The organism is Clostridium prolinivorans, from assembly GCF_004011155.1.
Classification (GTDB): domain Bacteria; phylum Bacillota; class Clostridia; order Clostridiales; family Clostridiaceae; genus Clostridium_AT; species Clostridium_AT prolinivorans.
In genome coordinates this window covers 1-115,343 of the sequence record NZ_RJWG01000007.1, presented here as the reverse complement: position 1 = coordinate 115,343, position 115,343 = coordinate 1, and the positions used below count along the sequence as shown (strand labels likewise).

103 protein-coding genes, 4 tRNA genes, 1 rRNA gene, 1 pseudogene and 1 riboswitch (1 of these 110 running past the window's edge) are annotated in these 115,343 nt (G+C 27.2%); of the genes and pseudogenes, 21 read left to right on the top strand and 88 right to left on the bottom strand.

Features of this window, described 5'->3' with window-relative positions; all coding sequences use genetic code 11:
- On the top strand, positions 1-261 hold the 3' portion of the coding sequence (locus EGD97_RS07890; RefSeq protein WP_078682611.1) for a hypothetical protein. The gene continues 24 nt to the left of window position 1, outside the view; only the last 261 of its 285 coding nucleotides appear in the window; the start codon falls outside the window, past its left edge; it ends in the stop codon at positions 259-261.
- 203 nt (positions 262-464) lie between these two features.
- Here EGD97_RS07890 and EGD97_RS07885 read toward each other — a convergent pair whose 3' ends face one another.
- The 4 genes from EGD97_RS07885 to EGD97_RS07870 all read right to left on the bottom strand — a co-directional run bounded on the left by EGD97_RS07885 (position 465) and on the right by EGD97_RS07870 (position 4,086).
- Entirely contained in the window at positions 465-1,424 is a 960-nt protein-coding gene (locus EGD97_RS07885) for an aminoimidazole riboside kinase (RefSeq protein WP_078682612.1), read from the bottom strand.
- A 201-nt stretch (positions 1,425-1,625) separates the two neighbouring features.
- On the bottom strand, positions 1,626-3,017 hold the full coding sequence (locus tag EGD97_RS07880; RefSeq protein ID WP_078682613.1) for a glycine--tRNA ligase: 1,392 nt from the start codon (positions 3,015-3,017) through the stop codon (positions 1,626-1,628).
- 290 nt (positions 3,018-3,307) lie between these two features.
- Positions 3,308-3,730: a PPC domain-containing DNA-binding protein gene (locus EGD97_RS07875; RefSeq protein WP_078682614.1), complete on the bottom strand. Its 423-nt coding sequence runs from the start codon at positions 3,728-3,730 to the stop codon at positions 3,308-3,310.
- Positions 3,731-4,011: 281 nt separating this feature from the next.
- Positions 4,012-4,086: transfer RNA gene (locus tag EGD97_RS07870), tRNA-Asn, on the bottom strand.
- A 372-nt stretch (positions 4,087-4,458) separates the two neighbouring features.
- On the opposite strand from EGD97_RS07870, the gene EGD97_RS07865 reads away from it, so the two are divergent.
- Positions 4,459-5,142, top strand: a complete 684-nt coding sequence (locus EGD97_RS07865) for a YkgJ family cysteine cluster protein (protein WP_078682615.1) — start codon at positions 4,459-4,461, stop codon at positions 5,140-5,142.
- A gap of 92 nt (positions 5,143-5,234) precedes the next feature.
- On the opposite strand, the gene EGD97_RS07860 is transcribed toward EGD97_RS07865, so the two are convergent.
- From EGD97_RS07860 to EGD97_RS07775, 18 genes are all read right to left on the bottom strand, one after another.
- Entirely contained in the window at positions 5,235-5,693 is a 459-nt protein-coding gene (locus tag EGD97_RS07860; protein WP_127836993.1) for an S-ribosylhomocysteine lyase, read from the bottom strand.
- Positions 5,694-5,771: 78 nt separating this feature from the next.
- Complete coding sequence (locus EGD97_RS07855; RefSeq protein ID WP_078682617.1) at positions 5,772-7,001, bottom strand: NAD(P)-dependent malic enzyme; 1,230 nt, start codon at positions 6,999-7,001, stop codon at positions 5,772-5,774.
- 85 nt (positions 7,002-7,086) lie between these two features.
- Positions 7,087-8,595, bottom strand: coding sequence for a lysine--tRNA ligase (lysS, locus tag EGD97_RS07850; RefSeq protein ID WP_078682618.1), 1,509 nt, complete (start codon positions 8,593-8,595; stop codon positions 7,087-7,089).
- A 71-nt stretch (positions 8,596-8,666) separates the two neighbouring features.
- A complete protein-coding gene (gene greA / locus EGD97_RS07845; RefSeq protein ID WP_078682619.1) occupies positions 8,667-9,149 on the bottom strand; it encodes a transcription elongation factor GreA in 483 nt (160 codons plus the stop codon).
- 159 nt (positions 9,150-9,308) lie between these two features.
- Complete coding sequence (locus EGD97_RS07840; RefSeq protein WP_078682620.1) at positions 9,309-10,127, bottom strand: hypothetical protein; 819 nt, start codon at positions 10,125-10,127, stop codon at positions 9,309-9,311.
- Positions 10,128-10,202: 75 nt separating this feature from the next.
- Positions 10,203-11,168 (bottom strand): tRNA dihydrouridine synthase DusB, encoded by a 966-nt coding sequence (gene dusB, locus EGD97_RS07835; protein ID WP_127836992.1) that lies wholly within the window; start codon positions 11,166-11,168, stop codon positions 10,203-10,205.
- A complete protein-coding gene (locus tag EGD97_RS07830) occupies positions 11,168-11,956 on the bottom strand; it encodes a type III pantothenate kinase (RefSeq protein ID WP_078682622.1) in 789 nt (262 codons plus the stop codon). The genes dusB and EGD97_RS07830 overlap by 1 nt, the downstream gene beginning before the upstream one ends.
- Positions 11,957-12,033: 77 nt before the next feature.
- A complete protein-coding gene (locus EGD97_RS12755; protein ID WP_078682623.1) occupies positions 12,034-12,441 on the bottom strand; it encodes a biotin/lipoyl-containing protein in 408 nt (135 codons plus the stop codon).
- Positions 12,442-12,463: 22 nt separating this feature from the next.
- Complete coding sequence (locus EGD97_RS07820; protein WP_078682624.1) at positions 12,464-12,796, bottom strand: hypothetical protein; 333 nt, start codon at positions 12,794-12,796, stop codon at positions 12,464-12,466.
- Positions 12,797-12,906: 110 nt separating this feature from the next.
- The gene (locus EGD97_RS07815; protein ID WP_078682625.1) at positions 12,907-14,397 is read right to left on the bottom strand and encodes an acyl-CoA carboxylase subunit beta; all 1,491 of its coding nucleotides are present in this window, start codon (positions 14,395-14,397) and stop codon (positions 12,907-12,909) included.
- Positions 14,398-14,683: 286 nt separating this feature from the next.
- Positions 14,684-15,940 carry a zinc-binding dehydrogenase gene (locus EGD97_RS07810; RefSeq protein ID WP_078682626.1) on the bottom strand — a complete coding sequence of 419 codons (1,257 nt, stop codon included), beginning with the start codon at positions 15,938-15,940 and terminating at the stop codon, positions 14,684-14,686.
- Positions 15,930-16,910: a 1-phosphofructokinase gene (gene pfkB / locus EGD97_RS07805; RefSeq protein WP_127836991.1), complete on the bottom strand. Its 981-nt coding sequence runs from the start codon at positions 16,908-16,910 to the stop codon at positions 15,930-15,932. Before pfkB ends, EGD97_RS07810 begins: the two co-directional genes overlap by 11 nt.
- Positions 16,888-17,409: a PTS sugar transporter subunit IIA gene (locus EGD97_RS07800; RefSeq protein ID WP_127836990.1), complete on the bottom strand. Its 522-nt coding sequence runs from the start codon at positions 17,407-17,409 to the stop codon at positions 16,888-16,890. Before EGD97_RS07800 ends, pfkB begins: the two co-directional genes overlap by 23 nt.
- Positions 17,410-17,443: 34 nt before the next feature.
- Positions 17,444-19,516, bottom strand: a complete 2,073-nt coding sequence (locus tag EGD97_RS07795) for a BglG family transcription antiterminator (protein WP_127836989.1) — start codon at positions 19,514-19,516, stop codon at positions 17,444-17,446.
- A gap of 72 nt (positions 19,517-19,588) precedes the next feature.
- A complete protein-coding gene (locus EGD97_RS07790; RefSeq protein WP_127836988.1) occupies positions 19,589-20,989 on the bottom strand; it encodes a PTS mannitol transporter subunit IICB in 1,401 nt (466 codons plus the stop codon).
- A 281-nt stretch (positions 20,990-21,270) separates the two neighbouring features.
- Positions 21,271-21,993 (bottom strand): amino acid ABC transporter ATP-binding protein, encoded by a 723-nt coding sequence (locus tag EGD97_RS07785; RefSeq protein ID WP_078682631.1) that lies wholly within the window; start codon positions 21,991-21,993, stop codon positions 21,271-21,273.
- Positions 21,986-22,639, bottom strand: coding sequence for an amino acid ABC transporter permease (locus EGD97_RS07780; protein ID WP_078682632.1), 654 nt, complete (start codon positions 22,637-22,639; stop codon positions 21,986-21,988). Before EGD97_RS07780 ends, EGD97_RS07785 begins: the two co-directional genes overlap by 8 nt.
- Positions 22,640-22,828: 189 nt before the next feature.
- Positions 22,829-23,677: a transporter substrate-binding domain-containing protein gene (locus EGD97_RS07775; protein ID WP_127836987.1), complete on the bottom strand. Its 849-nt coding sequence runs from the start codon at positions 23,675-23,677 to the stop codon at positions 22,829-22,831.
- 468 nt (positions 23,678-24,145) lie between these two features.
- On the opposite strand from EGD97_RS07775, the gene EGD97_RS07770 reads away from it, so the two are divergent.
- From EGD97_RS07770 to EGD97_RS07760, 3 genes are all read left to right on the top strand, one after another.
- Positions 24,146-24,469: a hypothetical protein gene (locus EGD97_RS07770; protein WP_127836986.1), complete on the top strand. Its 324-nt coding sequence runs from the start codon at positions 24,146-24,148 to the stop codon at positions 24,467-24,469.
- A gap of 123 nt (positions 24,470-24,592) precedes the next feature.
- Positions 24,593-24,668, top strand: a tRNA-Pro gene (locus EGD97_RS07765).
- Between the two features lie 251 nt (positions 24,669-24,919).
- Positions 24,920-24,995 (top strand) — tRNA-Pro (locus EGD97_RS07760).
- On the opposite strand, the gene EGD97_RS07755 is transcribed toward EGD97_RS07760, so the two are convergent.
- Both EGD97_RS07755 and EGD97_RS07750 read right to left on the bottom strand, forming a co-directional pair.
- Positions 24,996-25,460 (bottom strand): hypothetical protein, encoded by a 465-nt coding sequence (locus tag EGD97_RS07755; protein WP_078682635.1) that lies wholly within the window; start codon positions 25,458-25,460, stop codon positions 24,996-24,998.
- A 559-nt stretch (positions 25,461-26,019) separates the two neighbouring features.
- A complete protein-coding gene (locus tag EGD97_RS07750; protein ID WP_127836985.1) occupies positions 26,020-26,142 on the bottom strand; it encodes a DUF3789 domain-containing protein in 123 nt (40 codons plus the stop codon).
- A 333-nt stretch (positions 26,143-26,475) separates the two neighbouring features.
- Between EGD97_RS07750 and EGD97_RS07745 the strand changes: the two genes are divergently transcribed.
- The 3 genes from EGD97_RS07745 to EGD97_RS07740 all read left to right on the top strand — a co-directional run bounded on the left by EGD97_RS07745 (position 26,476) and on the right by EGD97_RS07740 (position 28,106).
- Positions 26,476-27,129 (top strand): HAD family hydrolase, encoded by a 654-nt coding sequence (locus tag EGD97_RS07745; protein ID WP_078682636.1) that lies wholly within the window; start codon positions 26,476-26,478, stop codon positions 27,127-27,129.
- A gap of 75 nt (positions 27,130-27,204) precedes the next feature.
- The gene (locus EGD97_RS12395) at positions 27,205-27,420 is read left to right on the top strand and encodes a hypothetical protein (RefSeq protein WP_078682637.1); all 216 of its coding nucleotides are present in this window, start codon (positions 27,205-27,207) and stop codon (positions 27,418-27,420) included.
- A 5-nt stretch (positions 27,421-27,425) separates the two neighbouring features.
- On the top strand, positions 27,426-28,106 hold the full coding sequence (locus tag EGD97_RS07740) for a Crp/Fnr family transcriptional regulator (protein WP_078682638.1): 681 nt from the start codon (positions 27,426-27,428) through the stop codon (positions 28,104-28,106).
- Positions 28,107-28,172: 66 nt separating this feature from the next.
- Here the strand turns inward: EGD97_RS07740 and rpsA are convergent, their stop codons facing one another.
- The 10 genes from rpsA to menA all read right to left on the bottom strand — a co-directional run bounded on the left by rpsA (position 28,173) and on the right by menA (position 41,205).
- The gene (gene rpsA / locus EGD97_RS07735; RefSeq protein WP_180376991.1) at positions 28,173-29,345 is read right to left on the bottom strand and encodes a 30S ribosomal protein S1; all 1,173 of its coding nucleotides are present in this window, start codon (positions 29,343-29,345) and stop codon (positions 28,173-28,175) included.
- 83 nt (positions 29,346-29,428) lie between these two features.
- A complete protein-coding gene (locus EGD97_RS12390; protein WP_164850179.1) occupies positions 29,429-29,812 on the bottom strand; it encodes a HEPN domain-containing protein in 384 nt (127 codons plus the stop codon).
- A complete protein-coding gene (locus EGD97_RS12385; protein WP_164850178.1) occupies positions 29,802-30,113 on the bottom strand; it encodes a nucleotidyltransferase domain-containing protein in 312 nt (103 codons plus the stop codon). Before EGD97_RS12385 ends, EGD97_RS12390 begins: the two co-directional genes overlap by 11 nt.
- A 110-nt stretch (positions 30,114-30,223) precedes the next feature.
- The gene (locus EGD97_RS07725; protein WP_127836984.1) at positions 30,224-32,497 is read right to left on the bottom strand and encodes an ATP-dependent Clp protease ATP-binding subunit; all 2,274 of its coding nucleotides are present in this window, start codon (positions 32,495-32,497) and stop codon (positions 30,224-30,226) included.
- Positions 32,498-33,504: 1,007 nt separating this feature from the next.
- The gene (asnA, locus tag EGD97_RS07720; RefSeq protein ID WP_127836983.1) at positions 33,505-34,518 is read right to left on the bottom strand and encodes an aspartate--ammonia ligase; all 1,014 of its coding nucleotides are present in this window, start codon (positions 34,516-34,518) and stop codon (positions 33,505-33,507) included.
- A 341-nt stretch (positions 34,519-34,859) separates the two neighbouring features.
- The gene (locus tag EGD97_RS07715) at positions 34,860-36,008 is read right to left on the bottom strand and encodes a glycerate kinase (protein ID WP_078682641.1); all 1,149 of its coding nucleotides are present in this window, start codon (positions 36,006-36,008) and stop codon (positions 34,860-34,862) included.
- 46 nt (positions 36,009-36,054) lie between these two features.
- Positions 36,055-37,311 (bottom strand): GntP family permease, encoded by a 1,257-nt coding sequence (locus EGD97_RS07710; protein ID WP_078682642.1) that lies wholly within the window; start codon positions 37,309-37,311, stop codon positions 36,055-36,057.
- Between the two features lie 141 nt (positions 37,312-37,452).
- Positions 37,453-38,511 carry a CdaR family transcriptional regulator gene (locus EGD97_RS07705; protein WP_127836982.1) on the bottom strand — a complete coding sequence of 353 codons (1,059 nt, stop codon included), beginning with the start codon at positions 38,509-38,511 and terminating at the stop codon, positions 37,453-37,455.
- 91 nt (positions 38,512-38,602) lie between these two features.
- Entirely contained in the window at positions 38,603-40,183 is a 1,581-nt protein-coding gene (locus EGD97_RS07700) for a DEAD/DEAH box helicase (protein ID WP_078682644.1), read from the bottom strand.
- A gap of 74 nt (positions 40,184-40,257) precedes the next feature.
- Entirely contained in the window at positions 40,258-41,205 is a 948-nt protein-coding gene (gene menA, locus EGD97_RS07695) for a 1,4-dihydroxy-2-naphthoate polyprenyltransferase (protein WP_078682645.1), read from the bottom strand.
- 282 nt (positions 41,206-41,487) lie between these two features.
- On the opposite strand from menA, the gene EGD97_RS12750 reads away from it, so the two are divergent.
- On the top strand, positions 41,488-42,417 hold the full coding sequence (locus EGD97_RS12750) for a ubiquitin-like domain-containing protein (protein ID WP_078682646.1): 930 nt from the start codon (positions 41,488-41,490) through the stop codon (positions 42,415-42,417).
- A 118-nt stretch (positions 42,418-42,535) separates the two neighbouring features.
- Here EGD97_RS12750 and EGD97_RS07685 read toward each other — a convergent pair whose 3' ends face one another.
- The 3 genes from EGD97_RS07685 to EGD97_RS07675 are packed head-to-tail and all read right to left on the bottom strand — an operon-like array spanning position 42,536 to position 45,013.
- Positions 42,536-43,552 (bottom strand): bifunctional glycosyltransferase family 2/GtrA family protein, encoded by a 1,017-nt coding sequence (locus EGD97_RS07685; RefSeq protein WP_127836981.1) that lies wholly within the window; start codon positions 43,550-43,552, stop codon positions 42,536-42,538.
- Positions 43,553-43,580: 28 nt separating this feature from the next.
- Positions 43,581-44,276 (bottom strand): DUF4956 domain-containing protein, encoded by a 696-nt coding sequence (locus tag EGD97_RS07680; RefSeq protein WP_127836980.1) that lies wholly within the window; start codon positions 44,274-44,276, stop codon positions 43,581-43,583.
- The gene (locus tag EGD97_RS07675) at positions 44,216-45,013 is read right to left on the bottom strand and encodes a polyphosphate polymerase domain-containing protein (protein ID WP_127836979.1); all 798 of its coding nucleotides are present in this window, start codon (positions 45,011-45,013) and stop codon (positions 44,216-44,218) included. Before EGD97_RS07675 ends, EGD97_RS07680 begins: the two co-directional genes overlap by 61 nt.
- A 260-nt stretch (positions 45,014-45,273) precedes the next feature.
- Between EGD97_RS07675 and EGD97_RS07670 the strand changes: the two genes are divergently transcribed.
- Both EGD97_RS07670 and EGD97_RS07665 read left to right on the top strand, forming a co-directional pair.
- Positions 45,274-45,948, top strand: a complete 675-nt coding sequence (locus EGD97_RS07670; RefSeq protein ID WP_078682650.1) for a response regulator transcription factor — start codon at positions 45,274-45,276, stop codon at positions 45,946-45,948.
- A 27-nt stretch (positions 45,949-45,975) separates the two neighbouring features.
- Positions 45,976-47,244, top strand: coding sequence for a sensor histidine kinase (locus EGD97_RS07665; protein WP_127836978.1), 1,269 nt, complete (start codon positions 45,976-45,978; stop codon positions 47,242-47,244).
- Between the two features lie 146 nt (positions 47,245-47,390).
- Here the strand turns inward: EGD97_RS07665 and EGD97_RS07660 are convergent, their stop codons facing one another.
- The 3 genes from EGD97_RS07660 to EGD97_RS07650 form a co-directional block, all read right to left on the bottom strand.
- The gene (locus tag EGD97_RS07660; RefSeq protein ID WP_127836977.1) at positions 47,391-49,406 is read right to left on the bottom strand and encodes a carbohydrate-binding domain-containing protein; all 2,016 of its coding nucleotides are present in this window, start codon (positions 49,404-49,406) and stop codon (positions 47,391-47,393) included.
- A 219-nt stretch (positions 49,407-49,625) separates the two neighbouring features.
- Positions 49,626-50,060 (bottom strand): hypothetical protein, encoded by a 435-nt coding sequence (locus EGD97_RS07655; protein WP_205693968.1) that lies wholly within the window; start codon positions 50,058-50,060, stop codon positions 49,626-49,628.
- The gene (locus EGD97_RS07650; protein ID WP_127836975.1) at positions 50,041-50,955 is read right to left on the bottom strand and encodes a phosphodiester glycosidase family protein; all 915 of its coding nucleotides are present in this window, start codon (positions 50,953-50,955) and stop codon (positions 50,041-50,043) included. The genes EGD97_RS07655 and EGD97_RS07650 overlap by 20 nt, the downstream gene beginning before the upstream one ends.
- 448 nt (positions 50,956-51,403) lie before the next feature.
- Here EGD97_RS07650 and EGD97_RS07645 point away from each other — a divergent pair, with 448 nt between their 5' ends.
- Positions 51,404-51,790 (top strand): hypothetical protein, encoded by a 387-nt coding sequence (locus tag EGD97_RS07645; protein ID WP_127836974.1) that lies wholly within the window; start codon positions 51,404-51,406, stop codon positions 51,788-51,790.
- Between the two features lie 162 nt (positions 51,791-51,952).
- Here the strand turns inward: EGD97_RS07645 and EGD97_RS07640 are convergent, their stop codons facing one another.
- The 8 genes from EGD97_RS07640 to EGD97_RS12380 form a co-directional block, all read right to left on the bottom strand.
- Entirely contained in the window at positions 51,953-52,594 is a 642-nt protein-coding gene (locus EGD97_RS07640) for a hypothetical protein (protein WP_078682656.1), read from the bottom strand.
- A 138-nt stretch (positions 52,595-52,732) separates the two neighbouring features.
- Positions 52,733-53,842, bottom strand: coding sequence for a prephenate dehydratase (pheA, locus tag EGD97_RS07635; protein WP_127836973.1), 1,110 nt, complete (start codon positions 53,840-53,842; stop codon positions 52,733-52,735).
- 21 nt (positions 53,843-53,863) lie between these two features.
- On the bottom strand, positions 53,864-54,943 hold the full coding sequence (aroC, locus tag EGD97_RS07630; RefSeq protein ID WP_127836972.1) for a chorismate synthase: 1,080 nt from the start codon (positions 54,941-54,943) through the stop codon (positions 53,864-53,866).
- Between the two features lie 87 nt (positions 54,944-55,030).
- Positions 55,031-56,290 carry a 3-phosphoshikimate 1-carboxyvinyltransferase gene (gene aroA, locus EGD97_RS07625; protein ID WP_127836971.1) on the bottom strand — a complete coding sequence of 420 codons (1,260 nt, stop codon included), beginning with the start codon at positions 56,288-56,290 and terminating at the stop codon, positions 55,031-55,033.
- A 14-nt stretch (positions 56,291-56,304) separates the two neighbouring features.
- On the bottom strand, positions 56,305-57,372 hold the full coding sequence (aroB, locus tag EGD97_RS07620) for a 3-dehydroquinate synthase (RefSeq protein ID WP_127836970.1): 1,068 nt from the start codon (positions 57,370-57,372) through the stop codon (positions 56,305-56,307).
- Positions 57,373-57,376: 4 nt separating this feature from the next.
- Positions 57,377-58,240: a prephenate dehydrogenase gene (locus EGD97_RS07615; protein WP_323052681.1), complete on the bottom strand. Its 864-nt coding sequence runs from the start codon at positions 58,238-58,240 to the stop codon at positions 57,377-57,379.
- Between the two features lie 8 nt (positions 58,241-58,248).
- Complete coding sequence (aroF, locus tag EGD97_RS07610; protein WP_127836969.1) at positions 58,249-59,262, bottom strand: 3-deoxy-7-phosphoheptulonate synthase; 1,014 nt, start codon at positions 59,260-59,262, stop codon at positions 58,249-58,251.
- A 446-nt stretch (positions 59,263-59,708) separates the two neighbouring features.
- Positions 59,709-59,849: a hypothetical protein gene (locus EGD97_RS12380; RefSeq protein WP_164850177.1), complete on the bottom strand. Its 141-nt coding sequence runs from the start codon at positions 59,847-59,849 to the stop codon at positions 59,709-59,711.
- Between the two features lie 181 nt (positions 59,850-60,030).
- Between EGD97_RS12380 and EGD97_RS07605 the strand changes: the two genes are divergently transcribed.
- Positions 60,031-60,639: an NUDIX hydrolase gene (locus tag EGD97_RS07605; protein ID WP_127836968.1), complete on the top strand. Its 609-nt coding sequence runs from the start codon at positions 60,031-60,033 to the stop codon at positions 60,637-60,639.
- Between the two features lie 227 nt (positions 60,640-60,866).
- On the opposite strand, the gene EGD97_RS07600 is transcribed toward EGD97_RS07605, so the two are convergent.
- Both EGD97_RS07600 and EGD97_RS07595 read right to left on the bottom strand, forming a co-directional pair.
- A complete protein-coding gene (locus EGD97_RS07600) occupies positions 60,867-61,766 on the bottom strand; it encodes a metallophosphoesterase (protein ID WP_127836967.1) in 900 nt (299 codons plus the stop codon).
- 117 nt (positions 61,767-61,883) lie between these two features.
- Entirely contained in the window at positions 61,884-62,798 is a 915-nt protein-coding gene (locus tag EGD97_RS07595; RefSeq protein WP_078682665.1) for an AEC family transporter, read from the bottom strand.
- 202 nt (positions 62,799-63,000) lie between these two features.
- Between EGD97_RS07595 and EGD97_RS07590 the strand changes: the two genes are divergently transcribed.
- Complete coding sequence (locus EGD97_RS07590; protein ID WP_127836966.1) at positions 63,001-63,951, top strand: Na/Pi cotransporter family protein; 951 nt, start codon at positions 63,001-63,003, stop codon at positions 63,949-63,951.
- A 57-nt stretch (positions 63,952-64,008) separates the two neighbouring features.
- On the opposite strand, the gene EGD97_RS07585 is transcribed toward EGD97_RS07590, so the two are convergent.
- From EGD97_RS07585 to EGD97_RS07565, 5 genes are all read right to left on the bottom strand, one after another.
- A complete protein-coding gene (locus EGD97_RS07585; protein WP_078682667.1) occupies positions 64,009-64,821 on the bottom strand; it encodes a TPM domain-containing protein in 813 nt (270 codons plus the stop codon).
- A gap of 3 nt (positions 64,822-64,824) precedes the next feature.
- Positions 64,825-65,400, bottom strand: coding sequence for a LemA family protein (locus tag EGD97_RS07580; protein WP_078682668.1), 576 nt, complete (start codon positions 65,398-65,400; stop codon positions 64,825-64,827).
- Positions 65,401-65,479: 79 nt separating this feature from the next.
- Entirely contained in the window at positions 65,480-66,511 is a 1,032-nt protein-coding gene (locus EGD97_RS07575) for a threonine aldolase family protein (RefSeq protein WP_127836965.1), read from the bottom strand.
- A 20-nt stretch (positions 66,512-66,531) separates the two neighbouring features.
- Complete coding sequence (locus EGD97_RS07570; RefSeq protein WP_127836964.1) at positions 66,532-67,512, bottom strand: dipeptidase; 981 nt, start codon at positions 67,510-67,512, stop codon at positions 66,532-66,534.
- A 135-nt stretch (positions 67,513-67,647) separates the two neighbouring features.
- Positions 67,648-68,088, bottom strand: a complete 441-nt coding sequence (locus EGD97_RS07565; protein ID WP_228201992.1) for a putative ABC transporter permease — start codon at positions 68,086-68,088, stop codon at positions 67,648-67,650.
- Positions 68,089-68,332: 244 nt separating this feature from the next.
- Here EGD97_RS07565 and EGD97_RS07560 point away from each other — a divergent pair, with 244 nt between their 5' ends.
- Positions 68,333-70,246 (top strand): cell wall-binding repeat-containing protein, encoded by a 1,914-nt coding sequence (locus tag EGD97_RS07560; RefSeq protein ID WP_078682672.1) that lies wholly within the window; start codon positions 68,333-68,335, stop codon positions 70,244-70,246.
- A gap of 168 nt (positions 70,247-70,414) precedes the next feature.
- Here the strand turns inward: EGD97_RS07560 and msrA are convergent, their stop codons facing one another.
- From msrA to EGD97_RS07540, 4 genes are all read right to left on the bottom strand, one after another.
- A complete protein-coding gene (gene msrA / locus EGD97_RS07555; protein ID WP_127836963.1) occupies positions 70,415-70,978 on the bottom strand; it encodes a peptide-methionine (S)-S-oxide reductase MsrA in 564 nt (187 codons plus the stop codon).
- Positions 70,979-71,139: 161 nt separating this feature from the next.
- Positions 71,140-72,063: a DNA adenine methylase gene (locus tag EGD97_RS07550; RefSeq protein ID WP_078682674.1), complete on the bottom strand. Its 924-nt coding sequence runs from the start codon at positions 72,061-72,063 to the stop codon at positions 71,140-71,142.
- Positions 72,064-72,075: 12 nt separating this feature from the next.
- Positions 72,076-72,828, bottom strand: coding sequence for a DNA-methyltransferase (locus tag EGD97_RS07545; protein ID WP_078682675.1), 753 nt, complete (start codon positions 72,826-72,828; stop codon positions 72,076-72,078).
- A 67-nt stretch (positions 72,829-72,895) separates the two neighbouring features.
- Positions 72,896-73,612, bottom strand: coding sequence for a TRM11 family SAM-dependent methyltransferase (locus EGD97_RS07540; RefSeq protein ID WP_078682676.1), 717 nt, complete (start codon positions 73,610-73,612; stop codon positions 72,896-72,898).
- A gap of 138 nt (positions 73,613-73,750) precedes the next feature.
- Between EGD97_RS07540 and EGD97_RS07535 the strand changes: the two genes are divergently transcribed.
- On the top strand, positions 73,751-74,665 hold the full coding sequence (locus EGD97_RS07535) for a type II restriction endonuclease (protein WP_078682677.1): 915 nt from the start codon (positions 73,751-73,753) through the stop codon (positions 74,663-74,665).
- A gap of 218 nt (positions 74,666-74,883) precedes the next feature.
- Positions 74,884-76,089 (top strand): 3D domain-containing protein, encoded by a 1,206-nt coding sequence (locus EGD97_RS12745; protein ID WP_323052680.1) that lies wholly within the window; start codon positions 74,884-74,886, stop codon positions 76,087-76,089.
- Positions 76,090-76,547: 458 nt separating this feature from the next.
- On the opposite strand, the gene EGD97_RS07525 is transcribed toward EGD97_RS12745, so the two are convergent.
- Both EGD97_RS07525 and EGD97_RS07520 read right to left on the bottom strand, forming a co-directional pair.
- On the bottom strand, positions 76,548-77,489 hold the full coding sequence (locus tag EGD97_RS07525) for a CPBP family intramembrane glutamic endopeptidase (protein WP_164850176.1): 942 nt from the start codon (positions 77,487-77,489) through the stop codon (positions 76,548-76,550).
- A 108-nt stretch (positions 77,490-77,597) separates the two neighbouring features.
- Complete coding sequence (locus EGD97_RS07520) at positions 77,598-77,888, bottom strand: DUF503 domain-containing protein (protein ID WP_127836961.1); 291 nt, start codon at positions 77,886-77,888, stop codon at positions 77,598-77,600.
- Between the two features lie 291 nt (positions 77,889-78,179).
- Between EGD97_RS07520 and EGD97_RS07515 the strand changes: the two genes are divergently transcribed.
- On the top strand, positions 78,180-78,656 hold the full coding sequence (locus EGD97_RS07515) for a nitroreductase family protein (protein WP_078682680.1): 477 nt from the start codon (positions 78,180-78,182) through the stop codon (positions 78,654-78,656).
- Positions 78,657-78,753: 97 nt separating this feature from the next.
- On the opposite strand, the gene EGD97_RS12580 is transcribed toward EGD97_RS07515, so the two are convergent.
- Entirely contained in the window at positions 78,754-79,221 is a 468-nt protein-coding gene (locus EGD97_RS12580; RefSeq protein WP_228201991.1) for a hypothetical protein, read from the bottom strand.
- 19 nt (positions 79,222-79,240) lie between these two features.
- Positions 79,241-79,684 carry a cell wall hydrolase gene (locus EGD97_RS07505; RefSeq protein WP_078682681.1) on the bottom strand — a complete coding sequence of 148 codons (444 nt, stop codon included), beginning with the start codon at positions 79,682-79,684 and terminating at the stop codon, positions 79,241-79,243.
- A 648-nt stretch (positions 79,685-80,332) separates the two neighbouring features.
- On the opposite strand from EGD97_RS07505, the gene EGD97_RS07500 reads away from it, so the two are divergent.
- A complete protein-coding gene (locus tag EGD97_RS07500; RefSeq protein WP_127836960.1) occupies positions 80,333-81,613 on the top strand; it encodes a glycosyl hydrolase family 18 protein in 1,281 nt (426 codons plus the stop codon).
- A 177-nt stretch (positions 81,614-81,790) separates the two neighbouring features.
- On the opposite strand, the gene EGD97_RS07495 is transcribed toward EGD97_RS07500, so the two are convergent.
- The 13 genes and pseudogenes from EGD97_RS07495 to argB form a co-directional block, all read right to left on the bottom strand.
- Entirely contained in the window at positions 81,791-83,287 is a 1,497-nt protein-coding gene (locus tag EGD97_RS07495; protein ID WP_127836959.1) for a L,D-transpeptidase family protein, read from the bottom strand.
- A 358-nt stretch (positions 83,288-83,645) separates the two neighbouring features.
- The gene (locus EGD97_RS07490) at positions 83,646-84,299 is read right to left on the bottom strand and encodes a hypothetical protein (RefSeq protein ID WP_127836958.1); all 654 of its coding nucleotides are present in this window, start codon (positions 84,297-84,299) and stop codon (positions 83,646-83,648) included.
- Entirely contained in the window at positions 84,296-85,165 is an 870-nt protein-coding gene (locus EGD97_RS07485; protein ID WP_127836957.1) for an ABC transporter ATP-binding protein, read from the bottom strand. The genes EGD97_RS07490 and EGD97_RS07485 overlap by 4 nt, the downstream gene beginning before the upstream one ends.
- Before the next feature lie 22 nt (positions 85,166-85,187).
- Positions 85,188-87,281 (bottom strand): hypothetical protein, encoded by a 2,094-nt coding sequence (locus tag EGD97_RS07480; protein WP_127836956.1) that lies wholly within the window; start codon positions 87,279-87,281, stop codon positions 85,188-85,190.
- A 99-nt stretch (positions 87,282-87,380) separates the two neighbouring features.
- Complete coding sequence (locus EGD97_RS07475) at positions 87,381-87,737, bottom strand: hypothetical protein (protein ID WP_127836955.1); 357 nt, start codon at positions 87,735-87,737, stop codon at positions 87,381-87,383.
- Between the two features lie 238 nt (positions 87,738-87,975).
- Positions 87,976-88,425, bottom strand: a complete 450-nt coding sequence (locus EGD97_RS12575; protein ID WP_228201993.1) for a GNAT family N-acetyltransferase — start codon at positions 88,423-88,425, stop codon at positions 87,976-87,978.
- Positions 88,426-88,506: 81 nt separating this feature from the next.
- A pseudogene (gene carB / locus EGD97_RS07470) lies at positions 88,507-91,704 on the bottom strand (carbamoyl-phosphate synthase large subunit); the annotation flags it as partial.
- Positions 91,704-92,771, bottom strand: coding sequence for a glutamine-hydrolyzing carbamoyl-phosphate synthase small subunit (gene carA / locus EGD97_RS07465; RefSeq protein WP_127836954.1), 1,068 nt, complete (start codon positions 92,769-92,771; stop codon positions 91,704-91,706). The gene carA and the pseudogene carB, both read right to left, overlap by 1 nt.
- A gap of 41 nt (positions 92,772-92,812) precedes the next feature.
- Positions 92,813-93,811: an ornithine carbamoyltransferase gene (gene argF, locus EGD97_RS07460; protein ID WP_127836953.1), complete on the bottom strand. Its 999-nt coding sequence runs from the start codon at positions 93,809-93,811 to the stop codon at positions 92,813-92,815.
- A 48-nt stretch (positions 93,812-93,859) separates the two neighbouring features.
- Complete coding sequence (locus EGD97_RS07455; protein ID WP_127836952.1) at positions 93,860-95,074, bottom strand: argininosuccinate synthase; 1,215 nt, start codon at positions 95,072-95,074, stop codon at positions 93,860-93,862.
- Between the two features lie 278 nt (positions 95,075-95,352).
- Positions 95,353-96,468 carry a M20 metallopeptidase family protein gene (locus EGD97_RS07450; RefSeq protein WP_127836951.1) on the bottom strand — a complete coding sequence of 372 codons (1,116 nt, stop codon included), beginning with the start codon at positions 96,466-96,468 and terminating at the stop codon, positions 95,353-95,355.
- Between the two features lie 76 nt (positions 96,469-96,544).
- Entirely contained in the window at positions 96,545-97,714 is a 1,170-nt protein-coding gene (locus EGD97_RS07445; RefSeq protein WP_127836950.1) for an aspartate aminotransferase family protein, read from the bottom strand.
- Positions 97,696-98,589, bottom strand: a complete 894-nt coding sequence (gene argB / locus EGD97_RS07440) for an acetylglutamate kinase (RefSeq protein ID WP_127836949.1) — start codon at positions 98,587-98,589, stop codon at positions 97,696-97,698. Before argB ends, EGD97_RS07445 begins: the two co-directional genes overlap by 19 nt.
- 139 nt (positions 98,590-98,728) lie before the next feature.
- Here argB and argC point away from each other — a divergent pair, with 139 nt between their 5' ends.
- Positions 98,729-99,766 (top strand): N-acetyl-gamma-glutamyl-phosphate reductase, encoded by a 1,038-nt coding sequence (argC, locus tag EGD97_RS07435; RefSeq protein ID WP_127836948.1) that lies wholly within the window; start codon positions 98,729-98,731, stop codon positions 99,764-99,766.
- 121 nt (positions 99,767-99,887) lie between these two features.
- Here the strand turns inward: argC and EGD97_RS07430 are convergent, their stop codons facing one another.
- The 7 genes from EGD97_RS07430 to EGD97_RS07400 form a co-directional block, all read right to left on the bottom strand.
- Complete coding sequence (locus EGD97_RS07430) at positions 99,888-101,207, bottom strand: MFS transporter (protein WP_127836947.1); 1,320 nt, start codon at positions 101,205-101,207, stop codon at positions 99,888-99,890.
- Positions 101,208-101,379: 172 nt separating this feature from the next.
- Complete coding sequence (locus tag EGD97_RS07425; RefSeq protein WP_127836946.1) at positions 101,380-102,372, bottom strand: NADH:flavin oxidoreductase; 993 nt, start codon at positions 102,370-102,372, stop codon at positions 101,380-101,382.
- A gap of 103 nt (positions 102,373-102,475) precedes the next feature.
- A complete protein-coding gene (gene metH / locus EGD97_RS07420) occupies positions 102,476-106,123 on the bottom strand; it encodes a methionine synthase (protein WP_127836945.1) in 3,648 nt (1,215 codons plus the stop codon).
- Positions 106,124-106,142: 19 nt separating this feature from the next.
- A complete protein-coding gene (metF, locus tag EGD97_RS07415; RefSeq protein ID WP_127836944.1) occupies positions 106,143-107,042 on the bottom strand; it encodes a methylenetetrahydrofolate reductase [NAD(P)H] in 900 nt (299 codons plus the stop codon).
- 78 nt (positions 107,043-107,120) lie between these two features.
- A riboswitch (SAM riboswitch) is annotated at positions 107,121-107,232 on the bottom strand.
- A 130-nt stretch (positions 107,233-107,362) separates the two neighbouring features.
- A complete protein-coding gene (locus tag EGD97_RS07410; RefSeq protein ID WP_127836943.1) occupies positions 107,363-108,514 on the bottom strand; it encodes an amidohydrolase in 1,152 nt (383 codons plus the stop codon).
- Positions 108,515-108,769: 255 nt separating this feature from the next.
- Entirely contained in the window at positions 108,770-109,717 is a 948-nt protein-coding gene (locus EGD97_RS07405; protein ID WP_127836942.1) for an ROK family protein, read from the bottom strand.
- Positions 109,718-109,839: 122 nt separating this feature from the next.
- Positions 109,840-110,094 (bottom strand): hypothetical protein, encoded by a 255-nt coding sequence (locus tag EGD97_RS07400; protein ID WP_078682701.1) that lies wholly within the window; start codon positions 110,092-110,094, stop codon positions 109,840-109,842.
- Between the two features lie 190 nt (positions 110,095-110,284).
- Between EGD97_RS07400 and rbr the strand changes: the two genes are divergently transcribed.
- Positions 110,285-110,872: a rubrerythrin gene (rbr, locus tag EGD97_RS07395; RefSeq protein WP_078682702.1), complete on the top strand. Its 588-nt coding sequence runs from the start codon at positions 110,285-110,287 to the stop codon at positions 110,870-110,872.
- 144 nt (positions 110,873-111,016) lie between these two features.
- Here rbr and fusA read toward each other — a convergent pair whose 3' ends face one another.
- From fusA to rrf, 5 genes are all read right to left on the bottom strand, one after another.
- Complete coding sequence (gene fusA, locus EGD97_RS07390) at positions 111,017-113,101, bottom strand: elongation factor G (protein ID WP_127836941.1); 2,085 nt, start codon at positions 113,099-113,101, stop codon at positions 111,017-111,019.
- A 577-nt stretch (positions 113,102-113,678) separates the two neighbouring features.
- Positions 113,679-114,065, bottom strand: coding sequence for a DUF1284 domain-containing protein (locus EGD97_RS07385; RefSeq protein WP_127836940.1), 387 nt, complete (start codon positions 114,063-114,065; stop codon positions 113,679-113,681).
- The gene (locus EGD97_RS07380) at positions 114,059-114,610 is read right to left on the bottom strand and encodes a biotin transporter BioY (RefSeq protein WP_127836939.1); all 552 of its coding nucleotides are present in this window, start codon (positions 114,608-114,610) and stop codon (positions 114,059-114,061) included. Before EGD97_RS07380 ends, EGD97_RS07385 begins: the two co-directional genes overlap by 7 nt.
- Positions 114,611-115,043: 433 nt before the next feature.
- A tRNA-Phe gene (locus EGD97_RS12375) sits at positions 115,044-115,113 on the bottom strand.
- 37 nt (positions 115,114-115,150) lie between these two features.
- A 5S ribosomal RNA gene (rrf, locus tag EGD97_RS07375) occupies positions 115,151-115,267 on the bottom strand.
- Positions 115,268-115,343 lie beyond the last annotated feature (76 nt).

The following is a 115,343-nucleotide window of genomic DNA, read 5'->3' as shown; positions in this document are numbered from 1 at the left end:
ACTTGTCCTTTAGTTTTTATTTCTAAATTTAAAAAGCAAGAAAATGAAGAATATTATAACTATAAACTTTTAGGTATTTGGTTTTTATGCCAATTATACATAACTTTTAATAACAGTTTTAGATTTCCATTTGGCATAATACTAGCATTATTAGTTGTTTATAAAACAAAATTTAATAAAACATCTAAGTTTATTGCTTTAATTTTAGGAATAATGAGTTTATTTATTAGTTCTATAGTTTATTTAATATTCTCAAATTAAGTTGAAATTTGTCGAAATTATGAGAAAATACTAAAAATAAAAACTTTTATGTTAGGTATTGTAAATTTAGCAATATATATGCTATACTATTAACGTGCCGTAAGGAAAACATTAATATAATTCCCCATAATTTAATAACATATAATATATCCCCATGATAAACCCCATTTAGTGCCGAGCGACCCCATGCTCGGTATTTTTTTTTATTTTATAAAGTCTTCCACAGCTTTTATAGAAGGTAATGAACTTATAGCTCCTTTATTAGTAGTAGTTAAGGCAGCTACTGCATTTGCAAATTTAAGCATTTCTTCCATTTCAGATTTGCTTATATTATTTATGTCTATATTATATTTTGAAAGTTTATATAAAAATGCTCCTATAAATGAATCTCCAGCTCCAGTAGTATCTATAACTTTAACATTATATCCTTCTACATTTACTTTACTATTATTAAAATAAGCTGAAGCTCCATTTTTGCCTTTTGTAATTATAAGGATTTTAATATTTTTATAAGATAAAAGGTAGTTAATAGCCTTTTCTTTTTCTTTAATACTCGTAATAAATTCAAGTTCATCTTCACTTATTTTTACAATGTCAGCATATTTTAAAAATTCATTAATAACTTTTTTATATTCTTCATGATTTTCCCATAAAGGAAGTCTTATATTAGGATCAAAAGATATTAGTCCGCCTATTTCTTTCACTGCTTTAATTGCTGCTATATGTGCTTTTTTAACAGGTGCATCTATAAGACTTACAGAGCAAAAATGTAAAATATCTTCTTTATTAAACCAATTTTTATCTATTTCGTTTTCCTCTAAAAGCATGTCTGCACTAGGATTTCTATAAAAAGAAAAATCTCTGTCTCCATCTTCTTTTAATGAAACAAAAGCAAGAGCAGTATTAGCTTTATTAGTCCTATATATGTATTTTGTTTCTACTCCTGTATCTTTTAAAGTTTCAATAAGAAAATCTCCAAAAGCATCAAGTCCTAGTTTTCCTATAAAAACGCTTTCACCTCCAAGTTTAGAAACTGCAGCAGAAACATTAGCTGGTGCACCTCCTGGAGCTCTTTCAAATGAAGATACAGATTTTAATGCTACTCCCTTTTGTTCTGGAATAAAATCAATAAGTGCCTCACCAATAGTAAAAACTCTTCCCATTTTAAAACCTTCCTAACTTTTTATTTTATATTTATTATATATATCATGCATTTAAACTAAATATATAATAGGTAAATATAGAACAGTAAAATAATAACCCAATCATTAAATATATATTTTATTCTTAGAACAGATAGGATTATTATTTTACTAAATTACTAAATTTTAAATTTCTTTATATCTATTATTATGAGATTTCAATTAAAATTCTAATTTTTCTTCAATAAATTTTTCAATTTCATCTATATTTATTCTGATTTGATCCATTGTATCTCTATCTCTTACTGTTACTGTGTTGTCATTAAGTGTATCAAAATCTATAGTTATACAATATGGAGTTCCTATTTCATCTTGTCTTCTGTATCTTTTACCTATACTTCCTGCTTCATCGTAATCTACATTAAATTTCTTTCTAAGTTTGTCATAAACCTCTAAAGATTTTTCTGAAAGTTTCTTTGAAAGAGGTAGTATTGCTGCTTTAAATGGTGCTAATGCTGGATGAAGATGAAGTACAGTTCTTACATCTCCGTCTTCAAGAGTTTCTTCATCATAAGCATCACATAAAAATGCTAATGTAACTCTATCTGCACCAAGTGATGGTTCTACGCAATATGGAATATATTTTTCATTAGTTGTTGGATCTAAATAACTCATATCCACTCCTGAATGTTCAGCATGTTTTTTAAGGTCATAGTCTGTTCTATCAGCTATTCCCCAAAGCTCGCCCCATCCAAATGGAAATAGAAATTCTATATCTGATGTTGCTTTACTGTAAAAAGATAATTCTTCTTTAGCATGATCTCTCATTCTTAAATTTTCTTTTTTCATTCCTAAGTTTAAAAGGAAATTCCAGCAATAATCTTTCCAATATTTAAACCATTCTAAATCTGTATCAGGTTTACAGAAAAATTCAAGCTCCATCTGCTCAAATTCCCTTGTTCTAAATATAAAATTTCCAGGAGTTATTTCATTCCTAAATGATTTACCTATTTGAGCTATACCAAAAGGTACTTTTTTTCTTGAAGTTCTTTGAACATTTTTAAAATTTACAAATATACCTTGTGCAGTCTCTGGTCTTAGGTATACTTCTGATTTTGCATCTTCTGTTATTCCCATAAAAGTTTTAAACATAAGATTAAACTTTCTTATATCAGTAAAATTTTTCTTGCCACATTTAGGACAAACTATATTATGTTCATCAATATAATTTTTTAATTGTTCATTAGTCCATCCATCAGCACTTGCTACTTCTATTCCATTTTCAGTCATATAGTCTTCAATTAATTTATCAGCTCTAAATCTAGATTTACATTCTTTACAATCCATAAGTGGATCAGAAAATCCTCCAACATGTCCTGATGCTACCCATACTTCTCTATTCATAAGTATTGCAGAATCTATTCCAACATTATAAGGACTTTCTTGTACAAATTTTTTCCACCATGCTTTTTTAACATTATTTTTAAATTCAACTCCAAGAGGGCCATAATCCCATGAATTTGCAAGTCCTCCATAAATTTCTGATCCTGCAAATACAAAACCTCTATTTTTAGCAAGTGCTACTATTTTATCCATGGTTTTCTCTACTGCCATTTATTAGTACCTCCTATTTGCTTATATGTTTATAATAATATATAATTGAATATTTTTAATTTAACCAAAGTAATCTATTACTTTACATTATATATACATTGAATTTTAAATAATTAATTAAATATATAAATTATGCCGCAAAAGTATTTTTCTTAAAATTGACCACTATATTTTAAAGTAAATCAATAATGAATATACTACTTCATTGTTTAATGGAAATTTATTTAAAACTTATTGTAGTTTAATCAATATATAATTTTGATATATTTTTAACTCATTTAATTATTTAACTAATTAAATTTATATAAATTTAAGCCAATTTCATCACTAAATTCTCTATCTACTTTTCCATCAATAGTATCTATTATAATTTCTCCAGTAGCACTTATTACAGCTGAGTTTAAATGTCCTCCATAAATTTTATTTTCTTCATCAGCAACATCAATATGTAGATGTAAATACACCTCTCCATTCATAGTAGAAACATTTCCTAAAAGGCATGTCATTTCATAATCACCTTTTAGTTCTATTGAATGATATTCTTTAAGAGATGGCTTAAATAATCCAACCTTTACATTACTTACAGCTCCAATTCCTTGTATTGAACCTAGTGTTATGTTTTCATCTTGGCAAAGTTTCTTTAAAGTTTCAATAATTTCTTCACCTTTGTTAAGTCTTACTATGTATTTATTCCCAAATTTCCTAAATTCCATAATATTTTCACCTTCCTAAACAAAATGCGTAATAATAAAAATATAATTTTATTTTTATAACTATATAAGTTACTTATTTTTATTTATTATTATATCCTAAGTATAATAATAATTCCAATACTTTTAATTTATGTATTCGCAAAAATGATTCTAAAAATTTTAAACGTTTTAAAACAAAAAACTGAAATATAGTTAAATAAACTGAAATATAGTTAACTAATTAAACAAAAACTCTAGGTTTTTAGCCTAGAGTTTTTAATTTATTCATCAAAAAATAAAAATGGCTCCGTGGAGAGGACTCGAACCTCCAACCCTTCGGTTAACAGCCGAATGCTCCGCCATTGAGCTACCACGGAATATCTATTACATGTGTAATTATATCATAAAATAAAAAAAACACAATATATTTTTAAATATTTTTATTGCATTTTATGATTAATTTATGATAATGTCCTAATATGCAACTATTTTTATTAATAACTGTACAAAAATAATTAGAAAGGCATCATCAACTTAGTGCTAATATTATAAAAATTTTGGAATATTTTTTTAATGTTTTTATTGTATTGTTAATAATAATATTTATTATTATAATTATTATTATAACTTATACAAGGTAGGTTATAAATTAAGAATATTTTAAAGAAATGAGTTGTTATTGTTCGATTGAAAATCTATATGTTTTCTATGAAATGTTACAACTACATTATACAAGGGAGGATATATAATTGGGAAATAATGATGTATATAAAACATTATATATAGATAAAAATGGTAATGAAATTGTTTATAACCATTCTAAGTTCGTAAAGGCAGTTGATAATTTAAATAATTTTGTTGACAGTAGAATAAAATCAGTTAATACGAAAATAACTAAAGAAGAGGCTTTTAGAAAGCTTAAAAAACTATATGAAAAACTTGATATTGCTTCATCACCTGCTGCTGAGGTAGCATCATGTAGACAAGGTTGTGGTCATTGTTGTAAACTTTTGGTTTTAACAAGTAAGCTTGAAAAAGAATATATAGATGAATATTTATCTTCTCATTACTCTGAGGAAGAAATAAATAAATTTAAAGAAAAAATTAAAAAACATAAAGAGCTTTTATCTAAAATAATTGTATATAGAGATGGAAGCTTTAATAAAGATATAAAAAATGAATATCTATCTTGTAAAATTCCATGTGCTTTTTTAGATGAAAATGAAAATTGCAGTATTTATGAAGTTAGACCATTTATATGCAGAAAATATTTAGTTTTTGATTCTCCTGAAGTTTGTTCTGCTTTAACTAAAGATACTACTCAATATTATTCTACTTTTCAAACAACTGTTAAAGACGCTATAATAAAACTTAATCAATTAACATATGGTACTGATTATGAATATAAGCATTTACAATCATGGTTTATTTAGTAAATCAATTTTAAAATAATTATTTTAAAAAGACAGAAATATCAAAAACATTTTGCTATTTCTGTCTTTTATGTATTTTTTATATAATATTTTTATTTATCTCCATAAATGTTTAAACTAATTCCTTTATTTAAAACCTGCTTTGCATATTCTTTTGCTCCAAATAAAGATAAATCTTTGTAGTTTCCACATTCTACTTCACTTCTTGCTGGCACTTCTTTAGCATCTAAAACTTTTTTTAATGCATTTTCTAATCCTGTCTTTATTTCTGAAGTTTCTTTATCTCCCCACATTATTAAATAAAAACCTGTTCTACAACCCATTGGAGATAAATCTATAACTCCATCTAATTCTTCTCTTATAAATCCTGCTAATAAGTGCTCTAAAGCATGAATTGCTGCTGTACCCATAGCCTCTTTATTAGGTTGTGTAAATCTTAAATCATATTTTGTTACTTTATCTCCATTTTCCCCTATCATTGTAGAACATTTTCTTACATATGGCGCAACTAATTTTGTATGGTCTAATTGAAAGCTTTCTACCTTTACCAAAACAATTACCTACCCTTCTTCAAATGCTTCTATAATTACACGTTATTATTTTTAAATATAAAAGTACTACGTTTTATATTATCTATTATTAATTAATTCTTTTGTATGATTAAAAACCCATTCAGGTGTAATTTCTTTTTTCCTTGCTACTCCTGTTTTTATAGCAGCTTTAGCTACAGCCTCAGCAACTTTAGGTGCAACTCTTAAATCAAATGCATCTGGTAATATATAGTCTTCTTTAATTTCATCATCACTTATAACGCTAGCTATAGCTTTAGCTGCTGCTATTTTCATTTCTTCATTTATCTCTCTTGCCAAAACATCTAAAGCACCTCTAAATATTCCTGGAAATGCAAGAACATTATTAATTTGATTTGGAAAATCTGAACGTCCAGTTCCTATAATTTTAGCTCCAGCTTCTTTTGCTTCTTTAGGATAAATTTCTGGTATTGGATTTGCCATAGCAAAAATCATAGGATCTTTATTCATTGTTTTAATCATTTCTTTAGTTAATGCTCCTGCAGCAGATACTCCAATAAACACATCTCTTCCTTTTATAACATCAGATAAAGAACCCTTTATATTATATGGATTAGTTATATCAGCAAGCTTTTTCTTTGCACTATCTAAATTTTCGTTATCCTTTGATATAGCACCTTTTCTATCACATACAACTATATCTTTAACTCCCATAGATAAAAGAAGTTTTGCTATTGCAGTACCAGCTGCACCAGCTCCATTTATAACAACCTTTAAATCGCAAAGTTTTCTATCAGTAAGTTTAAGTGCATTTATTATAGCTGCAGCAGTAACTACTGCAGTTCCATGTTGATCATCATGAAATACTGGAATATCACATATTTTTTTTAATTTGTCTTCAATTTCAAAACACTCTGGAGCTTTAATATCTTCAAGGTTTATTCCTCCAAAGGTTGGTTCCATAAGTTTTACTGCTTCAACTATTTTATCTACGTCTTTTGTATTTAAACATATAGGGAAAGCATCTATACCTGCAAAAGATTTAAATAGTATAGCTTTCCCTTCCATTACTGGCATTCCTGCCCCTGCTCCAATATCACCTAATCCCAATACTGCTGTCCCATTAGTTACAACCGCTACTAAATTTCCCTTTGATGTATAATCATATATTTTATTATAATCTTTCTCTATTTCTAGGCATGGTTCTGCAACTCCTGGTGTGTATGCAAGAGTCATATCATCTCTAGTTTTTACTGGGACTTTGCAATGAAGAGCTATCTTTCCTTGATTATCCTTATGCATTTTTAAAGCTCTTTCTTTTAAATCCATTTAAATATCATTCCCTTCGCGTAAAGTTTTTATTTTAAATTTTATAAAAAGCAACTAGTTTAAACCAGTTGCTCTATAGTAAATATTATTGTTGATTTGGTTTCATAGTTGGAAATAATATAACATCTCTAATTGAATAAGAATCAGTTAAAAGCATAACTAATCTATCTATACCTATTCCAAGTCCGCCTGTTGGAGGCATTCCTGTTTCTAAAGCACTCATAAATTCTTCATCTATTACGTAAGCTTCATCATCTCCAAGCTCTCTTTCTTTAGCTTGCTGCTCAAATCTTTCTCTTTGAACTATAGGATCATTAAGTTCTGAATAAGCATTACATATTTCTCTTCCAAAAATAAAGCCTTCAAATCTTTCTGTAAAATTTTCATTTCCTCTTTTTTTCTTAGTTAAAGGTGAAATTTCAACAGGATAATCCATAAGGAAAGTAGGTTGAATTAAATGTTCTTCCGCATACTCTTCAAATAATGCATTTAAAACATCTGCCTTTGTACAATCCTTTAATTCCTTCTTAAATTCAAGATTTTTTTCACGAGCTATAGCTTGAGCCTCTTCATCTGTTTTAATTTGATTAAAATCTACTCCTGCATATTCCTTAACTGCATCTACCATAGTAAGCCTTCTCCATGGAGGAGTTAAGTCTATTTCAGTTCCTTGATATGTTATCTTTGTAGTTCCATTAACTTTTTTACAAACATACGCTGTTAAATTTTCCATAAGTTCCATCATGTCATTATAATCAGCATAAGCTTCGTATAATTCTATCATAGTAAACTCTGGATTATGTCTTATGTCTATACCTTCATTTCTAAAATTTTTACCCATATCATATACTTTCTCAAATCCACCAACAATAAGTCTTTTTAAATATAGTTCTGTAGCTATTCTTAAATACATATCTATATCTAAAGCATTATGGTGAGTTATAAATGGTCTTGCGGCAGCTCCTCCTGCTATTGGTGAAAGTATAGGTGTTTCAACTTCTAAGTATCCTCTATTATCTAAAAATTCTCTTACACTTTTTATAATTTGAGTTCTTTTTATAAAAGTATCTCTTACATTTTCATTCATTATAAGATCAAGTTCTCTTTGTCTATATCTTAAATCCGGATCTTTAAGTCCATGCCACTTATCTGGTAGTGGTTTTAAAGACTTAGAAATAAGCTGGAAGTCCTTAACATGTACAGAAATTTCTCCTGTCTTTGTTTTGAATACAAAACCAGTAACACTTATCCAGTCTCCTAAGTCAAGACTTTTAAATTCCTTTAATCTTACTTCTCCAACATCATCTATTTTTATGTAAATTTGAAGCCTTCCATATCTATCTTGAATATGTGAAAATCCAGCTTTGCCTTGAACTCTTTTAGACATAAGTCTTCCTGCAACTGTAACAGTTTGATTTTCTAAAGTATCAAAATCATCTTTTACTTCTTTTGATGTATGCGTTCTATTCACTTTATAAACATCAAATGGATCTTTCCCTTGAGACTTAAGATCTGCAAGTTTTTGTCTTCTAAGCAATACCTGTTCATTAAATTTAGCCTCCTGCTGCTGAAAGCTTAATTCATCATTTGCCATCTATTTTTCCTCCTTTTATAGTGCCTTAGGGCAGAGCAACTTAAATATAGGTTATTCTGCCCTTAATATTATTATACCACTCTTATTTCAAGAATTTCATATTTAGTTACTCCATCTGGAACTGGAATTTCTACTATATCTCCAACTTTTTTACCAATCAAAGCTTTTCCTACTGGAGATTCGTTAGATATTTTATATTCCATAGGATTAGCTTCTGCTGAACCAACAATTGATAGTTCAATTTCTTCATCAAATTCGTAATCTTTAACTTTAACTATGGAACCAACGCTTACCTTGTCTGTAGATAAATCACCTTCATCAACAACTTGGGCGTTTTTTAACATATTTTCTAGTTGAGCAATTCTGCCCTCAACAAAGGCTTGTTCATTTTTAGCTTCATCATATTCTGCATTTTCACTTAAATCCCCATACCCACGGGCAACTTTAATTTTTTCTTTTATTTCAACTCTTTTTATTGTTTTAAGATATTCTAATTCTTCTTCTAATTTTTTAACTCCTTCATAAGTCATTATAAATTTTTTTGAATCTGCCATTTTTTTCTCCCCTTCATGATTTTACTAATAATTCCCTTTAAATGTGCCTAATTTAAATAAAGTATATTGACACATAGAAACATTATTACTATGTTTTAATATAAACAAGCCAATCATTTAAGTTAATATTATAAATCAGCCTTTATATAATGTCAACAGCTAGAAATTTTTTATTTCTTCATTAAATTTTATTTTGTCTAAATATATCCCATTATATTTTAATGAAGCTTCTATATCATTTTCATTCATTTGACTTAAAATAGCTCCCACAAGTTCAAATCCCAAATTTATATCTTTTATATCCCAAGGTACTGAAAAACTTATATCATTTATTGCTAAGTCTTTATTTGTGCTTGGCAGAAATAAATTATCTATGTACCATACTAAATTATCTATTTCTAAATTTTTTGAACTTATTACAAAGTCTGATTTTTTTAAAGCATATTCTACATCATTAGTTACTATAGGAGATATACCATAATTTGCGATAATATACTCTCTTAGATTGCTTGTAAAGGTTATATTGTTAGATAGCAGTATACAGTATTTACATTCTTTTGATAATTCATAAATTATATGTTGGTTTATATCTTCTGCAGCATCATATACTACTATACAAGATGATTTTATGCTTTTATTTTTCAATCTAAGTATAAGTTTTATGCTGTTTACAACTCCATATGCAAAAAGCTTTTTCTGAAAATCATTTAAAAATTGAAAGTCAAGATACCTATAAGTTTTTAATGCTAAATATGGTTGTCTTTTTTTTATATATTTTTTAGCTATTTGTATGTTGCGTCTATAAGCTTTAGGATTAAAATTAGGAGGAAGTTTTACACAAGCTATTTTTAAATCAAGCTCTTTTATAAAACTCTCCCCCTCAAAACTTGTGTGAAGCCTATCTTTTACCTTTCCTAAAAAGCTTTCATCGTAATAAGCTTTTTTTATATCTGTATTTACATACACAATGGGATTCATTTTTAACCTCGATGGACTTATTTATAATGATATTATATTTAACTATATTTAAAAAAATTACTTTATTTTTAATTTTTATGTAAAAGATTTGCTATATTCTTTCAATATTTTAACCACATTCTCTGCACTTTTTTCTGTATTTATTATATTTTTAATCTCTGTACAATTTAAAAGACCTTTTATATACCAAGAAATATGTTTTCTCATTTCTCTTATTGCTTTATTTTCACCAAAATAATAAAGAGCAAGTTCAAAATGCCTTATAGCTAAATTTATTTTTTCACTTGGAGTTGGATAAATTATATTTTCTCCATTAAACGCCTGGTTTATCTGTGTAAATATCCATGGATTTCCCATAGCTCCTCTTGCTATCATAATTCCATCACAGTTTGTAAATTCAATTATTTTTAAAGCATCTTCGGCTGAAAAAATATCCCCATTTCCTATAACAGGGATTTTAACACTTTCTTTAACCTTCCTTATTATATCCCAATCAGCCTTACCTTCATACATCTGTTCACGAGTTCTGCCATGAACAGTTATAGCATCTGCCCCTGAATCTTCCATAACTTTAGCAAATTCTACAGCATTTATTTCTCTATCGTTAAATCCTTTCCTAAATTTAACTGTAACAGGTTTAATACTTGCCTTTTTTACTTCTTTTACAATATCTGAAGCTAAACTTGGATTTCTCATAAGTGCAGATCCTTCTCCATTTTTTACTACTTTTGGAGCAGGACATCCCATATTTATATCAATAAGAGATATATCTTCATTATCATTAAAATAATCACAAGCTTTTGCCATTATATAAGGATCATTACCAAAAATCTGAACTCCTATAGGTTTTTCTTTTTCTGAAACTTTAAACATATCTATTGTATTTTCACTTTTATAATATAATCCTTTTGCACTTATCATTTCTGTATATACAAATCCGCATCCCATTTCTATACAAAGGCCTCTAAATGCTATATCTGTAACTCCAGCCATAGGTGCTAAAAAAACATTATTTTCAAACTCTAGATTAGCTATTTTCATTACATCACCATTTCTTTATTTTTTTCATATATAATCCTAAGTCCTTCTAAAGTTAAATATGGTTCAACCTTTTCTATATATTTGGAATCTTCACTTATTAAATTAGCCAATCCTCCTGTTGCAATAACTAAAGGATTAATTTCTCCTAAAGCTTCCATTTCATTTTTCATTTTTTCAACTATATAATCAACCAATCCAGTATATCCATATATTATTCCAGACTGCATACTTGTAACTGTATTTTTACATATTACGCTAGATGGTTTAGAAAGTTCAACTCTAGGAAGTTTTGCCGCCTTTTCAAAAAGAGCATCTGCAGAAATTTTTAAACCCGGACTTATAGTTCCTCCTAAATAATCTCCATTTTTAGTTACAGCACAAAATGTAGTTGCAGTGCCAAAGTCAATTATTATAATAGGTCTTTTATAAATCTCATGTGCAGCTACTGCATTTACAATTCTATCTGCTCCAACCTCTTTAGGATTATCATATTTTATATTTATACCTGTTTTTATACCAGGTCCTACAATAAGTGGAGTTAAATTGAAGTATTTTCTTATCATATGTTCTACAGTATACATAATATTTGGTACAACAGAAGATATAATAACTCCATTAACTTTAGTATAATCTAAACTTTTTTTCATAAATAATTCAGTAACTTGTATCCCGTATTCATCTGCAGTTCTTTTAAAATCTGTTGCAAGTCTCCAATCTGCAATTAAAGTTTTCCCTTTATATACTCCTAGAACTATATTAGTATTTCCAACATCTAAAACTAAAATCAAAATAAGCACCCCCTTAATGATACATATTATATTGTATACTCGTAAAATTATTTGTAAATATAAAAATAAATAATTTTTTATTTAATAATAGCTAGTATATCTCCAGTATTTACTGACTGACCTTTTGAAACTGATATAGAAATTACCGTACCCGAAATTGGAGAAACAATTTCATTTTCCATTTTCATAGCTTCAAGTATAAAAAGCAAATCTCCTTTTTTAATATTATCTCCTTCTTTAACATTTATATTTAATATAGTACCTGGCATTGGACAATTTATTTTTTCTCCTTCTTTTATATCATTATTTAAAATTTTTTCTTTGGAAATTACTGGTTTTGGAACTTGCATTGGTGATGGTTTATAATTTCCCTCTCTATTACTTGATGAATTCAATACTTTAGATGGCCCATTAAAATCTTCCTTAGCCTCTTCAACCTCAACCTCATATCTATTTCCATTTACAGTTACATAATATTTCTTCATAATATAAAAACCTCCTTTTAAATTATCTCACTTCTTCTAAAAGTTCTACAATTCCTTCTTTTCTCCAAGTCGATTTAGTTCCATCAACTCTTTTTATACTTTTTATTTTAAGATTTGAATCCTGAATATCCATATAAGCTGATAAAGCTCCCATTATAGCGGCAACCAATTCTAACTGTTTTTCATCTTCATTAATCTTATTATCAGATAAAATTATATCAGAAGATAATTCTTCTTTTTCATTTAATGTATCGTATTTTTTATCAGATTTTATTTTAGGATATAAAAAATAAATAATAACCATTAAAATAATTATTAAAGCACTTATCACCAAAGAACCATTTAAATCAGGCATAAATTTTCTCTCCTTATATTTATCTCGTTTTTAAATTTTAAAGTTCCCCATTCTTTTGTGTTTATATTTCACAGTTAACTACAAACATAATTATAAATATTTTGTAGTTGTTAAATTAGTACACTTCCATACTTTTTAGGATAACTAATTTCTCTCTTACTTTGAAGCATATCTAAAATTGCAAACAATCTTATCCTAGATTCAGAAGGTAAAATAATATCATCTATATATCCTTTTTCTGCTGCTTTATAAGGATTTGTAATTTCTTCTTTATACTTTTTTATAATTTCTTTTTCTTTTTCTTTTGGATTATCAGAAGCTATTATTTCTTCTTTATATAAAATTTTTATTATATTTTCAGGTTCTCCTATACAAATTTTAGCATTAGGCCAAGCATATGTAATATCAAAAGATACCTCTTTACTTGCAAAGGCTAAAAAATTACTTCCATAAGCTTCTCCTATTATTAGAGCAATTTTAGGAATTTTGGCATCAGAAAGAGTGTATATAAATCTTGATAAAGTAAGAGCTAATCCATTTTTTTCTTCATCTAAATCTGTTTTTAATTCTTTTATATCAACAAAACTTAAAATTGGTATATTAAAGCAACTGCATAATTTTACAAATCTTATAAGTTTTTCAAAGCTTTCCCTTCCTAAACCGTTATTCTTTTCTATTTTATCTATAGCCATAATACCTACTGTAACTCCATTTAATCTTGCAAATCCTGTTAAGACTTCTTTTTGAAAATTTGAATTTACCTCAAGAAAACTATCCTTATCAAAAATTAAATTTATAACTTCATATATATCATAGTTTTCCTCTTTTGATATTTCATTAAGTCTATTTTCTACACTGCTTAATTCTTCACTAATGCCTAAAGGTGGAGTTTCTAAATTATTAGATGGTAGATAAGTTAAAATCTTTCTAACTGTACTTAAAGCTTCCTGTTCATTTTCTGCAGTAAATTGAGCCGTTCCATTTTTACTTATATTAAAATCAGTAGCATATTCATTTATATCTATGTATCTTAATTCCTTTGAAATTATTTTTTCTGGAGAGTTTATATATAATTCTCCATTTTTTTTAACTATTATTGTGAAATCACTCATAGCTGCACTAACTGATGCTGCTCCCGTACAAGGCCCTGCTATTACTGCTATTTGAGGTACAACACCAGAAGCTTCAGTATTTTTTCTTATTATATTTCCATAAGCTCCTAATACCTCAATTCCATTTTCTATTTTAGCCCCTATAGAATCAAAAATTTGTATTATAGGCGCCCCCATTTTAATAGCCATATCTATTATTCTGCAAATTTTATTACTGCCTGCAATACTTATACTTCCACCATCTACAGTATAATCTTGACTAAATACGTATACAAGTCTTCCATCTATTGTTCCATATCCTGTTACTACTCCCCCTCCATTATTTTCAACAAAAGATCCTATCTCTATAAATGTACCTTCATCTAAAAGATTTTCTATTCTTTCTCTTGCCGTAAGTTTATTTAAATTATGCTGTATTTCTATATTTTCATCTCCTCCTCCTTTTTCATTTTGCTTTTTAAAATTTATTAAATTTTCTATATTATCCAACCATAATTCCTCCTTTAATTATTATAAAATATTATAATTAAATATTTCTAAAAAATAGTATCAACAAATAAATAATATCATAAATGTTATCATTTATAAAATTCTAACTAGTATAAACATTACCATTTTATTTAATTTATACAATTTATACAATTTCATACTCTGTATATTAATAATATTCTTTAAATATAATTTATTAAATATAAAATATATTCTACAAAAATAACAGCAATAGGTTATAATACATCCTATTGCTGTTATTTTTAATTTAAAATATAAAATATATTTATTTAAAGTTTTCTAAAAGGTATTTCTCTGCTTCAGGGCACCATAATCCTTTGTTTTTGCTTACTATTTCAAATAATTTTGCAAAACGTTTATCTGTTTTCCCCTTTTCCTCAAAATCTTCAATAGCAGTAAGCTCCATATCTATATGAGTGTAGATAAGTTTTTTCCCTCCAGGAATTTTGGGTAAATTAAGTGTAGTCTCAGCAACACAATTAAGTCCTCCTATATGAGTTACCATAACTGCTGGATTAATCCTTCTTTGTTCTGTAAGCTTTAATGATTCTATTAAATCATCAGTATTTCCACCTGTTGTTCCCATTATGTGAGTTGAAGCATAATGAACATTATAATAATTTATTTCACCAGAAAATTTAGTATCTGTTGGTCCTGCAAAGAAGTTTAAACATCCATCTCTTCCTAAAATTTTATCTGCTTGTTCAACAACAGATTTTACTGGTGCAAAAGCAAATACATCATCAAATCCTGTCCCTCCACTAACCTCGATTAAATATTTTTCAGGATTTTCTAAATTTTTAGTATTAACAAATATTAAATCTACTCCACATTCTTTAGCCTCTTCTTTTGTAAATATTTCTTCTGCTCTTTTTAACCTGTTATCATCTACATCAGTTACAACCAAAAGTCCAGGTCTTCTATCACAGTGAAGTGCATAATCTATTGCACCAAGTCCCATTGGACCTGCTCCTGCAAGTATTGCTAATTTTCCACCTTCTTTTATGCCCATATGATGAACATATTTTCCCATTTCAGTATGATAATTTGCATGGAAGGCTCCAATTATACAAGACATTGGTTCAGCAAGTGAAGCCTCATAATATGCATCTCCTTTATAATTTAGAAGGCATCCAAGTTCCATTACTTCTTGAGGAATTATAGCATAAGTTGCATCTCCTCCAAAGTACATATAAGAATATCCAGGTGATGCCATACTCCCTTTATAATTTAGGGCTGGTTGCTGTGCAAATTTTGTACCAGGTTTAAACTGATTCTGCCATTTCTTTCCAACCTTTACTATATTACCTGCAAATTCATGTCCAATTATTATTGGATTTTCATGAACATCTTTTGGAACTCTTTTATGATTTTCTCCAAGTATTGCACATTTGTAAGTTGACATACAAATACTATCGGATATAATTTCTACTAATATTTCATCATCTTTTATTTCAGGAAGTTCAAATTCCTCTAATCTTAAATCATTTGCTCCATATAATCTTACAGCCTTAGTCTTCATAATCTCTACCACCTTTTCTTATTATATATTTAAATTTTACTTTTTTTTCTAATTCTAAAATATCTTTAAGTTCTGCAGGTTCTGTTCCAGATGTCATAACATTTGCAGCACTAACAGCTGTTGATAATACTACAGCTTTTTCTAAAGAATAGTTTCTTTCAATGCTTAGTGCTAAAGCTGCTACCATAGAATCTCCTGCACCTACAGTACTTTTAACAGGTACTTTAATACCTTCAGCATGAATGACATTATCTTTATCTATAAATAGTCCTCCATCTTTGCCTAAAGATACAACAACTCTTTCAACTCCATATTTAAAGAATTCTTCAGCAGATTCAACTACATCTTTCATACTCTCAAGTTTTTTATTACAGAATTTTTCAAGTTCATGAATATTAGGTTTAACTAAATATGGACCTGCTTTTACTCCTTCTTTTAATAATTCTCCATCTGCATCCAATATAGTTTTTGCTCCTTGCTCTTTAGCCTTTTTTATCCAAACTGCATAAATATCTTTAGGAACGCCTTCTGGTACACTGCCTGATAAAATTAATATGCTATCTTTATTTACTACTTTAAAAATGCTTTCTTCAAGCCTATTTAAATCTTCTATAGATACAATATTCCCAGGTTCATTTATATCTGTATTTTTTTTATTGATACTATCTATAATTTTAAGATTTGTTCTTGTTTCTCCTTTAGTAAACACAAAATTATTTTCAATATTTAAAGAATTTAAATAATCTCTTATAAATTCTCCATTTTTCCCTGAAAGAATTCCAAGTGCTATGCTTTCTCCATTAAGGCTTTTAATAACTTTTGAAACATTTATTCCTTTTCCACCTGCATCTAATCTTATAGATGATATTCTATTAACATCTCCAGCTTTAAAATCATTAATTTCTACAGTTTTATCTACTGCTGGATTTAATGTTACTGTTACTAATTTAATTTGCTGTAAAGGTTTCATAAATATAATTCACATCCTTTGTCATTTTTAGTTCCTGAATTTTGTTCTCGTCTTCGCCTATTATAGTGGCAATATTAGAAAGTATATTAATATGCTCATCTCCAACACCTGCTATTCCAATAACAAGGTAAGCTTTTTCTTCACCAAAATCTATGCCTTCTGGAAATTGAAGTACTACAATGCCGGATTTTTTAATAAATTGTTTAGCTTTTCCTACCCCATGAGGTATAGCTACACCATTACCCATATAAGTACTCAAATCATTTTCTCTTTCAATCATTGCTTGAATGTAATTTTCATCAACATATCCACTTTCTACTAAAAGTTTACCTGCCATTTTTATAGCCTCATATTTATCTACTGAAGGTAAATTAAGCTTAATATTGCTTTTTAATAATATTTCATTCTCTTTATTTTCATAATTAGTTTCTAACTGTACTTTTTTTTCGCATGAACTTTCCTTTTTGTTATTTAAACTTGAAAAAAATTTAAATCCCACATTGAATTCCTCCTATATAGTCTGATTTTTATGGTTAATTAAATTTTGTTTTATAAAACTCATCAAGAAAATTATTTAATTTTAAATATATATCCTCTTTATCAGCTTTTTTTAAACAATCAATAAAGTCAGGTTCTTCAATTAGCTTTGTACTTAAAAATCCCATAATATCTAGATGCATTTTATTACAATCTTTTGGTACTAACATAATAATGGCAAGATTTATATTTTCATATTCACCTTCTGTATTTATTACAGATAAATGTTCTTTTAGCCTAACTGCACCAAAAATTAATTGTTTTACTCCTGATGTTTTACAATGAAGCAGCATAGTTTCAAATCCTGTTAGAATTGTACTTCCTATTTTTTCTCTTGCCATTAAATCTTTTTCAATATAATCTTTATTATTTGGGGAATCCCCAAGTTTAAAGCTAACTTCTTTTATAATTTCATCTATATTATTAAAATTATTATAATCATATACAAAAATATTATCTAAAATTTGCAAAATGCCTTCTGTGTAAATGTTAATCTTTGATAACTTATCCTTTAAATTCGTTGAATCTTCTTGTATTTTATTTTTATTAATTGGAGTATTTTTAATCTGTTTCATCAAATTATCTACTAATTCTTTATCTTTTTGAAAAAACAATGGATTTACTATTGCTACTGGAAGTTTTGTTGTTTCAATAGGTACAGTAGAAATAATAAAATCTATACCTTTATTTATAAGAAAATCTTCATCTATATTAATTGAAGATATAATATCAATAACTTTAATATTGTCATATTCCTTTTCAATTCTTGCTGCAAGAAGTCTTGATGTCCCTATGCCTGTGGTACAAGAAATCACAATTTTATAAGTTCTTTTTACGGATTTCCCTTTTTCTAACACTGCTCCTAAATGCATAGCAATATAAGCTATTTCTGATTCAGGCATATTGATATTATATTTTTTTTCAACTGGTTCAACACATTTTTTAGCTAATTTAAAAATCTCTGGATAATGTTCTTTAATTTCCTTAAGCAGAGGATTTCTAATATTCATTTTCATCTTTAATCTATTTATTGCTGGTCCTAAATGATTAGTAAGCCATAATATAGACTGCTCATTGTATTCTAAAAAGCTTCCAGTTTCAATTTCTGCTATTTTAATCATTTCTTTAGCTAAACTTTCAAGTTCATTATCTGAATTTTTACCTTCAAAACTTTTTGAACCTCTTAAATGCATAGTTATATAGCCTACTTCATCTTCTGGTATTTCTATATTAAATTCCTTTGATATTTTTATAGATAAATATTTAGCTATTTTAAACTCATCATATTTTTTAAGTCCTTGTAAAAAAACTTTATCCATTCTTATTTTTTCATCTTTTTTTATTCTTTCTATAGCAAGAGCTAAATGAACAATAAGAGCAACACATGCATTATCTGCTAATTTATAATTAAATGTATTTTCTACTTCAAATATCAAGGTTTCTAATTTCCTAATTATATCTTTATCTATAAAATTTAATAATTTTTCTCTTGTATTTACATATACAGATAAATTTTCTCTAATCAAATCTAAAAGTTCCATTTCATTCATATTTTCATAAATTAAATTAACTATAGCTTTTCTAAATTCTTCTTCTTTACCTTCAATATATACTCCAACCCCTGGTTTTCTTATTAATTTTAATTTATAATCTTTAAGCCACTTTTCAATTTTATCCAAATCATGACTTACTGTTCCTTCGCTAACATTTAAAGATTTAGTAAAATTAAAAAGCTTTATAGGTTCCTTTTCATTGAGAAGTTCTGATAAAATAATAATTTGCCTTTCTTTTGAAGAATAATTTTTTATCTCTTTGTTTTGTTCTAAACTATTTAAAACATTTTTTCTATCTTCATCTTTTCCCTTTAGCTTTATACCCATGCCTGATTTTTTATCCAAACTGCAATTATAAGCTTTAAGAAAACCTTCTATATCTTCAAGTTCCCTTAATACTGTTCTAGAGCTTATTCCTAATTTTTCAGCTATACTAGATACAGTTATATATCTATATTCACTGCATATTATTTTTAATATTTCCTTTTGTCTTAGTGTAACTTTTATTTTATTCATGCTTAACCACCTTATTATTAAAAGGGGTAGCAGCGGATATTACTCCGCCGCCTGCCTATTTATTTTTGAGTATTATAACAATCTTTTTACTAATTCATCATATTCTGGACTGTTCATAAAATTCTTTATAGATATATGCTCTGCATTTGGAGCTTTTCTTCTTGCTCTGTCAGTTAAACTTTCGTGGGTTATAACTATTTCTGCATCAGATGGGACTTCATCTACTGCACAGTGAACTACTTCTATATTAAGTCCAGCTTTTTTAAGTTTATTTCTTAATGTAGTAGCTCCCATAGCACTAGAACCCATTCCAGCGTCACAAGCAAATATTATTCTGCTGACATTTTTCTTTACTGATACATTTGACACATTCTTTAATTCTTTAACTTTATCTTTAGCATCAGTTAGTTCTGAATCATCCATCTTATCTGCATTTTTCTTAACAAAGTAAGATGCTACTAAGAAAGATACTACTGTTGATACAATAACTCCAGCTATTACTCCAAAATAGCTTCCTTTAGGTGTCATTGTTAATAGAGCAATAATACTTCCTGGTGATGGTGTCGCAACAAGCCCAGCTCCTAAAATGCTAAAGGTTAATACTCCGCTTGCTCCACCTGCTATTACTGCCAATAGTAATGCTGGATTCATAAGAACATATGGAAAATATATTTCATGTATTCCACCTAAAAAGTGAATTATAATAGCACCTGGTGCTGACTGTTTTATCATACCCTTTGCAAACATCCAATATGCTAAAAGTATTCCAAGTCCTGGACCTGGGTTAGTTTCAATTAAGAAAAATATAGATTTACCAAAATCCTTAGCTTCTTGAATTCCTATAGGTCCTAATACTCCGTGATTAATAGCATTATTTAAGAAAAGAATTTTACCTGGTTCAACAAATATAGAAGCTAGTGGGAGTAACCCTGCATTTACTATTGCCTCAACTCCAGATTTTAAAATATTATTTAATCCTTGAACTACTGGTCCTATTCCTAAATAAGCAATCAATGTAAGTAAAGCTCCAATAATTCCTGCTGAAAAATTATTTACTAACATTTCAAAGCCTGCAGGTATTTTCCCATCTATTGCCTCATCAAACTTCTTTATAATAAAACCTGCTAAAGGTCCCACAATCATTGCACCTAAAAACATTGGTACACTAGCTCCAACTATAACTCCCATTGTAGCTATAGCTCCAAGTACTCCACCTCTAACTCCGCTGACAATCTTACCACCAGTATAACCTATTAAAAGTGGAAGAAGATAAGTTATCATAGGTCCAACTAATTTTGCTAAATTTTCATTTGGTATCCATCCAGTAGGAATAAATAATGCCGTTATAAGTCCCCAAGCTATAAATGCACCAATATTTGGCATAACCATACCGCTTAAAAAACGTCCAAATCTTTGAATTTGTTCTTGAGTCTTTCCCTTTTTAACTGCTGCATTAGTTTGTAGATTTGCCATCTTACTTCCCTCCTATTTTAAAATTATAAATTATTTAGTATAATTATTATTACGTCTTAACAAATGTTTGCTAATTAGATTTTTCGTAAATAAAATATTATGATTGTTATTAATATAAATGAATAAGGCTTTCTGCAGAACTCCTTTTCTTTATCTTGATTTTATTATATATTGCAAATCGTTTTCATTCAATTTAAACATACACGACATTAGTCCACATCTATTAGTGACAAAATTAAATATTACAAAAATAAAAAACTGAGATATCTCAGTTTTTTATTTTACAAAACTTTTCTTAAAAAATCTTTTGTTCTATCTTCCTTAGGACTTTTAAATATTTCATCAGGGGTTCCCTGTTCAAGTATTTTCCCTTCATCCATAAAAATAACTCTATCTCCTACTTCTTTTGCAAAACCCATTTCGTGAGTTACAACAACCATTGTCATTCCCTCTGAAGCTAATTCTTTCATAACATCTAAAACTTCCCCTACCATCTCTGGATCAAGAGCTGAAGTTGGTTCATCAAAAAGCATAACATCTGGAGACATAGCCAAAGCTCTTGCTATAGCAATTCTCTGTTTTTGTCCTCCTGAAAGTTGTGTTGGATAACTTTGAGCCTTATCAGAAAGTCCAATTCTTTTCAATAAACCATAAGCTATTTTATCAGCTTCTTCTTTAGAAACTTTTTTTAACTTTCTTGGAGAAATAGTTATATTATCTAAAACTGTCATATTAGGGAAAAGATTAAATTGTTGAAAAACCATACCCATTTTTTGCCTTAATATATTTATATTAGTATTTTTATCTGTAATAGATGTACCTTCAAATATAATTTCTCCTTCAGTTGGTTCTTCAAGACGATTTAAACATCTTAAAAAAGTACTTTTGCCAGAACCACTTGGACCTATAATAACAACTACTTCACCTTTATTTATTTCAATATTTATATCTTTAAGTACATGAAGTTTACCAAAATATTTATTTAAATTAGTTACTTTAATCACTAGTTTTCATCCTCCTTTCAATCCAGCCCATAAGCTTTGAAAGAGAAAAAGTCATAACAAAATATACAAATGCACCTATTATTAAAGGCTCAAAAGCTCTAAAAGTATTACCCCTTACTGTGTCAGTATTATACATAAGTTCTTTAATTCCTATAACTGAAACAACTGAGGATTCTTTTATAACAGTAACAAATTCGTTACCAAGTGCAGGAAGTATATTCTTAATTGCCTGTGGTACTATTACATATCTCATAGCCATACCATAAGGCATTCCAAGTGAACGTGCTGCTTCCATCTGACCTTTGTCAACTGCTTGGATACCAGCTCTTATTATTTCAGAAACATAAGCTGCACTATTTACTGCTAATGCAATAATTGCTGAAGGTATCTCTGGTAAATTTACTCCTATAATATCTGGTAATGCATAATATATAATAAAAATTTGGACCATAAGAGGAGTCCCTCTTATAAACTCAACATAAGCTGCTGCTATAAAATTAAATATTTTAATTTTCGATATTCTAAGAAGTGCAAGGAAAAGACCTAATATGCTCCCAATTAAAACAGTAAAAAAGGCAAGCATTATTGTAAATTTTGCACCATCTATAAAAAACATATAATATTTAGGCAAAAACGAAAAATCCAAATAAGTTCCTCCTATCTTTTTTTATTTAAAATAATTATCAATAAAAGTTAATCTATAGATTATTATAATTTAATTATATAATAATTATTTAAAAACTACTCTGCTTAACTAATATTTATTTTTATGCTAAATATATATAAACATAAAAGTAGGTTAGGCATTACTGCCTAACTTTACTAATTTAATATTTTATTTTGATTCAAATAAATTTGTTGCTTCAGTAACTAATTTATCTATAGTTTTATCTTGTATAAGTTTGTCTATTGTTTTGTTAACTGCATCTACAAGTTCTTTATTTCCCTTTTTAAATGCAACTGCTGAACCTGCTTCTTCAGTTTTTAAATTTATATCTGATATTGCTAAATCACTATTTGCAGAAACATTAGATTTAGCAACTGGTTCTTCTATAATTGCTGCATCTATTTTTTTAGTTTTAAGTGCTAAAGTTATATCTGAAATTTTTGAAAGAGCTTTAGCTTCAGAGTTTGGCATCTGTTTAGCTGCAATTTCTTCTTGTATAGCACCCTTTTGAACGCCAACTTTCTTTCCTTTTAGATCATCTATAGATTTAATTTTATCTTTATCTTCAGCTCTTACTACAACCTTTTGAACTGCAGTATAATATACATTAGAAAAATCAACACTCTTTTTTCTATCTTCATTTGGAGTCATACCAGCTAATACCATGTCTATACTTCCAGCTTGAAGAGCACTTAAAAGCCCTTTAAAATCCATTTCTTTTATTTCAAGCTCAACTCCTAAATCTTTTGCAATAAGCTTTGCAATTTCTATGTCAAAACCTACAACTGTTTGTTTGCCATTTTCTTCTTTAATAAATTCATAAGGAGGATAATCTGGACTAGTACCTAAAACTATCTTTCCTTTTTTCTTTATTTCATCTAATTTACTTTCTGATTTTACTTGTTTATCTGAGTTTGTATTATCACCAGCAGATTTATTACTTCCACATCCTGATAATCCTACTGTTAAAATTGCTGTAAGAGCAAATGCTGCCAATTTAAAATATCTCTTTTTCATTTAAATTTGACCCCCTGTATTTAGTATTAGGTTTATATATTTATTTTGTATTTTACATATTTCACGAAACATTATACACGTTTTTTTATAATTATGCAATTAAATTTTTATTTTTTTATTAATGTCTATAATTGATTTATGATAATGCCCTAATATACAACTATTCCCATTAATAGTTGAACAAAAATATAAAAAAGCACCAGTAAAGCTACTGGCAATAGTATAAAAATTTTAGAACATTTTATTGAATTTAAAATTACTGATATTAAATTTTTATTTTTTTATTTATGTCTAAAAAAATAAAAATTGGTTAAAACTATACCTAAGAGTATTTTGTATAACTTTATTATTAAATTACTTTGATTATATTACTTATACTTTTAAAACTAACGTGATATATTTTTATATTTACCTATTTTATAATAAATTTTATTTAATATTACCTTAATTAAAAGTGAGGTCTTAGTTATGAAAAATTTTTTAATAGCAGCCGCTGTAGATATAATAATTATTATGGCTTCATACTTTTTGTTTAAAAATATAATAAGTGGTTCAACAAGACATAAAATTTATGAAAAATTTCTTAGTTCCTTTGCAAAATTTGTTATTATTATTTTTTTAGCCTCATTGGCTATAACTGGCATTGCAGCATTTATAATGTATCGTACTAGATACATTCAATATATAAACATTATAGCACCTTCTCTTGTATCAATTTTAGTGGGATTTGTAGTTTCTACAGTCCCTACAAAAGGTACAGGAGATAAAGATAAAGTAGAAAAACAAAAATAAATTAGATTCCCCCTTTAATTTTTAATAAGGTCTATGGTATTTTTTTCATAGACCTTATATTGTATTTTTTATAAAAATCTCTTGATTTTTTCTCATTTTCATAATATAATACTTATTGTACTTCGGGGTGTGGCGCAGATGGGAGCGCGCGTGGTTTGGGACCATGAGGTCGCAGGTTCAATCCCTGTCACCCCGACCAAAATAAATGAGTTATCATATGATAACTCATTTATTTTTTTATATCTTCTATATTTCTAAATAATTTATATTTCTAAATAATTTACAGAAACTATCTCATAAATTCATAAATCAATTGGATAATTGCCTATATATTTTATTAATGAGTTATAATCATAAATAAACATATAGTTTATTCTTATGTTTTTACCTTTTTTAAATCTTTGTTGAACTTTTTTTTATTTTTAAATATAATTATTATATAAATCTTATCGGGGTGTAGCGCAGTTGGTAGCGCGCGTGCTTCGGGAGCATGAGGCCGCAGGTTCAAATCCTGTCACTCCGACCATTATAAAATTTTTCCATCCCATCTATCAGTATGTTCTTTAATTTTTTCTTTTACGTGTTCACCTATTTCTTTGCTTATTTTTCTATTTAAAACTAATTCATCAATAGATAAAAATCTATCTTGATTTATAAACATTTTAAGCTGTTCTTCACTAAATCCCTTTTCTTTTGCTAAATCAAAAGCTGTTTTATTGTTCTTTTGTGCTTCTTCTATTTCAGAATAAGTAGCTCCTATTTTATTTAATAAAACCTTTTTTGCACTTTTTGTTATTTTAAGTTCTTCATTTTCATAATTACATGGATTTTCTTCTTGAAAACACTCATTTTTATCTTCTTGATAATACTGATTTTTTTCTTCTTTACATTTCATAAATTTATAAATGGCACAAGCAGCAGCGCTTATTCCTATAACAGCAAATGTTCCTGCAACTATATCATCACACAAATTTTTATATTTTCTTTTCATGTTAGTAATCCTCCTATTTTATATAATCTTAGTATATAAAATTTTTAATATATAAATTTTATTACTTCTTATTAATTTAATGTATCCAAATTAAATCAAATTAATGTACTCAAATCATATTTATAATTTTAATAAATATTTTTCATATAATTTAAATAATTATTTTAAAAAATATAAAAATATTTCATATAAAAATAAAAGCCATACATAAATTAAATAAAATCTTTTATGCATAGCTTTTATTTTTATATCACATAAATAATAATTATTAATTAATTTTTTTATAAAAACAAATATTATTTTAATATTATTTGTTTTTATTATTTTGATAATTTTTTGCTTCTATATAAAAACTCATAGCTTTATAGCAGCCTGCCATAACAGTAACAACTACAATAAAAATTACTAGAGCTATTATAAATACCATATTTCCCCCTAGAAATTACAATTGTTATTTTATTTAATAAAATATGTCTTAATATAATCTATGAAATAATAGGGAGAATGGCTATCATTTATTTTAAATATAATTACAAATATTAAATTATTTATTGTATTATTATTTTTCTATTTTTCTTTCTATTTTTTCTATTTCTTCATCTGCCTTTCCTGCAGCTTTACAAAGAGCAGCTGCAAAAAAACCAATTATTCCGCCAACCATAATTAACAATACAGTTCTCATAAAACTCACTCCAATTTTAAATTTATAATAATTATTATTTATTATTTTTTATTTTTTTATACATTTATTTAGATTATCAACTTTTTTATATGAATATATAACATACTAATAAACTTATATATATATTTATATATATATTAACTATAAAAGTTAAATATAGTCTAATAAAATAAATAATATAAGTAGGTGAGTTATTTTTCTATTACATCAATATATAGTAGTCAACATTTAATAAAAAGACTTTTTGTGATATAATCATGCTATTGCTATACTAAAAATAAAATTATATAATAACTTTATTTTTAGATCTTTATATAAATATAGGAGGTATATATGTTTGATAATATAAAAGCTGCTATTTTTGATTTAGATGGAACTTTGATTGATTCCATGTGGCTTTGGGAAAAAATAGACTATGATTTTTTAAAGCTTAGGGGATTGCAAGTACCCTCCGATTTATTTGATAATATAGCACATTTAAATTTTTTAGATACAGCAAAATATTTTAAAAACAGATTTAATTTAAAAGATGATGTTGAAAAAATAATGAATGAATGGAATGAAATGGCCTATAATGAATATGCACATAATATTAAACTTAAACCTTATGCAAAAGAATATCTAAATTTATTAAAAAGTAAAGGTATAAAATTGGCAATTGCAACCAGCAATCATCCAAAACTTCTTGAGGTAGTTTTAAATAATAATAAAATATATGATTATTTTGATGCTATTAGTACTACACTAGAAGTTAAAAGGGGTAAAAATTTTCCAGACATTTATCTTCTTTCTGCAAATAAATTAAATGTTAGTCCAAATGAATGTGTAGTATTTGAAGATATAGCATCAGCTATTAAAGGAGCTAAAGCTGCTGGTATGAAGGTTATAGGAGTTCATGACATTCATTCAGAGCATCAAATTGATGAAATTATTAATCTTGCAGATCATTTTATTTATAAATATGAAGAATTAACTAAAGTAGTATAATTTTAATAATTTGAGCAACCAATAAAAATCTATTGAATATACTATAATAAAAGCTAAATAAGGAGATAGATTTTATTGTTTACATTTATTTTAATATTAATTTTATGTGCCTTTTGCTTTATAATTTATCAGTATTTTTCTAATAAAATAATAATGTATAAAAAACAAATTATACTTCTTACTTATGAGAATGATAAATTAAAAACCAAACTTAGAAAAATTTCAGAATCCAAAACTTTTTCAAATGATGAAGATAAAGATATCTATGACATAGATTCTAATCAGGAGTAGTAATTATGGAAATTATAAATTATATTGATAATATAAAAATTTCATCTTTATTTAAAAGTTTCACTAAAGATGATTTAATTAACCTTTTTAGTAAAATACCTTATGAAATAAAAAAATATCACAAAGGAGATATTATACTTAGCGAAGATGATTCTTGTGATACTTTAAATTTAATCCTTGATGGAATTATAGAAATACAAAAGATAGATTCAAGTGGTAAAGTATTATCTATAGCAGAATTTAAAAAGGGAGATATATTTGGAGAAATGCTAATTTTTTCAGACAAAAATACTTCTCCCATAAATGTTATAGCCAAAAATAATACAATAGTTTTACATATAAATAAAATTTCAGTTATAAAACTTTGTCAAAGCAATTCTGAATTTCTTTTAGAATTTTTAAGAATTTTATCTAATAAAGCTATGATACTAAATTTAAAATTAAAAGAAGTAACACTTAAAACTATAAGACAAAAAATTTGTGAATATATTTTAGCTCAATATGAAAAACAAAATTCTTTTGAAATAAAAATTAATATGACAAAAAAAGATTGGGCCGATAAGATAGGTGTTCAAAGACCTTCTCTTTCTAGGGAGCTTATAAAAATGAAATATGATGGAATTATAGATTATGATAAAGATATTATAAAAATAAAAGACTTAGAATTGCTAAAAAGCTTTGTATAATTTTATAGCAAACTTACAAATAAAAAGCTGAAACTTTATATTATTTTAAAAGTTTCAGCTTTTTATTTATTCTTCAAATTTAAAATTTTTTAATTTGTCCTTAAATAAGTCTCCCAAAGTTACTTCTTCTGATTTATCTTCGAGAAATTCTTTAATTTCTTCTCTTTCCTCATTGTTTGCTGCTTCTTTGATACTTAAGCTTATTTTTTGAGCTTTTTTATCTATAGATAATATTTTAACTTTTACCTTTTGTCCTACTGAAAGTACAGATGATGGTTTAGTAATTCTTTCTTCTGATATTTCTGATATATGTACAAGGCCTTCAATTCCTTCAGAAATTTCAATAAAAGCTCCAAAATCAGTAAGTCTTACTACAGTTCCTTCAACTATATCATTTACTTTAAATTTATCTGACACATTGTTCCAAGGATTTTCTGAAACTTCCTTAAGTCCTAATGAAATTCTGCCTTTTTCTTTATCAAAATCAATTACATAAACTTCTACTTTATCTCCTACTTTTACCACTTCAGAAGGATTTATAACTCTTTTCCAAGAAAGATCTTGATTATGAATTAGTCCATCTACTCCCCCTAAATCAACAAAAGCACCAAATTTTGCAAGCCTTGTAACAGTTCCTGTTCTTTTTTGTCCCTTTTCAAGAGAAGCCCAAAGCTTTTCTTTTTGTGCCTCTATTTTAAGCTTTTCTACTTCTTTTCTTGAAAGTACAACCTTTTTCTTATCTTTATCTATCTCTATAACCTTTACCTCTAATGTTTTTCCTAAAAATTTTTTTAAGTCTTCAACATACTTTAAAGAAAGCTGTGAAGCAGGTATGAAAGCTCTTACTCCTTTTATATTTGCAATAACTCCACCTTTAACAACTTCATTAACTTTAACATTTAAAGTTTTACCTTTTTCTAAAGCTTCTTTAAGCTCATCCCAAACCTTAATTTCTTCAGCCTTAACTTTAGATAAAGTTACATTTCCTTCTCCATCATTAACTTCTAGTATATAAACATAAATCTCATCACCAGGTTTTACAGATTCTTTTAAATTTATATCCTCTTCATAACTAAACTCTTCTTTTGATATAATTCCATCGGCCATATAGCCTATATTTACAAAAACTTCATCATTAGAAACTGAAATTACAGTTCCTTTTACTACATCACCTTTTTTTATTTTTTTCATGGAATTATTTAAATCTTCCATAAAATCTTTCATTGATTCCTCACTCACAGCTTTTTCACTCCTTAAATTCGTTTAAAAATTTATTTATTATAAATATTTAAACTTAATTTAAATTTTTTAAAATTATTATCTTATAATATACTTTCTATGAAAGATATTATATTTTTAGTAAATTTTAGTCCTTCCCTCACATCATCATCTTCAGCTATTAATGGATCTTCTGATGGATATCTTGTTTCTATATAGTATCCATTTAAAATTGCACAGTCCTTAATAAATTTTCTAAATTCCTTATTATAAAAAGCTGCTTTTTTACATAATTTAATCAAACTATGCCCTTCTTGAAAAATTCCTGTTTTATAAATTAAATATCCTTTTAAATATTTTTCTACAGCCTGCTGAAGGTGAAATAATACTAATCCATTGTCTGCATTGTTTTCATAAAGTATTTTAGCCGCTTTTAAATCCTTTTGTGCCGTATTAAACCATTCTTTATATTTTAAACTATCGACCATATATAATAATTCCCTTCCTGTATATCAAATTGGCAAATGTAGTCGTATCTTCTTTATAAACTTCCCACTCTTCTGGTCTATATAATATAAAATCTACATCTCTTTCATAATCTACATTAATTAATAGTTCTGTTAATAGCTTTTGTTTATCTTCATAATCACAAATTATGCATAAATCAATATCACTATCATCTCTAGCACTACCAGTAGCACAAGATCCAAAAAGAATTATTTTAAATGGATTGCAAATATTAATTATTTGATTTTTAACATTATCTATTTCTTCTTTAAATGGTACCATATTTATCAGATCCTTTTAATATTTATGTTTATAATTATTATATCAAATTTATTAATTGATAAACATAAATTAACAACTACATTATTAGTAAAATAAAATCCAATTTTCTTTTATTCCAATACAACTTTACCTTCTTTTAAAACTATATTTATATGAGAACCTTCTTTAAACTTGCCACGAAGATAACATTCAGAAATTTCATCTTCAATATATTTTTGTATAGTTCTTCTTAAAGGTCTTGCCCCATATTTTTCGTCATATCCTTCTTTTATTAAAAAGTCTTTTACTTCTTCAGAAATATTTATAGTTATATTTCTTTCTCTTAACTCTTCTACAACTTCATTAATCATTAAATCCATAATTTTATAAAGTTCTTCCTTTGTAAGAGATTTAAATACAATTGTTTCATCAACTCTATTTAAAAATTCTGGTCTAAAATATTCTTTTAATGCTTCTTTAACTTTATTCTCAAGTGCATTATAGTTATCTTGTGCAAAACCAATACCATTATTTTTAAAATTAGTCCCTGCATTAGAAGTCATTATTATAATTGTATTTTCAAAATAAACAGTTCTTCCTTGACTGTCTGTAAGTCTTCCATCTTCAAGTATTTGAAGAAGCATATTAAATACGTCTGGATGTGCTTTTTCAATTTCATCTAAAAGTATAACTGAATATGGTCTTCTTCTTACTTTTTCAGTAAGCTGACCTCCTTCATCGTATCCTACATATCCAGGAGGTGCTCCTATAAGTTTTGATACAGTATGCTTTTCCATATACTCTGTCATATCCATCCTTATAAGAGCTTCTTCATTTCCAAAAAGCTCTACTGCAACTGCTTTTGCAAGCTCAGTTTTACCCACTCCAGTAGGCCCTACAAATATAAATGAAGATGGTTTTTTCTTTTTCTTAAATCCTAATCTATTTCTTCTTATAGCTCTTGATAAACTTACTATAGCTTCATGTTGACCTATTACACGCTTATGAAGCCTATCTTCTAAATTTAGAAGTTTTTCTGCTTCTTCTTCAGTTATACTCTTTACAGGAATTTTTGTCCAAGCCTCTATAACATAAGCTATATCTTCAACAGTCAAATAAACATTATCACATTCTTTTTCAAGACTTGCTATCTTATCTTGAAGTCTATACTTTTCTACTCTATATTCTGCTGCTTTTTCATAATCAGTTTTCTTAGAAGCTTCTTCTATTTTATCTTCAATATCTTTTAATTCTTCTTTAAGTGCTTTTAATTCAACTAATCCTTTATTTTTTAGATTTGCTCTAGAACTTGCTTCATCTATAACATCTATAGCCTTATCTGGAAGAAATCTATCTGTAATATATCTTTCAGAAAGATTTGCTGCAGCTTTGATAACTTCATCTGTTATATGAACCTTATGGTAATCTTCATAATAATGCTTTATACCTTTTAAAATCTCTATTGTTTCTTCTACCGTAGGTTCTTCTACAATTACAGGCTGAAATCTTCTCTCTAAAGCAGAATCTTTTTCAATATATTTTCTATATTCCTCTAAAGTTGTAGCTCCTATTACTTGAATTTCTCCACGGGCTAAAGCTGGTTTTAAAATGTTTGCTGCATTCATAGCTCCACCTTGAGCTTCTCCAGCACCTAATATATTATGGACTTCATCTATCACTAATATTATATTACCATTTTCTTTAGCTTCTTCAATTATAGATTTCATTCTACCTTCAAACTGGCCTCTAAACTGTGTTCCAGCAACTACAGCAGTTAAATCTAACAAATAAACTTCTGAATTAAAAAGTTTTTCTGGAACTTCTTTAAAAGCAATTCTTACAGCCAGCCCTTCTGCTATAGCTGTTTTACCTACACCAGGCTCACCTATTAATATAGGATTGTTTTTAGTTCTTCTATTTAAAATCTGTATTACTCTATCTATTTCACGATTTCTTCCTATAACTTTATCTACCTTATTTTCTAATGCCTTTGTTGTAAGATTTATACCATAAGTATCTAAAAACTTTCTCTTTCCTTTTGTTTTTTTAACTTTTTCATCATCTTTATCTCTTTTTAAAGAACCAAAGAAAGGATCTTTTTTATTTTCTTCCTTTTTTTCAATTCCCATAGGTTCTGGAAAAGCTCCATTTATAAGTCCATTAAATATATCGTTATCTGCCAGTTCATCTATATTCATATCTTTTAACATTTCATTCATTTGTTCAGATAAATTTTCAACTTCCTCTGGGCTCATCCCTGTTTGCGCCATAAGCTGATCTATTATTGGAAGTCCCATTTTTTTAGCACATGGAAGACATACCCCAATGGTTTCAGTTTTTCCATTTAGTGTTCTTGTTGTAAATATTGTAGCTATATTTTTATTGCAAATTGAACATAATTTCATAGTTTACCTCTCTATATTTTCATTTAATACTTTATTATGATATCCAAATTTTTCAATGTATTTTTATAATAAAATAATAATAATAATCTCATATTTTTCACAATAATAAAATATATTCATTTTATTATTATTATTTTATTAAATTTAATTTTTCATTTTAAATATCTATAATAAATAGTATACTATCTTATATTATAATAATTTTCAATAAATTATCCAACAAAAAATTTTTATTTATTATATTTAGTTTTTTATTTTTTTGTTAATTTTAGCTTGTGAACTTACCCCACCCACAAGGGTATGGGGCTTCCTGCTTCTTAGGTCTCGCAGCCTACTATCTCCATAGGCTTAATTCCGATAGTCCCTACCGTATTTATCTACAGGCTTACGCCACTTCTATTTTAGTTCCTTTAGACCTTGTTTAAGAATGCTCTTACTTGCATTTATGTCCCTATCGTTTTAATTCCACATTTAGGACATAGCACAAAATGACTTTCTTTATACCTACATCAATACCTATTGCATTAGAATTTTGAAGTAGTTTTTACTCTCAACATTGGTGCAACAAATAGAAACAAAGTACTTATAAGTGAATAATTAAAAATATAGCTTAATTACTAATTTTTAGTAAATTTTCTATCATAATAAACAATTTAAAATCATAAATTGGTATAATATTAAGTTAAGGGAGTATCAAACTCCCTTAACTTAAAGTTTTTCGTCCTCAACTACAAATATATGAAGTTTTACAGACTTAATTATAAAAATAAAAACTAACAATAATATTATATTTTTTCTCTATTTTTAATAATTATCCATCAATTATATTTTTAACATAAATGTTATTAAATTTTATAATATAATTAACCCACAATAAACTGTAAATTAATTCCCACTAATATTTATAGTATTTCTAAATTTCTATTATATCTAATATAATAGTAAACATTTATAATAGTAATCATTTAATAAAAAAACTTTTTATTAAATAATCATAATATATTTATTTATAACAAAAATATATTGTTTTTTTCGCATTCAGCAATTATATCATCTGTCCATACAGACGCTTGTACTTCTCCAATGTGTGCCTTTCTTAAAAAGAACATGCATATTCTTGACTGACCTATTCCCCCTCCTATAGTAAAAGGAAGTTTTTCATTTATAATAAGTTTATGATATTCTAAATTTAATCTATCTTCACAATTTGAAATTTTTAATTGCCTTAAAAGTGAATCTTTATCAACTCTAATTCCCATAGAAGAAACTTCAAAAGCTCTTTCTAAAATAGGATACCAAAATATTATATCTCCATTAAGGGACCAATCATCATAATCTGGTGAACGTCCATCATGTTTTTCCCCTGATTTTAATATATCCCCTATTTTCATTATAAATACAGCACCTTTTTCTTTAGCTATAGCATCTTCTCTTTCTTTTGGAGTTAATTCTGGATATCTATCTTCTAATTCCTGTGTTGTTATAAAATAAATATCTTCTGGTAATATTTTGCCAAAAATAGGATAAATAGAATAAACATAATTTTCAGTTTCTTTAAAAACCTTATAAATCTGTCTAACAACATGTTTAAGCATATTTTCTGTTCTATCGGATTTTGATATAACTTTTTCCCAATCCCATTGATCTACATATATTGAATGAAGGTTATCAAGGTCTTCATCTCTTCTTATAGCATTCATATCTGTATATAAACCTTCTCCAACATTAAATTTATACCTGTAAAGAGCCATACGTTTCCATTTTGCAAGAGATTGTACTATTTCTAAATTATTATCTTCTATAGATTTAGCATCAAAAGACACAGCTCTTTCTACGCCATTTAAATTATCATTTATACCCTTCCCGCTTTTAACAAAAATTGGTGCTGATACTCTTGTTAAATTTAATTTTTCAGAAAGTCTTTTTTCAAAAAAATCTTTTATAGCTTTTATAGCTATCTCTGTTTCAAGTAGATCTAAATGCCTATTATATTCTTTCGGTATAATTGTTTTCCCTGCCATTATTTCTGCACTCCCTTAAACTTTATATCTTTTAATTATAATATACTTTTTATAATAAATACATATATTTTTATAAATGTATTTATATTTTAAATTGCAGTATTAAATAAATAATTATTTCAATAATATTTAATAAATATTTAAAAATCATATATTGTAAAAAATATATTATACTTGCATTATACAATAGATTTTATAAAAAATTATTGTATATTTATTTAAAATAAAAAGAACGGCAATATTTTTAAATTTAAACCGTCCTTTATAATTTATATATGAACATTTATTTATTTATTTTTAATATATTTTAAGCTTTTTAATACTTTTAATTTTTAAAATCTTTAATTTATACAATTTTTATTATTTATAATTAGTATTCTAGCTATATTTTCAGCAGCTCTTTCTAAGTTTTCACTGCCTTGCTTTAAAGCATCTTCTATAGAGGAAGCTCCGGGCATTATACCTATTATTGAATTTATGCCTTTATCATAAAGCACTTCTATTCCATCTCCAATTCTGCCTGCAAAAGCTATTACTGGAATTCCTAATTTTTGCGCTGTCATTGATACACCGTAAGGAGTCTTACCAAATATAGTTTGGTGGTCTATACTTCCTTCTCCTGTAAATACATAATTTGCTTCTTTTATTTTTTCTTCAAGATTTGTATATTTTATAACAAGTTCTACACCTCTTTTAAGCTCTGCATTTAAAAATGCCATAAGTCCTGCTCCTAAACCTCCTGCAGCACCAGCTCCAGGAATGTTTTCTATATCTTTACCTAAATCTTTTCTTATTATTTCTGCATAGTGAGCAAGATTTTTATCAAGCTTTTCTATCATTTCAGGAGTTGCTCCTTTTTGAGGACCAAAAACATATGAAGCTCCTTCTTTACCAGTTAGAGGATTAGTTACATCACAAGCTGCTTCTATAATAACATTTTCAAGTCTTTTATCTAATCCAGATAAATCTATTTTGTAAAGTTTTTCTAATGCTCCTCCTCCAAATTCAATTTCATTTCCTTCTTTATCTAAAAGCTTTGCTCCAAGAGCTTGTATCATTCCTGCTCCGCCATCATTTGTAGAACTCCCACCTATTCCTATAAGAATTCTTTTTACATTTTTATCAAGTGCTGCTTTTATAAGTTCTCCTGTGCCATATGTTGTAGTTAAAAGAGGATTTCTTTCTTCTTTTTTTAACAGATGAATTCCACTTGCGCTTGCCATTTCTATTACAGCAGTTTCTCTATCCCCTAAAATTCCAAACATAGCTTTAACTTTATTACCTAAAGGTCCTGTAACTATTGTTTCTATTATTTCGCCATTTGTAGCATCAACTAAAGATTGAACAGTTCCTTCTCCGCCATCAGCCATTGGAACTAATACGCATTCAGCATCAGGTATTACTTTTTTTATTCCTTTTTTCATAGCTTCTGCTGCTTCTTTAGCACTCATACTTTCTTTAAACGAATCTGGGGCCAAAACAAATTTCATAATTCTGTCTCCTTTCAATATGCCTGTAAAAAATAAGCTTATATATTTATTTTAATAATCCATATATTATTGTTGAAATTATTGTCATGGATAATCCTATTAAAGATTCATAAGGTATAAGCTTTAATCTTTCTTTCATATCCATAAATACGCTCCCACCAGTTGCATGAAAAAAACTTCCATGTGGTAAATGGTCAAGTACTGTAGCTCCTGAATGAATCATCGCTGCAGCTGATAATGGCTTAACTCCTAAATCAAGTAATGTTGGTCCAAATACTTGACTTCCAACCGCTGTACCTGAGGTTGTTGATGCTGTAGCTCCTGACATTAATATACCTGCTATTGGTGCTAATGCAAAAGCTGGAAGTCCTAAAGTATTTAATCCATTTATAATAACATCCTTTAATCCTGAATTTGATATTATTCCTGCAATTGCTCCAGTACCAAGAAGTAATATAGCTACCCCACTCATTCTAGCTAAACCTGCAGTTGCATATTTGTTTATGTTTTTTATTTTACCCATAGCTAAAGCTCCAATTATTCCACCTACCGGAAGTGCTATAAGAGGATCTATACTTATATTAAATAATGGTCTTAATGCTAATAATAAAATTGCTACTAATGGCCCCACTATGGCTCCTAAAAATCCTGGTTTTTCTTCAATATTTATTTCAACTTCACTAATTTCTACTTTTGAACCTTTTCTAGCTAGTTTTTTAGCTATTATACAAGTCACTATAATTCCTGCAATTCCAGGTATAATTCCTGCTGCCATAACTGAAGTTAATGGAATTTTAAAACTATCTGATGCTGCTATAGCATTGGGATTTGGAGACATTATGTTTCCTGCCTTACCTCCTCCTATCATAGCAATAAGTATTCCAGTTTTAGTTAAATTAGCTTTTTTAGCAATAGCCATTGCTATTGGTGCAACTGTTATAACTGCTACATCTATAAATACTCCTACTGTTGTTAAAACCATAGTTGCTATAGCTAATGCTATAAGTGAATTAGATTCTCCAAGTTTGTTTACTATCGTTTCAGCAATTTTTCCTGCAGCACCTGATTCAATAAGAACTCCAGCAAGCACACCAGCAGTTAATATTCTAAGTACTGCTGTAATAATTCCTTTGGCACCATCTAACATCAAAGTAACAGTTCCTGAAACTCCAGCTCCTCCAACTATTCCTCCAATAATTGCTCCAAGTATTAATCCATATACTGGATGAACCTTTTTAATAATTAACACAATTGCTACTATTAATCCTATTATTGCTCCTAAAGCTGTAACTGTAACCTGCATATAAAACTTACCTCCTCTTTATTTCATCTGTAATAAAACAGTATGATTACGATTACGATTTAAATTATAGATATTTTTGTAACCTATTTCATCATCCAAAGGTTTAATATTTTTGGTATGTTTTTTGTTCCTTTGCACAATTTATTTTAATTTATGGAGTATGCAGGCTGTAAAGAGTTCTAAAAGTTCAGTTAAATTTCTAGGATTTTTACCTGTTATATCTTCTATTTTCTTTAATCTATAGTTTAAACTATTCCTATGTATATGAAGTGCTTCTGAAACATGATTTACTTCTCCATTAAGAATAACATATGTAGTAAGTGTTTCTATTAAATCTAATCCTTTAGATTCTTTTTCTAATTTTTCTACTATGTATTCTAATTTATTTTTTTCTATACTTTTAGATAATATATCTATAAAAGAAATTTCTTTGTAATAGCATATATCTTTATTTATTCTAAGTTTTTCCATAATTTCCATAGCAGTTATAGCTTCTTGCATAGATTTTGCCATTATTTTTCTATCATATCCTACTCCAATTTTTACAGGCTTTTTTAGTTCATCAAATATAGTATTAATTCTTTTATTTATTTTGTAATCAACTTTCATAAAAATTAATATATTTTCACGATTTAACTTTATTGTATATTCTCCTTCTTGAAGGTATCTAGATATTTTATCTAAAATATTTTTTTCACTGCTGTCTTTTATAACCACAGCTATACGTTCTATTTTTAAATCAATATTTAATGTAAGAGCTTTATGTAAAAAATCATCATCATAGTCTTCTCTTAAATATGCCCACTGATATAAAAATCCTTCCTTAACCTGCTCTCTTGCTTTTTGCTCGTTTAATACATAAGCTTGGTTTATTAAAAGTTCAGCAGTAACTTTAACTATAGATGCAAAAGCTTCAACCAAGGCAGGATCTCCACTTATACCTATAACCCCCATTACTTTATTATTAAAATGTATAGGCATATTTACTCCTGGTTTAGCTCCTCCTTTAGCTTCATATACAGCTATAAGTTTATCTTTATCAATAGCTTCTATTGCTCCTTCATGAATTTCTCCTATTCTGCTTTTATCTCCACTTCCTATTATTCTTCCCTCACTGTTCATTATATTTACATTATATGGTATAACATCCATCATTTTATCCACTATATCTTGAGCTATTTGTTCTGTAAGTTTTATCATATCTGCCTCCAAAATATATGATATTTTTTAATATAATGCAAAAGAGGGATATCTATTTTTTAGAATTCCCTCTTTATATATTATATTTATTTTACTTTTTAGGTCTTGAAATTTCAACATTAACTTTTCTTCCTGAAATTTTTTTACCATTACATTTTTTAATTATAATATCTACAGCCCTCTCGTTAACATCAACAAAAGTAAATTTTTCAAAAATATCTATATTTCCTATATCTTCTTTGTTAATTCCAGCATTTTCATTAAAAAACTGTAAAATTGATTTAGGATTAATTTTATCAATTCTTCCTACTGTTAAAAACAGCCTTATAAAACCTGTTTCAACACTTATGTTATTTTCTGTATATTCATAAGAAATTTCTTTATTATAAAGTATATTCATAAGTGCTGCTGCTACATCTACAAGATTATAGTCATCATCAAGTTCTGTTGCTAAAGGTACAAATCTTTTATATTCATCTTCTTCTAAAGTTTCTTTAATTCTATCTAAAATATTTCTAAATTTAGCTTGAAATATATCATCAATTGTTGGTATTTCTTTCCTCTTTATCTTACTCTTTGTAACTTTTTCTATTTGCTTTAAAGTCATATATTCTCTTGGGGTAACTAATGAATATGCTATTCCTTCCTTTTTGGCTCTCCCTGTTCTTCCTATTCTATGAACGTAAGATTCAATATCTTGAGGTAAATCATAATTTATTACATGAGTTACATTTTCAACATCTATACCTCTTGCCGCAACATCTGTGGCAACTAAAAATTCAAGGTTTCCTTCTTTAAATTTTTTCAACGTATTAAGCCTTTGATTTTGACTCATATCTCCATGCATTCCTTCTACACTATAACCTCTAGTTTGCATAGCTTCAACTAATTCATCTACGCCTTTTTTAGTTTTACAAAATATTATAGCTGAAGATGGTTCTTCTACATCAAGTATTCTACAAAAAGATTCAAATCTATTATTTTGCTTAACTTCATAGTAATATTGACTTACAGTAGACACTGTCATAGTATTTTTAACTATAGATATATGTTTTCTATCGTCTTTCATATATCTTTTTGAAAGTTTTTTTATTTCATCAGGCATAGTGGCTGAAAAAAGCATAGTCTGTCTATCTTTATTTGCATTTTTTATTATTTCTTCTATATCATCTATAAAGCCCATATCAAGCATTTCATCAGCTTCATCAAGTACCAAAAATTTTATTGAACTTAAATCTATTATATTCCTTCTTATTAAGTCTAAAACTCTTCCTGGAGTACCTACTATGATATCTATGCCATTTTTTAAAGCTCTTATCTGTCTTTCTATTGGTTGACCTCCATATACAGGAAGTGTCTTTACTTTTATATATTTAGCTAAACGCACAAGTTCATCATTAACTTGTATTGCTAATTCTCTTGTTGGAGCAAGTATAATAGCATAAATATTATTTTCTTTTTTTTCGAACTTACTTAATATAGGAGCTCCAAAAGCAAGAGTTTTCCCTGTACCAGTTTGCGCTTGACCTATAGCATCAAAGCCCTGAAGCAAAACTGGTATAATTTCAGCTTGTATTCTTGAAGGTTCTTCAAACCCCATATCATCTATTGCTTTTATAACTTTTTCATTTAAACCTAAATCACTAAATTTAACATTTTGTTTATTTTCCATGAATTATAATCCCTCTTTCAATATCAATTATTTTATTATAATATAGTATTTCAATATATACAAGAGAATATTATTTATTTAAAGATTAAACCCAATACTATTGTTAAAATATGTAATGTGTTCATAATAACAAAATTTTTAACTGCCAAGGCAAAAGTATCTTTTTTAGAAGGATTTGCTTTAAATATTTTTATATTTTTAAAAACTGGAATAAAAGCAAATAAAGTAATTAAAGACCAAATAGGATCAATTTCTAATAAAACTAAAATTATTATATCTATAAAACCTATATAGTAAAATATTTCAAACAATTTAAGTGCACTCTTTTTGCCTATGTAGTAAGGTAGTGTAAATCTTTTATTTAATACATCATCTTCTATATCACAAATATTATTAGCAAGCATTATGTTAGCAATTCCACCCATTTCAGGTATTGCAAGTAAAAATAAAAAAAATACTTCTTTTATATTTATATTAAGACTTAATATATTATTTATATAAGTTAATGACACTAAATTTTTATCTGCTATGTGAATAAATATTGATAAAAACATTATTATAAATCCCATAAAAAAGCCTGAAAATGCTTCTCCTAGCGGCATTCTTGATATTGGAAGCGGTCCAAATGTATAAAAAATTCCTACTGCAAAAGATATAATTCCTATTAAAAGTACAATAACATTTGTTTTTATTGTAAGTAAAATCCCAAAAATAACAGCAATGGATAAAAGTATATATATTATTGCTGATGCTGTTTTTTCTTTTATTCCATCTCTAACAATAGCATTATGGAATTCATATCCATATCCTTCTTTTTTATATGCTTTTTTAAAATCTATATAATTATTTATAGCTGTTGTAGTCATATCAAAAGTTATAAGAGATATAAACATTATAATACAATTTAAAATGTTAAAACTTTCATATCTATAAAAAGCAAATACACTTCCTAATATAAAAGGTATAACACTAGCTACTTTTGTTTGAATTTCTACGTATTTTAAAAAACTTTTTATTGACATTTTTATCCCCCTTTGTTTTAATTAATACTTATTATATATTATATAATATTTTTTGTAAAAGCAGCATATTTAAGCCTCAAATTTGACAAACTTAAAAAAAAACTATATTATTTACATATATTTACTACTGAAGGCATAACTATAATTATCTCATAATATAAGTTTGAATTTAATTTTGAACCTATAAAATGGAAGGAGGAGAACATTATTAGTTTTAATTTTAATTTTACTAAAGCTAATATAAAAAAGTTTACTGCTTCACTCTTAGTAATAGCTATACTTTTGGCAGTAATATATAGCAATTTTAAAACAGTTACAATTGTTATAGATGGTAAATCGACTCAATATAAAACTTTTAAAAATACTGTTAATAAAGTTTTACAAGAAGAAAACATAGTATTAGGCCCTAAAGATAAAGTTAAGCCAAGTTTAAATTCAAAAATATCTAAAAATAGTACAATCAATATAAAACGCGCCTTTAATGTTAATCTTTTGGCAGATGGTAAAAATTTAAATATTTTAACTGCTGAAGAAAATGTAGCTTCTATGCTTAAAGCTGAAGGAATTGCTTTAAGAGAAAAAGATAAAATAACTCCGCCAATAGATACAAAAATTGAAAAAAATATGAAAATTGAAATAATAAGAGTAGATGTAAAAACTTTATCTGAATCTAAAAATATAGATTTCAATACTGTAATCAAAACCGATAATAATTTAGTTAATACTGTAAGAAAAACTGTTCAAGAAGGTAAACCTGGAGAAAAAAAGGTGAATATTGAAGTTACATATGAAAATGGCAAAGAAGTTTCAAGAAAAATTTTAGAAGAAATTATAGTAAAAAAACCACAAGATAAAATTATAGTTGCAGGAGCTCTTCCAGCACTTACTATATCAAGAGGTGGAAATGCCATCCCTTATACAAATGTTTTCACCGCAAAAGCTACTGCTTATTCTCCTACAGGCGGTGCTATTTCTGCCTACACAGCATCTGGCAGAAAGGCTGTAAGAAATCCTAATGGATATAGTACTATTGCAGTGGATCCAAATATTATACCATATGGAACAAAACTTTATGTTGAAAATTATGGCTTTGCTATTGCTGCAGATTGTGGTTCTGCCATTAAAGGAAATAAAATAGATGTATTTTTTAATACTAAATCTGAAGCTTTAAAATGGGCTGTAAAATATGTTAAAGTTTATGTTCTTAAATAAAATTTTATAATTGTCTAAAGATAAAAATATTAAATATTATTAATCAAAAACTTGTTTTATATTATGAGAAAAAGTGCTGCTAAATCTAGTTAAATAGCTAGCTTCAGCAGCACTTTCATTATTTAACAAAAACAAATTTTCTCTGAGACCAGTAGCTAAATAGAAATATTGTTATTTCAGTAAAAATCTTAGCTAAAAATAAAGATAAGCCTATTATACTGTAATATATATTAATCACCTCGTAATTTGCAAACATTATAAATGCTGCAAGTATAAAATATCTTGGTAAAGAAGTTTTTACTGAAACTCCCTTAAACTTTGAAAATACAAAAAATTTGTTTACTGTATAATTAAATATTGCACTACATATTCTTGCTCCTGCTACTGCCAAAAATAAATTTGAAGTAAAAAGTTGTATTATACCTAAAAGAAAGAAATCAATAACTCCAGCCATAAGAGAAGATGCACTGAATTTAATAATAGGAAGGTATACTCTAAGAGAATCTTTTAAAGTATGAAAATGTGAAGATTTATTTTGTTCCAAATATACTGTATCTATATCAATTTCATGAAAGCTGTAGCCCTCTGGTACAGCCTCCAAAAGCATATTCATTTCATATTCAAATCTGTCTCCTGAAATCTCACAAAGCCAATTTAGCATACTTACAGAAAATCCTCTAAGACCAGTCTGAGTATCATAAACCTTAGCACCGCTTGCAAAGGAAAATATAATTCTAGTCAAGCTATTTCCAAAGCGGCTTTTAATTGGAACTTTACCTGCAAATTTTCTGCTCCCAAGTATTATAGAGTTATTATGATCTTTTATAGCTTCTGCAATTTTTACAATATCTTTTGGTAAATGCTGTCCATCGCAGTCAGCAGTAACAATTCCAGTACATTCATTTGTTTCTTTTATATATTTAAAACCAGTTTTTAATGCTGCTCCTTTACCTTTATTTTGCTCATGAGTTAGTACAGTACAACCAAGATTTGAAAGAGTATCAAAAATATATTTATATTTTTCTCCACTTCCATCATCTACAACTACAATATCATAATCACAAATATCTCTTAAATTATATATCAAATCAATAAATCTTTTGCTAGGTTCATAAGCTGGAATTAAAATTGTCATAAATTACACCTCCTTAGATTTCTATCTTTTAGTACTGTGCTGTATCTTCATTCATAGATAAAGTAATATTTAAATTCCCATTTCTGCATCTTAATGCATCTAAAAATTCTTTTTGGCTCTTACTACTGTCCATTGTTACAGTAAATACAAGCTGAAATAAACTTCCCAAATCTGTTGTTTTTACTTTTATAAGTTCATGCCCTGTTGTATATTCTGCAAATATATCATCAAAAGCTCCTTCATAATCCAAATCTTCTGGTATAGTAATCTTTAAAAGCTTATGTGAAAACTTTCTTGATCCAAAGTTTGTTAAGTTAAGTATATACATTAATGTACAAAGAAAAACTGTAAATAATACTGCATACCCATAAGCCCCTGCTCCACAGGCAAAGCCTGCTGCCATAGTAAATAAAACAAATGCTATATCTTTAGGATCTCCAGGAGCACTTCTAAATCTAATTATAGAAAAGGCTCCTGCTAAACTAAATGCTCTTGCAATATTACTTCCTATTAAAAGGACTATAATAGCTATAACTGTTGGTATTATCACAAGTGTTAAAGAAAAATTTTGTGAATATGCTCCTTTATTTGAAGTTTTCATGTAGGTTATGCTTATTGCAATACCTAATATAAATGATATAAGTATAGTTAAAACTGAATCCATTAAAGGAATTGATGCGCTAATTGATGAGTTAGATACTGAGCTAAATATTGATCCAAACATTTATTTGTTTCTCCTTTCAATTTTTTATTATTTATAAGCATTTTTTCATATTCCTTGCCATACTTTGAAAAATTAGTTTTATAAACCTTATATTTTGATAGAAGTTGTGCAAGCCAAATAGGGATATTTTTTTCAGCTTTAATTTCCATAAGCCATTTGCCCTTTTCTAAAAGCTGTTCTCCATAATCTCCTGCTTCAAGTTTTAAATCATATCTTCTAGTTCGTATATTTGTATCAAAAGTTATTCTTAATTCTTTATTATCCTTTCCAAACATAGCCCTTCTATCATAAGCTAGGTAAAGCTTTGGCTTTACATTATAAAGTTTTAAAATATATTCAATTTCATTTATAACCTGTTTATTCATGTAAGTTTGAATTTCTGGCTTTTTACTTGTGCTTAAAAAAGTATAAGCTTCTTTTAATTTTATAGAAGTCCTTCTTTTATTAACTACTCCATTGAATTTTTTCTTAATTTTCAAATATACTTTGTCATTTTCACTTGGAACACCATAAGCTCTAAGTCGAAGCTTTTCTTTATATGTAGGCTTCATTAAAGAGTTTCTTATTAAATAATTATCTTCACTATCATAGTAAATATTGCTTATTGTATAAAAATTGTCATCTTTGCTATAATCATCCTTATCCATATACTCTTGAAGTTTTACGCTCAATGATTTATATACATCATCATTAAGTAAAAACTTACATTCATTTCTATTAAAAACCTCTATAGCCATTTAATTTATCCCCCTCCTTGCTTTAATTTTTTTATTTAAGCTTATTTTAAAACCTTAACCTTAAATAAAGCTTAAACAATTTTACTTTTCTGTAAAATTTCCTTATGAATTTATCTTACAAAAATAAGCTTAAACAAACCTTAAATATTTTTAATTGATTAAATTTAATTTAAATATAAAACTTCATTTAAGTTTCATTAAAGGTTTCTATGCTATAATAAATTTACAAAAATCTATCTTAAACATTAGGAGAAGATACTATGAGAATTTTAATAGTAGAAGATGAGCTTCCTTTAGCTGAAGCTTTAACACAAATATTAAAAAAAAATAATTATACTGTTGATGCTGTTAATGATGGGGAAAGTGGTCTTGATAATGCTTTAAGCGATATATATGATTTAATAATTTTAGACATTATGCTTCCTAAAATGGATGGTATAAGCATTCTTAAGACTTTAAGAAAGGAAGGAATATCTACTCCTGTAATACTTTTAACTGCAAGAGGAGAAATTTCAGATAAAGTGACAGGACTTGACAGTGGAGCTGATGATTATTTAGCAAAACCATTTGCAAGCGAAGAATTACTTGCTAGAATAAGAGCTATATCTAGACGAAAAGGTGAGGTACTTCAAGATAATTCTTTAAAATTTGGAGATTTGCAGTTAAATCCTTCTACATTAAAACTAGCTAAAGATGATAAAGAGATTAAGCTAATACTTAAAGAAGCAGAACTTTTAGAACTTCTTATTACAAGAAAGAACTTAGCTACTTCAAAAGAACTTATAATTGAAAAACTATGGGGGTTTGACTCGGAAGTTGAACATAACCATGTAGAAGTTTATATCTCTTTTTTAAGAAAAAAATTAGCTTATCTAAATTCTAAAGTTACTATAAATACTGTAAGAGGTGTTGGATATATATTAGAATTAAACTGATTTTAATAAAATTAAAAGGAGCTAATTATGTTCAAAGAGCTTAGAAATAAATTTTTAATATTAAATTTAATTATTATTTCTATTATGATGATAATATCTTTTTCAAGTATATATTTAATTACATATAAAAATGTTCGTAATGATATAAATATGGAGTTAAATAGATTATCAGATATTAATGGAAAGGTAAATAATATACAAAAAGAACCTAAATTAAATTACAAAGGTCCTAATAATATGGAAGATCCTCATCCTAAACGTTCATTATCCTTTACATTGATAATTGATAATAAAAATAATATTATAAGTAGTCAATCTGTATTTGATATGGATGATAGTTTTTATGAAGAAGCAAAAGAAAAGGCTTTAGCATCAAATACTGACAAAAGCAGATTTAAGCTTGACGATACTTATTGGGAATTTATGTTTAGACCTTCTTTAGATAATTCGGGTTATAAAATAGTTTTTTTAGATGTAACTGATAGATACAATTATTTAACAAATCTTATTTATACTTTTTCAGCTGTTGCATTGCTAATGCTTATTGCAATTTTCTTTATAAGCAAATTCTTTGCAAATAAAGCTATAAAACCTATTAAAGAAACCTTTGATAAACAAAAACAATTTATTGCAGATGCTTCTCATGAGTTAAAGACACCCCTCACTGTTATAAATACTAATGCAGAATTACTTTTAGCAAACAGTGAAGACACTATAAAAAATCAGTCTAAATGGGTTTACTATATAAAATCTGAGGTTGAGAGGATGATTAAATTAACTAATGATTTACTCTATCTTGCTCAAACAGATCACTCAGATATAAAGCTAATTTCCACTGATTTTAACTTAAGCGAAACTATAGAAAATGTTATTTTAACAATGGAAGCTATTATTTTTGAAAACAATATGTTCTTAGATTATAATATTGAACCTAACATCATATGTTATGGAAATAGTGAACAGATTAAGCAAGTTGTAATGATTTTATTAGATAATGCTTTAAAATATACAAATCCTAATGGTAAAATTTCACTTTCACTAAAAAAGTATAATAATAAAGCTATACTTACTATATCTAATACTGGAAAAGGAATTCCTGAAGAATATCTAAATAATATATTCGACCGATTTTACCGTCTGGATAAATCTCGTTCTAAAAAAAGTGGAGGTTATGGATTAGGACTTTCCATAGCAAAGTCTATAGTTGAACAGCACAAAGGTAAAATATCTGTTAAAAGCATTATAAATGATATAACTACATTTACAGTTGAGCTTCCCCGTATAAAAAGCAAGTAAAAAAAAATCTATCTTCCTATGTTAGCAAGATAGATAAAAAACAATCCAGTAGTAAGCATATCAAAATGCTTTCTACTGGATTGTTTTTAATTTCTTTACTATAAAGATTTCTATTTTATAATATCTTTTTTATATTTTTAACACCTTTATTTGTTATTTATGTCCCCAGAAGTTGATTGATTTTCAGTTTCAGGTAAATTTTGATCTTGTGTTCTTGGTGGACGTTGTCCTTTTTCCCCTCCATAACCACCACCTGGCATAGAGCTTCTTGGAGTTGTTATCCCTGATTCATTAAGCCAAGTTACTGAATCTGAAATTGTAAAACTTACTATTTTAGTACCATTTTCATATTTGCCATCTTTATAAAATCCGTCTGTTAATGTACCTGTTGAACTTCCTCCAGAATAAAGTGTATAGCTCTCTCCTTTTTTAAGTTCAGGTGAACTAATAAGTACAGATTGATACTCTTTTAAAGGTGCAAAGGTTGCTATAGAATTTCCTTTACTATCTTGTAAGTTTACAATAGTTCCTGCCTTCTGAGTCTGTGGATAAGTCATTGCTATTGAATACTGAGTTGATGTATCTGAAGGTGCTTGCATCATCCCTAAGCTTCCAGCAGCTATCAAAAATCCTCCTGTCATTTCAAATGTACCATTGTAATCTAAAGCTCCATTCATATTAGCCGTTGGACCATATACAACCACTGTCCCTTTAGTTATTTTTATTGATCCATTTGAATCTAAACCATCACCAACAGCATTAACAACAACATATCCACCATTTATATTAAGCATATTGTTTCCTGACGATTCTAAATTATTTGGTGCTGAATTCCCAATTGTTGAAGATCCATCAACACCTCCAGCAACATTTATACCGTCATCATCTGAAGTAACATGTATTTCACCATCTGAAATTGTTATTAAAGAACTTTCTATACCTTCATAACTCTTTTTAATATTTATTTTTCCACCCTTTATCCCTAAAATTGTATCTGCATGCAATCCATCATCACCAGAAGTTATTGTAAAGTTACCTCCTTCTATAATTGCATTATTATTACTATGAAGAGCATCATCAGAAGAATCTATATTAAATGTACCTCCTGAAATTCCTATATCTGCAACAGCTTTTATTGCCTTTGCACTTTCAGTTTCTAACTCAGCTTCAGTTGTTGTATTAAAATTTTTATTATCCTTTCCGCCTGGTCCATCCATACTATCTTCAACTTTTTTAGTACCATTTACACTGCCTCCACCTGAAGTAATACTAAAATTACCATCTGAAATAAGTACTGCTGTTTCTGCTTGTATTCCATCATTTTTAGCTTTTAAATTAAACGTTCCATTTTCGATAGCTACAATTCCTTTAGTGTTTTCTGTATCATTAGTAGACTTTACTGCATCTCCACCAGCTTCAATAGTTATATTACCTTCTTTTACTCCTATTATATCGCGACCAACTAAGCCATCATCAACTGATGTAATTTGAATATTCCCTCCTGTAATTTTTAAATCATCTTTACTTGTAATTCCATCTTTATAGTTTCCTTTAACAATTAACTTGCCTGTCCCATTTATAACAAGATTATCTTTACTAAATATTGCTGCACTAGGTTCATCTGTAGAGGAATCTTCTAAAACATATTTTGTTCCATCATATATTGAATTTGTTGTTCCTTCCTCTAAGGAAATAACTGTCTTTTCTGATTTTTTTACATAAATAGCTGCATTATCAGAATTATTTATTTCTACCCCATTTAAGACAAGTCTAACAGCCCCTTTATCCTGAACATCTACAATAATTTGACCATTATCTAATTTCCCGCTTATTACATAAATCCCTGCTTTATTTATAGTAACTTTACCCTTATTAATTTCTGCTCCTGAGCCTTTTAAATCGGCAGTTGATCCATTTAACTCAATATAATTTGGGTTCTCATTTTTCCATTCAACATATGTGTCTTCTTTATCATAAGTAATCAATCCGCTTATAACACTTTTTACAGTTTTATTCCCGATAATACTTGCTTTAACTTGTGAAGCTGCAGATCCTTTTGTATCAGAATTACTTTCTGTTTTACTCTTTGATGAGCAGCCATATAACAATGTAGTACATGTAAGAACTGTAGCTATAATAAGATTTATAGATTTTTTATTCATATTTTTAGTCTCCTTTTCATGTTTGTTTCTATTTAATTATAAATATTTAAAGTTTAATAGAGCCATCTAACAAAATAACTAATACTCTCTACTAATAATATAGAACATATTATTACTCGTATTATAATTTTAATAGGCTATATTTAGATTTTGGATATCTATAATATGTTTTTTACATATTAATTGTATATACTAAGGCTTAAACAAACCTTAAATAAATTAAAACTGTTTAGCTTTATCTTTGTTAATGAGCATTATAAATATTAAAATCAACCCTATAACAACAAATAAAATTCCAATCACATAGTAAAATATTAAATGCTTTGAATCAGCACCTGCAATATCTATAATGCCCTTTAAAAAACTTCCAAAAGTTAATATTGCAATTCCAGAATTATAAATATTAAAAAACATTCTATAACCATTAAATCTAACTATACAATTTGCAAACACTAAAATCAAAGAATAAAAGAGAGAACCTCCAATCAATGGATATAAAAACATCCAAGTCATAGCTTCTGAAGATACTCCGTGAGCAAAAATAGCGTAAATTTTATTTATAACTATGGCAATTATTGATAATATTAAATAGATTAATACTGTTTTTCTAATATGTTTGCTTTGTTTTTTCATATTAATATCCAAAATAGACAATATCGCTAACCTGCCTTTCTCCATTTTTTCTACCATCTGTAGGATTATTTATGATTTTACCATTAAAATACATTGTAGAGGATCCTCCTCCATCTAAGTTATATGCTGTAGTGCAGCCTCTATCCTTAAATTCCTGAGCAAGCTTTAATAAAGAAAGTCCTTCATTATCGCTAGTACGCCCATCAGAAACAATTACAATATAATGTAACTTTGAAATCTGACCAATGGCAGTCCTTGGATTACTATTCATAGATTTTCCTACTTCACTTGAGGTATCTACAGTAATTTCTCCATCTTTAACTAGTCCAGGCCCAAATGACAATACCTGCCATGTACCTTTATCACTTAAAGATTGCATACTTACTTCACTTTCCGAAACTATAGATAAATTTCCTTCTTTATCTATAACAAGTGCTTCATTGTTTCCTCCAGTGCTTCTGTATACAATTCCGTTACGCAATACATAACCTGTATTCCTAAATCCATAATAATCTCCATTTATAGCAAAAATAGCATTTTTTTCTTTTGCCATAGTTGAAGTTTCAGACTTAATATTGCGTCCATAAGTGTTATTTGCAAAAGCTGTTTTTAAATAAGAAGCATCAGAAAGCTGAATATCTGCAACATACATATTTGTGTCATATTTACGAACTTTTTCAATGGTAATTTTAATATTTTCATCCTGATATGAATTATCTGTAATTAAAGCCTTTGATTTATCCTCTGATTGTTTAATTTGTATTATTTTTTGGTCTGCTGATGAAAGCGATGTTGAAACCTTAGATACTGATTTTTCTAACACAAAAGTATCTAACAAAGTAAAAGTAAATGCTGCTAACAATAAAATAGAAAAAATAGCTGCCCATCTATAAGGTTTTGCTAAAAAGTTTTTCATTTATTACTGCATCCTTTCTTTAAAAATTTATATGTTGTTAAAGAACAATCTTATAAATTTATGGTATACTTAAAACCTTAAATAAAGCTTAAAAAATTTTAATTTATTAGAAATTTAAAAAAATCTAGCAAAAACAAATTTTATTTTAAAAAATTATCCACATTTTCTTTGGAATTATCCACAAAATGTGGATAATTTTTCCAAAACAATTTAAAATTAGTATAAAATAAAATTATAAATATCATTATTAAAAATAAATAAACTATTTGTGATAAATATTGAGTGAAGTTTAAAAGCTTTTTACTACAGTTTTTTATTAATCAATTTATAAAAAGTTCATATAATATTTATTGTAGATATTTACTATATGTGTTAACTTAAAATTATAAATTTTAATATTACATTAAAAGATTAATTAGTTTTTTACATTAATAGGAGGAATTTTAAAATGAAAAATATATTAGATAAACTTTCTTATTATTTTAAAGATTCATATGGATTGGATAAACTTACAAAATATCTTTTTATTTTAGGGCTGCTGCTTTCTTTTTCAAAATATACTTCAATAGCAGGAGTTGTTTTAATATTTTATGGATTTTTTAGAACATTTTCAAAAAACAAATATAAAAGACATCAAGAACTTTCAGTATTTGAAAATTACCTATTAATATTAAAGCAACGATATTATAGGTTTAAGTCTTATATTAAAGATTCTCGTAAATACAAAATATTTAAATGTCCTAACTGCTCTCAAAAACTTAGAGTTCCTAGAAAAAAAGGTAAAATTATAATTACTTGTAAAAAATGTGGCACCGAGTTTAAGGGGAAATCATAAAAACATAATTTACATATTAATTTAATCAAAAATGACTAAGCAAAATTAGTGCTTAGTCTTAAAATATAAATATTTAATATTGAAATAAAATATAGTTTAAAAATAAGTAGCGTAGTTAGATTTGATTTTACACAAAGCTAATTACGCTCCCTAAATATTTATTTAAAAATTATATTTAATTAACATATTTTTAGCAGCATTTCTTAAATCTTCTATAGTTCCATCATTTATTATAACTTCATCACATAAATTATTTATTATATAAGGGATATCTGATTCTGTATTATGTTCACTATTACTGTTTTTTACTGTAATTTCTCCATCTCTATCTATAAGTCTTTGCTTTTTAACTTCTTCATTTACTTTAATACCTACAATCAAATATCCTTTTTCTTTCCAATAATTAAAATCCGTAATAGTACGTCCTCCAACAATTATTGAAAGTTCCTCATTTCTTATAATAGCTAACTGATTAAGAAGTTCTTTTTTATATTCTTCATCGTTTAGCTTAGTATTATCCCACCCATATTTCTCCTGCCATCTTTCATATATAAGGGCTAATATATAGTCGCACATTATGTTAATATCAAGCTCTCTTATTTTATCTGCAATAGCTTGACCTATGTATCTTTCTTTTCCTGCCCATTTAGGGTTTACCTTAGATACTTTCATCATTTCTCTGCATAATACACTCATTTTGTAAATTTTTGCATTTTTTCTTAAAGTACATATCTGCCTTGCAAGTTCATCTTTTCCCGAACCCATTCCTCCAAAAATTACTATACCATTAAATGTTTTACTCATAGTAACTGCCCCCTTAATCAATTATTTTTTAAATTTTGCCATAGTATATCTTCTCTTTTAGAAATAAATTATATTAAATCTTCAAAAATTTTTACATTGATTAATGTTGCAAAAATGAATATATTAATATTTTAATTTTTAAAAATTATCATCATGTTTTTTATAATTCCCTAAAATTTTAAAATATCTGCTATTGTTTTTTACAGCTTCAATAGCTAATTGTACAGTTTCATCCTTAAGGTTTCCTTCAAAATCTACATAAAAAAGATATTCCCATGGTTTATTAGGTAATGGTCTTGATTCAATTTTAAGTAAATTTAAGTAATTTTCAGAGAAACATTTTAAAACATTATAAAGACATCCTACTTTATGAGAAGTGGAAAATACAACACTTACTTTATTATTATGAATATCTTCTTTTAATTCTCTAGATATTATTACAAATCTAGTGCTATTAGTACTATTAAAATTTATATTACTTTTGAGTACATCTAATCCATAAAGTTCTGCTGCTTTTTTACTTCCTATTGCTGCTAATTTTTTATTATTTTGATTTTTTACATATTCAGCACTTTTAGCAGTGTTTTTATATGGGATAAGTTTCCAGCTAGGGTAATTTTTTAGAAACTCAGTAGATTGACTAAAAGCTTGGGGATGGGAATATACTTCCTCAATATCTTCTATAGAAGCTCCTTTTATTCCTAATAAATTTTGATCTACTTTTAAACAAATTTCTCCTGTAATATAACAATCATATTTGTTTAATAAATCATATACTTCAGCTATAGCTCCTGTTGAAGAATTTTCTATAGGAAGAACTCCATAATCAATTTTATTATTTTTAAGCTCTATAAATATATCCTCAAATTGTTCTACGGGTTTTGTTGAAACATCATATCCAAAATACTCTAAAAGAGCCTGCTCGCTAAAAGATCCCGAAACACCTTGAAATCCAACTATTATATTATTTTTTTCATAAGATAATATAATTTCGTTTTGCATCTCTCTACTTATTTTCATAATGGAATTTAAAAATTTTTCAACTGAATCTGAAAATCTTTTATCATTTAAATGTTTAATACCATTTTTAATAACTTCTTCTTCTCTGGATTTATGAAATACTTCTAAATTATTTTTCTTCTTATATTCAGCAACTTCTAATACATATTTCATACGCTGTTCAAATAATTTTACAAGTTCACTATCTATCTTATCAATTTCTTCTCTAATTTTTAATAAATCATCCATTTCCCATCACCACCTAAAATTTTATTGACAATATAATAAATCTAAAACAGCCATGGCTGTTACTGCTTCTACAACAGGTACCGCTCTTTGTACAATGCAAGGATCATGTCGTCCTTTAACCTCTAATTCTGTATTTTCCATCTTAGATATATCTATTGTTTTTTGTTTTTTTGATATAGAAGAAGTAGGTTTAAAGGCAGCTCTAAAAATTAAAGGCATTCCATTAGTAATTCCACCTAATATACCACCATTATTATTTGTACGTGTTTTTACTTTCCCTTCTTCTATATAAAGTTCATCATTTGCTTTAGACCCTTTTAACTTTGAAATATTAAAACCTTCACCAAATTCTACTCCTTTAACTGCAGGAATAGAAAATAAAAGATGAGCTAAAGTGCTTTCTACAGAATCAAAGAAAGGCGAACCTAGCCCTGCAGGTAAGTTTATTGCTGCAGCCTCTATAACTCCTCCTACTGAATCTAAATCTTTTTTTGCTTCTATTATTAAATTTTTCATATCTTCACCTTTTTGTATATTAAGAACAGGGAAATCATTATTTCTAAGTTCTTTTAAAACTTCAGGTGATATATTTACCTTATCAAAAGGGTCATCATATATGTTACCTATTTGATATAAATGACTTCCAATAATTATATTATCTTTTTCTAAAATTTGTTTTGCAACGGCTCCAGCAAACACTAAAGCTGCAGTTAATCTTCCAGAAAAATGTCCTCCTCCTCTATAGTCGTTAAAACCTTTATATTTAACATAGCCAGTATAATCTGCATGCCCTGGACGGAAAACATTTTTCAATTTATCATAATCTTTAGAGTGTTGATCATTATTCCATATCACAGCACAAAGAGGAGTACCTGTAGTAAATTCATTAAAATATCCGCTTATTATTTCAAAACTATCTTTTTCATTTCTTTGAGTTGAAAAAGTGTTCCTTCCAGGAGCTCTCCTTTTCATTTCAAACTCAATTTGTGATAAATCAAGCTTAAATCCTGAAGGAAGTCCATCGATTGTAATTCCTATTCCTTTTCCGTGGGATTCACCAAAAATTGAAAATTTAACTTTCCGTCCCCATACTCCACTCATCTACTATTCCTCCTTAAATTTATTTGTTAAATCTATAGAAAACTTAACCTGTTATTTTTCCCTTTCTAATCTGCTTATAAAGTATTTTTAGGATATTTTCCCACCTAACATTGAGAAATCTTTAAAAAATTCAGGATAAGATTTTTTTACAGAGTCACTGTTTGTAATAATTACAGGTTCATCACATTTTATAGAAGCAATAGAAAGAGCCATTGCTATACGATGATCATTCCAGCTGTCTACTGTTCCTCCTTTAAGTCTCTTTTTACCATGAATTAACAATCCTTCTCTCTCTTCCTTTATATCTGCACCTAATTTATTTAATTCAGTACTAATTGCTTTTAATCGGTCAGACTCTTTTATTCTAAGTCTTCCTGCATTTATAATTTTAGTAGTACCTTCGCTCAATGCTCCTAATACTGCTAATATAGGTACAATATCAGGGCATTGTGATGCATCAATTACAGTTCCTTTTGTATGTGAAGCTTTTGCAATAATTTTATCTTCTTCTAAAGATATATTGCCTCCCATTTCTTTTATAATATCTATTATAACTTTATCTCCTTGAAGTGAATTAATATCTAAATCAATACATTCTATTTCTTCTCCAAATACTCCTGCCACAAGATAGAATGCTGCTTGAGAAAAATCCCCTTCAACTTTATAATTATTGGCTTTATATACTTGATTACCTGGAATATAAAACTCTTTATAAGAATGATTTTCAACATTTATAGAAAACTTTTTTAAAATATCTAATGTTAAATCTACATATCCTTTAGATTCTAACTCTGTTGTAATAAAAATTTTAGAATCTCCCTCTAATAAAGGAAGAGAAAATAAAAGTCCAGTAATAAATTGGGAACTTATATTCCCTTCTATTTCATATTCTCCAAAATTAAGTTTACCTTGTAATGTTAAAGGTAACCCATTTTCATTGCTATAACTAATATTTTGTTTTTTAAATATTTTATAGAAAGGATTGAGAGGACGGTTTTTTAACCTCCCCCGTCCATTAAAAGTAACTTCATCCCCAGTTAAAAGAGCAATAGGTATAAGAAATCTCAAAGTTGATCCTGATTCAATGCAGTCAATTTCTCTATTTATTAGTCGTAAAGGATTAGCTCCATTTATTATTAAATTGTTACATTTATTTTCTATTTTAACTCCTAGTGCCTTCATTCCGTTGCAAGTTGCAGTAATATCATCAGAAAATATTACATTTTCTATATTACTTATACCTTGAGCAAGACCAGCAGCTATAATAGCTCTATGACAAAGACTTTTTGATGGTGGAATTTTAATAGAACCTTTAAGCTTTGATGGTATAATACGAACACAATTCAAAACTAAACTCCCCTTTAAAATTTAATATATTTTTCTATATCTTCAGGTTTTATTTTTTTTATAAAACTTTGTCCTATTTTTTTTAGAAGAATAATATTTATATTTTTGCCTGTATTTTTTTTATCTAAACTTATGGCATTTATTATATCCTTCTTATCCATAGGTGGAAGTTTATATGGAAGGTTATACTTAGCTATAATTTTTTTTAATAAATCTGAAGTACCTTTTTCTGTAATTCCAAGTTCTTCGCTGCTTTGAGTAATTGCAATCATACCCATAGCTACTGCTTCTCCATGAGTAAATTTTTCATATTTAAAATATTTTTCAATCCCATGACCTATAGTATGCCCAAAATTAAGTAGCATTCTTTCACCTGTATCTTTTTCATCTTTTTCAACAACATCTTTTTTTATGCTGCAGCAAGTATATATAACTTCATCTATATTTTCGAGCAATTCTTCTTTTGATTTATATTTTAATAAATTATAAAAAAGTTCTTCATCTTTTATAGCTCCATATTTTATAGCCTCTGCCATACCATCATACAAAACTCTATCTTCTAAAGTCTTTAATAAATCTGAATCTATATAAACAGCTATAGGCTGATAAAAACTTCCTATAAGATTTTTCCCATGTTTTGTATTGACAGCAACTTTTCCTCCTATACTGCTATCAATTTGAGCAAGTAAAGAAGTTGGAATTTGTATAAATGGAATACCTCTAAATAATATAGATGCAGCAAATCCTCCTAAGTCTCCAACTACACCGCCCCCAAAAGTAATGATTAAATCCCCTCTAGTTAATCCAAATTCTAAAAGCTCATCACAAACTCTTTCAAGTACTTCAAAACATTTGCTTTTTTCGCCAGGTTCTATTATAATTTTCTGGGTTATAAAATTTTCTCTTATTAAACTATTTTCAATTTTTTCGCCATATAACTTTTCAATATTTGAATCAGTTATTATGGCAATTTTTTTATTATTATATATTTTTTTTATTTCCTTACCAATATTATTAATAATTCCTTTATCTATATATATAGAATAAGTCTTATTAGGAAGATTTACTGTAACTGTGCGCATTATACTAACCAAGCTCCTTTCTTTTTAAGCTAGCTTTTTCAAATTCAGATTTAATAAAATCACAATTATTTTCCATTATGGCATTTTTTATCATTTTAATGTTGTTTTCAAAAATATCTAATGTATTTAGTATATTCTTTTTATTTGAAATTAATAATTCTACCCATAGAGAAGAATTTATTTCAGCTACTCTTGTGCCATCTTTAAAACTTCCTCCAACAAATAAAGAAGTTTCTAAATTTAATATATCACTACTATTTATTAAACTTACTGCTATAACATGAGGAAGATGACTTGTAAGGGCAATAATCTCATCATGCTGCTTTGGATTAACTCTAACAGTATTTTTGCATCCAATTTTTCTTGCAATATTTTCTAAAAGTTGAATATTCTTTTCTTTGTTTCTTTCTACTGGAGTAAATATATAACTTGCTCCAGTAAATATATCTTTTGAAGCATATTTTAATCCTTGTTTTTCTTTTCCTGCCATAGGATGCCCACCAATAAACTCTAAATCATCAGGAAGGAAAGAATTAATTTCATTAACTATTTCTTCTTTAATACCACCTATATCAGTAATAATAGCCCCAGATTTAAAACTGTTAATATAATCTTTTACAAATCTTAAAGCTGACTTAGGGTACAATGCAATAATAACTATATCTGAATCTTTTAAGGGTACCTCTGGTTTTGTATATCCTTTATTTATTATTCCCATTTCTTCAGCAGTTTTTAAAGTATCTTCATTTATATCAACTGCCCATAAATTTTTGGGATTTAACTCTTTTAAAGCCATTGCATAAGAACCACCCATAAGTCCCAGTCCAACTATAGTGATATTAAAGTCTAAATCCTCCAATATTACCACCCCATTGATTATAAAGTTCTGCCATTTATCTTGGCTATTTCTTTTAAAGATTTCATAAGCGTATCAAATCTTTCAGGTTTAATAGATTGCTCACCATCACATTTTGCATTTGCAGGATCATTATGAACTTCTATTATTAAACCATCTGCTCCAACTGCTATAGCTGCTTTTGCAAGAGGCTCTACCATCCACCATAATCCTGTAGCATGACTTGGGTCTACAATAACTGGCAAATGAGTTAGTTTTTTAAGTGCAGGTATAGCACTTAAATCTAAAGTATTTCTTGTGTAAGTTTCAAATGTTCTAATACCTCTTTCACAAAATATAACATTTTGATTTCCTTCAGCCATTATATATTCAGCAGACATAATAAATTCTTCAATAGTAGCGGAAAAACCTCTTTTTAAAAGAATAGGTTTATCTGTTTTGCCAACTTCTTTTAACAAATCATAGTTTTGCATATTTCTTGCACCTATTTGAAGTATATCTGCAGATTCCATAACTTTTTCAATTTGATTTACAGCCATAACTTCTGTTACAATAGGCAATCCAGTTTCTTGTTTAGCTAATTTTAAAAGTTCAAGACCGTCTTCCTTTAATCCTTGGAAACTATATGGTGATGTTCTTGGTTTGAAAGCACCGCCTCTTAAAAATGTTGCTCCAGATTCCTTTACCTGCTTTGCAATGCTTATAATTTGTTCTTCACTTTCAACAGAACAAGGACCTGCCATTACCGCTATTTTATCACCACCTATGCTATTTTCCCCTACTTTAATTACACTATCTTGAGGATGAAATTTTCTATTAGCTAATTTAAAAGGTTCTTGAACACGCAAAACTTTATCTACATTTTCATCTGTTAAAAATTGATTTGGATCAATTTTCCTTGTATCACCTATTAATCCTAATACACAACAATTTTCACCTTCAGACATGTTAACCTTAACCCCCAAACTTTCTACTTTTAATTTTAATTTTTCAATTGCCTCTTTTTCTGTATTTGGTTTCATAATAATAATCATAACTTTTCCTCCTTCAATTATTTATAATAAAATATAATAAAAAAAGAAGACTCCAATGAGTCTTCCTTACTTATAGGCTTATATACATTAAAGGCAAATTATATAAATCTATTATATGCAAACAGCATACTTTCCTAAACTCATTAGAAAAGGAAACTTCTTTATTTTTTTGTAAGACAAATAACCAGCGCTAAAGTAAAAGCCCCAGTAAAGATAAAAGCTAAAGTAAAATTGTCTTACAAAATTTTTTCTAATTGAGTTTTCCATATCGTTTGCCTCCAATTAGTTGTATTTATTTTCAGAATTATTTATATATATTATGCAATTTTTTTTTATTATTTGCAAGTACTTTTTTAAAAAAATTCATAAAATATTTTTAATAACTGTAAATTTATTTATAGAATTGTATTTTTTTGAACCTTAATTTTTCTTAAAACTCAATATTTTTAAAACTCATTGGGTTTTACATTATCATTTTTCCTGCTTATTTCTACCTTATCATTATAATGTGCTATTTCTCCATTATCATTCATTTTAATTCCCATTGCAGTTTTTTGTTTATTTGTAAATTTAGGTTTATTTTTCATGTCACATTCTCCTTTCTAAAAATAGAATTTCCAGTAAAAATATAAATATTCTTTAATATTTATATTTTATAAAAAACTTGTTTAAATTCTTTTACTTTTATATAATTAATTTGTTTAAATTTAACTTCAAAGAATATATTTACCTGAAAAATTTACTAAAAAATTTAGGAGATGATATTATATGGATAATAACAGAATAAAAAATTTAACTGTACTTGCACAAACAAAATATTTAAGCCTTTATGATGCTGAATATATAAATAAAAAAGGTATTAAAAAGCATTGGACTATTGCATCTAGAAAAGATTTTAATACTTTAAAAGAAAAATTCTTTAAAGGCAGGGAACAAAATATTGATGCTGTTATAATTGCTGCACTTCATAAAGAGAGCAAAAGCCTTGTTTTAATAAAGCAATTTAGAGTACCTTTAAATGATTATGTGTATGAAATACCTGCAGGACTTTTAGATGGAAATGAAACTATTGAACAGGCCGTTAAAAGAGAATTAAAAGAAGAAACCGGCTTAAATCTTATTAAAATAAATAATGAAAAAAGCAAAAATAGAGTTTATGTCTCCGTTGGTATGACAGATGAATCTGTGGCTATGGTTTACTGTACTTGCGAAGGAGAGATTTCAAATAAATATTTAGAGGATGATGAAGATATAGAAACTATTTTAGTATCTCAAGAAAAAGCTAAAGAGCTTTTAAAGCAAAATATAAATATGGACATAAAAGCATGGATGACACTTCAAGTATTTGCATCTTTAGGTGAAGATTTATTTTACTAGAATTATACCCTTAATCTTTCAATTTTGATATTTATATATAATTCACAAACAATATTCAATATTGACACAAAATTTTCATATTTTTAGATTAATATGTAATTACAGAGGAAGTTAAATCCCCTAATTTAAATCCCCTTAAATATAAATAAAAAATCGCAGTTGGTTTTCCCCCTTTCCAACTGCAATTTTTTTAGTTTTACAATCATTATATTAGTTTTAACATTATTTTACATATTTTTCATATAATAATCCTGCAATTTTCTTGGTCCTTCTAAAATATCTTTCCCAACAAATAATGTTCCATCATTTTTAGTTTTAACACTCCATTTTACAAGTGCTATATCCCCATCTGTAATTTCAATTGCTGTTATACATCTTGGATGTACACAGCTTCCATCATTAAAATACGGAGGTTCTCCTATTTGAGGGAAAAATGGCTTATGATTATGCCCAGCAATAATCATATGCTTTTCTTTTATTACCCATTCAGTGAGTTTTTTAGCCATATCTTTTTTCTTTGTATAATTTTTTGCTGCACGAGTTGGATCATTTACACCTAAAAGATTAAGTGGTTTCCATAAAAATCTTACTAAAAATCTAGACAAAAGCCAAAAATCACTATTAAAACGGTCTACTTGATGGCCATGGATTAAAAGAATTTTATTCCCCGTATCTTTATGCTTTAATACCAAACCTTCATGCACCTTTATATTGTCAAATAAAGGAATATAAGTATTTTCTCTCTCACTAAAATGTTTATATAAATTTTTTTTTACAAATTTTTTATTTTTCTTTACCATATCATGATTTCCAAAAATAAAATAAAGTCTTCCTTTTCTATAGAAATTAGATAAAAGCCAAAATACATGACTATGCTCATTTATAATAGAATCAATCTTACTATTTTCCCAAAGTTCATCTCCATCACCTATTTCTATATATGTGTAATTTTCGTTATAATAATAATTTAATGCAGAAAAGTATATATTTTGATTTCTTGCAAAATCATCTGCAAAACTGCCATCTCCTCTATGACAATCACTCATTAAAACAATTTTTGATGAATCATCAAAAATAATTTCATCAGCTGATTTAAAAACTTTAGATACACATTTTAATGTGTTCATTTTAGTCCCCCACAAAACATTGAATTATACTATACTATATTCAATGTTTAAGATGTAAGGAACAGTATATATTAAAATATTTCTTATTAATATTTTCTTAAATCTTCTTTTTTTATTTTATGAAACTAATTTTAATATAACAGGGAAAGTTAAAATACATAAAAGAGTTGTAAAAAAAACTATTCCCGCTGAATATTGTTTTTCTTTATTAAAGCTTTCTGCATATAATGACAAAGTCGCCCCTGCAGGCATAGCTTGTAAAATTATCATTGTATTCATAACTTTTGAATTATCTTTTATAATTACAGATATAATATAAAAAAATATAGGTATTAAAATAAGCTTTAAAAACGTACCATAATATATAGTCCAATCTTTTAAAAGGCTCTTAACATCTGTTTTTGATAAAATAACTCCAACTATAATCATTGAAAGCGGTGTAGTCATAGAACCTACACTTTTTATACTTTTAGTTAAAACTATAGGAAGTTTTATATTAAAAACCATTATAGCTACACCTATGTATACTGCAACAATTCCGGGATTTAATAATACTTTTTTTACATCTTTTAAAGATAATTTATCTGAAAAAAGTGCAATTCCATAAGTCCAAACAAATAAAGAAAAAAACATATTAAATATTGCTGCATACGCTACTCCTTCTCCACCATAAATACTATCCATTACAGCAAAGCCTATAAATCCACAATTAGAAAACACATTTGCAAACTGAAGTATTTTTCTTTTATTTACTTTAACTGGTAATAAACAAATATATGAAATAATAGGAGTTACTATAAAAACTATAAAGCTATAAAAAAAACATTTTAAAATATTAGCTTTAATGTCTTGGCTATAGCTAAAATTAAAAGAAGATACTATTAAAAGCGGAAGCGTTATTTTTAAAAGTATTTCTGTTAATCCTTTATTTATTTCATCACTTATTATTCTTTTTTTACTAGCTATAAATCCTACGAGTATTATTAAAAATACTGAGATTACTTCTTTTATTACTGCTGAATTATTAATCATTTCCTTCCCCCATTTTTATAATATTACTTTATATTGTATAAATATAAATCTATAAGAATTATTTTATATAAAAGGCATTTAATATGCAAATTTATTAATCATATTTATAATTTTTATAATTTAAAATAATAAAACAGTAATTATATCATTTCAAAATTTATATAATATAAAGATTGATACTATACAATCTGGGGGTACATAAATGAAAGAATTTGTTTTTTGGATTATAGGTGGAACTGCACTTTTAATGTATGGTGTAGATATGATGAGCAAAGGATTAGAAAAAGCTTCTGGAAAATTTATGAATAAAGTTCTTTCTATATTAGCCGGAAATGTATTTACTGCTTTTCTTTGCGGTACTATTTTTACGGCCATAGTTCAAAGCAGTACAGCCATTACTGTGCTTACAGTTGGTTTTGTAAATGCTGGTCTTATGAATCTTTCACAAGCAGTAGGAATAATTTTTGGTGCTAATATTGGCACTACAATTACAGCACAACTTATGGCTTTCAGTCTTGAATTTAATATAACGGATTATGCTCTTCCTGCTATTGGAATTGGGTTTATTGTTACATATATTTCTAAAAATGATACTTTTAAATACATAGGTCAATCTATAATGGGATTTGGTTTCATGTTTTTAGGACTAAAATTTTTAAATTCCGGTGTGCCTTTTTTAAAAGAAAGCGAAACTTTAAAATACTTCTTTAAAAATTATGCTTCAATTCCTATAATAGGAATAATACTTGGAATTGTTGCAACAGGTCTTGTTCAAAGCAGTAGTGCTACTGTTGGACTTGTTATAATTCTTGGACAGGCAGGTCTTATCGATCTAACTTCAGCTATATGTATAATGCTTGGAGATAACATAGGCACCTGTTTTACTGCCCAAATTGCAAGCCTTACTGGTAGCAAAAATGCTAAAAGAACAGCTTGGGCTCACACTATTTATAATGTTATAGGAGTTATTATAGTTACTCTTTTTCTCCCTTATTTTGTATTCTTAGTAAAATATATAACAGAATATTTTCAGCCTAATGCAGATATAAGCATACAAATTGCTAATTCTCATACTATTTTTAATGTACTAAGTGCCGTTATATTCCTTCCAATACATAAATATTATGTAAAGTTTATTGAATGGATAGTGTAAAAAAATGTCGCAAAATAAATTATATTTTGCGACAATACTTTTTTATTAAGTTACTTTTTACCAATCACCTGAAGAACCTCCACCTCCAGATGAGCCGCCTCCGAAGCCTCCAAAGCCTCCGAAGCCTCCTGAATCATTATTATGCCAATTATCATCGTGCCAGTCATCATTTCTTCCTCCAAAGAATGAATTCCAAAAGAATAATTTAAGTAAAAATCTTATTATTTTGCCTCTGAAAAATATGAAGTCAACAAGCAAAAACCCAACTATAAAAATTAAACCATTAGAAGATTCTTCTTCATTAGAAACACCTTTTTTATTAATATTTTGTTTAATATTTTTTTCTAAAGTGACATTATATTCTGAAGCAATTTTATCAGCAAATATTGAATAAGCATCCTTTATTCCCTTTCCATAGTCTTCATTTTTAAAGTCAGATACTGCATAATCTTCCATAATTCTATGAGAGTATATATCAGTTATAACTCCTTCAAGTCCTCTTCCAACTTCAACTCTCCATTTTCTATCTTTTATGGATACAAGTATTAAAAGCCCATTATCTTTATCTTTTTGCCCAATTCCCCATGATCTAAATAACTCATTGGAATAGGATTCTATATCTCTTCCTTCTAATGAATTTATTATAACTACTACTTGTTGTGCTCCTGTTTTATCCTCCAGCTCTTTACCTACAGAAACTAAATAATTTTTATCTTCATCTTTTAATATCCCAACATAATCATTTACATATTTTAATTCAGTAGGATTAGGAAATTTATTAACTGCTTGAACTTTACAAATAGGCAGTATAAAAAACACCAATATTAGAATTATTGTTAATAATTTAAATTTATAAGCTAACTTTTTCATATATTATTTAACATTAAAATCTACTTTAGGAACTTCTTTTGCTCCTGCAGATGCTTTATAATATGGTTTCTCAGTAAACCTGAATATATTTGCTATTATTGAAGTTGGAAATTTTCTAATAGTAGTGTTATAGTTATCTACTGCCTTATTATAGTCTTGTCTTTTTATAGCAATTCTATTTTCAGTACCTTCTAAAGCTACCATTAAATCTCTAAAGTTTTGATTTGATTTTAGTTCTGGATATCTTTCTACAACTACTAAAAGCCTAGATAATGCATTGGACAGCTGATTATCTGCCTCAGCCATTTCAGTTACATTACCTGCATTAACTAATCTGCTCCTAGCATTTGCAATTTCATTTAATATATCTTTTTCTTGTGCTGCAAAGCCTTTTACTGTCTCAACTAAATTAGGAATCAAATCATTTCTTCTTTGTAAATCTGTATCTATATCAGCTTCTGCTGTTTTTACAGCCTGCTCAAGATCTACCAATTTATTGTAGCTTCCTGCTATAGATGCTATTAAAACTATTAGTATACCTGCTATAATAGCAAGTGTCGTTAAAGTTTTTTTCTTCACTTTAAATACCTCCCTTAAATTATAATTTATATTTTTATAATATTATATCGTATGAATTTAATATAATTTATATGTAAAATTACTTATTTTTAAAATTTTTAATATCTTTAATAAATTCAAGTACATTTTCTTCTTTAGTAGCCCAAGATGTTACAAGTCTAATAGCTGAATTTTCTTCATCTATTTTTTCCCATATAGAAAATGAATATTTTTCTTCAAGTTTTTTGATTAATTCATTAGGGAAAATCGGAAACAGCTGATTTGATGATGAATTTGTTAAAAATAAATATCCAGATTCATATATTCCGTTTTTTAAAATTTTAGCCATATTATTAGCATGCTTTGCTAAATCAAAAAATAAATTATCTTTAAAAAGCTCTAAGAACTGTATTCCAAGAATCCTTCCTTTAGCAAGCATTGCTCCTTTTTGTTTTATATGAAATCTAAAGTCTTCTTTAAGAGAATCTTTACAAATTACAAGTGCTTCACCTATTAATGCTCCATTTTTTGTCCCACCTATATAAAAAGCATCTGAAAAATTAGCTAAATCAGAAAGAGTTAAATTATTTTCTTCTGAAGTCAAAGCTGAACCAAGTCTTGCACCATCAATATATAAAATAAGATTGTTTTCTTTACAAAAATTACTTATTTCCTTTAACTCATTCTTTGTATATATAGTTCCAATTTCTGTAGAATTTGATATATAAACTAATTTAGGTTTTACCATATGCTCGTCTGTATGTACATCTAATACTTTTTTAATAGCAGATGTAGTAATCTTTCCTTCTACGCCTTTTACAGGTATTACTTTATGACCTGTAGCTTCAATAGCTCCAGTTTCATGAACAAAAATATGCCCTGTATCTACTGCAATGGCAGCTTCATAAGGCCTTAAAAAAGCTGAAATAGCAATTAAATTTGTTTGGGTACCACCAGGTATTAAATGAATATCTATATCTTCTCTTTTAATTTTTTCCTTAAGTAAGTTAATAGCTTTTTTAGTATATATATCTTCCTCATATCCTTCAAGCTGCTCCATATTAGTTTCTAATAAAGTATTTAAAATTCTTGGGTGTGCTCCTTCGCTGTAATCATTTTTAAAACTATACACTTATAGCCCTCCTAATTATTTTATTTAAGTATTTCTTTATAAACACGCAAAACATTTTTATAAAAAATCTTCTCAATATCATTATAACTAAATCCTGCTAATTTTAAAGCTTTTTCTAATTCTGGCATTTTACTTGCATTATCTAATTCTAAATCTTGATATATACCATCAAAATCACTACCTAATCCTACACAATCAATTCCTGCTAAATTTACAATATGCTTAATATGTTTTATCATATTACTAATTTTTGAACGTGATCTTTTACCTGTCTTTGGTTCTTCTAAAAAATCTCCTGCAAAATTAATTCCTATAACACCCCCTCTTTGAGCAATTTTTAAAATCATATCATCTGTAAGATTTCTAACATTATTTGTTACACTTCTAGAATTAGAATGACTTGCTACAAATGGTTTTGTTGTATATCTTAATACATCTTCAAAACCAGCATCGCTTAAATGAGAAACATCAATAATTATTCTTAGTCTTTCCATTTCTTGCACAAATTCAATCCCAAAATTTGTAAGTCCATCTTTTGTGTTAGGTATATGAAAATCTTGTCCTTTTTTATTGGATAAATCTATATTAGGCCAGCCTATTCCATTAGGGTAATTCCATGTAAGCGTAATCATTCTTACTCCTAAACGGTAAAGTATTCTTAAATTTGATAATGAAGAGCAAGTAGTTCCACCTTCTTCAACAGTTAATAAGGCTGACATTTTACCTTCGTTTTTATTTTTAATTATATCATCATAACTTAATGCTAATGATATCATATCCTTATTTTTTTCTATTTCTGTGTAAAAACAATCAATTAAACTTAAACATTCTTCTAAAGGATTTTTTACATTTTGTAAATTTACAAACATAGCAAAATTTTGAAGTAAATAATCCCCTTTTTTCATCTTTAAAATGTCCTCCCTTAATTCAATATTTTCCCCTTCTCTTTTTTTATTTAATATAACACTAATAGTATCACAATGCATATCTACAACTTTCACTTTTAATATCCCCTTTATTAAAATATATTAAATACCCTAATTTTATTATTTTACCACAATATTTTAATTCATTTTCTATTTTAATTAAAAATTAATAATCAAAATATATAGCTATATATGATTACTATTAAACAGCTATTTTAATTTTACTAAATTTATATATATTTCTTTTACATTATATATGGGTTTTTCTTCACCAAAGAATTTCCATCTAATCCAGTCATCAAGATAAATTGCAATAGGAGTTAATAAAAACCATACTATAGCAAATGGTATGCATATTTGGCCTTTAAAATCCCCCCATCTTTGTGAATAATCCCATATATTAAGCTTAAACCACATATTTAAAATTAATCCTGAAATAAATTCAATAATAAGAATTATCATAGTTCCCAATATGCATTGCTGCCAAATTTTAAATTTATAGACTTTTGGAAATTCGTCTAAAAGCCCAATAAGTCCTCCGCAAAGTCCTCCAACAAAGAGCATAGAAATATTGGTCCATCCTCTTATAAATCCTTCAAATGTAAAATAAGCCATTCCCATAATAAACCATATTATAATAAACTTTTTCATTTCACTCTCTCCCATATTTATGTTTTATCACTAAATTTTAACTTTAGTATTTCCTTTAAAAATAAAGTTAATTCATTTTAGGTATAAATATCCAATATGAGAAGTAAACATAATCTATTAAAATAAGAATATAATCGGAAAATATATTTTCAAATAAAGTTATTTTTTATTTATTAGCATTAAAAAAATATAAATTATACGTTATAATAATGTTATATTACTAAATATTATACAAGGAGGATTTATGATAAACTTAAGAAAAATTTTATTACCTGCAGTATTTTTAGTTGCATTAACTTTAAAGCCTCATTCAACTTTAGCTGCTCCTAATATGTTAAGACTTGGTGGAGCTGACCGGTATGAAACGTCTATAAAAATCTCTCAAGACTCTTGGAATCAATCAGATTATGTAGTTATAGCTTCTGGGGAAAACTTTCCGGATGCCTTAAGTGCATCTCCTTTAGCAGCAAAATATAATGCCCCTTTAATTCTTACTTATGAAAACACTATGACTACCAACACAATTTCAGAGTTAAAAAGATTAAAAGTTAAAAAAGCCTTTTTAGTAGGGGGAACAGGAGTATTATCTCCTAATATTGAAAATCAGCTTAAAAGTTTAAACATAACTTTTACCCGTGTTGCAGGCATTGATCGTTATGCTACAAGCCTTGAAGTAGCTAAAATTATTGGTACTTCTAAGGGAACTGTAATTGCTTCAGGAGAAAACTTTCCAGATGCCTTATCAATTGCTCCTATAGCTGCACAAAAACAAATGCCTATTTTGCTAACTACTAAAAACTATATACCTAATAATATTAAAAATTTTATAAAAACGAATCCTTCTTCAAAATATTACGTTATTGGAGGAAGTGGAGTAATCAGTGATTCTTCTTTAAAATTTTTAAGCAATTATGAAAGATTAAGCGGAACTAACAGATATCTTACTAATTTATCTGTATTAAAAAAATTTTCAAAAGAACTTAATTTAAATCAAATATATTTTGCTTACGGAGAAGATTTCGCTGATGCCCTAAGTGGTGCTGTTGCAGCTGCTAAAAATTCAACAGCTATAATATTAACAAATAACAGTGTTTCTAATGAACTATCTGGTATTGATAATTTAACCAATTTAACTATTTTAAAAATATTAGGTGGTACATCAGTTATTTCTGATAATACAGTGCAAAACTTTATAGATAAAAATTTTAAATCAAAGGTTGTTTTAGCATACACTACTTATTATAACTCTAATGACAATTTATCTTATAATTCATTAATTAACCATGCTTCTTTAATTGATTCAATAGCTACAGACACATTTAAAATAGATAGTAATGGAAATATATTTGGAAATGTTCCCAAAAATCAAATAAGCTACGCAAATAATAATAAAATTAAAGCTTATGCTATGGTACATAATGATTTTAATGCAGATTTAGGAAAAGCTGTACTTGAAAACGAAGACAAAAGAAAATTTTTGATTAATAATATATTAAATGCTTTAAAAACATATGGTTACAATGGTGTTAACATTGACTTTGAATCTTTATATTATTATAATAGAAGCCATTTTACATTGTTTATGAAAGAGCTTTATTCAGCTTTAAAGCCATTAGGTTATAAAGTTACCGTTGCTCTTCCCGCTAAGACTTATGATAATTTAAAAAATTCTTGGACTGGAGCTTATGACTATGCTCAAATTGCAAAATACGCTGATCAGATTGTACTTATGACTTATGATGAACATTGGTCTGGAGGTTCACCAGGTCCAATAGCTTCAATTGGATGGGTTCAAAAGGTAATAGATTATTCTCTTACTGTTATTCCTAAAGAAAAAATTCTTCTTGGTCTTGCCGCGTACAGTTATGATTGGCCTTCAAATGATGATTTAGCTAAAGCCTATGGAATTTCATACACATATAATATAGCTAAAAAGTATGGAGCTTCTATTCAATGGGATAATACTTCAAAAAGTCCTTATTTTACCTATAAAGATAGCTCTTCTCTTGGACATACTGTTTGGTTTGAAAATGCACAAAGTATTAATTATAAACTTGATATTGTAAATAATAAAGATCTTTTAGGTATAGCATTTTGGAGGCTCGGACTTGAAGATGAAGATTATTGGACAAGCATAAAAAATAAACTAAATAAATAAATTTATATACTTTTATACTTTATTTACAGCTTAAAAATATATAGTATTAATATTAAAAGCCATGCTATTTTGCATGGCTTTTAATATATTGAAATTATATATAGTAAATATAATTAATTAATAATATTTAATAATAATTTATATTAAAATATCTACTATTAGTTATTATTAATCATTGTAAATATCATAGTATTCTTCTCCCCAATACTTTTGTATAAATTCATCTCTTCCTGATATTTTTCTATCGCTCTTATATTCTGTAGGACTTTTTTTGTAAAAATCCTGATGATAATCTTCAGCCTTATAAAATTTAGATGCTGGAAGTATTTGTGTTACTATAGGTTTAGGAAATCTTTTTGATTTATCCAAATTTTCTTTTGAAGTTTCTGCTTTTATTCTTTGTTCTTCCGTTGTATAAAATATAGCTGTCCTATAAGATGAACCTCTATCTTGAAATTGACCTCCATCATCAGTTGGATCGATTTGACGCCAATAAGCTTGAAGAAGTTTATCGTAAGTTATAACTTCTGGATCGTAGGTTATTTTTACGGCTTCATAATGACCTGAATTTTGAGATTTAACATCTTTGTATGTTGGATTTTCAAGATATCCCCCTGTATATCCTGAAACAACTTCAATTATTCCATCTAAAATATCAAATGGTGAAACCATGCACCAAAAACATCCCCCTGCAAATATTGCTGTTTCATATTTTTTATATTTATTATCCATAATGTATCACCTTCTAAATAAAAAAAATTATTTAATAACAATTATATATTCTTATTAAATTAATATCAATCGTAATATAACAATTAATACTTTAATTTGTAGTATAAAAATAAGGTATTGATTATGATTTTAAAAATACTATACAATAAATCTATAATTTTTTATAAATCGTAATTATAGATAAGCAACTCATTTATTTCTCCTCTGCCACTTCCCTTACTATTGATGTTTCTTGTTGCTTTTACTCTCACTATATTATATCCTTTATAAATATCCTCAAAAAAGTTATCATTTCCATTTACATTTTTAGGATCTGAATTACTTAACATAAAACAAGCACCTTTTTTATCAACTACTATTCTTACCCAATCTGCAAGCCTCTTTTGACTTTCATCATCAAAAGGTATTTTTGAATAATCATTAAAACTTGATGTTTCATTCAATGGTCTATATGGCGGATCTATATATAAAAAAGAATTTTCATCTATAAAATTAGTTACATTTTCAAAATCCCCTATTAATAAATTTACTTTTTTCAGAGCACTATTAACTGCTATTAAATTATCTTTATCACATATAGTTACCTTTTTCCTTTTCCCAAATGGAACATTATATTCTCCTTTTTTATTTTGCCTATATAATCCATTAAAACATGTTTTATTTAAAAATATCATTTTGGATGCATGGTCAATCCATTCATTTGAAAACATATTGTAATTTAATGTTTTCTTTTCTATATTAAACAATTCTCTTTGCTCATAGAATATTTCTTCTTTTTTAATCATATCTCCTTCTAAATATCTGTTTTCTAATATTTCTAGTTGCTCAATCAGCTCATTGACATTATTTTGAGCAACATAATATGTTAATATAAGCTCTTCATTTATATCATTTAAAATTATTTCTTCAAAATTATATTGAGATTGCAAAAAGAAAAAAACTGCTCCACCACCTAAAAAAGGCTCAATATATCTTTTTACTTTACCTTGTAATAATTTTTGTGGATAATAATTTTGAAATTGAGCTAATAGCTGATTTTTCCCCCCTGCCCATTTTAAAAATGGTCTTGCATTTAAATCTGACAAATTCTATTCCTCCTAGTACATCTGTAGTATTCGTTTCTTTGTTAATTCCAAATATTCTTCTTCAGTATCTATTCCTATAAAATTTCTTTTATTTTCTACTGCAACAACGCCAGTTGTTCCCGAACCGCAAAACGGATCTAATACAATATCTCCTTCATCAGTACATGCCATTATACATCTATATAGCAACTGATATGGTTTTTGTGTTGGATGTATACCAAAATTTTTTTCTCTTTTAGGAGTAGTTGGTATTTCCCAAACACTTCTCATTTGTTTTCCACCGTTTAATTCTTTAATAAAATCATAGTTAAACTTATGCTTTGCATTTTTTGATTTCTTTGCCCAAATCAAAACTTCATGGCTTGCAGTAAAACATCTGCAACTCATATTTGGAGCTGCATTGGGCTTAAACCAAACTATTTCATTAATAATATGATAACCTATCTCCATTAATGCAAATGCTATTGAATGAATAATATGATATGTTCCTGATATCCATATAGAACCATTATCTTTTAATACTTTATCACATGCCTCTAACCATTTTTTATTAAAATTATAATCGCTTTCAAATCCATTTGAGCGATCCCATCCACCCTTATTAACACATGCAATTTTCCCTGACTTACATGTTATTCCATCATTACTTAGTCTATATGGTGGGTCTGCAAATATCATATCAATACTTTTTTCTTCTAAATTCTTTAATATTTTTATACAATCGCCTAATATTAACTCAATATTTTTATCTTTATAAAACTGCATATACTAACACCCTTTATATTGAATATACTCCTTTAATTTTATCATAAATGTTTTGTTATAAAAATGACTATTTTTGAAATATAAATAAATACTCATGAGCGATGAGATAAAAATTTCTTTTTACACTAATTTCCCTCCAATAATCTGTTTTACTACAATTGTGTTGCTCTTTTATTATTATTTCCTTAAGCTTAAATCTCTGATTTATAAATATATTCATTACCTCATATCCTAAGGGCTTAATATATCCATTTTTCCTTATATCTGCAATCAATATTGCACAGTATTTACCTTTCTTTAATACTCTGTAGCATTCTCTTGCCACTTTTACCATCTCAATTAAAAAATTATCATACTCAAGCAAAGATAAATCTTCATCAATTGCTTTGCTATATCTAATAATATTACTATATGGAGGATGTGTACATATTAAATCTATAGAATTATCTTTAATGCCAAATAAATTTCTTGCATCTCTTTTTAACAATATTGTTTTGTTATTTGCTTCTATATTTTTCGTTCTTTCTAATGATTTTTTAAGTGCATTTTCATTTATATCACAGCCTATACCTATTCTATTAAGCAATCTACATTCAATTAAAGTAGTACCACTACCAACAAATTGGTCAAGTACAACATCATTTTTATTTGAGTACCTAAGTATTATATTTCTAGGTACATATGGGCTCCAATTACCTGGATAGTCTCCTTTATGTGTAGAATAATTCCCTCTATCCTTAAAACTCCAAATCGTAGTTGTTTCTAGTTTAAATTTTTCACTCATATTAACTCTCTCCCTTAAAAATCTATTGAAAGTTTATCCAAACTTATAATTATTAAACATAAAATCAGCATTTAAAAGGGAAATAAATTAATTTGTCGAATAAAATAATATATAATTGATACTTTTAGGAGGCTTTATATGAAAAATACAAATCATTTTCTTTATGATAAATCTAAAAATACTTTTTCATTTTTAATTGATTCTCTAAAAGATTCTATTAAAAATTGGGATTATTTTATTGATTGGAGTAAAGTAAAAAATAACATTAAGGACATAGAAATTGAACTTAATACTTTAAACTATTTAATCGGTAAAGAAAATATAAAAGAAGAGCTTAAATATCTTTTAAATAAACATCCTGAAGTAATTAAAGCATTTCCTTATTTATTGGCGAGTAGAGAAAATAAATTTGAAATTTTATCTTTAAATGAAAATGACAAATTTGATTATAAAATTTTTGATTTTAATAAAAAACATTTAAATAGCAACGATATTGAAAATATCATAACTTTTATAGAAAATACCAAATTAATAAATATATTTAAAGATAATACCATAAAAAATTTAGTAGACTATGTATTTGGTGTGGAAGTTGGTTTAGATAGTAATGGTAGAAAAAACCGTTCTGGTACTGCTATGGAAAATATAGTTGAACACTTTATCGAAAAAATTTGTACTAAATATAACTATCAATATATAAAACAAGCTACTGCAACAAAAATAAGAGAAAAATGGGACTTCAATGTTACTGTAGATAAATCAGAAAGAAGATTTGATTTTGCAATTAATACAGGTTATAAACTATTTTTAGTAGAAACTAATTACTATAATGGTGCTGGTTCTAAACTTAAAGCAACAGCTGGTGAATATAAAACATTATTTGATTTAATAGAACAAGATGGACATGAATTTATTTGGATAACTGACGGTAAGGGTTGGCTAACTGCAAAACGCCCACTAGAAGAGACATTTAATCATAATAGGTATATTTTAAATTTAAAAATGATAGAACTAGGCATTCTAGAAGATATATTAAATAAAAATGTTAAATAAGAAAACTTGCTACATAGATAGACATCATCTTGTTCTATGTAACATAAAATTCATATTCTAATTTTGAAAGATGAAAAAATTATGTATATGGGAGGTACCTTTTGTATCTCCTTTATTTTTCATAGTAATTAATACTATATTTACCTACTAAAATTATAATTTAAATATAACAATTATATTATATGTTATAATATAAACTATAGAAGGAGGTATAAATTGTGAAAAAATTATTATCTATATTTATAGTAACTATAATTTTATTTAGTACAAGCCCTGTTAATGTATTTGCTGATAATCCTAAAAATTCATTGGTTGAAAGTAAAATAAGATTTCAGCAAATTAATAACGACATAATGAATACTAATAAAGAAATATCTTTACTTAATTCTCAAATAGACAAGTTAAAAAAAGAAATTAAAATTAATAATGAAAATATAGAAAAAAACAATAAACTTATAGAAGCTCAAAAAAAGAATATGGAAAATTTAGAAAAAGAGGTAAATGAAACTCAAGAAACTGCAAATAAAAGACTTAGAGCTATGTATATAAACAGTTATAGTGAAAGCTTTTTTACCCTTCTTATGTCATCAGAAAATTTTGCAGACCTTTTAGATAGAATAGAATCTATAAAAAGAATTGTATTGCTTGATAAAAAAATATTAAATGAATTAGAAGAAAAAAGAAAAGTTTTAAATAAAGCCATAGAAAATCTTAATACAAAAAAACAAGAATTAGAAAATTTACAAAAATCTAATGAAGAAAATCTTGCCAAAATAAATGAAGATAAAATTAAACTTGAAGAGTTAATTTTAAAGTATGAAAAGGAAAAAGCTGCTGCAGCACAATTAATAAAAGAAAATGAAGAAAAACTTATATCACATGCTGTACATATTATTGATTCTAGTTCTTCTAGTATTGATGATATAAAAAATGCTATTTATACTTTAAATAGCTTAATTCCCCAAATAAGTACTATTTCTGTAAAAAATAAAGCTCAAAGTTATGTATCTTTAGGAAATAAAAAATTAAATTCTATGTTGGAAGAAGCTAAAAAGAAAGCTGAAGCTGAAAAAGCCTCAGTTACAACAAGCCAAAATGTTTCACCTTCAAGAGGGAATACAGGTAGTTATAAAGCTACATACACTATGACCGCTACAGCTTATACTGGAGGTACATTAACAGCTATGGGATTAAAGCCTATACGAAATCCTAATAGTTTAAGTACTATAGCAGTAGATCCTTCCTTTATACCATTGGGTTCAAAGGTTTATATACCTGGATATGGTTATGCTATTGCTTCAGATACAGGGAGTGCTATTAAGGGTAATATTATAGATCTTTATATGAATTCAGAAGAAGAATGTATAAATTGGGGTAGAAGACCAGTAACTTTACATATAGTTGCTTACCCAGGAGAATGGTAAAAAGCAAAACATATATTATGTATAATTTTAATAGGCAAATATAGTATTAATTACTATAAAAAAATAAAGGAGATACAAAAAGTATCTCCTTTATATATAGTATATCCAAAGTTTTTGCAAATCTTAATTATAAGTTTAATTTAAAGCAAAAATTTAATAATATTAATACTATTTCTTTTTATTATCTTTTTTTTCTTTTTTCTTGTCTCCTTTTTTAGTTGATCCGCTTTTGCTCTTTCCTTTATCTGGCATAGTAGTACCCTCCTTAATTTTATATAGTAAGTTATATTAAGTTTCCTTAAATATATATTTCTATATTTTTCTGAATATTCCTTCAATATCAGAAAGTTTTTCTAAAATTTAACATTTTGTTTAAAAATCATTTTAAACTGTATACAGAATAAAAAATAAGCTGTATCAAAATAAATATATTTTGATACAGCTTTTTAAAAATTATTTTATAATTTTTCTAATGGTACATAATTTGTTGCAGGCATTTCTTTAACATCTGAAAATTTATATACAATTATCATTCCTATAATTATAATTATAGTTGTAATTATTCCTGCTTCAGGTCCAAAAGCTCCACCAGTTAATATATTATCATTTACTTCTTTAATAGTATATATACCATGAGGATCTGTACCACTTACTGGAAATCCGAATATGTTTCCTTGAAAATAATTCCAGGTTATATGATATCCAATAGGCATCCACAAATTTTTTGTTTTTACAAACATATAACCAAATAATATTCCTACTAAAACTATGTTAAATAGTCCTAAAATTTTTACATTAGGATTAAAAAAATGCATTGCTGAAAAAATAATTGAAGATATGATAATTGAAAGCCATGGTTTTTTCATATGATTATTTAATAAAGTTATGCAATACCCTCTTGAAAGGAGCTCTTCTTTAATTCCTACAATTATAAATAAAATTAATCCATAAAAAGTATAAGATGAAAATTTAGGTTTTCCTAAACTTCCCTCAATTTTTATATTTTCAGTAACTATAAGTATAAAAAATATAATAGTCATAGAAATTGCTCCAAGTAAAAGACCTAAAAGCAAATTTTTATAATTTTTTGTAATAGATGCAAAACCAAAATCACTAAACTTCTTTTTATTTATAACTTTTATAGTTATTGTAAGTACAATAATTAATGCTATAAAATCCATAATTTGAGCTAATAAAATTCCTAATGGATTTGCTTGCATAAAATTATTTATTGTATTTGGTATTTGCTCCATTGGTACATTTTTAGCTATAAATATTACTGATACCATACCTGTTATTGCAGAAATTACAACTGTAAAAAACATATAAGATGCCATGACAAATAAAATTTCCCAGCCAGCTCTTAATTGATTTTTGTTATTTTTAAATATTTTCCCCATTTTTGTCCCCTCTCTAGTAAAATTTACCATATTTTATATAATAATATATAATTTTAATAATATCAATAATGAATTAATAAAAAATTTAAATTTATACTTATATATAATCTATACGTCTATAATATCTTCTCTATGAATATCAATTATTTCAGCATCTGTATTATTTTCTATAAATCTTATGATATTTTCCGTTGTAGAATCCACTTGTGCTGAAGTTCCACATATTCCTGCTATACCAATTACTATTATTTGATGAATATCTTGTTCATCTACTTCTGCTACCGATATATTAAATTTATTTATAAGCTTTTGAGTAATACTTTTAACAACCATTCTCTTTTCCTTTAGTGAATGTACCCAACACGCTCTAAGTTTAACTTTCATAATTAAAATTTTCATAAATGCTCCTCCATTTCATATAGATGTTATATTATAATTATCTCATATAATATTTTTTATCAAAAGGATTTTTATATTTAAAATTTTTAAATATAAAAAACTATCAAACAAATACCTGTTTAGTTACTCGTTTGATAGCACAATTAATTTTTCTAATTAAATATATGTTTTAATACTTATTATTATTTTACTAAACTATTTAATTTTCATGTTATATATAATAATTATTTTTATTTACTAATAGATACTATAATGTGATAAAATATTATTTAAAGAAAGTGAGGTAATAAAATGGATTTTAATGAAGTTATTAAAAAAAGAAGAGCTATTCGTAAGTATAAAAAAAAGGAAGTTCCTGATGAAAAGCTTCAAAAACTTTATGAAGCTATAAAACTTGCTCCTTCAGGTAATAATCGTCAGCCTTATAAATTTTTATTTGTAAAAGATACAGAAAAAAGAAAAGAAATTGTTTCAAAAGCTTGTCATCAAGATTTCTTATATGACGCTCCAATACTTATGATAGCATGCTGCGAAAAAGGAAAAAATTTTGATACAGCTATTGCTGTAGAAAATATGGTACTTGCAGCTACTAATGAAGGTTTAGCAACTTGCTATATAGGTTGGTTTGAAAGAGATGTAGTAAGTAAAATATTAAACATACCAGATGGAATGGAACCTTGTATACTTGTTCCTATAGGTTATGGTGATGAAACTCCTGAAGAAAAAGATAAAAAATCTATAGAAGAGCTTGTTAGTATAATAGAATAAATTATAAAAAATAAGAGAGTAATTATATTTGATTTTATATAAAACTAATTACTCTCTTATTTTTTAAGGTTAATTACAAAATTTTAATATTTATTATTTATTTTGTTTCACTAAAAACTCTAACAAATTTAATTGAATAAATATCACAAAGTAATTCTGTTCCCTCTGGTTCTCTTAAAATAACATAGCTAATTCCTACTTTCTCTAAAACTCCTGTTCTATCTTGATAAGTATTAGTTCCAATTAAAAAACTTATAAGAACTCTTTTGCCAATTTGTGTTCTTAAATATCCTTGTGTGTAATTTATATCCTGCTGAACAGGTGAACCAGGTGCTGTTTCAAAATTTGAATCTGCTATACCTTGAAGAGTTTGAGGTGTTGGATATGGTGGTACTGCAGTAGTCCCATCTGTCATAAAATATGGCATCCCAGGTATAAATCCCGGTATACCTTGATACTGTGGATACATTTGCTGAGCCGATATAGGCATTGGTATGTATCCAGGCATCATAGATACTCCTTCCATTTGCTCTCTAAAAGGGCAATCTTCATTAAATTCACTCATTATAAAAAACCTCCTTTTATTAAGTTTCAAAATATAATGCTGTTGGATTATAAAAACAATGCTGCACTACTCTTACTTGAAAACTTCCTGATCCATTGTATGGAAACATATAAGGGCAAGATGGTTTAAAAGGATTAAAATACCAAAGAGAAGCACCTACAGTAAATAATTTATTTCCTGCCAATGCCCAATCTGCTATTTTATAATGTATATCCTCTGGAGGATTAGACCATATAGTTTGAGGATTTGGCTGACCATTAATAACAGAACGGACACAATCAAATTGTCCTTTTTGATAAATTACTTTTCTTAAATCACCTTGGCATACTCTTAAATATTCGCCACCACTTACATTTACTCTATTCATAATTACAGTGGCAACTGCCTTCATACCATTTTCTCCCTCTCCACCAGCTTCACACCTAATTATTCTTGCTAATAATTCTCTATTATCATATGCCACTTTAACTATCCCCTCATAAATTTAACTCATATTAATATTTTATTAATGAGCATAAAAAATGGTGCATAGTTTTAATAAATTTATTAGCAAATTTTATATATAACTCATATTATATCTATGAAAGAATAAAAGATTTAATGATTAACTTTTATATAAATTTAAAATTACACATTTTATGAATATATTTACAGGAGGTGTATAATATGTATAAATATAGTTTTTATAGAAGCTGAGGGTGTGCACCTCAGCCTGTAGGCTGGGATATTACATTAAATTCAAATCCGCCTAAATTTCCACCCCCTAATTTTATACCTGATAAAAATAAAGCTCATGCACTTGGATTTGAAAAAACCCCTGGAATTAATTTAGTTTTACCTTCAACTATTCTTCCATGCTTATATAGACTTACTTATATTTGGTTAAATAATGAAGCTGCATTTTGGGCAAAACCTATTTCAATATTAAAAAATACTGTCATTTGCTGGGTATGGAATGGTACCAATTGGTATTTAATTCAATTAAATCTACATGATATATTCTGCTTTATATGCCAATGGTTTTAATATATTAAAAATTTTTATATTTTGTATCAATTTTTTACATCAAATCATATATTAAATTAGACTATGTAAAAAGGTGGGAAATTTTTTGATTATTCATGTTGTAAAACCAGGGGAATCTCTTTATTCTATTTCTCGTTTATATAATGTCCCTCTTGATAAAATTGCATCTTATAATGAACTTGAAGATCCAAATAGATTAGTTATAGGGCAAACTTTAGTTATTATTGAAGGAGTAAGAAAACATGTTATTACTCCTAATCAAAGTTTTTATACTATTGCTTCAATTTATGGATTAACAATTGATGAACTCATAGCTGCAAATCCTCACATAGCTAATCCATCTTGGATATATCCAGGCCAAATAATTAATATACCATCAAAAACAAAAAAACTTGGAACCATTGAAGTAAATGGATATGCTTTTCCTAATATAGATATGACGGTTTTTAAAAAAACCCTCCCATATTTAACATACTTAAGTATATTTAGTCACGAAGTAAAAGAAGATGGTTCTTTAAGACCTATTAATGATACTCCTCTTATTGAAGAAGCAAGAAAAGCAAATGTTGCACCGCTTTTAGTTATTACTAATCTTCTAGAAGGCAAAGGCTTTAGTAGTGATTTAGCCCATACTATTTTATCAAATGAAAATTTACAAAACACACTGCTTAATAATGTTATTCAAACTCTTAAAGACAAAAATTATTATGGGCTTGATATTGATTTTGAATATATATATCCTAAAGATAAAGAACTATATAATAACTTTATTGAAAAAGCCGTAAATAAGTTAAATCCTTTAGGATATTTTGTAACAACAGCATTAGCTCCTAAAGTATCTGAAAATCAAAAAGGTGTTTTATATGAAGCTCATGATTATTCTTTCCACGGAAAATTAGTTTCTCATGTTATACTTATGACTTATGAATGGGGTTATACATTTGGGCCTCCAATGGCAGTAGCACCTCTTAATGCTGTTAGAAGGGTTTTAGATTATGCAGTTACAGCTATACCTAAAAATAAAATATTAATGGGAATACCAAACTATGGATATGATTGGACTCTACCTTATAAACAAGGTACTAGTGCAACTACACTCTCTAATGTAGGTGCAGTTAATCTTGCAGCTAAAGTTGGAGCAGTAATACAATATGATAACATTTCTCAATCTCCATATTTTAATTATTATGACAGCAACGGCAGAGAGCATATAGTATGGTTTGAAGATGCTAGAAGCATAAATGCAAAGCTTAAATTAGTTAATGAATTTAAACTCGGAGGTGTAAGTTATTGGACTATAGGTCAATATTTCCCTCAAAACTGGCTTGTTTTAAGTTCACTTTATGATATAAAAAAGGTAATTTAATTATAAATACAATAAGCGTCAAATAGCTTTTAATTAATAGTTATTTGACGCTTATTCAAATTATATTTTATTTATACAATATGATTATCATACAAAAGGTATTTTTATTGAGAATTAACACAGCTACATATTTTTATATTTAAACAAAATATAGCACTCTTATAGGAAACCATAAATTTAATTATAACAAACAACAGGAGTTCCTACTTGAATATTTTCATATATTGTCTTTGCTAAATAATATGGTGAATTTATACATCCATGAGAACCATTGGTTTTATATATCTCCCCTCCAAATTTGCTTCTCCATTTTGCATCATGAATTCCTATACCTCCATTAAAAGGCATCCAAAAATCAACAGGAGTTACATAGTCTTCTCCTTTTAAAGTAGCATTTCTTTGTTTATATTTTAATCTATAAATTCCTGGTGGTGTTGTATTCTTTTTTCTTACATTACCTGTAACAACATCTCCATCTACTACTAATGATCCATTTTTATAAAACCATAAATGCTGTTTTGTAAGATCTATTTCAACATAAGTATTTCCTATATCATTTTGTCCATAAACCGCAGCTGTTTGTTTATATGTTGGTTTCTTTGTTACTGTTTGTCCATCTTTTATAATTTTAATCAAATCTTCAATTTCTTTAGACTTATTAATTGCCCATCCGTAATCGCCACCGCCAATTTTAATTACCTTACCTGACGATGTTAAAAAATCTCTTTTTTTACCAACTGTATTATATTTGTTTGAAATCATATCTATATATTTTTTTAATTCTTTTTCATTAATTTTTACTTCAAAATTTTCATCAACCACAAGCCATTTATTTATTATATTACAATCTATAACTTCCTTTTGTTCTCCAAATAAATATGTAATATTTGAAGATACATATTTATTAAGAATATCTCTAGCTTCTATAACCTTTTGTGAATTTGAAGTATATTGTGGTTTTATATAACAATTTGTATTTTCTAAATCTATTACAGTTTTCCCTTTAATTATAGATGTTTCTATATTTTTATATAAGACACTTTTATCTATTTTATTCCCCATTACCTCTTTTACAATAATATATTTATTATTTTCATATTTAAGACTTGCATTTTTAGGTTCAATTATATTATCGTTTAAGCAATTTAATTTATTTATTCTATCTTCTAATAATTTTTTATCATAATGTAGATTTATCTCTATTTCACGTTTTTCCTTATTAAAAATATCCGCTCCCCATTTTAAAGGACTTTGTATGTTTTTAAGCTTTTTAAAATCTTCATTTGGATTGCATCTTAATCCAATTTCACTGGATTTAATTTGTTCTTCTTTTCCATCTTTCTCTTTTAAATTTAAAACATATTTATTAATTTCAGCTTTTATTATTTCATTTGCTTTATTTACTGATTTCCCCGATACATTAATACCATTAATTTTAGAGCCAAAATAAAAATGATTTATAAAATATATCGATAAACTAAAATATATAAAAATTAACCCCCCGAGTAAAATACTTATAGTTAATGCTAATTTTTTATGTTCTTTTAGTTTTTCTTTTAATTTTTTTATAATTTTTTTTATATTTTCTTTTGTTAAATTTTCTTTTAGTTTTTTTATTAAATTTTTTACTGGCCCTACTTTTAATTTTTTTAATTTTTTTACCACAATTTCCATAGTGCCCACCCCTTTAAAAGCCCTTGATATTTTAAAAACAAAGTTTAATGATAAATTATATATAAAAGAACTTATATATTCCATTTTATGTATTTAATTTAATAATTAACACTGTTTTTATTATATAACTTTATTTAATAAATTGCTATTGAAAAAATTTTTATTTATATTAGATAAATTTTTAACAAATTAAAGTATAATTTTATAGTGATTATCTTATAAGTAAACTTCAAAATTTTCCATAACTCACTTATAAATTTTTATTTTATAAAATAATCCAGTAGATAGCCGTAAATGCTTTCTACTGGATTTATTTTTAAATTGTTTTATTATGTCAATGTTCATTTTAAATCTTTAGCTACCTTTTTCCCTCTATATAAATACCAAATTTATTTAATATCAAAGCTTGCCCTATTGACATAAATAATAAAGATAGTAACAGTATATATATTATATTACTATTCATTGAGATCTCTGCTAATTGAAATTGCACTTTAAAATTATAGATATTAATAAAACTTAATATTTTGCCTTCGCTTAATAACTCAAAAGTACAATATCCAAATGGAATTGCTATACTAACTGACGTGTTTTGTGTCAATAAAACCAGCATAAAGCTCAATCCAGTAAAGAAAAAACTTTGTATGGCAAGCTGAATAAAAACATTTATTATGTTAACACTATCTACACTACAAAATATGATTAATATATAAGTAATAATCATATGTAATATATAAAATGCTAAACATCTACCTATTCCTATCCACCAACGATTCATAGGATATGAGAAAAAAACCTCCTTTCCTTCTTCCTCTACTAAATTATAAAAAGATAGGACAACCCACCATGAAGACATTACTGGCAGCACAGCTTGTAATGCTAATATAATAATTCTTTGATCATCACGAAATAATCTGCAATAAAAAAGTAACAAAATATACACTAAAAATGGTATATAAGCACTTATGCCTAATGATTTCCATTCATTTATAAGTATATTTTTTATTTTCAATTTAACTCTCTCCCAATTAAGCTTAAATATATTTCTTCTAAATTTGGCTGAACTTGCTTAGCTGATTTAATTGGTTTATTTGCCGATAATAGCCTTAATTTATATCCAGTATTTGTTTTATTTTGCCGAGTTATTATGAAATTTTTTTCTATGTCTAAAAATTCTTCATTTGATACTTCCGCTTCCCATACTATATACTTTGCAGAATTCTTGATTTCAGCAATTTTACCTTCTAATATAATTTTACCTTTATCCATAATTGCTACTTTTTCACACATCATTTCAACATCATCTACAATATGAGTGGATATAATAACTATATTATTTTTATTCCTATTTAACCCTTTAATCAAATTTCTAAATCTCATTCGTTCTTCTGGATCTAATCCTGCAGTTGGCTCATCAACTACAATTATATTTGGATTTCCTAAAATAGCCTGTGCAATTCCAACTCTTCTAATCATTCCTCCTGATAAATGACCAATTTTTTTATCCTTTTGCTCAATAAGATTTACTTTTTCTATAACATCAATTACTTGGCTATTTATATTATTTTCTATACCTTTTAAAATAGCAATATGTTCTAAAGCTTGTACAACAGTTAAATTTTTATACAAAGAAAATTTTTGAGGTAAATATCCTATTATTTTTCTTACATCATTTTTATTATTCCAATTTAAATCACCATATGTTATTGTACCCGAATCTTCATTAATAATTGTAGTTAAAATACGCATTAATGTTGTTTTTCCTGCACCATTAGGGCCTAATAATCCATAAATACCTGGTTCTAAAGAAATATTTATGCCGTCTAATGCTTTATTTTTACCAAAGTATTTAACAATATTATTTATATTTAGTGTCATAATATCCCACCTTATAAGTTAATTAGTTCATTAATTTTTCAAGGCTATTAAAATTTATTTCAGAACTACTATTAGCCATCTTAAGCCAATTTATAAAAAACATTTTAATTTTATCATCACTGTTATTCATTATAAAATCATTTAGCTTTCTACATAAATCTGCTGACTCTTTATCTCCAATTTTTTCATAAACACCTTCTTTGTATTTTAACATATTGGTAATTGGCATGCTATTTGAATAGTTATCCTTAAATCTTTTAATATACCAAGTTATGTATGAATTAGTAAAATATTCTTGCATAGATAATTGATTATCATTCCAATACTTATCATAAATAGTTGATTGTAATATCCAATTCATTGTAACATCAGGATAAATAAGAAATTCACCATCTGAATATGCTTCATTTATAGATAAGATTAAATGATCATCAAAATTGTATATACCATCATTTCTAAGATACACATTAGGCAAAAATAAATAGGTTTTTACATTGCTTGTATCATTTTTATTTATATTAAAATCATTATATATTATCTTTTGATTTTTTTCGAATTCTTTAATCATCTTAGGAACATATTCATCATATTTTTTATAAGATATAGGGTAATAAAATCTTTTACCATCATCTGTATATCCTTCTTTAATCCAACCATTAACCATTGAAATTCCTGATTTTGATGTTCCCTTCCAATGATTCTTACCAACAATCTCTAAATTACATATTGGATTACCTGATCCTATATATATAATCTCATAATTAACAGGAGTTTCCTGCTGGATATAATTAAATGATAAATCATATATATCATTTGAATTCCTTATTACGGCAGGTCCTGATCCAATAAATGGCATCCATGCAAAGTTAACAGGAAGCATCCATGCATTTGTATCTTGATATAAATAATTTAATGGAAGCCCTTTATATTCCATCTCTACATCGAATTTTTCATTTTTTGTAAATTTTTGATTGATAGTTATATCGTCATCCTTCCTTATAAAAGATACATTATTCCCATTTATCTTTATTGAGTCTATTTTAAAACCTTGATATAATATAAAATTTAATTTATCTGCATCTTTATTAGGCTTTATATTCATTTTAACAATCATTGATATTTTACCTTTTGTATTCATTACAATATTTGAACTTATTATTTCAAATTTTTTCTCATCTTTTTTTATATTATTTTGAATACCATATTTTTGCTCAATATCATCCATAACATATTTATAATAATGTTGTTTAACATATTTAAATGATATTATATAACTTGTCGTAAGCATAATTAATATAAGTATAGTGCAAGCAGTATTAATTTTTTTCTTTATTTTATTTTCCTCATAACGATAAAATAATATTATTAATACTGTACATAAACATAAAATTAAAATTAATCTTATAATCCATAACTCTTTTTGCATTTCATATCCAAATAAAGAATTCATACCTTTATGAGGATCTAACTGTCCTAAATTTATTGCCATAAAATATGGGTGTAATATTATATGAAATTGATCTAATAATGGATCAATTATATCCATACAAATAGGACCAACTAAAAGTCCAACAAAAATAATAATAAAATATACTGCCTTAGAATAAAAAACATTCCCTAGAATAATACCCAAAATCCCACTTATAATAAATGTCAGAAACCAATAAAGAAAAATATATTTAATAGAAGAAAAATAGTAAATCGCATTTACTTTATTAACAAAAAAATATGACATAATTGCAACAGTTGATGTTATGAATATAATTAAACCTATAATTATAATATTAATTATCTTAGATATTTGTTTTAATACATAAGCATTAGGCAGTGATGCTATTATTTCATCACAATTATTATAAAATTCATTTTTACCATAATAATATCCTATAAATAAACCTAAAAATATTAATATTTGTACCCAATATGCTGATAATGTTAATGACGTTCCAATTTCTTGGTTTTCTGGCATTATAATTAGTACTTGCATTAATAATATTCCTATCCATAAAGCCATTACCAAGTAAAACCAATATGATTTAAAAGTAAATCTATTTTGTATTTTAATACAATTTAATAATTTTTTAGTTACATGATTATTAGCTGTTTTATTTTTCAAATTATATTCCCCTTTCAGTAATTGATACGCACGTGAGCATTAATCAATATTATTAAGACTTATGATAACTAAGGTTATCATAAGTCTTAATAAAAAGCATTAATCTACAAGATTACCTGCACCCCAACAGCCTTTTGTAAGAGCTCCATCTGGATCCAAATGAACGTAATAGTTACCTGCACTTACTTTTTCTTGATTTATTACTTGTTTAAATTTTGTATTAGTTCCTGTACTAGGTGCCATTTTACTACAAAGATAATCTACTCTTTGGTCTGGTCCAGTTACTGATCTGTATATTTCATACCAAAGTGCACGCTCCGAACTTTTGTCATTAAATCCATAACCATCTACAAAGCTACTGCAATATTGAGAAATACTGTCAGCTCCTGTTTTATCCTTATAAATAGCTATACTTACTGTTCCAGATGCATAAGCACTTGTCCCTAAAATAACCATAGATAATACTAACGTAGAAATTGTCTTTTTTTAACATATTAACATCCCTCTGTTCATATAATATACATTTTAACTTAGTTAAAAGTTTAACTAAGTTAATTAAAAAATTAAAAAATCAAGACTGTGAACAAGCTTGTTCACAGTCTTGATTTTAGTCCTCTATTACAAATATGTCAATAATTCTCTTGTAAATTTTTTCCGACATTAAATGACAAAATTAAATTTTTAATAATTAATTTTAGTTGACATTTTTATTGTTACTTTCTTCATCATAAATATAGTCTTTAATTAATAATGCCCTTATATATCCTTTATCTTTTGTAGTAGATTCAATATAGAAATCATGTTTATAATAGCAGTGTATAAGATAAGAAGCTTTTGTTGAAGTATGAAGAGATAACTTACTTACAGAAGCTTTCTTCATAGCCTCATCTACTGCATCTAATAAAGCACTACCTACTCCATGTCTTTGGAGTTCAGGAGATACTGAAAATCTGCTTAGATATGCAGTTTTATCAGGTAATATTTCAACCCTTACACTTCCTACAACTACATCATTAAATAAAGCTACAAATACTTCCTTTGTTTCAATATCTTTTTTTATATCTTCATATGTTTCTGTAAGTGCCTCTAAATCATTAGATTCTGGAACATATTTTTTGTATTGTTTAAAAGCCTCTTTTGTTATTTTATATATTTCTTCAATATCTTCAAATTTAGCTTTTCTAACTTCTAAATTTTTATTTTTTATATCCTTAAACTTACGTGATGAATACTCATTTAAAGGATATATATTTATTATATTACTTTCTTTATCTTTTTTAATTGTTTCAAGTATAGCATTAACAGTATCTAAAGATGTAATACATGGTATATTATATTCCATTGCTGTACGCCTTAAAGAGAATCCATTTTTATTAACTATTTTTCCATTAGTAGGAGTATTTATTATAAAATCAATTTTATCCGTTTTTATATATTGCTGTACTTCTTCCATAGGTACTAGTAAAACATTAATACCTTTATCCTTAAAATAAGTGTAAGTATTATCTGTAGCATATAATTTATATCCTAAATCAGAAAGCTTTTGAGCAATACTTAAACTTTCTTCTCTATTTCTTTCTGCTATAGATAAAAGCACATTACCATCCTTTGGAATAATAAGTCCAGAAGCTTCAAGAGCCTTTCTTAAAGCTTTATGATAATCTTTATCAATTCCCATAACTTCACCAGTAGATTTCATCTCTGGTCCTAGAAATGTATCTACCATTGAAAGTTTTGAAAAAGAAAATACTGGTGCTTTTACAGCAACAAAATCTGTTTCTTTTACTAATCCTGTATTATATCCTAAATCTTTTAAATATTTACCCATAATAATTTTTGTAGCTAAATTTATCATAGGTATACCTGTAACTTTGCTAAGTATAGGAACTGTTCTGCTTGCACGTGGATTTACTTCAATTACATATACTTTATTATTTTCATCAATTACAAATTGTATATTGAAAAGACCTTTTATATTTAAGGCTTTTGCAAGGCTTATTGCATAATTAACAATAGTATTTTTGACATTTTCACTAATACTTTGAGGTGGATATACAGCTATGCTATCTCCTGAGTGGATACCGGCTCTTTCTATATGTTCCATAATTCCAGGTATTAAAACATCTATGCCGTCTGATATTCCATCAACTTCTACTTCTTTTCCTGAAATATATTTATCTATAAGTACAGGATGTTCTATAGAAATATCTACTGCAAGGTGCATGTATTGCTTTAATTCTTTATCATTATATACAATTTCCATTGCTCTTCCACCAAGTACATAAGAAGGTCTTACTAAAACAGGATATCCTATTTTTTGTGCAATCTCTAAAGCATGTTCTATATTAAAAGCAGTACTTCCAGGAGGAAGCGGTATATTAAGTTTTTCTAAAAGTCTAAGAAATCTTTCTCTGTCTTCTGCAATATCTATTCTGTCTACAGCAGTTCCTAATATTTTAACTCCAGCCTTATTTAAAGGAGCTGCAAGATTAATAGCTGTTTGACCTCCAAATTGGACGATTACTCCTTCAGGTTTTTCTTTTTCAACAATATCTAAAACACATTCTTTAGTAAGTGGTTCAAAATAAAGTTTATCTGAAGTATCAAAATCAGTACTTACAGTTTCAGGATTATTATTTATAATAATAGATTCATATCCAAGTTCTTTAAGTGTCTGTACTGAATGAACACTGCAATAATCAAATTCAATACCTTGCCCTATTCTTATAGGCCCAGAACCTATAACAACAACTTTTTTTCTATCACTTACTACTACATCATCTTCCTCTTCATAAGTTGAATAATAGTAAGGAGTAACAGCTTCAAATTCACCAGCACAGGTATCAACTATTTTATATACAGGATTTATGCCATATTGTCTTCTTTTCTCTATTACTTTCTTTAAAGAAGTATTTAACAAATTAGCTATATAAGTATCTCCAAAGCCTATTTTTTTAGCTTCGTACATTAAATCATAGCTAATATCTTCAATATTTGTATTTTTTATTTTTTCACCTAAAAGAACTATTTTTTCTAATTTTTTTATAAAGAAATAATCTATTTTAGTTATGTCTATAATTTCTTCTACGGAAATACCCTTTTGTAACGCCTTACATATTGCAAAAATTCTTTCATCGCTAGGGACACTAATAATTTCTTTTAACTGCTCTAAAGTTCTATCTTCAAATTGCTTTAGCCCTAATTGATAGTCTAATTTGATATCTAAAGAATCTATTGCCTTTAATAAAGATTCTTCAAAAGTTCTTCCTATTGCCATAACTTCTCCAGTGGCTTTCATTTGTGTTCCAAGGGAACGATTTGCTGTTGTAAATTTATCAAAAGGCCATCTTGGGACCTTTGTAACTACATAATCTAATGATGGTTCAAAACAAGCATAAGTATTTTTAGTAATAGAATTTTTTATTTCATCCAAATTCATGCCTATTGCTATTTTAGCTGTTACCCTTGCGATAGGGTATCCTGTAGCTTTTGATGCTAATGCACTAGATCTGCTTACTCTCGGATTAACTTCTATTACAACATACTCAAAACTATTTGGATTTAAAGCAAACTGTATATTGCAACCTCCATTGATTTTAAGAGCACGAATAATTTTTATAGAAGCAGAACGAAGCATTTGATACTCTTTATCAGATAATGTTTGGCTTGGCGCTACTACTATACTATCTCCTGTATGAACTCCTACTGGATCGAAATTTTCCATATTGCAAATTATTATGCAGTTGTCGGCTTGATCTCTCATAACTTCATATTCAATCTCTTTCCATCCAGCAACACTTTGCTCAAGTAAAACTTGATGAATCATACTAAGCTTTAATCCGCGGCCTACAATATACTTAAATTCTTCCATATTATTTGCAATACCGCCTCCTGTTCCACCTAATGTGTAAGCAGGACGAATAATTATAGGAAATCCAACTTTTTCTACAAAAGCAACAGCATCTTCTAATGTAGTAACAATTGTGCTATGAGCTACTTTTTCTCCTATTTCTTCCATCATTTTTTTAAATAGTTCTCTATCTTCAGCTTTTTCAATAGATTCTAAAGAAGTTCCAAGAAGTTCAATGCCTAATTCTTCTAATATACCATCTTTAGCTAATTCTACTGCCATATTAAGAGCAGTCTGGCCGCCTAATGAAGGAAGAATACCTTGAGGTTTTTCTTTATATATGATTTTTTTTATAAATTCTAAAGTAATTGGCTCTATATATACCTTGTCAGCAATATCCATATCGGTCATAATAGTGGCAGGATTGCTATTAACAAGTATAACTTCTATACCTTCTTCTTTAAGAGCTTTACAAGCTTGTGTTCCTGAATAATCAAACTCTGCTGCCTGCCCAATAACTATAGGACCTGAGCCTATTACCATTACCTTTTTTATATCTTCTCTTTTAGGCATTAGTTATTCCCTCCTGCCATTTTTATAAAATCATCAAATATATAGTTTGAATCCTGTGGTCCTGGGGCTGCTTCTGGGTGATATTGAACACTTATAATTGGTAAAAATTTATGTTTAAATCCTTCCACAGTACCATCATTTACATTAATATGTGTAATAATAATATCACTATTAAAATTATTTTTTAAAGCATAATTATGGTTTTGCGATGTTATATAAATTTTACCTGTAATAAAGTCTTTTACAGGATGATTACCACCATGATGTCCAAATTTTAATTTATAGGTTTTACCTCCAAGAGCTATACCTAATAATTGATGTCCTAAGCATATTCCCATTATAGGTTTTTTCCCTAAAAGTTTTTTTATATTTTCATAAGCTTGCGGCAAATCTTCTGGATCTCCTGGGCCATTTGAAAGTAAAATTCCATCTGGATTAATTTCTAATAATTCTTCTGGAGTAGAATCATAAGGAAATACATATATATCACAGCCTTTATTTTGTAAAATCCTTAAAATGCTTTGCTTTACTCCAAAATCTAATACAGCTATTTTTTTACCTTTACCTTCAATATGATATTTTTCAGTAGTGCTTACTTCTTTAACAAGATTTGTTTTCAAAAGTTTATTTTCTTTTATTTTATTTAAAAGTTCTTCTATACTTTCATCTTTAGTAGAAATAATGCCATTCATGCTTCCAAAATTTCTTATATGTTTTGTAAGTTTTCTTGTATCAATATCCTTTATTCCTACAATATTATATTCTTTAAAATATTCCTCTGGAGAAATATTCCCCCTCCAATTGCTTGAAGCGTCACATATTTCTTTTACAATAAATCCATTAACCTGAGGTTTAAAAGATTCTTTATCTATATTATTAAAACCATAATTACCTATTAGCGGATAAGTCATGGTTACCATCTGACCTTTATAAGAAGGATCTGTTAAAATTTCTTCATAACCAGTCATAGATGTATTAAAAACTACTTCTCCTAATGCCTCTCCTTCAGCACCAAAAGAGTTCCCAATGAAAGCTGTTCCATCTTCTAATACAAGTTTTGCTTTCATATGCCTCCTCCTTTAAAATCAAAATCTATCAATTTTAATAATTATTCTCCAAGTGTAGCAACCATAACAGCTTTTATAGTATGCATTCTATTTTCCGCTTCATCAAATACAACAGAGTGCTTACTTTCAAATACTTCATCTGTAACTTCCATTTCTTTTAATCCAAATTTCTCAAAAATTTTCATCCCAATTGTTGTATTTAAGTCATGGAAAGCTGGCAGACAGTGCTCAAATAATACATTTGGATTACCTGTTAACTTTATCATGTTCATATTAACTTGAAAGGGTTTTAATAAATTTATTCTTTCCTCCCAGATGGATTCTGACTCTCCCATAGATACCCAAACATCAGTATAAATTACATCTGTTTCTTTAACTCCTTCTGCAATATTATCTGTGCATGTAATCTTTGCTCCAGTCTCACTTGCAATTTTTAGACATTTAGACATAAGATTTTGAGATGGAAATAATTTTTCAGGTGCCACTATTCTAAAATCCATTCCCATTTTAGCAGCACCAATCATAAGTGCATTGGAAACATTATTTCTTCCATCACCTACATATGTCCAAGTCATCTCATTATATGGCTTTTTTAGGTGTTCGTATGCTGTTAAAAAATCCGCAAGCACTTGAGTTGGATGATCAACGTCAGTAAGTCCGTTCCAAACTGGTACTCCTGAGTACTTTGCTAAATCTTCAACTATATTTTGTGAAAAACCTCTATATTCTATTCCATCATACATTCTTCCAAGTACTCTAGCAGTATCTTTTATAGATTCTTTTTTAGCCATTTGGCTGCCTAAAGGCCCAATATAAGTTACATGAGCCCCTTGATCGTATGCAGCCACTTCAAAAGCACAACGAGTTCTTGTAGAATCTTTTTCAAATAATAGTGCTATATTTTTGCCTTTTAATTTTTGTTTTTCATATCCGCCATATTTTGCTTTTTTTAATTCTGATGATAAATCAAGTAAAAATTTTATTTCATCTGGAGAATAGTCCATAAGAGTTAAAAAACTTCTGTTTTTTAAATTGTTCATGACATCACTCCTTCGATACTTAAAAAGTTCTTATTCTCTAATTAACTATTATTTACATTTATTGTTGATCTTCTTTTCATTCATAGCCTTAATTCTATAAGGAAGACCAAATAAATTAATAAATCCTTCAGAATCTTTATGACTATATAATTCACTTTCTCCAAAAGAAGATATTCCTTTATCATATAGTGCATAAATTGTATCTACTCCAGCAGGAATAATATTACCTTTATAAAGCTTTAATTTTACTGTTCCTGTTATATTTTCTTGAGTTTTATCAATAAAAGCATCTAAAGCTTCTCTTATAGTACTAAACCATACTCCATCATAAACAATTTCAGCATATTTTTGGGCTACAATCTGTTTAAAATGATATGTCTGTTTATCTAAAATTGCTTGTTCTATTTCACGATGAGCAGCTAAAAGCAAAGTTCCAGCTGGTGTTTCGTATACTCCTCTTGACTTCATACCTACAAGTCTGTTTTCAATAATATCTGCAATTCCAACTCCATTTTCACCTGCAATAGTATTTAATGTTTTTATAAGTTCTACTGGTGCAAGCTCTTTTCCATTAACTTTCTTAGGAACTCCTTGTTCAAAGTAAATTTCAACATAAGTAGGTTCATCCTTAGCTTTTTCAGGAGGAGTTACCATAAGATACATTTCTGTTTTATGTTCATTTGTTAATTCTTCTAAATCTCCACCTTCATGGCTTACATGCCATAAATTCCTATCCATAGAATATATTTTTTCTTTAGTTACAGTAATTTTTATTCCTTTTTCATTTGCATAATCTATAGCATCTTCCCTTGATTTAATATTCCATATCCTCCAAGGAGCTATTATTTTAATTTCAGGATCTATTGAAGTAATACCTAATTCAAAACGTACTTGATCATTACCCTTTCCAGTGCATCCGTGGCATATATATTTAGCTCCTTCTTTATGAGCAATTTCAACAAGTCTCTTTGCAATTAATGGTCTTGCATATGATGTACCTAATAAATATTTTTCTTCATAAACTGCTCCTGATTTTATAGCTTTGTATAAATAATCAACTACAAATTCCTCTTTTAAATCTTCTACATAAACTTTTGATGCTCCAGTCATTATTGCTCTTTCTTTTATTTCTTCCATATCATCTTCTTGTCCAACATCTGCACATACCGCAATAACATCAAAATTATAATTTTCTTTAAGCCAATGTACTATTATAGAAGTATCTAATCCTCCTGAATATGCTAATATAACTTTTTCTTTCATTTTAAAAATTCCCCTTTCTTTACTATTTATATAATTTAGATATCCATTATCTTAATTAGTAATAATACTTATACATTTTTTATAAACTCAAATATCAGTTTTTCTTTTAAGTTCATAAATTATATTTATAATTATGCAACTTTTTTTATAAATATGCAATACCTTTTTTGTATTTATTTTATATTTTTTATAAAAAATAAGTCTGCCTCAAAATAGGAGTTAGTTTGAAACTAACTCCTATTTTGAGGCAGCTCTTTTTATAGTTAAAAAATCTACATCTATAAATTTAGTGAAAGTATAAAATTAGTTATAATATTAATCCCATGAAAAAGAGCATCGTCTGAAGCATTAAAGCAAGGAGAATGTAGTGGATATAAGCCTTTATTACCATCTGCTATTCCCAGTCTAAAATGTACAGATGGTATTTTTTCTGCAAAAAACGAAAAATCTTCAGCAGCAAAAGTTTTTTCAAGCGAAATAACATTTTTTTCTCCAATAAAAGATTTTGTAATATTTATGAATTTATTGGTAAAATCCTCATCATTTATTAATGGAGGATATTGAAAATTATATTTTAATTCTGCAGTACAATTATATTTTTCTGCACTTAAAGAAGAAATTTTTTTTATATCTTCATAAATTTTACTTCTTAAATTATTATCAAAAGTTCTTACAGTTCCTAAAACCACACATTCATCTGCTATTACATTTGGTGCAGTATCGCATTGAATTGAAGTAAAAGTTATAATATGTGAATCAAGTGGATTAATTTCCATTTTTGTTTTAAAATTCATAGTCTGAATAAAATCCATTGCAGGATATATAGGATTCTTACAAAGATAAGGCATAGCTGCATGACCACCATTACCTTTAAATATTATTTTAAAATCATCTACTGATGCCATAGAAGGTCCTGGTGAAACCTCTATAGTTCCAACATTAACATTTGGCCATACATGAAATCCTATCATATTTTTAACTTTAGGGTTTTCAAGTACACCTTCTTTAATCATAGGCAAAGCTCCGCCGTCATCTTCCTCCGCAGGTTGAAATATAAATTTTACACATTTATCAAAACCTATTTTTTTGAGAATTAAGCAAGTTCCCATAACTATAGCCATATGATAATCATGCCCACAAACATGAGATACTCCGTTTACTGGAAGTGCATCCATATCAGCTCTAATAGCTATACATTCTTCTCCACTATTTAAAGTTGCAACTACTCCAGTTTTAGCTAAAATTTTAGAAGGTATATTTAAATCTTTTAAAAAATTTAATATAATCTTCTGAGTTTTAAATTCTTTAAAAGAAAGTTCAGGATTATTATTAAGTTCAAGCCTAATCTTTTTTATATATTCAATATTTTCCTCAATTACTTTTTGGATATTCAAGTTAACACCGCCTTTAATAAATAATTGTAATTAACCTGTTGAACATATTTATTTCAACAGGTTAATTACAATATATCTATGCAGATAATTCCTGCATAATTCCTTCTAATATATTTAATGCAGCATCCATATCCTCTTTTTCTACATTAAGAGGAGGAAGGAGCCTTATAATATCTTTTCCAGCAGTAATTACTAAAAGTCCCTTATTAAAGCAAGCTTTCATAAAAGATTTTGGATCATCAACTTTAATACCTATAAGCAAACCAATTCCTCTTATTTCTTTTATAACTCCATACTTGTTTTGTAATGTTAATAATTTTTCTTTTAAATATTTGCTTTTTTCATCAACAGACTCAATTATTCCACCATCTACTAATTCATTTAATATAGCACATCCAACTGAGCAGGCAAGAGGATTTCCGCCAAAAGTACTTCCATGATCTCCAGGTACTAATGTTCCTTCAGCTTTTTCATTTACTATAAAAGCTCCTATTGGAAATCCACCACCTAAAGCTTTTGCAATAGTAATTATATCTGGTATAACTCCAAATTTTTTATAAGCAAAAAGACTTCCAAGTCTACCCATACCACACTGTATTTCATCAAAAATTAATAAAGCATCATATTTATCACATTGCTCTCTAGCTTCTTTTAAGAATTCACTACTAGCCTCTATAATTCCTCCTTCTCCTTGTATAGGCTCTATTATAACCCCACATACATTTTCATTAAAATTTCTTTTCAAATCTTCAATATTATTAAATTCAACTTCTTTTACCCCACCAATTAAAGGCATAAAATTCTTTTGATATTTGGATTGTCCTGTAACTGATAAAGCTCCCATACTCCTGCCATGAAAAGAGTTAGTCATATATAATATAATATTTTTATCTTCTTTGCCTTTTAACTTGCCATATTTTCTTGCTGCCTTTAGGGCTCCCTCTACTGCTTCTGTGCCACTATTGCAAAAAAATACTTTGCTATGATCGCAATTTTCTATTAATTTATTTGCAAGTTCTATATGTTTTGTATTCCAATAATAATTTGATATATGAATAACTTTTTTGCTCTGTTCAGTTATAGCATTAATTATTGCAGGATGGCTATGTCCTAAGCAATTTACTGCAACTCCTGATACAAAATCTATATATTCTTTACCATTTACATCATAAAGTCTGCTTCCTATACCTTTTTCAAAAATAACATCAAATCTTTCATATGTATTCATTAAACTATTTTTTGACATAAATTATCTCTCCTCTTTGCTATTATTTTAGTTCCACTATCAGTTGTTATATTAAGTAATAAATTATGTTCTTTTCTTCCATCAATTAATTGAACACTATTAGTTCCTTTATTAAGAGCATCAATGCAGCATTCAAGTTTTGGAATCATTCCTCCAGTAATAATACCAGAATCTATATATTCTTTTATCTCATCAATAGTAATAGATTTTAAAATACTTGATGGATCATTAATATCTATATATACTCCATCTATATCAGTCATAATCAATAATTTTTCAGCTTTTAATGCTCCACTTATAAAAGATGCTGCATAATCTGCATTTATATTATAACTGTTCCCATTATCATCGCACCCAACTGGAGATATTACAGGAATTATATTGTTTTCTAAAAGTTTTAAAAGTAACTTTTCATTTACACATTCAACTTCTCCAACAAAGCCTATATCTAATTTATTGTTCCCATCATATACATATTTTTTCTTTGCCTTAATTAATTTAGCATCTTTACCACTTAAACCAATAGCTGTAAGACCTTTTATACTTAAACGTGAAGATAATTTTTTGTTTACATTTCCTGACAAAACCATCTCTACAATCTCCATTGTAGATTTATCTGTAACTCTTAAGCCTTTTATAAATTGAGTTTCTATACCCGTTTTTTTCAACCATTTAGATATTTCAGGACCGCCTCCATGTATAATAACTACTTTTATTCCTTTGCTTGTAAGTAACAATAAATCATCAATAAAAGCTTCTTGAGCTTTTTCATCATTCATTATGCTTCCACCATATTTTATTACAAAAGTCTTTTCTTTAAACTTATTAAGTTGTAAAAAATTGTTTTTATCTAAGTCAGTAGATTGATTATTCATTTCCTTCCTCCAGTTTGGTATATTTTTAAGAATAATTATACAACCTTATATATAATTATTCAATAAAAACATTGACTTTTTTATTAATATGTCCCATAATTATTTTTATCATATAAATTTTAAAAATTGAGGTGAAATCATGATAAACGCAGGAATTATAGGAGCAACCGGCTATGCAGGGCAGCAGCTTGTGTGGATACTTAATAATCATCCAAATGTAAATGTTCAATTTTATAGTTCTCATAATTATGCAGGAGATTTTTTAAATGAAATATATATAAATTATTATGGTTTTATTGAAGATAAATGCATTAATATGGATGAAGCTGAAAATCAATTAAAATATATAGATGTTTTGTTTATTGCACTGCCAAATGGGAAAACTTTTGATATAACAAAAAAATCTTTAAATCTAGGTGTAAAAGTAATTGACTTAGGAGCAGATTTCAGATTAAATTCTAAGGAAGTTTACGAAGAATGGTATAAAATAAAACATGATTTACCTTCTCTTTTAGAAGAAGCAGTTTACGGACTTACAGAACTAAATAGAGAAAAAATAAAAAAATGTAATCTTTTAGCAAATCCAGGATGTTACCCTACTGCAACTATATTAGCTTTAGCACCTCTTTTAAAAAATAAATTAATAGATACAAAAAGCATAATTATAGATGCAAAATCTGGAGTTTCTGGAGCAGGAAGATCAGCTAATGTAACTTCTCTTTTTACAGAATGCAATGAATCAATAAAAGCCTATGGACTTCCAACACATAGACATACTCCAGAAATTGAACAAGAACTTTCAAAGCTTGCTTTAGAAGATTTAAAAGTATCTTTTACTCCTCATTTAGTTCCAATGAATAGAGGAATACTTTCAAGCTGTTATGCAAATTTAAATACAAATATAAATACAGAAGAACTTTTAAACTTATATAAAGATTTTTATAAAAATGAGTATTTCATAAAAATATTAAATACTCTTCCTGAAACCAAATGGGTAAAAGGTTCAAATCTTTGCCATATAGGTATAAAATCAGATACTCGTACAAACAGAGTAATTGTAATATCTGCTATAGATAATTTAATTAAAGGTGCTGCCGGTCAGGCTGTTCAAAATATGAACATTATGTTCGGATTAAAAGAAACAGAAGGATTAGAATTTATATCAATGGCTCCATAGTATTATTATCCATATATATCTAAAATTAAAAGTCTAGAAAATAATAACCTTTTTTTATTTAGAGATTTCTCTCTTAGATTATTATTTTACTAGACTAATTTTTCTTACTAGATATCTATATTTATTTAGGTTCATTTCTAAGAAACCACCAACGTAATGTCCAAAGCAAAGTTGATATAATTCTTAAAAATAATATTATTAAAAATGTAATGTGAAGAGCATTTAAATTAGATCCTAAGCTTGTATAAATTTTAACTCCTACAATTGGCATTACAGCATTAGAAAAACATATAAATAAAGTATATATAGAAATGCTCAAAGTCTTATTTTTTTCAGGTATTACCTGAAGCAAACACTGTAAAATATTAAGCATAACTGTTGCGAAAGCCAAATTGGCAATACTGTTAAGAATAAGAAATAATGGTCGCCCAATATTTAAAGGTACACTAGTTGAAAAAATCATAGCAATTGGACCAAAGCAAAGCCCCAATCCTCCCATTATTATAGAAAATCTTATGCCTTTTTTTTCATTTATACGACTCCAAAATCCTATTGTTAAAAATTGTATTGATGCACTGCAAACATTTAAATATCCAATCCAAGCTTCATTAAGTTTTAAATAATTAATTTGTCCTATATAATATAAAGTCCAATCCATTTGCCAGCTCATATAAAAAAATAAAGCTACTCCTAAAAATCCAAGAAAATTTTTATTATGCATTAAATCTATTGCAACATTTTTTAAATCTTTAAAAGTAACTTTATTTTGAATCTTTTTCTCATTTTCTGATTCTATCTTTTTTAAAATAAATATTTGTAACAATATAAACAAACACGCTGCCCAAAAAAAGCTTTGATGGAACTTTAATTTGCCTGAATTAGTAGAAGCAGATGCTAAAAGAGTTCCTGTTAAAAGCGGGGCTGCAATATTAACTAAAAATGTCCACTTTGTTCTTAAAGTAAATACTTTATTTCTTTCTTTTATAGGTATTACGTCCGAAAAATAAGCCTGCCAAGAAGCATTATATAAAGTCATAGGTCCAATAGATAATGAAATAAGTATTAAAAAGGCTGTAAATCTATGTTTTTTCATAATAGGTACAAAACCAATTAAAAAATAAAATACTGCAAGACTTAAAAGAGACATTATAACCATTTTCTTTTTACTAGACATTCTATCTGTTAAAATTCCACCTGGAATAAGCACTAACATTCCTACAAATTGAGGTAGTGCTGTAACTAAACTAAGTTGGAAATCACTTGCTCCAAGCCTTGTGGCAAATAAATTATTATTATTATTAATGAAATTATTTACAAGAGCAATAAGTATACCCTCATAAGCAAATAAAAACATATTACTATCTTTTTTTAAGGAGGTCTTTGCCTTATTTATAATTTTATTATGTATAAGGCTTAAAACAATATTGCCGTTATTATTCATAATATAATACCTCTTTTTATAATACTCATATTAAATAATCTCACATAATTGTATCAAGTTTTATAGCTTATGACCATAGTTTTTAGTAATAAAAAATCAGCAAAAAATTGATATTTTTTGCTGATTTTTTTGTATTATTTCACAAATTTATTTTTATTAAATTTTACTTTTATTATTTAAAACTTTCTATTGCATTTTTAGCCCAATTTGAATCATTAAGTATAGCTCTTCCTACTCCTATAAGATCTGCTTTTCCATTCATTAAAAGATTTTCAGCTGCTTTTGCTTGTGTTATACCTCCTGTTAAAATTAATGGAATTGAAACAACTTTTTTAATTTCTTCAGTAAGCTTTGAAAAATATCCTTGCCCGCTTAAACCCTGAACATTATATCCTGAAAAGCCTCCAGAAATATCAAGTATGTTTATTCCCGCTTTTTCAAATTCACAAGCTACAATTTTGCTATCTTCTATAGTGGTTCCCCCTTCTTTAAAATCTGAAGCTCCTAATCTTAATAAAATTAGAAAATCCTCTCCCACTGCTTCACGTATAGAATTTATAATTTCAATATGAATTCTAATTCTATTATATACATCTCCTCCATATTCATCTGTACGTTTATTAGTTAGTGGTGAAAAAAATTGATTTAATAAGTATCCATGAGCTGAATGAATTTCTACCCCGTCAAAACCAGCTTTTTTTACCCTTAAAGCTGCATCAGTAAAAGCTTTAATAATACTTTTAATTTCGGTTTTACTAAGCTCCTTTGGTATTATTCCCTGTTTTGGATGAGGTATAGGAGATGGTGCTAAAACATCTAATCTTGTAATTTCTTTATTTGTTGCACTTCCTGCATGATTAATCTGCATAACAGTTTTAGATCCATTTTTATGAATAATTTCAGATAATTTTTTAAGCCCATCTATATTTCTATCATCGGCTACTGAAAGCTGACCTTTACTTGCCTTCCCGTCTTGTCTTATAAAACTATGTTCAATTATTATAAGTCCTATATATCCTCCTTTAGACTTTTCATTATAATAATCAAGAATATCTTGACTTATACTTCCATCTAATTCAGATTTGGATGTAGCCATAGGGGGCATAACCAATCTATTTTTTAATGTAACTGTCCCAACTTGTAATGGATTAAGCAAACAAGCCATATGAAAAATCCTCCTTTATTATTAAAAGTTTATAATTTTATTATACTTCTTATTAGGATTTTTCATTTATTTTTTTGAAAATTAAGCCAAAAATTTATAGTTTTTAATAAATTAAAACTCCTAATAGCTTTTCTACATCTTTTATATTTTTTTTATTTCGTTTAGTATAATCTTCTAATTGATCTTTTCCTATTTTATAAATATCAAAATATTTAGCTTCCTTTGATGCAAAATAAAGTCCACATACACTAGATGATGGTTCCATCATATAATTTTCAGTTAAAGATACTCCTATACTTTCACCATTTAAAATATTAAATAATTTTTCTTTTTCACTATGATCTCTTAAACAAGGATAACCAAATGCAGGACGTATGCCTTGATATTTACCTTTAAGCAAATCATCTATTGATAAATTTTCATCTTCTGCATAACCCCAATAAGTTTTTCTAACATTTTCATGAAGAAGTTCTGCAAAAGCTTCTGCAAGCCTATCTGCAAGAAGTCTTATCATTATTGCTTTATAATCGTCTCCTTTAGATTTAAAAATTTCTTCGTATTCTTTTACTCCAGTGCCGCAATTTACAATAAATCCTCCAATATAATCTGTTATTTTACTATCTTTTGGAGCTATATAATCTGAAAGACATCTATATATATTGCTATTATTTACTTCTTGCTGCCTTAGCATATTAAAAGATTCAAGAACTTCACTTTTATCTTTAATATTATAAATTTCTATATCATCACCATTTGAATTTGCAGGGAAAATACCAAATACAGCATTGGCAGTTAATATATTCTCCTTTTCAATTATATCCAGCATTTTATTTGCATCTTCAAAAAGTTTTTTAGCCTCATTCCCATATTTTTCATCTTTAAGTATCTTAGGATAAACCATTCCCATATCCCATGCTGTATAAAAAAATGTCCAATCTATATATTTTCTAATCTCACTTATAGGAAATTTCTCTAATTTTTTAATACCTAAAAAATTAGGTGTTTTAATGTATGTATTTTCCCAATTAATTTTATAGCTCTTTTCTCTAGCTTCTTTAATTGAAATTAATTTTCTTGATAATCCTAAATAATTTTCTCTTATTTTTTCATATTCTTTATTTATTTCTTCTAAATATTTATCTTTATTATCTTTATCTACTAATTTTCTTGCTGCCTCTACAGCTTTAGATGCATCAGTTGTATGAACAACACCTTTAGAATATTTAGGTGCAATCTTTAAAGCTGTATGAACTTTAGATGTAGTTGCTCCTCCTACCATAAGAGGAATATTAAATCCCTGTCTTTCCATTTCTTCTGCAACTTGTGCCATCTCTTCTAATGAAGGAGTTATAAGTCCGCTTAATGCTATTATATCAGCTTTTTCCTTTTTAGCAGTTTCAAGTATAGTTTCTGAGCTTACCATTACTCCTAAATCTATAACTTCAAAATTATTACATGCAAGTACAACAGATACTATATTTTTGCCTATATCATGAACATCTCCTTTTACAGTTGCAAATACTATTTTACCAGCACTGCTTTTATTGCCATCCTTATCTTTTTCGATATATGGGAGTAAAAAACTTACTGCTTTTTTCATAACTCTTGCAGATTTTACCACTTGAGGTAAAAACATTTTTCCTTCTCCAAAAAGCTCCCCAACAGCTTTCATTCCATCCATTAATGGTCCTTCAATAACTTCAAGTGCTCTGTCGAATTTAGTTATTGCAATATTTATATCTTCTTCAAGATATTCCATTATACCTTTAATAAGAGCATGTTTTAATCTTTCATTAACATCTAAGCTTCTCCAAGAAAGCTTATTCTCATTTTGAATATTTTCAGTTCCTTTAACTTTTTCTGCAAACTCTAAAAGTTCTTCTTGTGCATTTTTATGCTTATTAAGAATAACAGCCTCTACTTTCAAAAGGAGGTCTTTATCAATTTCGTCATAAATTTGTATCATACCTGGATTAACTATTCCCATATCTAAACCTGCATTTATTGCATGATATAAAAATACCGAGTGCATAGCCTCTCTTATAACATTATTACCTCTAAAAGCAAAAGATAGATTACTTACTCCCCCGCTTACCTTTGCATAAGGAAGATTTTCTTTTATCCACTTTACTGCTTTAATAAAATCTACAGCATAATTATTATGTTCTTCAATACCCGTTGCAATAGCTAATATATTAGGATCAAATATTATATTTTCAGGTGGAAATTTAACTTTATTAACTAATAATTCATAGGCCCTTTTGCATATTTCAATTTTTCTTTCAAATGTATCTGCCTGACCTTTTTCATCAAAAGCCATAACAACTACACCAGCACCGTATTTTTTTATTATACCTGCCTGCCTTAAAAACTCCTTCTCTCCAGATTTTAAAGAAATTGAATTTACTATAGCTTTTCCTTGAATTGCTTTTAATCCTGTCTCTAAAACTTCAAACTTAGAAGAATCAATCATCACAGGCACTTTTGCTATTTCAGGCTCACTAGCTAAAAGTTTTAAAAATATATCCATTTCCTTTTGAGCATCTAAAAGAGCATCATCAAAATTTATATCAATAATCTGTGCCCCATTTTCTACTTGATTTTTTGCTATGGATAAAGCTTCTTCATATTTTTTTTCTCTTATAAGCCTTGAAAATTTAGCAGAGCCTGCTACATTTGTTCTTTCTCCTATATTTATAAAGTTATTTTCTTTATTTATTTTAACAATATCAAGTCCACAATATACAGTTTCTATAGTTAAATTAGGAATAATCCTAGGTTTAATGTCCTTAACAGCTTCATATATAGCCTTTATATGAGATGGTGTTGTTCCGCAGCACCCTCCTACTATATTTAAATGACCTTCTAAAGCTATTTCTTTTATATAAGAAGCTGTAACTTCTGGTATTTCATCATATTCACCTAATGAATTAGGAAGTCCAGCATTAGGATGAAAACTTATATAAAGTCCTTGAGTTTTTGAAAGTTTTCTTATAAATGGAAGCAAATCTTTTGCACCAAACGAACAATTCAAACCTATGCTTATTATCCTCTCATGCTTTAAACTTTCTGCAAAAGCTTCTAATGTCTGCCCTGATAATATTCTTCCACTTTTATCTGCAATAGTTCCAGATATCATAATATTTAAGTCTATTTTTTTTCTTGAAAGAACATTATCTGCTGCAATAATTGCTGCTCTGGCATTTAATGTATCATATATAGTTTCAATTAAAAGTATATCTACTCCTCCATCTACAAGGCCTTCTATTTGCTCTTCATAAGACTCTAAAAGTTCATCAAAACTTACAGCTCTAAAACCTGGATTTTCTACATCAGAAGATATGGACGCTGATTTATTTGTAGGACCTATAGATCCTGCTACAAATCGAGGCTTTAAGCTATCTTTTAAACTATAAAAATCTGCCATTTCTCTTGCTATTTTTGCACCATAATAGTTTAAATCATAAATTTTATCTTCTAACCCATAATCTGATTGAGATATTCTATTAGAATTAAATGTATTAGTTTCTATTATATCCGCTCCTGCCTCTAAATAAGATTTATGAATATCTCTTATAACATCAGGCTGAGTTAAATTTAATATATCATTATTACCTTTTTGGTTAATTTTAACAGTTAAATTTCCTCTAAAATCTTCTTCACTTAAATTTAGTTTTTGTATAACAGTTCCCATAGCTCCATCTAAAATTAATATTCTTTTTTTTAAGCAATCTTCTATATTTAGTTTCACTTAAAAGCCCCCTTGTATTTTAGTTAATATTATCCTTATATTCTAAAGCTTCTCTTATATTAGATATATTTTGAATAATTCTTCTTACTGTTTCTGGACGATTCATAGTATATAAATGAATTCCATCTATTCCCCAAGAGAGCAAATCAACAATTTGTTCAGTAGCATAAACAATACCTGCTTCTTTTAATGCTTGAGGGTTATTCTCATATTTAGCCATAATTCTTGAAAATTTAGCTGGTAAAGATGCTCCGCTTAAAGAGATCATACGTTCAATTTGTTTTTTATTTGTAACAGGCATTATTCCAGCAGAAATTGGCACATTAATTCCTTTTTTATAAGATAAATCAATAAATCTATAAAAACTTTCATTATCAAAAAAAAGCTGAGTTATAAGAAAATCTGCTCCTGAATCCACTTTTATTTTTAAATTTTCAATATCTTTTTCTAAACTGCTACACTCGAAGTGCCCTTCAGGATAACATGCCCCACCTATACATATTTCATCATCTTTTTTTATGGACTTTATTAAATCACTTGCATATTTATACTGGCTTTTTTGAAATAACTCTTCATTAAAATTTTGAGGTAAATCTCCTCTAAGAGCCATAATGTTTTGAATATTATTTTCTTTTAATTCTTCTATAAATTTTTGAAGTTTTTCTTCTGTTAATGATATACAAGTTAAATGTGCTAAAGTCTCAATATAATATTTATTCTTTATTAATGATGCAATTTCTATAGTTTTATCTCTAGTGCTTCCACCTGCCCCATAGGTTACACTTATAAAATCTGGTTTTAAATCTTTTAAAGATTCTATTGTATCATATATAGTGTCTATAGGACTTTCCTTTTTAGGAGGAAAAATCTCAAAAGAAATAATAGGTTTTTTCTTTTTATAAATATTTTTTATTTGCATTTTAGTGCCCCCTTTTAATATAAAAATAAACGCTACTTTCGAAAAGAAAAATAGCGTTAATTTCTTATTTTACTATTTCCCTTATCTCTCAGAAATAATACATCTCTGCTGGAATTGACACCTTTTGTCTTAAAATGACATAGGTTGTCGGGCTTCTTAGGGCCAGTCCCTCCGCCTCTCTTGATAAGAAAAGAATAATATTAAATTTTATGTTTATTTTAAATTAATACAGCAAAAATGTCAATGAATTTATTTTTATTCATATAAAATTTAATCATAAAATATATTTTTAATAAAATTATTATTTTACTAAATTATATTTAATTTTTATGCTTAGCATCTATAAATGCAATTTCTCCATCTATTAAAACTAATTTTGTTTTAGCATAAATATCAAAAGGATGTTTGTCAAATACCACAATGTCTGCATCTTTACCTATTTCAATAGATCCTACTCTATGAGAAATACCAAGTATTTCTGCTGGATTTATAGTTATTGCTTTAAGTGCAGCTTCCTCATCTAATCCTGCTTTTACTGCTAATGCAGCACACATAGGAAGATAATGTACTGGTATTACAGGATGATCTGTCATTAAAGCTATTTTTACACCTGCTTTATATAAAGCTTTAGGAGTTTCAAAACTCAATTCTTTTAACTCAACTTTACTTCTAGTTGTAAGTGATGGTCCAACTATTGCAGCATATCCTTCTTTAGCAAGTTCATCTGCAATTAAATGCCCTTCTGTACAATGCTCTATAGTCATTTTAAGACCAAACTCATTAGCAATACGAATAGCAGTAAAAATATCGTCTGCTCTATGAGCATGAGCTTTTACATTTAGTTCTCCATTTACAACTGGTATTAAGCTTTCAAGTTTCATATCAAAATTTTCATTTTTATCTTTGTTTTTTATATAATTTTTAGTCTTAAAAAGATATTCTCTTAATATAGATGCTGTTGCCATTCGAGTTGATGGTGTTTGTTTTTTTGAATTATAGCATCTTTTAGGATTTTCACCAAAAGCAACTTTCATTGCTGCTGGTTCCTGAACTATCATATCATCTATTCTTTTACCTTTAGTTTTAATTGTTGCAAATTGTCCTCCTATAACATTAGCACTTCCAGGTCCTGTACATACACATGTTATACCATTTTCATAAGCTTCTTTAAAAGCTCTATCCATAGGATTAATTGCATCAATAGCCCTAAGCTGTGGAGTAACAGGATCCGTAATTTCATTCCCATCATCACCTTCAAAGCCAAGACCATCTTCCCACATTCCTATATGACAATGAGCATCGATTATACCAGGCATAACAAAACCGCCTTCAGCATCAAATATTTCACAATTTGAAGATACATTTATATTTTCACCTACTTTTATGATTTTCCCTTTATCAATTAAAACTTCTCCATTTTCAATAATATCGCTACACATAGTAATAATTGTTCCATTTTTAATTAATAACATTTTAAGCCTCCTATATTAAAACTAATCTATATAATAATATGATTAATTTAATAAAATATTTTTATTAAATTAATAAATAGCCATGGATATAATAAAGCTTTTTAATCAATATAAATTAATAAATTAGAAAATTAAAAGCTTATCGTAATTTAATCATACTATATATTTTTTATAAATTATTTTATTATAAAAGTGAATGAAGTGTAATTTGTTATAATTACATTTCATTCACTTTTATATTTTATGTATTAAATTTTATCCTTCTAATAAAGCTAAAGCTACAGCTCCTATAACTCCAGCATCTTTTCCTAAAGCTGCTGGGACAATTTTGCAATATTCAGACATAGCTTTAAAACATCTTTTATCCACTACTTCTTGAACTTTATCAAAAACTATTTTACCAGCCTGTGCAACTCCTCCACCTATTACAACCATATCTGGATCAAAACTGGTTATAATATTTGCAACAGCTATACCTAAATAGTTTAAACTTTTATCTAATATGTCTTTAGATACTTTATCTCCTTTTTCAGCTTCTTTAAAAACTTCATATGAAGTAATGTTTTCATAATTTTTAAGTGAAGTTTCCTCTCCACTTTCTACAGCTTCCCTTCCTTGTCTTGCTATTGCAGTACCTGAAGCTAATGCCTCTGCACAGCCATAATTACCACAATTACATCTTGGACCATTAGGAAGCAGAGTTGTATGTCCAATTTCTAATGCATTGGATGTACTTCCTCTATATATTTTACCGTTTAATATAGCACCTCCACCTATTCCAGTGCTTACTGTTACATAAACCATATTGTTTGTCCCTTTTCCTGCTCCAAGCATATATTCTCCTATAGCTGCAACATTTGCATCGTTATCAAGATATGTAGGTATATTAAATTTTTCTACCAATGGTTTTACAAGCTGAAAATTTTTAAAAGGAAGATTTGGCGTAGTTATTATAACTCCAGTCTTAGCATTTAAAGGTCCAGGAGAACCTATTCCTATTGTTTTAATTTCACTGGAAGTTTTATTAGCTATCTCCATAACCTTTTCAATTACTTCAAATATTCTATTAAGTACAGCATTTTCACCTTCAGAAGCTTTTGTAGGTATAGTATGCTTACTTAGCACATTCCCATTTAAATCTGCAAGAGCACCACTTATTTTAGTACCACCTAAATCAATTCCTATTACATATTTTTTATCCATGACTTGCCTCCATATTTTTTTAATTTTCAAACATTATTATATCAAAAAATAAAGCATTTTTATATAGAAAAACAAAGATAATGAGACTGCTATAAAAATTTATTATAACAGTCCCATTATCTTTATCCTTTAAATTCATCTCCTCTTCTATAAGCAGTTATAAAATATCTTCCGTCATCATCATGTCCGCCCTTCATTGCTACTTCAAGTCCATTATGATGTAATATATTTGTTATTATATCTACATTATGTGCATCTCCAGGGCCGATTGAAATAATAACTTTATCATTTTCTCCAATTATATTCATATAATCATTAATATTACTATAATCACTTAATCCTATAGGCCCATTGATTTCTAAACGGTATTCTGACATAAAATCTCTCCTTTAGCTTACAATATTTTCTCCTTAAATAACGCCATGATTATTTTTTGTATTATATTATAAAATATTCATTATTTTTTAACATAAATTTTTACTATACAGCGAAAATTTATGATATAATTTAAGTAAAAAAATATATATTATGAACATAATGTAATTTTTACTAAATGGAGGGATTTTTATGAATTCACTAAAGGGAACTAAAACAGCAGAAAATTTAATGAAAGCCTTTGCAGGAGAATCTCAAGCAAGAAATAGATATACTTTTTATGCTTCTGTTGCAAAAAAAGAAGGATTTGTACAAATATCTAATATATTTACAGAAACAGCTAACAATGAAAAAGAACACGCAAAAAGATTTTTTAAATTTTTAAATGAAAATGGACTTGCAGGGGATACAGTAGAAATTACCGCTAATTTCCCTGTTGCACTTGGAGATACAAAAACAAATTTACTTGCAGCTGCAAATGGAGAAAATGAAGAATGGTCTGATTTATATCCAAAATTTGCTGATGTTGCTGAAGAAGAAGGATTTGATACAATAGCTATTGCTTTTAGAAAAATTGCAGAAGTTGAAAAACATCATGAAGATAGATACAGAAAGTTATTATCTAATGTAGAAAATGATAAAGTATTTAAAAAAGAAACTTCTACTTTATGGAAATGCGGCAATTGCGGTTACATATTTGAAGGAGAAGAAGCTCCAAAAGTTTGTCCTGCTTGCTTACATCCACAAGGTTACTTTGAATTATTAGCTGATAATTTCTAAAAACAACAATTTAAATCTAATATTTCTTTAATTTTATAAATAAAAACCATGCATAAAAAGATTTTTTCTAATATATGCATGGTTTTTTAATTTATCTAAATATATTTATATGTCCACTTAAAAATTTATTGTTTTAATATATTATTATTCTTCCTTGTCCTTTTTAGCATTTTCTATTATTTTCAAAGCTTCATTAGCTGGAACTTCTTCATATCTTTCAAATTTCATTTTAAAACTTCCTCTTGCTTGAGTCATAGATTTAAGGTCAGTAGCATATTTAATCATTTCTGCCATAGGAACTTCAGCAATAATTTTTTGATATCCATTTTGTGGTTCCATACCAAGCACTCTTCCTCTTTTTTTATTTATATCTCCCATAACATCTCCCATATACTCATCCGGTACAAGTACTTCCACATGCATTATAGGTTCAAGTAATATAGGGTTTGCCGCTGCAAGACCTTTTTTGTATGCAAGAGAAGCAGCTACCTTAAATGCCATTTCAGATGAATCTACAGGATGAAAAGAACCATCATGAAGAGTAGCTTTTAGTCTAATAACTGGATATCCAGCTAAAACACCATGTTGAATACACTCTCTTAATCCTTTTTCAACGGCAGGTATATATTGTCTAGGTACAACTCCCCCTACTACTTCATCAACAAATTGCAAGTCATCTTCTTCATCTTCCCTTGGCTCAAATTTAATCCATACATCTCCATATTGTCCATGTCCTCCAGACTGCTTTTTATGCTTTCCTTGGACATCCACAGCCTTTTTTATAGTTTCTCTATATGGTATTTTAGGATTTTCAAGGATAACATCTACCCCAAATTTATTTTTTAATTTACTTGCTATTATATCAAGATGGGTTTCTCCAATACCCGATACTATCATTTCAGCATTTTCAACATCTCTTGAAATTTTAAAAGTAGGATCTTCTTCTAAAAGTTTAAAAAGCCCTGAAGAAAGCTTATCTTCATCCCCTTTAGATTTAGGCATAACAGCCATAGATATAGAAGGCTCTGGAAAATTAATTTTTTCAAAAGCAATAGGTAAGGCCATTTCACATAAAGTATCTCCAGTATTTGTATATTGCAGTTTAGCAACAGCACCTATATCACCTGCTATTATTTCTGAAGTAGGTATCTGTGATTTACCTCTTAAAAAATACATACTTCCAATTTTTTCTTGCTTGTCTTTTGTAGAATTATATACAATAGAATCAGTTTTAGCTTTACCACTCATAACTCTAAATAAAGACATTTTCCCAACAAATGGATCGGCTATAGTTTTAAATACAAAAGCTGAAAATGGAGCAGCCTCATCTATCTTAATTTCAACTTCATTATTATTTTTTATATTTTTAGCTTTTAACAATTCTATATTATTAGGTGATGGAAAACATTCAACTATATCTTCTAAAAGAGTTTCTATTCCTATTCCCTTTAACGCACTTCCACACATAACTGGTGCAATTTCTCCTTTTGAGGCACCATTTATAAGACCTTTATAAATTTCTTCATCGCTTAACTCACCTTCATTAAAATATTTTTCAAGTAAAACTTCATCTGTTTCTGCTACAGCTTCCATTATCATATTTTTACATTGGTCCACTTTATCTAAAATTTCATAAGGGATATCTTCTTCTAACATTTTGTTAGTTTTTGAATTAAATATTCTTGCTTTTCTTGAAATAACGTTTACAACACCTTTGAAATTTTCTTCACTCCCTATAGGATATTGAATAGGTACTACAGATATACCAAACTTTTCTTTTAAATCCTCCAATACTTTTTCAAAATTACTATTTTCTCTATCTAATTTATTTATAAAAAATGCTCTAGGCATTTTATTCTTATTTACATAATCCCAAGCTTTTTCAGTCCCAACTTGAATTCCAGATACTCCACATACAGCAATTAAAGCTATATCTGCAGCTTTTAATCCTTCTATCATTTCTCCTATAAAATCAAAATAACCAGGCATATCTAATAAATTAATTTTTATATCTTTCCATTCACAAGGTGCTACTGATGTAGCTATTGATATTTTTCTTTTTCTTTCTTCTAAATCATAATCACTTATAGTTGAGCCTTCTTCTATTTTTCCTGCTCTATCAATTGTATTAGTGTGAAATAATAAAGATTCTGTTAATGTAGTTTTTCCTGCTCCACTATGTCCTACAATTCCTACATTTCTTAAATTTTGAGTTTTGTATTCTTTCATAAGAAACTCCTGCCTTTCTAAAAATATAAATTTTTATATAATTTCAAAATTAAATTTTGTCATTTAAAAATTTTAAAAAATACTATAAAAGTAAATATATAAAATTTTATTCAACAACAGCTTATTAAATGAAATTATATAAATATTAGTTAAATAATCAACTATAAATTAGAGATAATTTATTTTAATTTATATATTTCTATATATTAAATATATATTCTATTTTTTTACTTTATTTCCTTTTTTATTTTAAACATAATTTTCAAAATAGTATGACTTTTCTTTAAACAATATTATATATAATAGAAATTTATATATCAATATATTTTCAAATAATTTCAATAATATATAAAAAATTATGGCAACTTCTTTTATTTGGAAATTGCCATGCTTTTAATTTCAATAGAAAAATAATATTATTAAAGTAAAATAATCTATAAATTAACTTCCATTATACAATTTATAATATTTAAAAATTTACCGATAATATAGTGCTTAATTCTCAATAAAAATACTTTTTGTTAAGATAATCAATTTTTTCTATTTTTGAATAAAAACTTTATTATCAAATAAAAATTTATTTAGTAAAAAGTCCTTTTTCACAATATCCCTGTGAAAACCACCCACAATTAGAACAAATTCTTATAAAGTTTTCACGGTCTAATTTTTCCTTTAAAATTTTTAAAATACTTTTATAATGAAATACACTATTACTATTAATACCTAACAATTTTAGCACTTCATTATCCAAATAAGAAACTTTATATTCATCTTCACATAAACTATTTATTGTATTATGAGAACATGCTGAACAAATTACATCTGTTTTTGCTATTATTTTTATATAAGGATTATATTTAAGTGCCTTTATAACTCTATTCATATTATAAACAAATTCTCTATTATAACCATTCCCTACATAACCTTGGATACATAATAAATGATGAGCTCTTAAAACTAACATTTTATCAAATTAGCCTTTAAAAGACTTACTCTAACTTTTACTCCAATTAAATATGCAATTATAATTTTTAATATATCCAAGGGAATAAAAGGAAGAGCTCCTACTAATATAGCTTTTTGAATTGTTATTTTAGTAATTATGGAAAGTTGAAGTACTCCAATAAAATAACAAACTATCAAAGAAAATAACAAGCCTAAAACTGTAATTATAAAAGATTGTTTTTTTTCTAAAATTTTACCTATAATAAATGCAATAATAGGATAACTTAAAATATATCCTCCTGTAGGACCGAGTATAAAATGTAACCCACCAGAAAAGTTAGCAAATACAGGTATACCTATTGCCCCTAACAGTACATAAATTATTTGAGACAAAGTTCCAAGCTTACTACCTAATATTATTGATGATATGTATACTGCAAATATTTGAAAAGTTATAGGAACGGGACTAAAAGGAAGAGGTATAGAAATCTGAGCTAATATTGCTGTTAACGCAGAAAATATAGCTACTGTACTCATTTCTTTAATAGAAAACTTTAAACTCATATTAACACTCCTTTTGATAATTGTTAACTTAACTTGCATATAAGGTTGACAATTAAAGTATATATTCCTATTATATATTTGTCAATGATAAATTTTAAATTATAAATATCTATTATAATTGATTTATTATAATCTCTTAATATATTGCAATTTCTGTTCATAACTGGACAAGAATAATTAAAAAAGCACCAAATAAAGCTTACTATAATATTATAAAAATTTTAAGACATTTTTTTAAATGATTAATAAAGAAATTTACTTTTGCATCACTAAAACTTACTCTACTTTGATGGATATTTTTTTAATAGAAATTTTTTATGTTTATTATAATGATTGACAGGTAATTTTTAAATTATAGATATCTAATTATATATATATTTTCAATCTAGAATAGAAAAATTAACACAAAAAACCACTAAGCTTTTAAACTTAGTGGTTTTTATANCAGGAATCGAACCAGGGACACGAGGATTTTCAGTCCTCTGCTCTACCGACTGAGCTATCTGGCCTTAATAAACTTTATATTAGGTTTTTAAACCTACCTGGCAACGTCCTACTCTTCCACTCGGTCTCCCGAGCAGTACCATCGGCGCTGAGAAGCTTAACTTGCGTGTTCGGAATGGGAACGGGTGTTACCTTCTCGCCATCATCACCAGATATTAAATTATGGCTCCGTGGAGAGGACTCGAACCTCCAACCCTTCGGTTAACAGCCGAATGCTCCGCCATTGAGC

What these genes read in the sequence shown, in the direction of transcription:
- EGD97_RS07885 (WP_078682612.1), bottom strand. Translation starts at nt 1,424, where the DNA reads ATGGGAAGAGTTTTTACTATTGGTGAGGCACTTATTGATTTTATTCCA.
- EGD97_RS07880 (WP_078682613.1), bottom strand. Translation starts at nt 3,017, where the DNA reads ATGGCAGTAGAGAAAACCATGGATAAAATAGTAGCACTTGCTAAAAAT.
- EGD97_RS07875 (WP_078682614.1), bottom strand. Translation starts at nt 3,730, where the DNA reads ATGGAATTTAGGAAATTTGGGAATAAATACATAGTAAGACTTAACAAA.
- EGD97_RS07855 (WP_078682617.1), bottom strand. Translation starts at nt 7,001, where the DNA reads ATGGATTTAAAAGAAAGAGCTTTAAAAATGCATAAGGATAATCAAGGA.
- lysS (WP_078682618.1), bottom strand. Translation starts at nt 8,595, where the DNA reads ATGGCAAATGATGAATTAAGCTTTCAGCAGCAGGAGGCTAAATTTAAT.
- greA (WP_078682619.1), bottom strand. Translation starts at nt 9,149, where the DNA reads ATGGCAGATTCAAAAAAATTTATAATGACTTATGAAGGAGTTAAAAAA.
- EGD97_RS07840 (WP_078682620.1), bottom strand. Translation starts at nt 10,127, where the DNA reads ATGAATCCCATTGTGTATGTAAATACAGATATAAAAAAAGCTTATTAC.
- dusB (WP_127836992.1), bottom strand. Translation starts at nt 11,168, where the DNA reads ATGAAAATAGCTAATCTAGAGTTTGAAAATAATGTTTTTTTAGCACCT.
- EGD97_RS12755 (WP_078682623.1), bottom strand. Translation starts at nt 12,441, where the DNA reads ATGAAGAAATATTATGTAACTGTAAATGGAAATAGATATGAGGTTGAG.
- EGD97_RS07820 (WP_078682624.1), bottom strand. Translation starts at nt 12,796, where the DNA reads ATGCCTGATTTAAATGGTTCTTTGGTGATAAGTGCTTTAATAATTATT.
- EGD97_RS07810 (WP_078682626.1), bottom strand. Translation starts at nt 15,940, where the DNA reads ATGAAGACTAAGGCTGTAAGATTATATGGAGCAAATGATTTAAGATTA.
- pfkB (WP_127836991.1), bottom strand. Translation starts at nt 16,910, where the DNA reads ATGAAACCTTTACAGCAAATTAAATTAGTAACAGTAACATTAAATCCA.
- EGD97_RS07795 (WP_127836989.1), bottom strand. Translation starts at nt 19,516, where the DNA reads ATGAATAAAATAAAAGTTACACTAAGACAAAAGGAAATATTAAAAATA.
- EGD97_RS07790 (WP_127836988.1), bottom strand. Translation starts at nt 20,989, where the DNA reads ATGGCAAATCTACAAACTAATGCAGCAGTTAAAAAGGGAAAGACTCAA.
- EGD97_RS07775 (WP_127836987.1), bottom strand. Translation starts at nt 23,677, where the DNA reads ATGAAAAAGAGATATTTTAAATTGGCAGCATTTGCTCTTACAGCAATT.
- EGD97_RS07770 (WP_127836986.1), top strand. Translation starts at nt 24,146, where the DNA reads ATGAAAAATTTTTTAATAGCAGCCGCTGTAGATATAATAATTATTATG.
- EGD97_RS07755 (WP_078682635.1), bottom strand. Translation starts at nt 25,460, where the DNA reads ATGAAAAGAAAATATAAAAATTTGTGTGATGATATAGTTGCAGGAACA.
- EGD97_RS07750 (WP_127836985.1), bottom strand. Translation starts at nt 26,142, where the DNA reads ATGAGAACTGTATTGTTAATTATGGTTGGCGGAATAATTGGTTTTTTT.
- EGD97_RS07745 (WP_078682636.1), top strand. Translation starts at nt 26,476, where the DNA reads ATGTTTGATAATATAAAAGCTGCTATTTTTGATTTAGATGGAACTTTG.
- EGD97_RS07740 (WP_078682638.1), top strand. Translation starts at nt 27,426, where the DNA reads ATGGAAATTATAAATTATATTGATAATATAAAAATTTCATCTTTATTT.
- EGD97_RS12390 (WP_164850179.1), bottom strand. Translation starts at nt 29,812, where the DNA reads ATGGTCGATAGTTTAAAATATAAAGAATGGTTTAATACGGCACAAAAG.
- EGD97_RS12385 (WP_164850178.1), bottom strand. Translation starts at nt 30,113, where the DNA reads ATGGTACCATTTAAAGAAGAAATAGATAATGTTAAAAATCAAATAATT.
- EGD97_RS07725 (WP_127836984.1), bottom strand. Translation starts at nt 32,497, where the DNA reads ATGAAATTATGTTCAATTTGCAATAAAAATATAGCTACAATATTTACA.
- asnA (WP_127836983.1), bottom strand. Translation starts at nt 34,518, where the DNA reads ATGGCAGGGAAAACAATTATACCGAAAGAATATAATAGGCATTTAGAT.
- EGD97_RS07715 (WP_078682641.1), bottom strand. Translation starts at nt 36,008, where the DNA reads ATGAAATTTGTTTTGGCCCCAGATTCGTTTAAAGAAAGTATGAGTGCT.
- EGD97_RS07710 (WP_078682642.1), bottom strand. Translation starts at nt 37,311, where the DNA reads ATGCAGGTTACAGTTACAGCTTTAGGAGCAATAATAGGATTAATAGTA.
- EGD97_RS07705 (WP_127836982.1), bottom strand. Translation starts at nt 38,511, where the DNA reads ATGATAAAACTTACAGAACAAATAGCTCAAGATATAGTGGATAAAATG.
- EGD97_RS07700 (WP_078682644.1), bottom strand. Translation starts at nt 40,183, where the DNA reads ATGGAAAATAAACAAAATGTTAAATTTAGTGATTTAGGTTTAAATGAA.
- menA (WP_078682645.1), bottom strand. Translation starts at nt 41,205, where the DNA reads ATGTCAATAAAAAGTTTTTTAAAATACGTAGAAATTCAAACAAAAGTA.
- EGD97_RS07685 (WP_127836981.1), bottom strand. Translation starts at nt 43,552, where the DNA reads ATGACAATTTTAATTCCAGCTTATGAACCTAGCAAAAGATTTATTGAT.
- EGD97_RS07680 (WP_127836980.1), bottom strand. Translation starts at nt 44,276, where the DNA reads ATGTTTGGATCAATATTTAGCTCAGTATCTAACTCATCAATTAGCGCA.
- EGD97_RS07675 (WP_127836979.1), bottom strand. Translation starts at nt 45,013, where the DNA reads ATGGCTATAGAGGTTTTTAATAGAAATGAATGTAAGTTTTTACTTAAT.
- EGD97_RS07670 (WP_078682650.1), top strand. Translation starts at nt 45,274, where the DNA reads ATGAGAATTTTAATAGTAGAAGATGAGCTTCCTTTAGCTGAAGCTTTA.
- EGD97_RS07665 (WP_127836978.1), top strand. Translation starts at nt 45,976, where the DNA reads ATGTTCAAAGAGCTTAGAAATAAATTTTTAATATTAAATTTAATTATT.
- EGD97_RS07660 (WP_127836977.1), bottom strand. Translation starts at nt 49,406, where the DNA reads ATGAATAAAAAATCTATAAATCTTATTATAGCTACAGTTCTTACATGT.
- EGD97_RS07650 (WP_127836975.1), bottom strand. Translation starts at nt 50,955, where the DNA reads ATGAAAAACTTTTTAGCAAAACCTTATAGATGGGCAGCTATTTTTTCT.
- EGD97_RS07645 (WP_127836974.1), top strand. Translation starts at nt 51,404, where the DNA reads ATGAAAAATATATTAGATAAACTTTCTTATTATTTTAAAGATTCATAT.
- EGD97_RS07640 (WP_078682656.1), bottom strand. Translation starts at nt 52,594, where the DNA reads ATGAGTAAAACATTTAATGGTATAGTAATTTTTGGAGGAATGGGTTCG.
- pheA (WP_127836973.1), bottom strand. Translation starts at nt 53,842, where the DNA reads ATGGATGATTTATTAAAAATTAGAGAAGAAATTGATAAGATAGATAGT.
- aroC (WP_127836972.1), bottom strand. Translation starts at nt 54,943, where the DNA reads ATGAGTGGAGTATGGGGACGGAAAGTTAAATTTTCAATTTTTGGTGAA.
- aroB (WP_127836970.1), bottom strand. Translation starts at nt 57,372, where the DNA reads ATGCGCACAGTTACAGTAAATCTTCCTAATAAGACTTATTCTATATAT.
- aroF (WP_127836969.1), bottom strand. Translation starts at nt 59,262, where the DNA reads ATGATTATTATTATGAAACCAAATACAGAAAAAGAGGCAATTGAAAAA.
- EGD97_RS12380 (WP_164850177.1), bottom strand. Translation starts at nt 59,849, where the DNA reads ATGAAAAATAAACCTAAATTTACAAATAAACAAAAAACTGCAATGGGA.
- EGD97_RS07605 (WP_127836968.1), top strand. Translation starts at nt 60,031, where the DNA reads ATGGATAATAACAGAATAAAAAATTTAACTGTACTTGCACAAACAAAA.
- EGD97_RS07600 (WP_127836967.1), bottom strand. Translation starts at nt 61,766, where the DNA reads ATGAACACATTAAAATGTGTATCTAAAGTTTTTAAATCAGCTGATGAA.
- EGD97_RS07595 (WP_078682665.1), bottom strand. Translation starts at nt 62,798, where the DNA reads ATGATTAATAATTCAGCAGTAATAAAAGAAGTAATCTCAGTATTTTTA.
- EGD97_RS07590 (WP_127836966.1), top strand. Translation starts at nt 63,001, where the DNA reads ATGAAAGAATTTGTTTTTTGGATTATAGGTGGAACTGCACTTTTAATG.
- EGD97_RS07585 (WP_078682667.1), bottom strand. Translation starts at nt 64,821, where the DNA reads ATGAAAAAGTTAGCTTATAAATTTAAATTATTAACAATAATTCTAATA.
- EGD97_RS07565 (WP_228201992.1), bottom strand. Translation starts at nt 68,088, where the DNA reads ATGAAAAAGTTTATTATAATATGGTTTATTATGGGAATGGCTTATTTT.
- EGD97_RS07560 (WP_078682672.1), top strand. Translation starts at nt 68,333, where the DNA reads ATGATAAACTTAAGAAAAATTTTATTACCTGCAGTATTTTTAGTTGCA.
- msrA (WP_127836963.1), bottom strand. Translation starts at nt 70,978, where the DNA reads ATGGATAATAAATATAAAAAATATGAAACAGCAATATTTGCAGGGGGA.
- EGD97_RS07545 (WP_078682675.1), bottom strand. Translation starts at nt 72,828, where the DNA reads ATGCAGTTTTATAAAGATAAAAATATTGAGTTAATATTAGGCGATTGT.
- EGD97_RS07540 (WP_078682676.1), bottom strand. Translation starts at nt 73,612, where the DNA reads ATGAGTGAAAAATTTAAACTAGAAACAACTACGATTTGGAGTTTTAAG.
- EGD97_RS07535 (WP_078682677.1), top strand. Translation starts at nt 73,751, where the DNA reads ATGAAAAATACAAATCATTTTCTTTATGATAAATCTAAAAATACTTTT.
- EGD97_RS07525 (WP_164850176.1), bottom strand. Translation starts at nt 77,489, where the DNA reads ATGGGGAAAATATTTAAAAATAACAAAAATCAATTAAGAGCTGGCTGG.
- EGD97_RS07520 (WP_127836961.1), bottom strand. Translation starts at nt 77,888, where the DNA reads ATGAAAATTTTAATTATGAAAGTTAAACTTAGAGCGTGTTGGGTACAT.
- EGD97_RS07515 (WP_078682680.1), top strand. Translation starts at nt 78,180, where the DNA reads ATGGATTTTAATGAAGTTATTAAAAAAAGAAGAGCTATTCGTAAGTAT.
- EGD97_RS12580 (WP_228201991.1), bottom strand. Translation starts at nt 79,221, where the DNA reads ATGAGTGAATTTAATGAAGATTGCCCTTTTAGAGAGCAAATGGAAGGA.
- EGD97_RS07495 (WP_127836959.1), bottom strand. Translation starts at nt 83,287, where the DNA reads ATGGAAATTGTGGTAAAAAAATTAAAAAAATTAAAAGTAGGGCCAGTA.
- EGD97_RS07485 (WP_127836957.1), bottom strand. Translation starts at nt 85,165, where the DNA reads ATGACACTAAATATAAATAATATTGTTAAATACTTTGGTAAAAATAAA.
- EGD97_RS07475 (WP_127836955.1), bottom strand. Translation starts at nt 87,737, where the DNA reads ATGGTTATTTTAGGGACAAGTGCTTATGCATCTGGAACAGTAAGTATA.
- carA (WP_127836954.1), bottom strand. Translation starts at nt 92,771, where the DNA reads ATGAAAGCAAAACTTGTATTAGAAGATGGAACAGCTTTCATTGGGAAC.
- argF (WP_127836953.1), bottom strand. Translation starts at nt 93,811, where the DNA reads ATGAACAATTTAAAAAACAGAAGTTTTTTAACTCTTATGGACTATTCT.
- EGD97_RS07455 (WP_127836952.1), bottom strand. Translation starts at nt 95,074, where the DNA reads ATGAAAGAAAAAGTTATATTAGCATATTCAGGAGGATTAGATACTTCT.
- EGD97_RS07445 (WP_127836950.1), bottom strand. Translation starts at nt 97,714, where the DNA reads ATGTCAAAAAATAGTTTAATGAATACATATGAAAGATTTGATGTTATT.
- argB (WP_127836949.1), bottom strand. Translation starts at nt 98,589, where the DNA reads ATGAATAATCAATCTACTGACTTAGATAAAAACAATTTTTTACAACTT.
- argC (WP_127836948.1), top strand. Translation starts at nt 98,729, where the DNA reads ATGATAAACGCAGGAATTATAGGAGCAACCGGCTATGCAGGGCAGCAG.
- EGD97_RS07430 (WP_127836947.1), bottom strand. Translation starts at nt 101,207, where the DNA reads ATGAATAATAACGGCAATATTGTTTTAAGCCTTATACATAATAAAATT.
- EGD97_RS07425 (WP_127836946.1), bottom strand. Translation starts at nt 102,372, where the DNA reads ATGGCTTGTTTGCTTAATCCATTACAAGTTGGGACAGTTACATTAAAA.
- metF (WP_127836944.1), bottom strand. Translation starts at nt 107,042, where the DNA reads ATGCAAATAAAAAATATTTATAAAAAGAAAAAACCTATTATTTCTTTT.
- EGD97_RS07410 (WP_127836943.1), bottom strand. Translation starts at nt 108,514, where the DNA reads ATGTTATTAATTAAAAATGGAACAATTATTACTATGTGTAGCGATATT.
- EGD97_RS07405 (WP_127836942.1), bottom strand. Translation starts at nt 109,717, where the DNA reads ATGGATAAAAAATATGTAATAGGAATTGATTTAGGTGGTACTAAAATA.
- EGD97_RS07400 (WP_078682701.1), bottom strand. Translation starts at nt 110,094, where the DNA reads ATGTCAGAATACCGTTTAGAAATCAATGGGCCTATAGGATTAAGTGAT.
- rbr (WP_078682702.1), top strand. Translation starts at nt 110,285, where the DNA reads ATGAATTCACTAAAGGGAACTAAAACAGCAGAAAATTTAATGAAAGCC.
- fusA (WP_127836941.1), bottom strand. Translation starts at nt 113,101, where the DNA reads ATGAAAGAATACAAAACTCAAAATTTAAGAAATGTAGGAATTGTAGGA.
- EGD97_RS07385 (WP_127836940.1), bottom strand. Translation starts at nt 114,065, where the DNA reads ATGTTAGTTTTAAGAGCTCATCATTTATTATGTATCCAAGGTTATGTA.
- EGD97_RS07380 (WP_127836939.1), bottom strand. Translation starts at nt 114,610, where the DNA reads ATGAGTTTAAAGTTTTCTATTAAAGAAATGAGTACAGTAGCTATATTT.